General features: G+C 65.0%; 112 protein-coding genes and 1 tRNA gene (1 of these 113 cut by a window edge). 43 read left to right on the top strand and 70 right to left on the bottom strand.

Annotation, left to right across the window (positions count from 1 at the left end):
* Positions 1-843, top strand: partial view of a DNA-processing protein DprA gene (dprA, locus tag JQ573_RS26545; RefSeq protein ID WP_212318665.1) — the 3' portion only. The gene continues 273 nt to the left of window position 1, outside the view; only the last 843 of its 1,116 coding nucleotides appear in the window; its start codon lies off the left edge, out of view; it ends in the stop codon at positions 841-843.
* Between the two features lie 185 nt (positions 844-1,028).
* Here the strand turns inward: dprA and JQ573_RS26540 are convergent, their stop codons facing one another.
* Positions 1,029-1,424, bottom strand: a complete 396-nt coding sequence (locus tag JQ573_RS26540; protein ID WP_212318663.1) for a helix-turn-helix domain-containing protein — start codon at positions 1,422-1,424, stop codon at positions 1,029-1,031.
* Positions 1,425-1,523: 99 nt separating this feature from the next.
* Between JQ573_RS26540 and JQ573_RS26535 the strand changes: the two genes are divergently transcribed.
* The gene (locus JQ573_RS26535) at positions 1,524-2,132 is read left to right on the top strand and encodes an FMN-dependent NADH-azoreductase (protein WP_212318661.1); all 609 of its coding nucleotides are present in this window, start codon (positions 1,524-1,526) and stop codon (positions 2,130-2,132) included.
* Positions 2,133-2,189: 57 nt separating this feature from the next.
* Here JQ573_RS26535 and JQ573_RS26530 read toward each other — a convergent pair whose 3' ends face one another.
* Together JQ573_RS26530 and JQ573_RS26525 are read right to left on the bottom strand one after the other, a co-directional pair.
* Positions 2,190-2,354: a hypothetical protein gene (locus JQ573_RS26530; RefSeq protein ID WP_097673623.1), complete on the bottom strand. Its 165-nt coding sequence runs from the start codon at positions 2,352-2,354 to the stop codon at positions 2,190-2,192.
* Between the two features lie 160 nt (positions 2,355-2,514).
* The gene (locus tag JQ573_RS26525; RefSeq protein ID WP_212318659.1) at positions 2,515-3,288 is read right to left on the bottom strand and encodes an SDR family NAD(P)-dependent oxidoreductase; all 774 of its coding nucleotides are present in this window, start codon (positions 3,286-3,288) and stop codon (positions 2,515-2,517) included.
* A 109-nt stretch (positions 3,289-3,397) separates the two neighbouring features.
* Between JQ573_RS26525 and JQ573_RS26520 the strand changes: the two genes are divergently transcribed.
* Complete coding sequence (locus tag JQ573_RS26520) at positions 3,398-3,874, top strand: helix-turn-helix domain-containing protein (RefSeq protein ID WP_212318657.1); 477 nt, start codon at positions 3,398-3,400, stop codon at positions 3,872-3,874.
* A gap of 229 nt (positions 3,875-4,103) precedes the next feature.
* Here JQ573_RS26520 and JQ573_RS26515 read toward each other — a convergent pair whose 3' ends face one another.
* Positions 4,104-4,343, bottom strand: a complete 240-nt coding sequence (locus tag JQ573_RS26515; RefSeq protein WP_212318798.1) for a hypothetical protein — start codon at positions 4,341-4,343, stop codon at positions 4,104-4,106.
* A gap of 229 nt (positions 4,344-4,572) precedes the next feature.
* On the opposite strand from JQ573_RS26515, the gene topA reads away from it, so the two are divergent.
* The 7 genes from topA (at position 4,573) to JQ573_RS26480 (ending at position 13,430) form a co-directional block, all read left to right on the top strand.
* The gene (gene topA / locus JQ573_RS26510; RefSeq protein ID WP_212318656.1) at positions 4,573-7,353 is read left to right on the top strand and encodes a type I DNA topoisomerase; all 2,781 of its coding nucleotides are present in this window, start codon (positions 4,573-4,575) and stop codon (positions 7,351-7,353) included.
* Positions 7,354-9,714: a ribonuclease R gene (gene rnr / locus JQ573_RS26505; protein ID WP_212318654.1), complete on the top strand. Its 2,361-nt coding sequence runs from the start codon at positions 7,354-7,356 to the stop codon at positions 9,712-9,714.
* Positions 9,705-10,142 carry a DUF983 domain-containing protein gene (locus JQ573_RS26500; RefSeq protein WP_212318652.1) on the top strand — a complete coding sequence of 146 codons (438 nt, stop codon included), beginning with the start codon at positions 9,705-9,707 and terminating at the stop codon, positions 10,140-10,142. The genes rnr and JQ573_RS26500 overlap by 10 nt, the downstream gene beginning before the upstream one ends.
* 36 nt (positions 10,143-10,178) lie before the next feature.
* Positions 10,179-10,928: an NUDIX domain-containing protein gene (locus tag JQ573_RS26495; RefSeq protein WP_212318651.1), complete on the top strand. Its 750-nt coding sequence runs from the start codon at positions 10,179-10,181 to the stop codon at positions 10,926-10,928.
* A gap of 239 nt (positions 10,929-11,167) precedes the next feature.
* Positions 11,168-12,493 carry an LLM class flavin-dependent oxidoreductase gene (locus tag JQ573_RS26490; RefSeq protein WP_212318650.1) on the top strand — a complete coding sequence of 442 codons (1,326 nt, stop codon included), beginning with the start codon at positions 11,168-11,170 and terminating at the stop codon, positions 12,491-12,493.
* A 128-nt stretch (positions 12,494-12,621) separates the two neighbouring features.
* Positions 12,622-12,789, top strand: a complete 168-nt coding sequence (gene rpmG, locus JQ573_RS26485) for a 50S ribosomal protein L33 (RefSeq protein WP_018271988.1) — start codon at positions 12,622-12,624, stop codon at positions 12,787-12,789.
* Positions 12,790-12,911: 122 nt separating this feature from the next.
* Positions 12,912-13,430, top strand: a complete 519-nt coding sequence (locus JQ573_RS26480) for a hypothetical protein (protein ID WP_249132380.1) — start codon at positions 12,912-12,914, stop codon at positions 13,428-13,430.
* Here JQ573_RS26480 and JQ573_RS26475 read toward each other — a convergent pair.
* From JQ573_RS26475 to JQ573_RS26465, 3 genes are all read right to left on the bottom strand, one after another.
* A complete protein-coding gene (locus JQ573_RS26475) occupies positions 13,427-13,624 on the bottom strand; it encodes a hypothetical protein (protein WP_212318646.1) in 198 nt (65 codons plus the stop codon). The two genes, JQ573_RS26480 and JQ573_RS26475, sit on opposite strands and share 4 nt — an antisense overlap.
* Before the next feature lie 2 nt (positions 13,625-13,626).
* Positions 13,627-15,024, bottom strand: coding sequence for an ammonium transporter (locus JQ573_RS26470; RefSeq protein WP_283815119.1), 1,398 nt, complete (start codon positions 15,022-15,024; stop codon positions 13,627-13,629).
* A 497-nt stretch (positions 15,025-15,521) separates the two neighbouring features.
* Positions 15,522-16,754, bottom strand: coding sequence for an MFS transporter (locus tag JQ573_RS26465; RefSeq protein WP_212318644.1), 1,233 nt, complete (start codon positions 16,752-16,754; stop codon positions 15,522-15,524).
* A 133-nt stretch (positions 16,755-16,887) separates the two neighbouring features.
* On the opposite strand from JQ573_RS26465, the gene JQ573_RS26460 reads away from it, so the two are divergent.
* Both JQ573_RS26460 and JQ573_RS26455 read left to right on the top strand, forming a co-directional pair.
* Positions 16,888-17,490, top strand: coding sequence for a TetR/AcrR family transcriptional regulator (locus JQ573_RS26460; protein WP_212318643.1), 603 nt, complete (start codon positions 16,888-16,890; stop codon positions 17,488-17,490).
* Between the two features lie 128 nt (positions 17,491-17,618).
* Positions 17,619-18,824, top strand: a complete 1,206-nt coding sequence (locus JQ573_RS26455) for a serine hydrolase (protein WP_249132379.1) — start codon at positions 17,619-17,621, stop codon at positions 18,822-18,824.
* A gap of 138 nt (positions 18,825-18,962) precedes the next feature.
* Here the strand turns inward: JQ573_RS26455 and JQ573_RS26450 are convergent, their stop codons facing one another.
* Positions 18,963-20,336: a PleD family two-component system response regulator gene (locus JQ573_RS26450; protein WP_212318641.1), complete on the bottom strand. Its 1,374-nt coding sequence runs from the start codon at positions 20,334-20,336 to the stop codon at positions 18,963-18,965.
* Positions 20,337-20,351: 15 nt separating this feature from the next.
* Positions 20,352-20,717 (bottom strand): response regulator, encoded by a 366-nt coding sequence (locus JQ573_RS26445; RefSeq protein ID WP_057845669.1) that lies wholly within the window; start codon positions 20,715-20,717, stop codon positions 20,352-20,354.
* Positions 20,718-20,945: 228 nt separating this feature from the next.
* On the opposite strand from JQ573_RS26445, the gene JQ573_RS26440 reads away from it, so the two are divergent.
* Both JQ573_RS26440 and JQ573_RS26435 read left to right on the top strand, forming a co-directional pair.
* Positions 20,946-21,245, top strand: a complete 300-nt coding sequence (locus JQ573_RS26440; RefSeq protein ID WP_050425563.1) for a DUF3572 domain-containing protein — start codon at positions 20,946-20,948, stop codon at positions 21,243-21,245.
* A complete protein-coding gene (locus JQ573_RS26435) occupies positions 21,224-22,540 on the top strand; it encodes a DNA polymerase IV (RefSeq protein WP_212318639.1) in 1,317 nt (438 codons plus the stop codon). The genes JQ573_RS26440 and JQ573_RS26435 overlap by 22 nt, the downstream gene beginning before the upstream one ends.
* Before the next feature lie 118 nt (positions 22,541-22,658).
* On the opposite strand, the gene JQ573_RS26430 is transcribed toward JQ573_RS26435, so the two are convergent.
* Positions 22,659-23,060, bottom strand: coding sequence for a RidA family protein (locus tag JQ573_RS26430; RefSeq protein WP_212318637.1), 402 nt, complete (start codon positions 23,058-23,060; stop codon positions 22,659-22,661).
* Positions 23,061-23,314: 254 nt separating this feature from the next.
* On the bottom strand, positions 23,315-24,178 hold the full coding sequence (locus JQ573_RS26425; RefSeq protein WP_212318636.1) for a cell envelope integrity EipB family protein: 864 nt from the start codon (positions 24,176-24,178) through the stop codon (positions 23,315-23,317).
* A gap of 263 nt (positions 24,179-24,441) precedes the next feature.
* Here JQ573_RS26425 and JQ573_RS26420 point away from each other — a divergent pair, with 263 nt between their 5' ends.
* The 4 genes from JQ573_RS26420 (at position 24,442) to JQ573_RS26405 (ending at position 27,576) form a co-directional block, all read left to right on the top strand.
* Complete coding sequence (locus JQ573_RS26420; protein ID WP_212318634.1) at positions 24,442-24,909, top strand: RidA family protein; 468 nt, start codon at positions 24,442-24,444, stop codon at positions 24,907-24,909.
* A gap of 3 nt (positions 24,910-24,912) precedes the next feature.
* Positions 24,913-25,665, top strand: coding sequence for a glycerophosphodiester phosphodiesterase (locus tag JQ573_RS26415; protein ID WP_212318632.1), 753 nt, complete (start codon positions 24,913-24,915; stop codon positions 25,663-25,665).
* A 167-nt stretch (positions 25,666-25,832) separates the two neighbouring features.
* Entirely contained in the window at positions 25,833-27,083 is a 1,251-nt protein-coding gene (locus JQ573_RS26410; protein ID WP_212318629.1) for a GNAT family N-acetyltransferase, read from the top strand.
* Positions 27,084-27,150: 67 nt separating this feature from the next.
* Positions 27,151-27,576, top strand: coding sequence for an HIT family protein (locus JQ573_RS26405; RefSeq protein WP_212318626.1), 426 nt, complete (start codon positions 27,151-27,153; stop codon positions 27,574-27,576).
* A 124-nt stretch (positions 27,577-27,700) separates the two neighbouring features.
* On the opposite strand, the gene tsaA is transcribed toward JQ573_RS26405, so the two are convergent.
* From tsaA to JQ573_RS26380, 5 genes are all read right to left on the bottom strand, one after another.
* Positions 27,701-28,192 carry a tRNA (N6-threonylcarbamoyladenosine(37)-N6)-methyltransferase TrmO gene (gene tsaA / locus JQ573_RS26400; RefSeq protein ID WP_074128941.1) on the bottom strand — a complete coding sequence of 164 codons (492 nt, stop codon included), beginning with the start codon at positions 28,190-28,192 and terminating at the stop codon, positions 27,701-27,703.
* Positions 28,193-28,195: 3 nt separating this feature from the next.
* Positions 28,196-29,176: a tripartite tricarboxylate transporter substrate binding protein gene (locus tag JQ573_RS26395; protein ID WP_249132377.1), complete on the bottom strand. Its 981-nt coding sequence runs from the start codon at positions 29,174-29,176 to the stop codon at positions 28,196-28,198.
* Positions 29,177-29,237: 61 nt separating this feature from the next.
* Positions 29,238-29,582, bottom strand: coding sequence for an AzlD domain-containing protein (locus tag JQ573_RS26390; protein WP_212318624.1), 345 nt, complete (start codon positions 29,580-29,582; stop codon positions 29,238-29,240).
* Complete coding sequence (locus JQ573_RS26385; RefSeq protein ID WP_212318620.1) at positions 29,579-30,331, bottom strand: AzlC family ABC transporter permease; 753 nt, start codon at positions 30,329-30,331, stop codon at positions 29,579-29,581. Before JQ573_RS26385 ends, JQ573_RS26390 begins: the two co-directional genes overlap by 4 nt.
* Before the next feature lie 165 nt (positions 30,332-30,496).
* Positions 30,497-31,576, bottom strand: coding sequence for a lytic transglycosylase domain-containing protein (locus JQ573_RS26380; RefSeq protein ID WP_212318617.1), 1,080 nt, complete (start codon positions 31,574-31,576; stop codon positions 30,497-30,499).
* A gap of 121 nt (positions 31,577-31,697) precedes the next feature.
* Here JQ573_RS26380 and JQ573_RS26375 point away from each other — a divergent pair, with 121 nt between their 5' ends.
* The gene (locus tag JQ573_RS26375) at positions 31,698-32,627 is read left to right on the top strand and encodes a glycine/sarcosine/betaine reductase selenoprotein B family protein (protein ID WP_212318614.1); all 930 of its coding nucleotides are present in this window, start codon (positions 31,698-31,700) and stop codon (positions 32,625-32,627) included.
* Positions 32,628-32,788: 161 nt separating this feature from the next.
* On the opposite strand, the gene JQ573_RS26370 is transcribed toward JQ573_RS26375, so the two are convergent.
* Positions 32,789-33,802 carry a bile acid:sodium symporter family protein gene (locus JQ573_RS26370; protein WP_212318611.1) on the bottom strand — a complete coding sequence of 338 codons (1,014 nt, stop codon included), beginning with the start codon at positions 33,800-33,802 and terminating at the stop codon, positions 32,789-32,791.
* Between the two features lie 104 nt (positions 33,803-33,906).
* Here JQ573_RS26370 and JQ573_RS26365 point away from each other — a divergent pair, with 104 nt between their 5' ends.
* On the top strand, positions 33,907-34,758 hold the full coding sequence (locus JQ573_RS26365) for a LysR substrate-binding domain-containing protein (protein ID WP_212318608.1): 852 nt from the start codon (positions 33,907-33,909) through the stop codon (positions 34,756-34,758).
* A 554-nt stretch (positions 34,759-35,312) separates the two neighbouring features.
* On the opposite strand, the gene JQ573_RS26360 is transcribed toward JQ573_RS26365, so the two are convergent.
* Positions 35,313-36,365, bottom strand: coding sequence for a phenylacetaldoxime dehydratase family protein (locus tag JQ573_RS26360; RefSeq protein ID WP_212318605.1), 1,053 nt, complete (start codon positions 36,363-36,365; stop codon positions 35,313-35,315).
* A gap of 35 nt (positions 36,366-36,400) precedes the next feature.
* Positions 36,401-37,411: a carbon-nitrogen hydrolase family protein gene (locus JQ573_RS26355; RefSeq protein WP_212318602.1), complete on the bottom strand. Its 1,011-nt coding sequence runs from the start codon at positions 37,409-37,411 to the stop codon at positions 36,401-36,403.
* A 208-nt stretch (positions 37,412-37,619) separates the two neighbouring features.
* On the opposite strand from JQ573_RS26355, the gene JQ573_RS26350 reads away from it, so the two are divergent.
* From JQ573_RS26350 to JQ573_RS26340, 3 genes are all read left to right on the top strand, one after another.
* A complete protein-coding gene (locus JQ573_RS26350) occupies positions 37,620-38,576 on the top strand; it encodes a helix-turn-helix domain-containing protein (protein WP_212318600.1) in 957 nt (318 codons plus the stop codon).
* Positions 38,577-38,728: 152 nt separating this feature from the next.
* Entirely contained in the window at positions 38,729-39,082 is a 354-nt protein-coding gene (locus JQ573_RS26345; RefSeq protein WP_212318597.1) for a PilZ domain-containing protein, read from the top strand.
* 130 nt (positions 39,083-39,212) lie between these two features.
* Entirely contained in the window at positions 39,213-40,634 is a 1,422-nt protein-coding gene (locus tag JQ573_RS26340) for an MFS transporter (RefSeq protein ID WP_212318594.1), read from the top strand.
* Positions 40,635-40,727: 93 nt separating this feature from the next.
* On the opposite strand, the gene clpA is transcribed toward JQ573_RS26340, so the two are convergent.
* Both clpA and clpS read right to left on the bottom strand, forming a co-directional pair.
* Positions 40,728-43,133 carry an ATP-dependent Clp protease ATP-binding subunit ClpA gene (gene clpA / locus JQ573_RS26335; RefSeq protein WP_212318590.1) on the bottom strand — a complete coding sequence of 802 codons (2,406 nt, stop codon included), beginning with the start codon at positions 43,131-43,133 and terminating at the stop codon, positions 40,728-40,730.
* A 260-nt stretch (positions 43,134-43,393) separates the two neighbouring features.
* A complete protein-coding gene (clpS, locus tag JQ573_RS26330; protein WP_106318898.1) occupies positions 43,394-43,726 on the bottom strand; it encodes an ATP-dependent Clp protease adapter ClpS in 333 nt (110 codons plus the stop codon).
* Positions 43,727-44,225: 499 nt separating this feature from the next.
* Here clpS and JQ573_RS26325 point away from each other — a divergent pair, with 499 nt between their 5' ends.
* Positions 44,226-46,202 (top strand): pilus assembly protein, encoded by a 1,977-nt coding sequence (locus JQ573_RS26325; protein WP_212318587.1) that lies wholly within the window; start codon positions 44,226-44,228, stop codon positions 46,200-46,202.
* 73 nt (positions 46,203-46,275) lie between these two features.
* Here the strand turns inward: JQ573_RS26325 and JQ573_RS26320 are convergent, their stop codons facing one another.
* A complete protein-coding gene (locus JQ573_RS26320; RefSeq protein WP_092114837.1) occupies positions 46,276-46,611 on the bottom strand; it encodes a phasin family protein in 336 nt (111 codons plus the stop codon).
* Positions 46,612-47,035: 424 nt separating this feature from the next.
* Between JQ573_RS26320 and JQ573_RS26315 the strand changes: the two genes are divergently transcribed.
* Positions 47,036-48,832 (top strand): D-alanyl-D-alanine carboxypeptidase, encoded by a 1,797-nt coding sequence (locus JQ573_RS26315; RefSeq protein ID WP_212318583.1) that lies wholly within the window; start codon positions 47,036-47,038, stop codon positions 48,830-48,832.
* 244 nt (positions 48,833-49,076) lie between these two features.
* Here the strand turns inward: JQ573_RS26315 and JQ573_RS26310 are convergent, their stop codons facing one another.
* Positions 49,077-49,796 carry a DnaJ domain-containing protein gene (locus JQ573_RS26310; protein WP_212318580.1) on the bottom strand — a complete coding sequence of 240 codons (720 nt, stop codon included), beginning with the start codon at positions 49,794-49,796 and terminating at the stop codon, positions 49,077-49,079.
* A gap of 128 nt (positions 49,797-49,924) precedes the next feature.
* On the opposite strand from JQ573_RS26310, the gene JQ573_RS26305 reads away from it, so the two are divergent.
* Positions 49,925-50,332, top strand: coding sequence for a DUF302 domain-containing protein (locus tag JQ573_RS26305; protein ID WP_212318577.1), 408 nt, complete (start codon positions 49,925-49,927; stop codon positions 50,330-50,332).
* 13 nt (positions 50,333-50,345) lie between these two features.
* On the opposite strand, the gene JQ573_RS26300 is transcribed toward JQ573_RS26305, so the two are convergent.
* The 5 genes from JQ573_RS26300 to JQ573_RS26280 all read right to left on the bottom strand — a co-directional run bounded on the left by JQ573_RS26300 (position 50,346) and on the right by JQ573_RS26280 (position 54,982).
* Entirely contained in the window at positions 50,346-51,086 is a 741-nt protein-coding gene (locus JQ573_RS26300) for a VWA domain-containing protein (protein ID WP_212318574.1), read from the bottom strand.
* A 97-nt stretch (positions 51,087-51,183) separates the two neighbouring features.
* A complete protein-coding gene (locus JQ573_RS26295) occupies positions 51,184-52,128 on the bottom strand; it encodes a S9 family peptidase (protein ID WP_212318571.1) in 945 nt (314 codons plus the stop codon).
* A gap of 332 nt (positions 52,129-52,460) precedes the next feature.
* Positions 52,461-52,565, bottom strand: coding sequence for a hypothetical protein (locus JQ573_RS40940; protein ID WP_212318568.1), 105 nt, complete (start codon positions 52,563-52,565; stop codon positions 52,461-52,463).
* A 233-nt stretch (positions 52,566-52,798) separates the two neighbouring features.
* Positions 52,799-53,920: a serine hydrolase gene (locus JQ573_RS26285; protein ID WP_249132372.1), complete on the bottom strand. Its 1,122-nt coding sequence runs from the start codon at positions 53,918-53,920 to the stop codon at positions 52,799-52,801.
* Positions 53,921-54,058: 138 nt separating this feature from the next.
* A complete protein-coding gene (locus JQ573_RS26280) occupies positions 54,059-54,982 on the bottom strand; it encodes a division plane positioning ATPase MipZ (RefSeq protein WP_092114844.1) in 924 nt (307 codons plus the stop codon).
* A 286-nt stretch (positions 54,983-55,268) separates the two neighbouring features.
* Here JQ573_RS26280 and panC point away from each other — a divergent pair, with 286 nt between their 5' ends.
* Entirely contained in the window at positions 55,269-56,120 is an 852-nt protein-coding gene (gene panC / locus JQ573_RS26275; RefSeq protein ID WP_212318564.1) for a pantoate--beta-alanine ligase, read from the top strand.
* Positions 56,121-56,194: 74 nt separating this feature from the next.
* On the opposite strand, the gene JQ573_RS26270 is transcribed toward panC, so the two are convergent.
* The 5 genes from JQ573_RS26270 to JQ573_RS26250 form a co-directional block, all read right to left on the bottom strand.
* Positions 56,195-56,635 carry a DUF1489 family protein gene (locus JQ573_RS26270; RefSeq protein ID WP_028336418.1) on the bottom strand — a complete coding sequence of 147 codons (441 nt, stop codon included), beginning with the start codon at positions 56,633-56,635 and terminating at the stop codon, positions 56,195-56,197.
* Between the two features lie 119 nt (positions 56,636-56,754).
* Positions 56,755-57,705, bottom strand: coding sequence for a hypothetical protein (locus JQ573_RS26265; RefSeq protein ID WP_212318561.1), 951 nt, complete (start codon positions 57,703-57,705; stop codon positions 56,755-56,757).
* Between the two features lie 153 nt (positions 57,706-57,858).
* Complete coding sequence (locus JQ573_RS26260) at positions 57,859-58,062, bottom strand: hypothetical protein (RefSeq protein ID WP_092114848.1); 204 nt, start codon at positions 58,060-58,062, stop codon at positions 57,859-57,861.
* 216 nt (positions 58,063-58,278) lie between these two features.
* Positions 58,279-58,647 (bottom strand): YidB family protein, encoded by a 369-nt coding sequence (locus JQ573_RS26255; protein ID WP_176530795.1) that lies wholly within the window; start codon positions 58,645-58,647, stop codon positions 58,279-58,281.
* A 116-nt stretch (positions 58,648-58,763) separates the two neighbouring features.
* Entirely contained in the window at positions 58,764-59,417 is a 654-nt protein-coding gene (locus tag JQ573_RS26250) for a glutathione S-transferase family protein (RefSeq protein ID WP_173642448.1), read from the bottom strand.
* 121 nt (positions 59,418-59,538) lie between these two features.
* On the opposite strand from JQ573_RS26250, the gene JQ573_RS26245 reads away from it, so the two are divergent.
* Positions 59,539-60,216, top strand: coding sequence for a DUF599 domain-containing protein (locus JQ573_RS26245; protein ID WP_092114851.1), 678 nt, complete (start codon positions 59,539-59,541; stop codon positions 60,214-60,216).
* A 202-nt stretch (positions 60,217-60,418) separates the two neighbouring features.
* Here JQ573_RS26245 and JQ573_RS26240 read toward each other — a convergent pair whose 3' ends face one another.
* The 15 genes from JQ573_RS26240 to JQ573_RS26170 form a co-directional block, all read right to left on the bottom strand.
* On the bottom strand, positions 60,419-61,339 hold the full coding sequence (locus JQ573_RS26240) for a hypothetical protein (protein ID WP_212318559.1): 921 nt from the start codon (positions 61,337-61,339) through the stop codon (positions 60,419-60,421).
* Positions 61,340-61,532: 193 nt separating this feature from the next.
* Positions 61,533-62,318, bottom strand: coding sequence for an aldo/keto reductase (locus tag JQ573_RS26235; RefSeq protein WP_212318557.1), 786 nt, complete (start codon positions 62,316-62,318; stop codon positions 61,533-61,535).
* 72 nt (positions 62,319-62,390) lie between these two features.
* On the bottom strand, positions 62,391-63,710 hold the full coding sequence (locus JQ573_RS26230) for a cytochrome-c peroxidase (RefSeq protein WP_249132370.1): 1,320 nt from the start codon (positions 63,708-63,710) through the stop codon (positions 62,391-62,393).
* 36 nt (positions 63,711-63,746) lie between these two features.
* Positions 63,747-65,444, bottom strand: coding sequence for a phospholipase C (locus JQ573_RS26225; protein WP_212318551.1), 1,698 nt, complete (start codon positions 65,442-65,444; stop codon positions 63,747-63,749).
* A 375-nt stretch (positions 65,445-65,819) separates the two neighbouring features.
* Complete coding sequence (locus tag JQ573_RS26220) at positions 65,820-66,059, bottom strand: hypothetical protein (RefSeq protein ID WP_212318549.1); 240 nt, start codon at positions 66,057-66,059, stop codon at positions 65,820-65,822.
* A 22-nt stretch (positions 66,060-66,081) separates the two neighbouring features.
* Positions 66,082-66,966: an alpha/beta fold hydrolase gene (locus JQ573_RS26215; RefSeq protein WP_212318546.1), complete on the bottom strand. Its 885-nt coding sequence runs from the start codon at positions 66,964-66,966 to the stop codon at positions 66,082-66,084.
* A gap of 29 nt (positions 66,967-66,995) precedes the next feature.
* Positions 66,996-68,408 (bottom strand): dihydropyrimidinase, encoded by a 1,413-nt coding sequence (gene hydA, locus JQ573_RS26210; protein ID WP_212318543.1) that lies wholly within the window; start codon positions 68,406-68,408, stop codon positions 66,996-66,998.
* A complete protein-coding gene (locus JQ573_RS26205; protein WP_212318541.1) occupies positions 68,408-69,172 on the bottom strand; it encodes an aspartate/glutamate racemase family protein in 765 nt (254 codons plus the stop codon). Before JQ573_RS26205 ends, hydA begins: the two co-directional genes overlap by 1 nt.
* A complete protein-coding gene (locus tag JQ573_RS26200) occupies positions 69,169-69,999 on the bottom strand; it encodes a GntR family transcriptional regulator (RefSeq protein WP_312011632.1) in 831 nt (276 codons plus the stop codon). The genes JQ573_RS26205 and JQ573_RS26200 overlap by 4 nt, the downstream gene beginning before the upstream one ends.
* Positions 69,996-70,772, bottom strand: a complete 777-nt coding sequence (locus tag JQ573_RS26195) for an aspartate/glutamate racemase family protein (protein ID WP_212318538.1) — start codon at positions 70,770-70,772, stop codon at positions 69,996-69,998. Before JQ573_RS26195 ends, JQ573_RS26200 begins: the two co-directional genes overlap by 4 nt.
* Positions 70,773-70,826: 54 nt before the next feature.
* Complete coding sequence (locus JQ573_RS26190) at positions 70,827-72,131, bottom strand: MFS transporter (protein WP_212318536.1); 1,305 nt, start codon at positions 72,129-72,131, stop codon at positions 70,827-70,829.
* 346 nt (positions 72,132-72,477) lie between these two features.
* Positions 72,478-73,644, bottom strand: coding sequence for an MFS transporter (locus tag JQ573_RS26185; RefSeq protein WP_212318534.1), 1,167 nt, complete (start codon positions 73,642-73,644; stop codon positions 72,478-72,480).
* The gene (arsC, locus tag JQ573_RS26180; RefSeq protein ID WP_212318531.1) at positions 73,641-74,066 is read right to left on the bottom strand and encodes an arsenate reductase (glutaredoxin); all 426 of its coding nucleotides are present in this window, start codon (positions 74,064-74,066) and stop codon (positions 73,641-73,643) included. Before arsC ends, JQ573_RS26185 begins: the two co-directional genes overlap by 4 nt.
* Entirely contained in the window at positions 74,063-74,749 is a 687-nt protein-coding gene (locus tag JQ573_RS26175; protein WP_212318528.1) for an MIP/aquaporin family protein, read from the bottom strand. Before JQ573_RS26175 ends, arsC begins: the two co-directional genes overlap by 4 nt.
* Positions 74,749-75,108, bottom strand: coding sequence for a helix-turn-helix transcriptional regulator (locus JQ573_RS26170; protein WP_212318526.1), 360 nt, complete (start codon positions 75,106-75,108; stop codon positions 74,749-74,751). The genes JQ573_RS26175 and JQ573_RS26170 overlap by 1 nt, the downstream gene beginning before the upstream one ends.
* A gap of 49 nt (positions 75,109-75,157) precedes the next feature.
* Between JQ573_RS26170 and JQ573_RS26165 the strand changes: the two genes are divergently transcribed.
* Complete coding sequence (locus tag JQ573_RS26165; protein WP_312011631.1) at positions 75,158-75,685, top strand: DUF6428 family protein; 528 nt, start codon at positions 75,158-75,160, stop codon at positions 75,683-75,685.
* A 38-nt stretch (positions 75,686-75,723) separates the two neighbouring features.
* Here JQ573_RS26165 and JQ573_RS26160 read toward each other — a convergent pair whose 3' ends face one another.
* The 3 genes from JQ573_RS26160 to mgtE form a co-directional block, all read right to left on the bottom strand.
* Complete coding sequence (locus JQ573_RS26160; RefSeq protein ID WP_212318523.1) at positions 75,724-75,933, bottom strand: hypothetical protein; 210 nt, start codon at positions 75,931-75,933, stop codon at positions 75,724-75,726.
* A gap of 610 nt (positions 75,934-76,543) precedes the next feature.
* Positions 76,544-76,864, bottom strand: coding sequence for a DNA-binding transcriptional regulator (locus tag JQ573_RS26155; protein ID WP_212318518.1), 321 nt, complete (start codon positions 76,862-76,864; stop codon positions 76,544-76,546).
* 145 nt (positions 76,865-77,009) lie between these two features.
* Complete coding sequence (mgtE, locus tag JQ573_RS26150) at positions 77,010-78,431, bottom strand: magnesium transporter (protein ID WP_212318515.1); 1,422 nt, start codon at positions 78,429-78,431, stop codon at positions 77,010-77,012.
* Between the two features lie 84 nt (positions 78,432-78,515).
* Here mgtE and JQ573_RS26145 point away from each other — a divergent pair, with 84 nt between their 5' ends.
* Both JQ573_RS26145 and JQ573_RS26140 read left to right on the top strand, forming a co-directional pair.
* On the top strand, positions 78,516-79,331 hold the full coding sequence (locus JQ573_RS26145; protein WP_212318513.1) for a polysaccharide deacetylase family protein: 816 nt from the start codon (positions 78,516-78,518) through the stop codon (positions 79,329-79,331).
* 95 nt (positions 79,332-79,426) lie between these two features.
* Positions 79,427-80,794, top strand: coding sequence for a polysaccharide deacetylase family protein (locus tag JQ573_RS26140; RefSeq protein ID WP_212318507.1), 1,368 nt, complete (start codon positions 79,427-79,429; stop codon positions 80,792-80,794).
* Between the two features lie 8 nt (positions 80,795-80,802).
* Here JQ573_RS26140 and JQ573_RS26135 read toward each other — a convergent pair whose 3' ends face one another.
* From JQ573_RS26135 to JQ573_RS26125, 3 genes are all read right to left on the bottom strand, one after another.
* Positions 80,803-81,177: a hypothetical protein gene (locus JQ573_RS26135; protein ID WP_092114879.1), complete on the bottom strand. Its 375-nt coding sequence runs from the start codon at positions 81,175-81,177 to the stop codon at positions 80,803-80,805.
* A gap of 245 nt (positions 81,178-81,422) precedes the next feature.
* A tRNA-Leu gene (locus JQ573_RS26130) sits at positions 81,423-81,507 on the bottom strand.
* A gap of 92 nt (positions 81,508-81,599) precedes the next feature.
* Positions 81,600-81,845, bottom strand: a complete 246-nt coding sequence (locus tag JQ573_RS26125; protein ID WP_021080574.1) for a FliM/FliN family flagellar motor switch protein — start codon at positions 81,843-81,845, stop codon at positions 81,600-81,602.
* Between the two features lie 60 nt (positions 81,846-81,905).
* Between JQ573_RS26125 and lipB the strand changes: the two genes are divergently transcribed.
* Positions 81,906-82,634 carry a lipoyl(octanoyl) transferase LipB gene (gene lipB / locus JQ573_RS26120; RefSeq protein ID WP_212318504.1) on the top strand — a complete coding sequence of 243 codons (729 nt, stop codon included), beginning with the start codon at positions 81,906-81,908 and terminating at the stop codon, positions 82,632-82,634.
* A 3-nt stretch (positions 82,635-82,637) separates the two neighbouring features.
* Here lipB and JQ573_RS26115 read toward each other — a convergent pair whose 3' ends face one another.
* Positions 82,638-83,063, bottom strand: coding sequence for a 4-oxalocrotonate tautomerase family protein (locus JQ573_RS26115; protein WP_212318501.1), 426 nt, complete (start codon positions 83,061-83,063; stop codon positions 82,638-82,640).
* Positions 83,064-83,178: 115 nt separating this feature from the next.
* Here JQ573_RS26115 and JQ573_RS26110 point away from each other — a divergent pair, with 115 nt between their 5' ends.
* The gene (locus JQ573_RS26110; RefSeq protein WP_212318498.1) at positions 83,179-84,036 is read left to right on the top strand and encodes a LysR family transcriptional regulator; all 858 of its coding nucleotides are present in this window, start codon (positions 83,179-83,181) and stop codon (positions 84,034-84,036) included.
* Positions 84,037-84,057: 21 nt separating this feature from the next.
* Here the strand turns inward: JQ573_RS26110 and JQ573_RS26105 are convergent, their stop codons facing one another.
* From JQ573_RS26105 to JQ573_RS26090, 4 genes are all read right to left on the bottom strand, one after another.
* Positions 84,058-84,390, bottom strand: a complete 333-nt coding sequence (locus tag JQ573_RS26105) for a hypothetical protein (RefSeq protein ID WP_212318496.1) — start codon at positions 84,388-84,390, stop codon at positions 84,058-84,060.
* A gap of 103 nt (positions 84,391-84,493) precedes the next feature.
* Positions 84,494-85,930 (bottom strand): TIGR01777 family oxidoreductase, encoded by a 1,437-nt coding sequence (locus JQ573_RS26100; protein ID WP_212318492.1) that lies wholly within the window; start codon positions 85,928-85,930, stop codon positions 84,494-84,496.
* Positions 85,927-86,592 (bottom strand): DUF4166 domain-containing protein, encoded by a 666-nt coding sequence (locus JQ573_RS26095; protein ID WP_212318488.1) that lies wholly within the window; start codon positions 86,590-86,592, stop codon positions 85,927-85,929. Before JQ573_RS26095 ends, JQ573_RS26100 begins: the two co-directional genes overlap by 4 nt.
* A 26-nt stretch (positions 86,593-86,618) precedes the next feature.
* Positions 86,619-87,176 (bottom strand): GbsR/MarR family transcriptional regulator, encoded by a 558-nt coding sequence (locus tag JQ573_RS26090; RefSeq protein WP_212318486.1) that lies wholly within the window; start codon positions 87,174-87,176, stop codon positions 86,619-86,621.
* Between the two features lie 240 nt (positions 87,177-87,416).
* Here JQ573_RS26090 and JQ573_RS26085 point away from each other — a divergent pair, with 240 nt between their 5' ends.
* Positions 87,417-88,229, top strand: coding sequence for a class I SAM-dependent methyltransferase (locus tag JQ573_RS26085; protein WP_212318483.1), 813 nt, complete (start codon positions 87,417-87,419; stop codon positions 88,227-88,229).
* Between the two features lie 7 nt (positions 88,230-88,236).
* Here JQ573_RS26085 and JQ573_RS26080 read toward each other — a convergent pair whose 3' ends face one another.
* The 5 genes from JQ573_RS26080 to JQ573_RS40670 all read right to left on the bottom strand — a co-directional run bounded on the left by JQ573_RS26080 (position 88,237) and on the right by JQ573_RS40670 (position 92,104).
* Complete coding sequence (locus tag JQ573_RS26080; protein WP_212318472.1) at positions 88,237-88,536, bottom strand: acylphosphatase; 300 nt, start codon at positions 88,534-88,536, stop codon at positions 88,237-88,239.
* Positions 88,533-89,399 (bottom strand): oxaloacetate decarboxylase, encoded by an 867-nt coding sequence (locus JQ573_RS26075; RefSeq protein ID WP_212318470.1) that lies wholly within the window; start codon positions 89,397-89,399, stop codon positions 88,533-88,535. The genes JQ573_RS26080 and JQ573_RS26075 overlap by 4 nt, the downstream gene beginning before the upstream one ends.
* A 123-nt stretch (positions 89,400-89,522) precedes the next feature.
* Positions 89,523-91,538, bottom strand: coding sequence for an acetyl/propionyl/methylcrotonyl-CoA carboxylase subunit alpha (locus tag JQ573_RS26070; protein ID WP_212318468.1), 2,016 nt, complete (start codon positions 91,536-91,538; stop codon positions 89,523-89,525).
* Between the two features lie 177 nt (positions 91,539-91,715).
* Positions 91,716-91,922, bottom strand: a complete 207-nt coding sequence (locus JQ573_RS26065) for a hypothetical protein (protein ID WP_016840474.1) — start codon at positions 91,920-91,922, stop codon at positions 91,716-91,718.
* A 53-nt stretch (positions 91,923-91,975) separates the two neighbouring features.
* Positions 91,976-92,104 carry a hypothetical protein gene (locus JQ573_RS40670; protein WP_283815118.1) on the bottom strand — a complete coding sequence of 43 codons (129 nt, stop codon included), beginning with the start codon at positions 92,102-92,104 and terminating at the stop codon, positions 91,976-91,978.
* Positions 92,105-92,262: 158 nt separating this feature from the next.
* Between JQ573_RS40670 and JQ573_RS26060 the strand changes: the two genes are divergently transcribed.
* Together JQ573_RS26060 and JQ573_RS26055 are read left to right on the top strand one after the other, a co-directional pair.
* Positions 92,263-93,057 carry a thermonuclease family protein gene (locus tag JQ573_RS26060; protein WP_212318466.1) on the top strand — a complete coding sequence of 265 codons (795 nt, stop codon included), beginning with the start codon at positions 92,263-92,265 and terminating at the stop codon, positions 93,055-93,057.
* A 91-nt stretch (positions 93,058-93,148) separates the two neighbouring features.
* A complete protein-coding gene (locus tag JQ573_RS26055; protein WP_212318464.1) occupies positions 93,149-95,617 on the top strand; it encodes a PAS domain-containing protein in 2,469 nt (822 codons plus the stop codon).
* 19 nt (positions 95,618-95,636) lie between these two features.
* Here the strand turns inward: JQ573_RS26055 and JQ573_RS26050 are convergent, their stop codons facing one another.
* The 4 genes from JQ573_RS26050 to JQ573_RS26035 form a co-directional block, all read right to left on the bottom strand.
* A complete protein-coding gene (locus tag JQ573_RS26050; protein WP_249132367.1) occupies positions 95,637-95,933 on the bottom strand; it encodes a septal ring lytic transglycosylase RlpA family protein in 297 nt (98 codons plus the stop codon).
* A 107-nt stretch (positions 95,934-96,040) separates the two neighbouring features.
* Positions 96,041-98,752 carry an EAL domain-containing protein gene (locus JQ573_RS26045; protein WP_212318462.1) on the bottom strand — a complete coding sequence of 904 codons (2,712 nt, stop codon included), beginning with the start codon at positions 98,750-98,752 and terminating at the stop codon, positions 96,041-96,043.
* A 132-nt stretch (positions 98,753-98,884) separates the two neighbouring features.
* Positions 98,885-99,391, bottom strand: coding sequence for a hypothetical protein (locus tag JQ573_RS26040; RefSeq protein ID WP_212318460.1), 507 nt, complete (start codon positions 99,389-99,391; stop codon positions 98,885-98,887).
* 239 nt (positions 99,392-99,630) lie between these two features.
* Positions 99,631-100,125, bottom strand: coding sequence for an ArsI/CadI family heavy metal resistance metalloenzyme (locus tag JQ573_RS26035; RefSeq protein ID WP_212318458.1), 495 nt, complete (start codon positions 100,123-100,125; stop codon positions 99,631-99,633).
* A 94-nt stretch (positions 100,126-100,219) separates the two neighbouring features.
* Between JQ573_RS26035 and JQ573_RS26030 the strand changes: the two genes are divergently transcribed.
* The 5 genes from JQ573_RS26030 (at position 100,220) to JQ573_RS26010 (ending at position 107,425) form a co-directional block, all read left to right on the top strand.
* Entirely contained in the window at positions 100,220-100,447 is a 228-nt protein-coding gene (locus tag JQ573_RS26030) for a hypothetical protein (RefSeq protein ID WP_212318456.1), read from the top strand.
* Positions 100,448-100,539: 92 nt separating this feature from the next.
* Positions 100,540-100,890, top strand: coding sequence for a hypothetical protein (locus JQ573_RS26025; RefSeq protein ID WP_212318454.1), 351 nt, complete (start codon positions 100,540-100,542; stop codon positions 100,888-100,890).
* A gap of 113 nt (positions 100,891-101,003) precedes the next feature.
* The gene (locus JQ573_RS26020; RefSeq protein ID WP_212318452.1) at positions 101,004-102,227 is read left to right on the top strand and encodes an efflux RND transporter periplasmic adaptor subunit; all 1,224 of its coding nucleotides are present in this window, start codon (positions 101,004-101,006) and stop codon (positions 102,225-102,227) included.
* On the top strand, positions 102,220-105,444 hold the full coding sequence (locus JQ573_RS26015) for an efflux RND transporter permease subunit (protein WP_212318450.1): 3,225 nt from the start codon (positions 102,220-102,222) through the stop codon (positions 105,442-105,444). Before JQ573_RS26020 ends, JQ573_RS26015 begins: the two co-directional genes overlap by 8 nt.
* A gap of 139 nt (positions 105,445-105,583) precedes the next feature.
* Positions 105,584-107,425: an alkaline phosphatase family protein gene (locus JQ573_RS26010; protein ID WP_212318448.1), complete on the top strand. Its 1,842-nt coding sequence runs from the start codon at positions 105,584-105,586 to the stop codon at positions 107,423-107,425.
* A gap of 62 nt (positions 107,426-107,487) precedes the next feature.
* On the opposite strand, the gene JQ573_RS26005 is transcribed toward JQ573_RS26010, so the two are convergent.
* Positions 107,488-108,069, bottom strand: a complete 582-nt coding sequence (locus JQ573_RS26005) for a hypothetical protein (RefSeq protein ID WP_092114902.1) — start codon at positions 108,067-108,069, stop codon at positions 107,488-107,490.
* 389 nt (positions 108,070-108,458) lie between these two features.
* On the opposite strand from JQ573_RS26005, the gene JQ573_RS26000 reads away from it, so the two are divergent.
* Together JQ573_RS26000 and JQ573_RS25995 are read left to right on the top strand one after the other, a co-directional pair.
* Positions 108,459-109,118: a peroxiredoxin gene (locus tag JQ573_RS26000; protein WP_212318446.1), complete on the top strand. Its 660-nt coding sequence runs from the start codon at positions 108,459-108,461 to the stop codon at positions 109,116-109,118.
* A gap of 21 nt (positions 109,119-109,139) precedes the next feature.
* Positions 109,140-110,603 (top strand): deoxyribodipyrimidine photo-lyase, encoded by a 1,464-nt coding sequence (locus tag JQ573_RS25995; RefSeq protein WP_212318444.1) that lies wholly within the window; start codon positions 109,140-109,142, stop codon positions 110,601-110,603.
* On the opposite strand, the gene JQ573_RS25990 is transcribed toward JQ573_RS25995, so the two are convergent.
* Entirely contained in the window at positions 110,600-111,472 is an 873-nt protein-coding gene (locus JQ573_RS25990; RefSeq protein ID WP_212318442.1) for a DMT family transporter, read from the bottom strand. The genes JQ573_RS25995 and JQ573_RS25990 overlap by 4 nt on opposite strands.
* Between the last annotated feature and the right edge of the window lie 255 nt (positions 111,473-111,727).

The following is a 111,727-nucleotide window of genomic DNA, read 5'->3' as shown; positions in this document are numbered from 1 at the left end:
CACTATCCGGCGCGGCTTGCCACCATCGACGACGCGCCGCCGCTGCTTGCCGTGCGCGGTGCGCGCGACACGCTGATGCGCCCGATGATCGCGATCGTCGGCTCCCGCAACGCATCCGGCGCCGGGCTGAAATTTGCGGGCCAGTTGGCGCGCGATCTCGGCGATGCCGGCTTCGTCGTGATCTCCGGCCTCGCCCGCGGCATCGACCAGGCGGCGCATCGTGCGACCGTTGCAAGCGGCACGGTCGCGGTGCTCGCCGGCGGCCATGACCGCATCTACCCGCCGGAGCATGAGGATCTGCTGGCCGCCCTGCTCGCGCACGGCGCGGCGATTTCGGAGATGCCGCTCGGCCACGTGCCGCGGGCACGCGACTTCCCCCGCCGCAACCGGCTGATCTCGGGCGCATCGCTCGGCGTCGTGGTGGTCGAGGCCGCGCACCGCTCCGGCTCGCTGATCACGGCGCGGATGGCCGCCGAACAGGGCCGCGAGGTGTTCGCGGTGCCGGGCTCGCCGATCGATCCGCGCGCCGCCGGCGCCAACGATTTGATCAAGCAAGGCGCCACGCTGGTCACCGAAGCCGCCGATGTCATCAACGCGGTCACGCCGATCATGGAGCGGCCCGTCATGCTGTCCGCGCGCGAAGACGACGAGCCGATGGATTTTGCCACCGATGCGTCCGATCGCGCCCGCATCATCAATCTGCTCGGACCGAGCCCGATCAGCCTCGACGATCTGATCCGGATGGCCGATGTCTCGCCCGCTGTCGTCCGCGCGGTGCTGCTCGAGCTCGAGCTCGCCGGCAGACTCGAGCGTCACGGCGGCGGCCTGGTGTCGATGATTTAGCGCGGGCCTCGCGGGATATTTCCTTGCCCCGTCATCCTGAGGTGCGAGCGGAGCGAGCCTCGAAGGATGCACGGCCCCGATGTCGCCGAGTTGAGAGAGCCGGGCCGTCGACCCTTCGAGACGCGCTGCGCGCTCCTCCAGCGACAACGGCAAAGCCGTTGCGCGGGGGTGACGGATAACAGTCGTTACTCGTTGCGTCCGTCAAACCGTGTTCGCGCGCCTTCGATCTCGGGCAGATTCGCGAAGGCCCATTCGCCGAGCGCCTTCACCGGCTTCGCCAGGCCGCGGCCGAGATCCGTGAGCTCGTAATCGACCCGCGGCGGAATGGTCGGAAACACCGTGCGCGTGACAAGGCCATCGCGCTCGAGCCCGCGCAAGGTGAGTGTCAGCATCCGTTGCGAGATGCCGTTAATCATCCGCTTCAGCTCGTTGAAGCGCTTCGGCCCCTCCATCAGCATCATGATCACGAACACGCTCCACTTGTCGCCGACCCGCGCCAGCACGGAGGCGACCGCACGGCAATCGCTGTGGTCGGGACTCGGCCGCGGCGGAGCAGTCACATGGATGTTCTCAGGTCTCATTGCTGTGCTCGGGTTTCAAAAATGTGCGTTCTTGCGGACATTTAAGCCGGTCACTCATATAGCGCCAGTTACAAACCTATACCAAAGGTGACCCCAGCCATGAAACTTCTGCACATCGACTCCTCGGTCCTCGGCTCCCACTCCGTCAGCCGCCAGGTTTCCGCCGCCGCCGTCGAGCGGCTGCGCCAGGCCAATCCCGGCCTGGTCGTGAGCTACCGCGATCTGACCCAGACCCCGCTCGCCCACCTCTCCGGCCTGCACCTCGCCGCCAGCCAGGGCGCGGCGCCGGACCCGTCGGTGCGCGACGACATCGCGACCGGTCAGGCGGTTCTCGACGAGTTCCTTGCCGCCGACATCGTCGTGATCGGCGCGCCGATGTACAATTTCACCATTCCTTCCCAGCTGAAGGCCTGGATCGACCGCGTCGTGGTCGCGGGCAAGACCTTCAAATACGGCGCCGCCGGCGTCGAGGGACTGGCCGGCAACAAGCGCGTCATCATCGCGATCTCGCGCGGCGGCTATTACGGCGCCGACACGCCGATGGCCGCGCTCGAGCACCTCGAGACTTATCTGCGCGGGGTGTTCGGCTTCATCGGCGTCAAGAATCTCGAGCTGATCCCCGCCGACGGCATCCAGGTCGGTCCCGAGCATCGCGAGAAGGCGGTCGCGGGCGCGCTGCAGGCCGCCGGCAGCCTGAACGCCGCCTGACGTGATCACACTCCTGCCGTCACCTCGGTGGCGGCAGGCCGCTTCGGGTGGATGAAGTCAGAACCAGGCGCCTTGAATGCCGAAGATGACGGCGACGAGCGAGATCAACAAGCCGATACCGGAAAACAGCGCGACCGTCACAAACTGCGCTGAGTCTGAATTTTCATTTTCGGACGTAGACGAAACCGGGATCGGCGTCGAAATGCGGGCTGCTTTCGGCATGAAGGAACTCCAAAATGATTCCGTGGTGAAAAAAAATCCCCGCCTATTCAGGAGTCCGGCGAGTACGTCAAAGGTTCAATACGCGTGATACTAGTAGCGTACGAAATCGGCCGGTGTGAAGTGCTTCACACCGGCCGATCGTTACAATGAGAAACGAAGTTTAGCCGCGATAGATCGGCGCGCCGGCGGGAGATGCCGTTGCACCGCCATCGATGAACAGTTCCTGCCCCTGCACATGCGCTGCGTCGTCGGACGCCAGGAACAACACCGTCTTCGAGATGTGATCGGGTTCACCGATACGTCCGAGCGGCGTGGACTTTCCGATCCGCAGCTCGAACGCTTTCTCGGCCTCGGGCGTTGCGATCGCCGCGCCCCAGATCGGCGTACGCACGGCGCCCGGCGCCACCACGTTGACGCGGATGTTACGCGGCGACAGTTCTGACGCCATCACACGCGCCATCGCGCGCACACCGGCCTTGCTCGCCGCATAGGCCGAATAGCCGGGATTGCCGAGCACCGAAATCACCGAGCCGTTGAGGATGATCGACGCGCCGTCGTTGAGATATGGCGCGACCGCCTGCACGGTGAAGAACACGCCGGTGAGATTGGTGCGGATCACATTTTCGAATGCGGCGAGCGTGGTGCCGCCGACCGGCGTCTGGCCGGGAATGCCGGCATTGGCGAACAGCACGTCGTACTTGCCGAACTTCTCCGCGCCCTGCTTCACCGCGGCTTCCAGCGCCGCGACATCGGTGGCATCGGCCACCACCGCGAGCGCGTTCGGTCCAAGCTCCCGGGCCGCCGCCGCGAGCGTCTCCTTGTTGCGCCCGGTGATGACGACCTTGGCGCCTTCGGCGACGAACAGCCTTGCTGTCGCAAGCCCGATGCCGCTGTTGCCGCCGGTGATCAACGCCGTCTTGTTCGCCAATCTCACGTCCGCCTCCAGTTGGTTGCATTATTAAACTTAATTGCCTACCTAAGGCATCAGGTTTAATATTGCAACCACACAAGACCGTGATGGCCCAACTTTCGGAGCGTGCGTCGTGAAACGAACCAGCCTTGCAGGCGACAGCTGTCCGGTGGCCCGCGCGCTCGACGTGTTCGGCGACTGGTGGTCGCTCCTGATCATCCGCGACGCCAGCCTCGGCCGGCGCCGTTTCGGCGAATTCCAGGCCAGCCTCGGGCTTGCGAAGAACATCCTCGCCACCCGGCTGCGCACGCTGGTCGAGCGCGGCATCCTGAAGACGGTCCCCGCCTCCGACGGCAGCGCCTATCAGGAATACGTCCTGACGCCGAAGGGCCACGGCATCTTTCCGATCCTGGTCGCGCTCCGGCAATGGACCGAGGAATTCGACGAGCATCCGGACGAGATCGCGACCATCATGGTCGACCGCGACAAGGGCAAGCCGGTCAAGAAGCTCGCGCTGCTTTCGCAGGACGGACGCGTGCTGGGAGCGACCGATACGACGTTGAAGCCGCGGCCTGCGGCGAAGCGCGCGCGGCGCGTTATGACGACGTAGGCGCAGACCGCGTAGGGCGGATTAGCGAAGCGTAATCCGCCGCGACAGCACGTATCGCAGATTGGCGGATTACGCCTTCGGCTAATCCGCCCTACGGTCCCTGCTTTCGCAGGGACGACGATCGGGATGCAGGACGCACCACACATTCGGTGTCGTCCTGGCGAAAGCCAGGACGACGAGTGGAGAGCGCCCTGCGCACAAGGCCGGCCCTGTCATCCCGCAACATCCCTCACGACAACTTCCGCCGACTTCGCGCGCGCAATTGCTCGTCGGCCTCCAGGCGGGTCATCGCGAGCAGGTGGTCGAGGACTTCGAATTTGTGGCGCTGGGCGAGTTTGGCGAGCTCGGTCGCGGCCGCTGCGATCAGGACCAGGGCGTCATCCGGGCCGCCCTCCCCATTTGGCTCGTCGCCTTCCGGTCGCCGTCGGCCGGACGGCTTGGGCTTGCGCCCGCCCCCTGTGCTGTTCAAAAGGCCTAATCCGATTCCCACCCTATATATAAAGAGATACGCCGTTTCCGGCCGCAACTCTAGGACGCATTTTTCAACCCTTGGGATAGAAACTCCACAGCTTGGGCCCTGCCTTCAATATCTGGCGATTTGACAGGGACCGCCCCAACACCCATGTTCGCCCCGACACGGCGGGCCGCGAGTCTAGCGGAACCAGCCTTCAAGTTTTCCCGTAAGCTATTGGAATGACATGAATATCGTCATTGTGGAGTCGCCTGCCAAGGCCAAGACGATCAACAAATATCTGGGGTCCTCCTACGAGGTCCTGGCGTCGTTTGGCCATGTTCGCGACCTCCCGGCCAAGAACGGTTCGGTGGATCCCGACGCCAATTTCCAGATGATCTGGGAGGTCGATGCCAAGGCCGCCGGCCGGCTGAACGACATCGCCAAGGCGCTCAAGGGGGCCGACCGCCTGATTCTGGCGACCGACCCTGATCGCGAGGGCGAAGCGATCTCCTGGCACGTGCTGGAGGTGATGAAGGAGAAGCGCGCGCTGAAGGACCAGAAGGTCGAGCGCGTCGTGTTCAACGCCATCACCAAGCAGGCCGTCACCGACGCCATGAAGGCGCCGCGCCAGATCGACGGCGCGCTGGTCGACGCCTATATGGCGCGCCGCGCGCTGGACTATCTGGTCGGCTTCACGCTCTCGCCCGTGCTGTGGCGCAAGCTGCCCGGCGCCCGCTCCGCCGGCCGCGTGCAGTCGGTCGCGCTGCGGCTGGTCTGCGACCGCGAGCTCGAGATCGAGAAGTTCGTACCGCGGGAGTACTGGTCGCTGGTCGCGACGCTGCTGACGCCGCGCGGCGAAGCCTTCGAGGCCCGGCTGGTCGGCGCCGACGGCAAGAAGATCGCACGGCTCGACATCGGCTCCGGCGCAGAAGCCGAGGACTTCAAGAAGGCGATCGAGGCCGCGCTGTTCAAGATCGCGACCGTCGAGGCCAAGCCGGCCCGGCGCAATCCGCAGGCGCCCTTCACCACCTCGACCCTGCAGCAGGAAGCCAGCCGCAAGCTCGGCTTCGCGCCGGCGCACACCATGCGCATCGCGCAGCGGCTGTATGAGGGCATCGACATCGGCGGCGAGACCACCGGTCTCATCACCTATATGCGAACCGACGGCGTGCAGATCGATCCGTCCGCGATCACCCAGGCCCGCAAGGTGATCGGCGAGGACTACGGCAACGCCTATGTGCCGGATGCCCCGCGCCAGTATCAGGCCAAGGCCAAGAACGCGCAGGAAGCGCACGAAGCGATCCGCCCGACCGATCTGTCGCGTCGCCCGGCCACCATCGGCCGAAGGCTCGATACCGATCAGGCGCGGCTCTACGAACTGATCTGGAAGCGCACCATTGCGAGCCAGATGGAATCGGCCGAGCTCGAGCGCACCACCGTCGACATCGAGGCCAGGGCCGGCGCTCGCGTGCTGGAGCTGCGCGCCTCCGGTCAGGTCATCAAGTTCGATGGCTTCCTCGCGCTCTATCAGGAAAGCCGCGACGACGAAGAGGACGAGGATTCACGCCGCCTGCCCGCGATGAGCCAGGGCGAGGCGGTGAAGCGCCAGAGCCTTGCCGTCACCCAGCACTTCACCGAGCCGCCGCCGCGCTTCTCGGAAGCATCATTGGTGAAGCGGATGGAAGAGCTCGGCATCGGCCGCCCCTCGACCTACGCCTCGATCCTGCAGGTGTTGAAGGACCGCGGCTACGTCAAGCTTGAGAAGAAGCGGCTGCACGGCGAGGACAAGGGCCGCGTCGTGGTCGCGTTCCTCGAGAATTTCTTCTCGCGCTACGTGGAGTACGACTTCACGGCCGATCTCGAGGAGCAGCTCGATCGCATCTCCAACAACGAGATCGCCTGGCAGCAGGTGCTGCAGGACTTCTGGCGCGGCTTCATCGGTGCGGTCAACGACATCAAGGACCTCCGCGTCGCCGAGGTGCTCGATGCGCTCGACGAGATGCTCGGCCCGCACATCTATCCGCCGCGCGCGGACGGCGGCGACGTCAGGCAGTGCCCGACCTGCGGCACCGGCCGGCTTAACCTCAAAGCCGGCAAGTTCGGCGCCTTCGTCGGCTGCTCGAACTATCCGGAATGCCGTTACACCCGCCCGCTCGCGGCCGACAGCGCCGAGAGCGCCGATCGCGTGCTCGGCACCGATCCCGACACCGGGTTCGACGTCACGGTGAAGGCCGGCCGGTTCGGCCCCTACATCCAGCTCGGCGAGCAGAAGGATTACGCCGAAGGCGAGAAGCCGAAGCGCGCCGGCATTCCCAAGGGCACCTCGCCTGCCGATGTCGACCTCCAGCTGGCGCTGAAGCTGTTGTCGCTGCCGCGCGAGATCGGCAAGCATCCGGAGACCGGGCAGCCGATCACCGCCGGCCTCGGCCGGTTCGGGCCGTTCGTGAAGCACGAGAAGACCTATGCCAGCCTCGAGGCCGGCGACGAGGTCTTTGATATCGGCTTGAACCGCGCCGTCACGCTGATCGCGGAGAAGATCGCCAAGGGCCCGAGCGGCCGCCGCTTCGGCGCCGATCCGGGCAAACCGCTCGGCGACCATCCGACGCTCGGCGCGGTCGCGCTGAAGAACGGCCGCTACGGCGCCTATGTCGCGGCCGGCGGCGTCAACGCGACGATCCCGAGCGACCGCACCCCGGACGAGATCACGCTCGCGGAAGCGATCGCGCTGATCGACGAGCGCGCGGCCAAGGGCGGCGGCAAGAAGGCCAAGAAGGCGAAGGCGGAAAAGCCCGCCAAGGCCAAGAAAGCCAAGTCTGAAAAGGCAACGTCTGAAGAGACCGACGGCGACGCCGAGGCCAAGCCGGCCAAGAAGGCTGCGTCGAAGAAGGCCGCGGCGAAGCCGAAAACGGATGCGACCAGCAAGGCGCGCGCGCCGGTCGCCTCCGGTGCCAAGACCTCGCCTGCAAAGTCATCGGCACCAGCGAAAGCGCCCGCAAAGAAGAGCGCCGGCAAGGCAAGAGGATAAGTGACACGAAAACCCGACCATGGCTTTCCGGGCCGGGACGCCATCGTCGCCTTCATCCGCGCCAATCCAGGCAAGGTCGGCACCCGCGAGATCGCGCGCGAGTTCGGCCTGAAGAACGCCGACCGCATCGAGTTGAAGCGGATCCTCCGCGAACTCGCCGACGACGGCACGGTCGCCAAGCGCCGCCGCAAGATCCACGAGCCGGCGGCGCTGCCGCCGACCCTGCTCGCCGACATCACCGGCCGCGACAGCGATGGCGAGCTGATCGCGACGCCCGCCGAGTGGGACTCGGAAGACGGCGCCGCCCCGAAAATCCGCATCGAGATGCCGCGGCGGCCAAAGCCCGGCACCACCGCCGGCGTCGGCGACCGCGCGCTGCTCCACGTCGAGGTGACCGACGAGCACGACGGCACGCCCTATCGCGGCCGCGTCATCAAGGTGATCGATCACGGCCGCACTCGCATCCTCGGCATCTTCCGCAAGAACCCTGATGGCGGCGGGCGCCTGATCCCGGTCGACAAGAAGCAGGCCGGCCGCGAGCTCAACATCGCCAAGGCCGACAGCGGCGACGCCGAGGACGGCGACCTCATCAGCGTCGACCTGATCCGCACCCGCGGCTACGGGCTCGCCTCCGCCCGGGTCAAGGAGCGGCTCGGCTCGATCGCCAGCGAGAAGGCGATCAGCCTGATCGCGATCAACACCCACGACATCCCGCAGGTATTCTCCGCCGCCGCCGTGCGCGAATCCGAGGAAGCAAAACCCGCGACCTTGCAGGGCCGCGAGGACTGGCGCGACGTGCCGCTTGTCACCATCGACCCGCCGGATGCCAAGGATCACGACGACGCCGTTCATGCCGAGGTCGATTCCGATCCGAACAACAAGGGCGGCTTCATCGTCCATGTCGCGATCGCCGACGTCGCCTTCTACGTGCGGCCCGGCTCGGCGCTCGATCGCGACGCGCTCCAGCGCGGCAACTCGGTGTATTTCCCCGATCGCGTGGTGCCGATGCTGCCCGAGCGCATCTCCAACAATCTCTGCTCGCTGGTGCCGGGCGAGCCGCGCGGCGCGCTCGCGGTGCGCATGGTGATCGGCTCCGACGGTCGCAAGCGCTCGCACACCTTCCATCGCGTGCTGATGCGCTCGGCCGCGAAGCTCGCTTACGCGCAGGCGCAGGCCGCGATCGACGGCAGGCCCGACGACACGACGGGTCCCCTGCTTGATCCGATCCTGAAGCCGCTGTGGTCGGCCTATGAACTGGTCAAGCTCGCACGCAACGAGCGCGACCCGCTCGATCTCGATCTGCCCGAGCGCAAGATCCTCCTGAAGGGCGATGGCACCGTCGATCGGGTGATCGTGCCGCAGCGACTCGATGCGCACCGGCTGATCGAGGAGTTCATGATCCTCGCCAACGTCGCTGCGGCCGAGATGCTGGAGAAGAAGGCGCTGCCGCTGATCTATCGCGTGCACGACGAGCCGAGCCAGGAGAAGGTGCACAACCTCCAGGAATTCCTCAAGACGCTCGACCTGCCCTTCACCAAGCAGGGCGCGCTGCGTCCCACGCAATTCAATCGCGTGCTGGCACAGGTTGCCGGCGAGGATTACGAGCCGCTGGTCAATGAGGTCGTGCTGCGCTCGCAGGCGCAGGCCGAATACTCCGCCGAGAACTACGGCCATTTCGGCTTGAACCTGCGCCGCTACGCGCACTTCACCTCGCCGATCCGCCGCTACGCCGATCTGATCGTGCATCGCGCGCTGATCCGCGCGCTCGACCTTGGCGAAGGCGCCTTGCCGACCGACGAGAGCGTGGAGACGCTGGCCGAGATCGCCGCGCAGATTTCCGTCACCGAGCGCCGCGCGATGAAGGCGGAGCGCGAGACCACCGACCGGCTGATCGCGCATTTCCTCGCCGATCGCATCGGCGCCTCGTTCCAGGGCCGTATCTCCGGCGTGACGCGCGCCGGCCTGTTCGTGAAGCTCGACGACACCGGCGCCGACGGCCTGATCCCGATCCGCACCATCGGCAGCGAGTATTTCAACTATGACGAAACCCGCCACGCGCTGATCGGCACGCGCAGCGGCGCGATGTATCGGCTCGGCGACGTCGTCGACGTGCGGCTGGTCGAGGCCGCGCCGGTGGCGGGCGCGCTGCGTTTTGAGCTATTATCCGAAGGGCAGGCAATTCCGCGCGGCAGAAAACGCGACGGCGTCGGAACCGAGCGCCGCCCCGCGGGATTTGGCAAGGGGCCGAATAAGGGATCCAGCAAGAAGGCGCACAAGGAACGAAAGGCACGCAAGAAGAAGGACCGCAAGCCGGCGAAGCCGACATCCGGCAAATCGAAGCGAGGCAAGTCATGGAAGTGACACCGCCTACGGTGGTCTGGACCCGCGACGCAGCTGAGCCCGAGAAGCGCGACGTGTGGACCGCGATGAAGCGCGGGTTCCTCAGCCGTTGTCCGCGCTGCGGAAAAGGCAGGCTGTTCCGCAAGTTTCTCAAATGCGACGGCCATTGCCCGGTCTGCGATCTCGATTTCACACCGCATCGCGCCGACGATCTGCCCGCCTATCTCGTCATCGTCATTGTCGGCCATATCGTGGTACCGACCGCGCTGTGGATCGAGACCAACTATTCGCCGCCGGTGTGGCTGCAACTTGCGATCTATTTGTCGTTCACGCTGTTCGCATCGCTGGCGCTGTTGCAGCCGGTAAAGGGAGCCGTGATCGGATTGCAATGGGCCCTGCGCATGCATGGCTTTGACGAGAATCCCCCTAGCGACATCCCGCAGGTCTAGCTAAACCGGCCCACAAGAAGAAATGAAAGGGATGAAATGACTGAAGCTGCCGCCCCTGCCGCCGTCGTCCACCAGGGCGAAAAGGAAGCCGATCATCACGCATACTTCCGGCCGAAGGATGCGGCGACGCTGATCCTGATCGATCGCTCCGGCGCCAAGCCGAAGGTCTTGGTCGGCAAGCGCCACGACAAGGTCGTGTTCATGCCGGGCAAATTCGTCTTCCCAGGCGGCCGCGTCGATAAGGCCGACAACCGCGTGCCGGTCGCAGCCCCGATCACGCCGGAGCTCGAAGCCAATCTGTTGAAGGGCAGCCCGAAGATCACGCCCGGCCGCGCGCGTGCGCTTGCCAATGCGGCGATCCGCGAAGCCTGCGAAGAGACCGGGCTCTGCCTCGGCCGCAAGGTCGAGAAGTCGCAGAAGCTCGATGGCCCCTGGGCGCCGTTCGCCGACGCTGGCCTGCTGCCCGATCCGTCCGGCCTGTTCCTGATCGCGCGTGCGATCACCCCGCCTGGCCGCGTCCGCCGCTTCGACACCCGCTTCTTCACCGCTGATGCCTCGACGATCGCGCATCGTGTCGAAGGCGTGGTGCATGCCGATGCCGAGCTGGTCGAGCTCGTATGGGTCGAGATCGGCTCCGAGCCCCTCGCCGACGCGCATGCCATGACCAAGAACGTTCTCGCCGAGCTCGATCGCCGCCTCGCCACCGGCCCGCTGCGTCACGACGCGCCGGTGCCGTTCTTCCATTTCTACGGCGGCAAGATGCACAAGGACGTGCTGGGGGCGTGATCATCCTCCCGTCATTCCCCGGCGCGCAATTGCGCACCTGAGGGCGCGACGCAGTCGCGAGCCCGGAATCCATCGGGCCGCAGAATCAATGGAGGAATGGATTCCGGGCTCGTCGCTTCGCGCCGCCCCGGAATGACGGCGTTGAGGAAGTGCCCAAAAACAAAATAATCTTCCCGATGGCGTGCCGCGAAACGCCTCCCTATCTGTTCCGCTAACGACATCAGAGACGGAACGGGGCAATGGCGAAGCGTCAACTCAAGCTCGGCGCATTCATGCGGCCGATCAGCATTCACACCGGCGCCTGGCGCTATCCCGGGGCCTGGCCTGACGCCAATTTCAACTTCGACCACATCAAGACGCTGATCCTGAAGCTCGAGGCCGGCAAGTTCGACGCCTTCTTCATGGCCGACCATCTGGCCGTGCTGAACATGCCGATCAACGCGCTGAAGCGCAGCCACACCGTGACGTCGTTCGAGCCGTTCACCCTGCTCTCGGCACTCGCGGCCGTCACCGAGAATATCGGCCTGATCGCGACCGGCTCGACCACCTTCGACGAGCCCTATCACGTCGCCCGCCGCTTCGCTTCGCTCGACCACATCTCCGGCGGCCGCGCCGGCTGGAATATCGTCACCACGTCCAATCCAGACGCGGCGTTGAATTTCGGCCTCGACGATCACATGGAGCACGCCGAGCGCTACAAGCGCGCCCGCGAGTTCTACGATGTCGTCACCGGCCTGTGGGACTCCTTTGCCGACGATGCGTTCGTGCGCGATGTCGAGTCCGGGCTGTTCGTCGATCCCGACAAGATGCATGTGCTCAACCACAAGGGCAAATATCTCTCGGTGCGCGGCCCTCTCAACATCGCCCGCCCGGTGCAGGGCTGGCCGGTCATCGTGCAGGCCGGTGCCTCCGACGACGGCAGGCAGCTTGCGGCCGAGACGGCGGAAGCCGTGTTCACCGGCGGCGGCAGCCTTGCGGACGGACAGAAGCTCTATGCCGACATCAAGGGCCGCATGGAAAAGATCGGCCGCGATCCCGAGCATCTGAAGATCCTGCCCGGCGCCTTTGTCGTGGTCGGCGACAGCGTCGAGGAGGCCAAGGAGAAGCGCGCGCTGCTCGACAGCCGTGTGCATTACGACAGCGCGATCGCCTCGCTCTCGGTGATCCTCGGCACCGATGCGTCGGCCTTCGATCCCGACGGGCAATTGCCGCCGATCCCGGAAACCAATGCCAGCAAGAGCGGCCGCCAGCGCCTCGTCGATGTCGCCGCGCGCGACAAGCTGACCGTGCGCCAGCTCGCGCAGCGCGTCGGCGGCTATGGCGGGCTTGCCTTCGTCGGCACGCCACAGACCATCGCCGACCAGATGGAGGAATGGCTGACCGGCCGCGGCAGCGACGGTTTCAACATCATGTTCCCCTATCTGCCGCAGGGCCTGTTCGAGTTCGTCGACAAGGTGGTGCCGGAACTGCAAAAGCGCGGGATTTACCGCACCGCGTACGAAGGTCGGACCCTGCGCGAGAATTTGGGCCTGCCGCGGCCCAAAAATCAGTTCTTCGGGGGCTAATCGGCCCGGATTCGGGATTGTTTTGGCTCGGAAATCCTTGACTTTGGGCGGTTTCTGGCTAGTTTCCCGGCCAAACGCGGGCCGATTTGGCCGGCTCCCGATATCCCTGCAGTTTCGAGGTTTTGCACATGGCCAAAGCGGTCACCATCAAGGTCAAGCTCGTGTCGACGGCCGATACCGGCTTCTATTACGTCGCCAAGAAGAATTCGCGCACCATGACCGACAAGCTGGTCAAGAAGAAGTACGACCCGGTCGCGCGCAAGCACGTCGAGTTCAAGGAAGCCAAGATCAAGTAAGATCGCCTGCTTCTGATGTTTCAAACGGGGCCCTCGCGGCCCCGTTTTTGCTTTGTAGGCCTGCGTCATCCCGCATGATTCCCGAACAAAGTCCCGGGCACAGGGCTCAGATGATCGCAAGCTTGGACGAGGGAAACGCAGGCGGCTACTCGGTCGCCTACGGCCGCGAGGACATCTACTTTCCGGTCTATGTCACGGCCGCGCTGGCCGCGGTCTTCCTGACCGCGAGCTGGATCACCGGCGAGATCTATTGGCTGGCGCCGGCGGCTGCGGCGGGCGGCTTCACCTACTACAACATCCCCCTGCTGGAGGCCGGTCGTCCGACCATCGGAGCCAACCAGTACGGCATCTTCATCCAGGCCTTCGGGCTGATTCGCTGGCGCGCCATCACACGCATCGACCTCGTCGAGATCGCCGAGCGCGCGATGACCGTTCACGAATTGCAGATCGCGCTCAGCGGGCCGCTCGGCAGCGCGCTGGTGGCCGACTGGCGCAAGCGGCCGGCCTATCGGCTGCTGATGCGCTTGCCGTGGCGCATGGACCATCGTGGCGTGGTCCGCGTCAGTCTGGAGCCATTCGACCGGACGCCCGACGAGATCCACCGGACGTTCCTCAGGATGTGGCGCTACTACCGGAGCTAGCCCTTGAACGCCTCATCACGCAGATGCGCGTCCGCGATCTCTGCATCCGGATTGTGTGTGATGGTCATGAACCAAACGAGGCTGAAGAACAGCGACCACGCTGTGTTCCAATAGAACCAGTTCATCGGATCACCTCGAACAGCTTTGATCCGCGCCAGCCGGCGAAGATCGCCGGCTGAGCGGAACGCCGCCAAGTCTACTGCACGACCTCGCCGTGCAGTGCCAGATCCAACCCTTCGCGCTCGATGTCGCGCGTCACGCGAAGCCCGACGAAGAGATTGATCACGAACAGGATGATCAGGCTCACGACGGCATCATACACGAAAACCGTCGCGACGCCGATGCATTGATTGATGAACTGCCCGGGATTTCCCTCCAGAACGCCTGCCGTACCACCATACTGCTCGACCGCGAACACCCCGGTCAGCAGCGCCCCGACGATGCCGCCGAGGGCATGGACGCCGAAGCAGTCCAGCGCATCATCGTAGCTGAACAGGCGCTTCAAGCCGGTGCATCCCCAGTAGCAGCAGACGCCGGCGGCGATGCCGATGGCGAAAGCGCCGACCGGCCCGACGAAACCGGAGGCCGGCGTGATCGCGACGAGGCCGGCAACGGCACCCGAGCAGATGCCGACGACGGTCGGCTTGCCCTTCAGCGCCCATTCCACCAGCATCCAGGTGAAGGCCGCCACTGCCGTGGCGATCTGGGTCACCAGCATGGCCATGCCCGCCTGCATTCCCGCCGTGACGGCGGAGCCGGCGTTGAAGCCGAACCAACCGACCCACAGCAGCGACGCGCCGATGAAGGTCAGCACCATATTGTGCGCCGGCCCCGTCTCGACGCGCTTGCCGAGCATGATGGCGCACATCAGGCCGGCCACGCCGGCATTGATGTGCACAACGGTGCCGCCGGCGAAATCGAGAACCTTGACATAGGCGGCATCGTTACCCGCCGAGAAGATCCCGTCAGGACCCCAGACCCAATGCGCGATCGGCGCATAGACGAAGATCGCCCACAGCCCGATGAACCAGAGCATCGCCGAGAACTTCATCCGCTCGGCAAACGCGCCGGCAATCAGCGCCGGCGTGATGATGGCGAACGTCATCTGGAAGCAGATGTAGACCGACTCAGGGATAGTCGCGGCAAGCGGATTGGGATTGCCGATGCCACCCTTGCCGATGTCGCTCAGGATATCCTTGAGGAACATACGATCCAGGCCGCCGATGAACGGCGTGCCGGCACGAAACGCCAGGCTGTAGGTCAGGACGGCAAACAGGATCGTGACCAGGCAGGTGACGGCGAAACTGGTCATCACAGTGTCGCCGACGTTCTTCTTGCGCACCATTCCGCCATAGAACAGGCCGAGCCCCGGGATCGTCATCATCAGGACGAGCGCGACGGACGTGAGCATCCAGGCGGTATCGCCGGAATTCGGTGTGCACTTCTCGAGAATCTTGCCGCCGCAGGCCGGCGGCGCCGCCGCATCCTCAGCCAGCGCGAAGTCGCTGAACAGCAGGCAAAGAACGGCCACTCCCAGCAAGGCAACCCCGATTCTCACGAGTTTCTGGCGCGTATATGTCCCAGACTCCATCATCGTCCTCCCTTCACAAGAAATGCTGCTGTTCGGAATGGGCGCGGCGCGTTCTGCGCGAGCGAAGGGCGACCTGCGCGCTCGGTTAGGGGGATGTCTCGAAGTGCCGCGGTCCGGGTGGCGGGATGCGGCGAAGTCGCTGCGGCATCAGGCCGGACATAAGGCACAAAGGCCATCTGCTCGGCGGCGCGGCGAACGCCGTGGTGCGCGGATGGCTGGAGAATGACGGCGACTAGCCTCATCGCGGCCAGCCCTTCCCATGGGTCCCCAGGCCGGAACCGAAGCAACGGCTTCCGGCACGATTTCTAGCCAAATTCTATCAAGATTCGTGCCACCGACGCGTGCGGCGTAACACATTGAAGACGCTGTGACTTTAATCCGAGCACGAAACGGCTTCGCGCTCCGCTGCACGTTCTCGCAGCAGGCTATCGATGGAAAAATAGGCAGCAACTGGCGACTGCCTTCGCACGGGGCAGTCGCCGTCTGGCCGGGATCGGAAGCTAGGCGGCCTTGAGCAGCGGCGGTTGCGCCGGCCGGATCAGCGCGAAGGCGACCTGGATGATGCCACCGGCAAGACCGAGCGCGACGCCGATCCGCCAGGCCATGGTGTAGGAGCCGAGCGAGTCGTAGATCACCCCTCCTCCGTAGGCGCCGAGGAAGCTGCCGACCTGGTGGCTCATGAAGGCAAGGCCCTGGATCATCGCCTGCCAGCGCAGACCGAACATCTCGGCCACCGCGCCCGCGACCAGCGGACCGACGCCCATCCAGAGGAAGCCCATGATGGCGCCGAACAGCAATGTCGAGCCCGGCGTCGCCGGCAGCAAGAAGTACCAAGCGAGCGCCAGCGAGCGCAGGATGTAGATGCCGCCAAGCAGCGCGAGCTTGTTCCAGCGCTGACCGGCCCAGCCGAAGAACAGCGAGCCCAGCACGTTGAAGCCGCCGATCATGCCGAGCGTCTGCGCGCTCAGCATCGGATCGAGCCCGCAGATCGCCAGATACGACGGCAGATGCGTGGTGAGGAAGACGAGCTGCATACCGCAGACCATGTAGGCGCAGGTCATCACCACGAAGGACGCGTTGCCGAACGCGGTCTTCGCCGCGGTCGCCGCGGTGGCGTTGCCGATGTCATCGGCCGCGGGCTTCGGCAGCGGAATCTTGTCGACGCGACCGGCGTACAACGCGGCTGGAATCATCCCGATCGACAGGATGACGAATCCGGCAAGCCCGACACGCCAACCGAACCCTTCATTGAGCATCTGGCCGATCGGCGCCGACAGCAGTGCACCGAGCGAGCCCGCGGCGGAGACCATGCCGAGCACGGTCGAGCGGACCGTCTCCGACACCGCGCGCGCCGCGACCGACATGGCGATCGCATTCGCGGTGCAAGCGAGTGAAAGGCCGATCAGTACACCGGCGCCGATCATGATGGCGACGAGGCCATGCGCCGTCGTCATCAGCACAAGGCCCGCGATGTAGGCCAGCGCACCGACCACCATGATCGGGCGGAAGCCATAACGCACCGTCATCGCGCCCGCGAGCGGCTGCAGGAAGCCCCAGGCGAGATTCTGCACCGCCAGCGCCAGCGTGAAATGCGACACCGAGATGCCGATGTCGTGCGTCAGCGGCTGCATGAAGATGCCAAGGCTCTGCCGCAGCCCCATGCTCAGCGTGAGCATGATGGAGGCACCGATCAGGATGGGAAGCGTGGGACGCAGGACCTGCAACAGGGGCATTGTTCTTGTTCTCCCATGACGGCGCGGCACGAGTGCCACAGCCTGCGATTCACGCATGTTTTGGTTACACAGACCTGTGTACTTAGGCTATACAGGGGGCGACCTGTCAAGCGAAGAGGATCACGGCCGGCGCATGGCTTCCCCGCCTCCCAAACAGACCATGAAAGAGCGGATCCTCGAGACCGCCGACAAACTGTTCTACCTGCAGGGCATTCGCGCCATCGGCGTCGACACCATCGCGGCCGAGATCGGCATCAGCAAACGCACCCTCTACAATCACTTCCCGTCGAAGGACGCGCTGATCGAGGCCTATCTGCAGCGCCGCTTCGTGCAGCCCCGCTCCTCCGACAAGCCGCCGGCCGAGCAGATTCTCGCAACCTTCGATTCGCTGGAGCGGCGCTTCTCGGCGAAGGATTTTCGCGGTTGTCCTTTCGTGAACGCGGTCGCCGAGCTCGGGCCGGACGACGAGGACCGCACCGTGCGCAATATCGCCGTGGCCTTCAAGGAAAGCCGCCGGGTCTGGTTTCGCGATCTGCTGCGGCAGCTTGGCGTCGCGGATGCCGAGGCACTTGCGACCCAGCTCACGCTCTTGGTCGACGGCTCGATCGCGCAGGACCTGGTGCGCGACGATCCGGCCATGGCGCGCGCGGCCAAGGAAGCCGCCCGTGTGCTGCTGGCGAATGCGGGGGTCAAGGTCGGCGGCGCCGCGCCTGCGGACAACAAGCGCACTGGATAAATCCGGTTGCGTACACAAGTCCGGTTTGGTTGGTAGCGTGACGGCATGCGACGGCATTCCCGATTGGATATTCCGTCCGGCGAGATTGACGACCGCGCGACAGCCTGCGGCACAACTGGGGAACAACCATGGAAGATCTGAAGGTGACGGCCACCGGCTACGATTTCGCGCCGGCGCGCGCCGCCATGCAGCGCTATATCGACAACAATCTGCTGTCCGGAATCTCCTGGTCGGTTCTGGTCGGGCGCGACATCGCCGACACGGGCTGCGTCGGATGGGCCGACAAGGAAGCGCAGACCCCGCTGCGCACCGACCACATCTTCCGGGTCTTCTCCAACACCAAGCTGATCACTTCCTGCGCGGCGCTATTGCTGTTCGAGGATGGCCGCTTCCAGCTCGACGATCCGATCGAGAAATTCATCCCGCAGCTCCGCAACCGCAAGGTCCTGCTGAAAGGCGCGACGTCGATCGATCAAACCGAGCCCGCGAAGAGTTCGATCACCATCCGCCAATTGCTCAGCCACAGCGCCGGTTTGAGCTACGGTTTCTTCGATCCCGGCACCGTCATCTTCAAGGCGCTCAACGAGCGCGGCGTGCACAATCCCAATACGACCCTGGCTGAAATGGTCGACGTACTGGCCGATTTGCCGCTGATCTATCAGCCGGGCACGTCGTGGGAATATTCGCTCGCGATCGACGTGGTGGCACGCCTGGTGGAAGTCGTCAGCGGCCAGACCTTCGACAAGTTCATCAAGGCGCGCATCCTCGATCCGCTCGGCATGGTCGATACCGGCTTCGTCGTTCCGGAAAAAGATCACGGCCGCCTCGTGGCCTACTACGCCGGCGCAGATCTGATGGAGCCGATGAAGCCGGGCCTCACCCGCACCGACGATGCGCCCTTCCCCGGCGCCTATCGGCGCCCGGTCGCAAGGCTCAATGGCGGCGGCGGGCTGGTGTCGACGATGCCCGACATGGTCGCGTTGATCCGCAGCCTGCTGCCCGGCGGACCGACGCTGCTGAAGCCGGACACGATCGCAATGATGATGTCCAACCAGCTGCCCGAAGGACAGTGGATCCGCTTCGCGATGATGGGCGAGCAACCCGGCAAGGCCCACGGACTTGCCGGCGGCCTGATCCTCAACCCGTCGCCGATCGATCATCCCGACGCGGCCGGCGAGTTCTACTGGGGCGGCGTCGCGGGCACACAGTGGTGGATTTCGCCCAAAACCGGCATGGCCGGCGTGATGATGGCGCAGCGCCAGATGGCGTTCGTCCATCCGTTCTCATTCGAGTTCAAGCGGCTGGCCTATGACGCGGTGAAGCGCGGGCGTTAAGGGTGCTTCGTAGCCCGGATGGAGCCAACGGGTCGCGCGAACGCGCGCCCGATGAAAGGCTCCGCGAAATCCGGGTATCGCGCCACATGCGCAGACGTCCCGGATTGCGCTTCGCTCCATCCGGGCTACGAGAATTGACTACGCCGCCGCCGAGACCACGCGGTTGCGGCCGTCGTGCTTGGCGCGATAGAGCGCGGTGTCGGCGCGCTTGAGCACGTCGGTGACCTGCTCGCCCTTGCGCTCCAGCGTGGTGAGCCCGATCGAGATCGTGACCGTGATCCGCTTGCCGCCCTTCTCGACGGCAAACGGCTCGCCCGCGATCGAGCGGCGCAGCCGCTCGGCGACCATGCCGGCGACATGCAGATCGGTCTCCGGCATCACGATCACGAACTCCTCGCCGCCATAGCGGCAGGCGAGATCGATGCCGCGGATCGACTTGCGGATGCGAACGGCGAATTCGCGCAGCACGTCGTCGCCGGCGTCATGGCCGTAGGTGTCGTTGATCGCCTTGAAGTAGTCGATGTCGAGGATCATCAGCGCCAGCGGCTTGCCTCGGATCGAAGCCTGCTCCGCCAAGGTCGCGAGGTGGCTCTCCATGTAGCGCCGGTTATTGAGGCCGGTCAGCGCATCCGTGATCGCCATCTCGATCGAGTTCTGCACGTTGTCGCGCAGATGATCGGTGTAGCGGCGGCGGCGGATCTGGGTGCGCGCCCGCGCCAGCAGTTCGTTCTTGTCGACCGGACGCAGCAGGTAGTCGTTGACGCCGATCTCGAGCCCGCGCATCAGCCGCGCGTTGTTGTCGGCATCCGAGACCGCGAGGATCGGCACCTGGCGCGTACGCTCCAGCGAGCGGGCCTGGCTGCACAGCCGCAGGCCGTCGAAATTGTCGAGGCTGAGCGACACGATCAGGAGGTCGTAATTGCCCTCGGCGGCGTGGAACAAGGCTTCCGCTGGATTGGTCTCGACGTCGACGGTGTGCTCGGCGGAAAGGATCGGCGCCAGCTTCTCGTAGGACGACGGCCGGTCGTCGACCAGCAGGATGCGGCCGCCCGTGCCCCGGTCGGCGATCGCGCTGCGCTCGGGCGCCTGCATGCCGATCTCGAGCGAGGTGATGGCGCGCATGCGCAGCTCATCGGTCATCATCTTCAGCCGCGTCAGCGAGCGCACGCGCGCGATCAGCACGACGTCGGACACCGGTTTGGTCAGGAAATCATCGGCGCCGGCCTCGAGGCCGCGCACGCGATCGGCGGGACTGTCGAGCGCGGTGACGATGACGACGGGAATGAAGTGGGTCGCCGGATTCGACTTCAGGCGGCGGCAGACCTCGAAGCCATCCATATCGGGCATCATGACGTCGAGCAGGATGATGTCGCATTCGGCGCGCGCGCAGATGTCCAGCGCCTCGGTCCCGTTGGAAGCGGTCAGCACATCGAAATATTCGGCTGACAGCCGGGCTTCCAACAGCTTGACGTTCGCCGGAACATCATCGACGACGAGGATACGCGCGGACATGGCACCACAACTCCCCTATCCGATAAAGCGTCGGACAGTCTCAATAAATTTGCCGACCGAGATCGGCTTGGACAAATAGGCTTCGCAGCCGCCCTCGCGGATGCGTTCTTCGTCGCCCTTCATGGCGAAGGCGGTGACCGCGACCACCGGAATCGTGCGCAGCTCGGGATCGTCCTTGATCCAGCGCGTGACCTCCAGGCCGGAGACCTGGGGCAGTTGAATATCCATCAGGATGAGATCGGGACGCAGCTTGCGGACGAGATCGAGCGCTTCGAAGCCATTGCTGGTGCCCGAAGTCTGATAGCCATGCGCCTCCAACAGATCGCGAAAGAGCTTCATATTGAGCTCGTTGTCCTCCACGATCAGGACGGTTTTGGCCATCCCGTCCCTCCCAGACTTAGGAAACAGGCCCGACTGCGGCACCTCACGCACCGCGCGCGGAGCGCGTCGAAAATGTGAATTCAAACTAGCGCCAGAATCGCTCTAACCCGTTAACCCGTAGTCCAACTTCCGCAGCGTGGTTTCAGTTGCTTGAACACATGCGGAAGACTCGGGCATGATGGGCCTCTCATTAGAGACCATAAGTTAACGGAAAGGCAAACCGGCGCGTTGAAAAAGCCTGTTCACAACCCCCGGGAAGTCGCTGAAATCGTTGCGATTCAGGCGCTCGGCTTCATTGCCGGCGATCCCGAGCGGCTGGGCTTGTTCCTGGCCGAAACCGGAATCGGTCCGGAGACGCTGCGGAACGCTGCGTCCAATCCTCAATTTCTTGCGAGCGTGCTCGATTTCGTGATGCGCGACGATGCCACCGTGAAGGCGTTCGCCGCGGCCTCCGAACTGCACCCGACCAACATCGCTGCCGCCCACCAGGTGCTGGGCGACCCGAAATGGGAGCGCGACGTGCCGTGACGACGGCAGCGCCAGCTCCCGACGGCCCCCTCAGTTTCTGCCGAGACTGCCTCGGCGATCTCGACATCAAGGTGAAGCGATGCAGCCATTGTGGCTCGCCGCGGCTGGTCCGTCATCGCACCCTGCCCGCGTTGGCGCTGGCGCATATCGACTGCGACGCGTTCTATGCCACCGTCGAGAAGCGCGACAATCCTGACATCGCCGACCGCCCCGTCATCATCGGCGGCGGCAAGCGCGGCGTGGTGTCGGCTGCCTGCTACATCGCCCGCACCTACGGCGTCCGCTCGGCGATGCCGATGTTCAAGGCGCTGGAACTCTGCCCCGACGCCACGGTGATCCCGCCCGACATGGCGAAATATGTCCGGGTCGGGCGCGAGGTGCGCCAGGCGATGCAGGCGCTGACGCCGCTGGTCGAGCCGCTGTCGATCGACGAGGCCTTCCTCGATCTCTCCGGCACGCAGCGTGTCCACGGCATGATCCCGGCCAAGGTGCTCGCCAAGTTCGCCCGCGACGTCGAGCGCGAGGTCGGCATCACGGTGTCGGTCGGGCTGTCCTGCAACAAGTTCCTCGCCAAGATCGCCTCCGACCTCGACAAGCCAAGGGGATTTGCCACGCTCGACCAGGACGAGGCGCGCGAGATGCTGGCCAGCAAGCCGGTCGGCTTCATCTACGGCGTTGGCCCTGCGACGCAGGAGAAACTCGTGCAGCGCGGCTTCCGCGTCATCGCCGACCTGCAGCGCGCCGACGAGAATGAGCTGATGAAGCAGTTCGCCAGCGAAGGCCGCAGGCTGTGGCGGCTTGCGCGCGGCATCGACGACCGCACGGTGGTACCCGATCGCGGCGCCAAGACGATTTCGAGCGAGACCACCTTCGAGACCGACATCCGCGATTTTGCAATCCTGGAAAAACTGCTCTGGAAGCTGTCGGAGAAGACCTCGGCGCGGCTGAAGAGCAGCGACCTCTCAGGCTGCACCATCACGCTGAAGCTGAAGACCGCTGATTTCCGCCAGCGCACCCGTTCACAATCGATCCAGACGCCGACCCAATTGGCCGCAAAGATCTTTGCGGTGACGCGCGAGATGCTGGCCAAGGAGATCGACGGCACCGCCTTCCGCCTGATGGGCGCCGGCGTCAGCGCGCTGCGCCCGGGCTCCCAGGCCAACGATTCCGACATGCTCGACCGCCGCTCGGCACACGCCGAACGCGCGATCGACAATCTGCGCAAGAAGTTCGGCAACGCCGCCGTGATCCGGGGTATTGCCTATGAGGGGCCGGGGAAGAGCGCGGAGGACTAGAAGCTACTCAGTCTCACCGGCCGTCATTGCCAGGAGCGAAGCGACGAAGCAATCCATCGCTCCGCATATGCTGAAGCATGGATTGCTTCGCTTCGCTCGCAATGACGGGACACTGCCCTCAATCCGCGACGGCTACCGCCTCGATCTCGATCAGCCATTCCGGCGCCGCAAGCGCGGTGACGCCAACGAGCGTGGAGGCCGGCGGCTCCATGCCCTCGAAGAATGCCGAACGCGCCTTGCCGATGATCGGGCGAAGCTCCGGTCTGTAGCCGACGACGAAGGTCGTGATCTTGACGATGTTGGAATAGCTCGCTCCGGCGGCTTTCAGCGCCATGCCGAGGTTCTGCATCACCTGCGTCGTCTGCGCGGCGAGATCGCCGGCGCCGACCACCCGGCCCTCCTCGTCGACCGACACCTGTCCCGAAATGTAGATCGTGCGCGCGCCCGAGGCGACGACGACGTGGGAGTAAGCCGGATTGTGATGCAGGCCGCTGGGGCGCAGATGGTCTGATTTGCTCATGATGTGCCTCCCTGACACGCGTGTTTTGGGAAGCGTACTCGTGTCTGATGGTTCCGGCCAGTGCGGTCTCGCAGAGGGTGGTGCAGGCTTGCTCTGTGTCGTCCCTGCGAAAGCAGGGACCCATTACCACAGGGAGCAGTTGTCGAAGCGCGCTGTAGCTCCAGCGCGGCACAACAATTGGCGCTCGTGGTTATGGGTCCGGGTCGCGCTTCGCTTGCCCGGGACGACACGGAGTGGGTGGCGAAAGCCAACCCTCACTTGCAGGGTTTGGAATCCCTGACGTCGAACTTGTCCAACGCGCCCGAGATCACGAAATCGTTGTAGTCCAGTACCAGCGCACGGGAGACGCCGTTCTCGTAGAGCTCGAACGACATCGCGTAGACCGGCGTCTGCTCGCCATCCTTGGCCCGCGCGTCGCTGTCGTAGTAGCTCACCGTCACCGGCCAGCGCGTCATGGTCTTCATCGCATCGCTCGCGGTCGACGGATCAGGCGATGACGGCGCGCGGTCGCCGGCGATCGGCCGGCCGATCACGGTCAGCGTGTTGTAGACCTTCTCGCCATTGTCGGAGCCGTCATAGACAGTCTGTTCGAGCACCGATTTGCCGTCGCGGGCGGCGGCGATGATGTGCTGGATCTGCTCGGTCGGGAACACGATCTTGCCGTCGAGATTAAAGGTCTTCTTCACCGGCTGGGTCAGCTTCACGGTGATATGATCGCCCACGCGCTCGGCGATACCGTCGACCGGCGACGAGTCGCTGTCGTTCATCCGCGTATCGATCTTGAAGCGGTAGCTCTTGCCCGACGCGTCTTCCCAGGACGAGGAGCGCAGATCGGACAGCGTCACCTTGCCCTCGCCGCTGTCGAGTTCGGACACCTGGCGGAATTCGGAGGTGTAGCCTTCGCAGGAGCTGCCGGAGAAATTGTACAGGATGCGCCCGCGCGCATCGCTGACCGAATTGGAGCCGCGCGATTTCACGAGGCTCAGATCGTACAGCGCCTGATGCGCCAGAAACGGCCCGCCGGCCGCGGCCGCCGCCCCATGAACCAGGCCGGCTCCTGCGGCAACGGCAATCGTGAGCACCAGGGCACGCGACGGATTCCGAAACGGCAGGATCATGGTTTTTCCTCGAGGAGGCAGGGATTCGCCACAATAGTGACGGTGGTATTGCGCCGCAACTGGGGCAAGTCTGACAAAATAGCAATGCAAGGAGCGAGTTTGCTGTCATTTTTGACAGTTCTCCGTGCGATTCCGCACGTCACGGTCGCGCGGCCCTCACCTTACCGTCGCTTGCAACCGGCGGCACGATGCGCGAAACAATCGAAACAAACTTGGCCCTGACCGCGTTTCAGGCTTCGTGCAAATCCAATTGGGGAACAAAAATGGCGGGTACCGTCGAACAGAAACTGGCGTCACAGGGCATCACACTTCCCCAGCCGACCTCCCCGGTCGCGAACTATGTCCCCTTCGTTCGCAGCGGAAACCTGTTGTTCGTTTCGGGCCAGGTCTGTTTCAACGCCGAAGGCAAGCTGATCGCCAAGGGCAAGCTCGGCGCCGGCGTCACGCTTGAGCAAGGCGTCGCCGCGGCGCAGGGCTGTGCGATTAACCTGCTGGCGCAGGTCAAGGCCGCCCTCGGCGATCTCGACAAGGTCGTGCGCGTGGTGCGGCTCGGCGGCTTCATCAACTCGGCGCCGGACTTCTTCGACGGACCGAAGGTGCTGAACGGCGCTTCCGACCTGATGGTCGCAGCCTTCGGCGACAAGGGCCGCCATGCCCGCACTACCGTCGGCGTCGCCTCGCTGCCGGCGGACGCCGCGGTCGAGGTTGAAGGCGTGTTCGAAGTCTCCTGATCGATGCGCGCCCCTGATTGGCTGACGAAGCGGCCGGTCGCCCATCGCGGCCTGCATGATGCCGCACGCGGTATCATCGAGAACATGCCGGCCGCGGCCAACGCCGCGGTATCAGGCAATTTCGCGATCGAGTGCGATATCCAGCTCACCGCCGACGGCGAGGCGATGGTGCATCACGACGATGCGCTCGGCCGCCTCACCGAGGGTTCGGGCCTGCTGTCGACCAAGACCGCAGCCGAGCTGAAGGCGGTGAAATTCAAGAACACCGCCGAGCAGATGATGACGCTCGGCGATCTCTGCACGCTGGTCGCCGGCCGCGTCCCGCTGGTGGTCGAGGTGAAGAGCCATTTCGACGGCGACCGCAAGCTGGTTCGGCGGATGGCCGAGGTGCTGTCGTCCTATTCCGGCCCTGTCGTCGGCATGTCGTTCGATCCCGACCAGGTGCTGGCGTTGCGCGAGACCATGCCGAACCTGCCGCGCGGCATCACCGCCCAGCGCACCTATGACGACAGTTCCTGGACCAAGCTGACGCCGGCCCAGCGCGACGGCATGCTGTATCTGCGCCACGGCTTCAAAACCGAGCCGCATTTCGTTGCCTTCTGGGTCAACCAGCTGCCGGCGCCGGCGCCCTGGATCGCCCGCAACATATTCGGCTGCCCGCTGCTGGCGTGGACCGTGCGCACGGCGGAACAGCGCGAGCGCGCGGCCCGCTACGCCGACCAGATGATTTTCGAGGGGTTTGTGCCGGGAACCTGACATGTCGTCGGCAGTCTTGAACTCGTCGCTGCGACGCACGATCTTGGCAAGGGTTGGTCAAAGCGTTGGTCGTCATCGGCGATGGCGGAATGCGGAGCATGATCCGGAAGTGGAGCCAGCTGTTCCGGAAAGATCATGCTCAAAAGAGGCACCGGTCTTCACTCTCGATGGCGTCGTCTGAAATCACCCTAGAGGCTGTAGCTGACATCGGCGGCATTCCGTCCGCCGAATGGGACGCCTGCGCCAATCCGAAGGCGGAAGCGGACAGCATTCACAGCCTCGACACGCTGGCCTCGCCCGCAGCCGCAGGCGATTGCCAGACGACTGCAGGTTCGAGCTATAACCCCTTCGTTTCCCATGCCTTTTTCGCCGCAGCCGAGGCCTCCAATTCGGCCTGCCCGCGGACCGGCTGGGGACCACGGCATCTGATTGCAAAGCTCGACGGCCGGATCGTAGGCGTCGTGCCGTGTTACCTGAAATCGCACTCGCAGGGCGAATACGTGTTCGACCGCGGCTGGGCCGAGGCCTATCACCGCGCCGGTGGCAGCTATTATCCGAAGCTGCAGGTCTCCGTCCCCTTCACGCCCGCGACCGGGCCGCGGCTTCTGATCCGCGACGGCGTCGACCGCGAGGCGATCGGCTCGGCGCTGGCGCGGGGCCTGCGCGCGCTCTGCAACGCCACTGAAGCCTCCTCCGTGCACGTCACCTTTGCCCGCGAGGAGGAGGCAAAATTCCTCGGCGCACACGGCTTCCTGCAGCGAACCGACCAGCAGTTCCACTGGCACAATCAAGGCTACAAGAGCTTCGACGATTTTCTGGGATCGCTGAACTCCCGTCACCGCAAGGGCATCAAGCGCGAACGGCGTGAGGCGGTTACCGCCGGGATCACCATCCACTGGCTGACCGGCTCCGATATCACCGAGGACGCCTGGGACGCGTTCTTCGAATTCTACATGGAGACCGGCTCACGCAAATGGGGCCGGCCGTACCTCACCCGAGAATTCTTCTCGCTGATCGGCGAGAGCATGAGCCGGGACGTGCTGCTGGTCATGGCCAAGCGCAACGGGCGCTGGATCGCCGGCGCCATCAACTTCATCGGCTCGGACACGCTGTTCGGCCGCAACTGGGGCGCGATCGAGCACCACCCGTTCCTGCATTTCGAGGTCTGCTACTACCAGGCGATCGATTTCGCGGTTCAGCGCGGGCTCAAGGTGGTCGAGGCCGGCGCGCAGGGCGAGCACAAGCTGGCGCGCGGCTACCTGCCGCAGACCACCTATTCGGCGCATTTCATCGCCGATCCCGGATTGCGCCGGGCGATCGCCGATTACCTCAAGCGCGAGCGCGACTATGTCGCCGAGGTCGGCCGCGAGCTGACTGAGGCCGGTCCGTTCCGGAAGACCGTCGACGACGACGCTTGACGTTTGCCTCGCGACCGAGAAATTAGATTTTCAGATACAGACTTGCAAAATCCAGGGAGCCGCCGCCATGCCCGCCGCCTATGACAACAACAACCCCTTCGCAAAAATCCTGCGCGGCGAGTTTCCGTCCTACAAGGTCTATGAGAACGAGCACGTGCTCGCTTTCCTCGACATCATGCCGCGCTCGCCCGGCCACACCCTTGTCATCCCGAAGGCCCCTGCCCGCAACATCCTCGACATCAAGGCGGACGACTACGCCCATGTCGCACGCGCCGCCCACAAGATCGCGGGCGCTGCGATGAAGGCGTTCGAGGCCGACGGCATCACCGTGCAGCAATTCAACGAGCCGGCCGGCGGCCAGGTCGTGTTCCATCTCCACATGCACGTGATGCCGCGCAAGGACGGCGTCGCGCTGCTGCCGCCCGCGAGCCACAAGGAAGACGGCAAGGTGCTGGAGGCGAATGCGGCGAAGCTGATCGCGGCGTTAAGATAATCCCACCGCCGTCATTCCGGGGCGCGCGAAGCGCGAGCCCGGAATCCATTTCACTACGAAACGCGCGGCCCGATGGATTCCGGGCTCGCGCTGCGCGACGCCCCGGAATGACGGTTGAGAGATCTCACTCCGTCTCGAAATCCCCGGCCTGTGGCGGAGCCAGCGGGGTGAACTCGCAGCGGTCGGGCTTGACGTCGATCAGTGGCGTCTCGTCAAGGCAGTCGAGCCCGCGCACCAGGATGACGTTGCCTTCGACACCGACCAGCTTGACGATCGAGGTCCCGATCGGATTGGGGCGCACGGGTGAGCGCAGCGAGAAGGTGCCGCGGGTGTTGCCGTTGTTCTTCGGAGATTGCAGCACGATGTCGCGGCGCGACTGGTGCAGCCAGTACAGCACTTCAAGGTTAGAATAGAAATCGACGCCCTTGATCGCGGCGACCCAGGGCTCGAAGATCTCGAGCCGGCACACCGGGCCGTCATGCCGCCCCTGCCGCGGCGTCGCCAGCCGCGAGGTCCAGGGCGTGCGGATGCGGCCGATGAAGACGAGCCCGGCGTCGCGCGCCGTCGGCATGTCGACGGCGACCTCGCCCTGGCGCAATTCCATTTCACGTACCATGTGTCAGTCCAACGATATGTTCAGCGCCTTGACCACGCCCGCCCACCGCGCGCGATCGGTGTCCACAAATCTGTCGATCTCGGCCTGGCTCTTTACGCGCAGCGGCGGGAAACCGATCCTGACCAGCGAAGCGCGAAACGCCTCGTCGTTCAAGGCCCGGTCGAGGCTCGCCTTGATCTTGGCCGCGATGTCGTCAGGCACTTTCGACGGCGCCGCAATACCATACCAGACGCTGACCGCATAATCGGGGTAGCCGCTCTCGGCAATGGTCGGCAGATCGGGCAGATCGGGGATGCGCTCGGTCGAGCTGACGGCGAGCGCGCGCAGCATGCCTGACTTGACCGGCGGCAGTGCGGTGCCGAGCGTGTCGAACATCAGCTGGATGTTGCCTGACAGCAGATCCTGCAGCGCGGGTCCCGCGCCCTTGTACGGCACATGGGTCATCTCAACGCCGGCCATCTGCTTGAACATCTCGCCGGCGAGATGAACGGTGCCGCCGGTGCCGGCCGATCCGAAATTGAGTTTCCCGGGATTCTTCCTGGCGTAGGCGACGAACTCCGCAATCGTCGTTGCCGGGACGGACGGATTCACCTCCATGATCATCGGCGCATCCGTGATGACAGACAGCAGGCGGAAATCCCTGGCCGGATCGTAAGGCAGCTTCTTGTAGAGCAGCGGATTGAGCACGAAGATCGAGGCCGCCGTCACGAACAGCGTGTAGCCGTCGGGATCGGAGCGTGCCACAGCCTCGGCACCGATCGCGCCCTGCGCGCCGGCCTTGTTCTCGACCACGACCACCTGCTTGAGATCGCGTCCGAGATATTCGCCGACGAGACGGCCGAGCACGTCGGTCGGCCCGCCCGCGGCGTAGGGCACCACGAGCTTGATCGGACGGGTCGGATAATCCGCGGCGCGCGCAGGCAGCGCTGCTACCAGCAAGGCAGTCAGAGCCAGAATGAAGGCCGATGATGCGCGCCGCTGCATGGCGTTCCCCCGCTATTGTCTTCTTGGAGAACGAGAGTACCGGATAATGCGGTCGCCGCAATCAGCCGAGCCAGTATTTGCCTGACAGCATCACGATTTCGCCCACGATCACCCCGGCGAAGATCGATTTCCTCGCCAGCATGAACGCGACGAAGCCTGCGGCGACGGCGCCGTAACGCAGCCAATCCGGCACGCTGGCGAGCGCACCCGGCGGCTGCACCACGATCTGCGCAATGATACCAGCGAGGATCGCGGTGGCGACCGCCCTCACCCAGACCAAGAGCTCGGAGTTCTCGTCGATGCCGCCGCCGAACCACAAGCCGAGCATGCGCCAGATCTGGTTGGGAATGACGCCTGCGACGAACAGGATCGCGAGCGCGTGCCAGTCGCCGATGAAGGTGCTCATGCGCCCGCCCTCACGATGCCTGCCCTCGCCCGGTGCACGCCGTAGGCGATGGTTCCGGCGACGACGCCGCTGACCAGGATGTCGACACCGCTGTTCAACATCGCCGCCAGCGGGAACAGCAAGAGCCCAAGCACCAGCGCGATGACGTCGGCGAGCTCGCGGCAGTTGCGCGCGGTGGAGAACAGGAAGGCGAGCGGCGTCAGCATCAGCATGCCGGCGGCCAAGAGCGGCGTGAGGTTGGCCGCGAGCGTGTAGCCGATCGTGTTCGCGATCAGGCAGACCAACACCAGCCCGCACCCGAGCCCGTGGATGAAGGCGATCCGCCGGTTGCGCGGCACCTGGGGCAGGAAGCGGAAGCACTCGACCCACAGCGTCACCGCCGTCAGATGCGCCACCAGGATCAGATGCCGCCGCTTGGTGTCCTCGGTGCGCATCATCGGCAACACCGACACCACCATCGGAAACAGCCTGATCGCGCTGACGGTCACGGCGATCGCCGATTGCAGTACGGTGGCGCCGGAGCCGAGCGTCGTGATCACGATGATCTGCGCCGGGCCCGCCCAGACGAACGCCGTGCTCGCCAGGGTCCAGCCCAGCGAGAAGCCACTATCATGCGCCAGCGCGCCGATGCCGAGATAGGTCGCAAACAGCACCAAGGTCAGCACGGTCGCGCCGATCGACCGCGCGCCCCACAGGAAGGCGCGGAACGAGGTCTGCCATTGCGGAGAATCGAGCGGAGGAAGCGCCACGGGGAGCCGGATGGATTTGCAATGTCGGCGGCTTAGGGCGCTGACAACGCAGGGTCAAGCAAGCGGCTGCACAGCGCTGCTATGCGCCTTGGTAGCCCGGATGAAGCCAACGGGTCGCGCGAACGCGCGCCCGATGGCTTCATCCGGGCTACGGGAGCTACGCAATCACGCCCTGTTCTTTAGAACAAAACACGCCCCGCCCGCCTTGCGGATGCGACTGCACAGGCCGTCGGCCTCGGGGCGCGTGTCGGCGCCGATGCGCACTTGGTAGAACATCGCGCTGCCGCGGCTGCGCAGCCGCGAGCCGAGCAGGCTCGGATCCTGATCGCCGATCACGTTCGACAGCCGCTTGATGGCACGGGCATACATCGCCAGCGCCTTGTCGCGGCTGAAGCCGGCGGCGAGCTGCACGCCCCATACCTTGGCCGCCGACAGCGTGATGTGCTGCTCGAGCCCGGCCACGAACGGATTGGGCGCGCGCTTCAACAATGCCATCAGCTCGCGGCAGCTCGCGGTCGGCGCACGCTGCGGCATCTTGCCGTTGCGGCCGGCGGCGGCCCAGTCGTCGACGCTGGAGCCGGTGATCGCGGAGACGTAATTGCGCGTCTCCTGCGGCATGTAGCCGGAGCCGGCGAGCCAGTCCTGGATCCGGCGCGGGCCGGCGTTGTAGGCGGCGGCCGCGAGGCCGAGATTGCCGAACTGGTTGCGCAGCTCGCTGAGGAATTCGGCCGACTTCGGCAGCGCCTGGACGGGATCGAGCGGATCGAGCAGCCCGCGCTCATTGGCCGTGCCCGGCATGAACTGCGCGATGCCCTGCGCCCGCTGGCCGCTCCGCGTCACGGGACCAACCGCGTCCGCCTGGAAGCGGCTCTCCTGCCAGATCACGCGCGCGAAGAATTCGAGCGGCAGGTCGTTCGACCGCGCCGCCGACTCGATCATCAGGCACATCGCCTCGCGGGTGTCGCTCTCGCGCGCGTCGTCCGCGGGCTTGTCGGTCGCCGCCGCGGGCTTCTCGGCAGGTGCCACGGGCGTGTCTGGCTGAGGTCCGGCTGGTTTCTGCGCCGATGGCGCGGCCTGCCCTCCCGGCAGCGGCGCGGGCGGCTCAGCCGGCGCGGCCGCGGGTTTCTCGGCGGGCTTGTCCGCGGGCGGCGTTGCGGGTTGCTCGGCTGTTCGCGGCGGCGCCGGGGCTGCGGCAGGCGCGTCCTCCGCGCCGGCGCCGGCCGGCGATACCAGCAACACAAGCATGACCCATGCGGCGCAAAGACCTGTTCGCATCGCAAATCTGTTCCCGCGCGGCGTGGCTTGACACCGCAAGCTCGTGGTCTAGCTATGGACTGAAATGATGGCGCGCAAAAGGGAGCGCAAAATGGCCGCAGCCTCAGATGAACAACTCGGCTTTGCCCCCGACGACGACGCGCCGATCGGCTACATGAAGCGGACCCGCGATTATTACGCGGCGATCGGCTACACCACCGCCTACCGCTGGGCGCACTACACTTCCGCCCCGTTCCAGCCGCTGACGAAGCCGCTGAGCCAGTCCCGCGTCGCCATCATCACGACGGCGGCGCCGTTCGATCCCGCCAAAGGCGACCAGGGCCCGGGCGCGAAATACAATGGCGGGGCAAAGTTCTATTCGGTCTATGACGGCGACACGTCGCAGCCACACGATTTGCGGATCTCGCACATCGCCTACGACCGCACCCACACCACGGCGACCGACAGCGGCACCTGGTTCCCGCTGGCGCAACTCAAGCGCCTCGCCGCGGCGGGCAAGATCGGCGAAGTCGCGCCGCGTTTCTTCGGGGCTCCAACCAATCGCAGCCACCGCGTCACCATCGAGACCGATGCGCCCGAAATCCTCAAGCGCTGCCGCGACGACAAGGTCGACGTCGCGGTGCTGGTGCCGAACTGCCCGGTCTGCCACCAGACCGTCAGCCTGGTGGCGCGGCATCTCGAAGCCAACGGCATCCCGACCGTCGTGATGGGTTGCGCCAAGGATATCGTCGAGCACGCCGCGGTGCCGCGCTTCCTGTTCTCCGATTTCCCGCTCGGCAACTCCGCCGGCAAGCCGAATGACGTGGCGTCGCAGGCCTTCACGCTGGAACTGGCGCTGCGCGTGCTGGAAACTGCGCCCGGCCCGCAGACCACCGTGCAGTCGCCGCTGCGCTGGAGCGAGGACGCGTCGTGGAAGCGCGACTACAGCAACGCCGATGCGCTGAGCGCCGAGGAGCTGGCCCGCCTGCGCCGCGAGTTCGACGCGCAGAAGGAAATCGCGAAGGGCCTGCGCGTCGCGTAAGGCGAGCGTGAAGACCCTTCGCCCACCTCACTAACAGTGTCATCGCCCGGCTCGACCGGGCGATCCAGTATTCCAGAGACTTCAGTCAGTCACGGAGAAGCCGCGGCGTACTGGGTCCCCCGGTCAAGCCGGGGGACGACAGCGGAGGCACATGCCTCCACTCAGTGCGTTTCGACAAGCACCCGGACAGCATCATGTGAAGTGGCCTCCTCGCCACCCGCATAACGCCGTGCCAGCGCGGCGCAGGTCATGAGCTGGATCTGGTGAAACAGCATCAGCGGCAGCACGATCAGGCCGACCGATTGCCCGGCGAGCAGCACGCTCGCCATCGGAAGCCCGCTCGCGAGACTCTTCTTCGAGCCGCAGAACATGATGGCGATGCGGTCGGCGCGCGAAAAGCCGAGCAGCTTGCTGCCGAAATTGGTGACCAGCAGCACGACCGCCAGCAGCAGCGCATCGAGGCCGAGCACGATCGCCATCTGCGTCGCGTTGACCTGGTGCCAGATGCCATGGCTGACGCCGTCGCTGAACGCGGTGTAGACGATCAGGAGGATCGAGCCGCGGTCGACCAGGCCGAGCATCGCATGGTGCCGCTCGACCCAGCGTCCGATCAGCGGCCGCGACAATTGCCCAGCCACGAACGGCAGCAAGAGCTGCACGACGATGTCGAGCGCGGCATTGCCGGAGAACCCGCCATGGCTGGAGAGCAGCACGCCCGCCAGCAGCGGCGTCGCGACGATGCCGAGCAGGTTGGAGGCGGTCGCCGAGCACAGCGCCGCCGACACATTGCCGTGCGCGATCGAGGTGAATGCGACCGACGACTGCACGGTCGACGGCAGGATGCAGACCAGGATCACGCCCGCCCATAGCGCCGGCGTCAGCAGATGCGGCGCCAGCGCATGCGCCGCGAGCCCGAGCAGCGGGAACAGCGCGAACGTCGACAGGAAGATCACGAGATGCAGCTTCCAGTGCCGGGCACCGACCAGCGCCTCCCTGGTCGACAGCCGGGCGCCGTGCAAAAAGAACAGCAGCGCGATCGCCACCTCGGTGGCGTAGCCGCCGGTCACGGTGCCCTCCCCGTGCAGCGGCAGCAGCGTGGCTAGGCCGACCATGCCGACGATGGCGGCGATGTAGGGGTCGACGGGCACGAATGATCGCAGGCGACTGATGGTCATGGTGGCTTCCTTTCCTTGACCGGAAAATGGCCTTCTCCTTGCCAATTGTGAACCGCGCTTACCGATGTTATTGTTATTACGTTATGTAATGATGGAACGCTGCCATGCTCGATCCGGTCCAGCTCGAAACCTTCCTGACCGTGGTGCAGACCCAGAACTTCACCGAGGCCGGCCGCCGCCTCGGCCTGAAGCAGTCGACGGTCAGCCAGCACATCCGCAAGCTCGAGGCCGCCGCGGGACGCCGCCTGTTCGTGCGCGACACCCATTCGGTCGTGCTCACCGCGGACGGTGAGGCGATGACCGGCTTTGCGCGCCCGATCCTGGAGGCCAATGCGCGCGCCCGCGATTACTTCGCGGGGTCGCAGATTCGCGGAAAGATCCGGTTCGGCGCCGCGGAGGATTTTGCCAGTTCGCGCCTGCCCGATCTGCTGCGCGACTTCGTCCGCCGCCATCCGCAGGTCGATCTCGAGCTGACGATCGGCCTCAGCGCCGTGCTGTACCAGCAACTCGACGCCGGCGAGCTCGATCTCGTGCTGGGCAAGCGCCGGCCCGGCGACGCGCTGGGGCAATTGGTGTGGCAGGACCGCCTGGTATGGACCGCCGCGCCGGGCATGCGGCCCGATCCCGGCGAGCCGCTGCCCCTGATCCTCTACGCGCCGCCGAGCGTCAGCCGCAGCGTGGTGCTGGAGGCGATGGAACGGTTCGGACGGCCCTGGCACATCGTCTGCTCCAGCGGCAGCTTGAGCGGCCTGCGCGCCGCGGCGCTCGCCGGTCTCGGCATCACCCCGCAGGCGCAGGGCCTGATCCCGGACGGCCTGGAAGCGATGCCGGCGTCAGGCCTGCCGCCGCTCGGCGACGTCGAGTTCGTGGTCCGCACCGCCCGCCGGACCAAACGCGGCCCGGCGGTCGAACTGGCGCAGGCGATCACGGAACGCGGCGGTCGGCTGCGGCCGTAGAAGTTTGGCTAGAACGGTCTGACGCCGCGGCCCTTCGGCTCAAGCGCTGCGGTCTCTGGAATACTGGATCACCCGCATGCGCATGCGCGGGTGATGACACTGAACGAGCTATTTGACAGGTTGAACGAGGGCCATCCTCATCGTCGTCCTGGCGAAAGCCAGGACCCATTACCCCAAATGAGAATTGTTGCGCGATGCTGGGGGCGCATCCCGTCCATCATCAAATACGGTGGTTATGGGTCCTGGCTTTCGCCAGGACGACGATGGTGTGCGAGGCCCCCGCACCGTCATCGCCCGGCTGGAACCGGGCGATCCAGTACGCCGCAGCCTCTCGGCTCAAGCACAGACAATACTGGATCACCCGCCTACGCCTACGCGGGTGATGACACTGAGCAAGCTGAGGGCGTCGGCACGATTTCGGAATAATAGAAGTCTACCGCTGAGTTGCCCGACGAGTCAAGTTGCCGCGTCCGCCGGCCGCCGCCGGCTACTTTGCATGGGGTTGTTTTCGATATTTTTGGCAGTGCGCCCCTGCTCGGACCAGGCGCCCCGCGTCAGGAGGATAGCGCGGCCTCCACCTGCACCGCGCCCAGCATGCCAGTCCGTTCGTGACAGCCGAGGTACTCGAAGAACTGCTCGTCGGCCGCGGCAACCGTGACCTCGTGATACAGCCTGAGCTTCGCGGCCGGTCCCAAGGTCGACAGATACTTCATCGCCGCGCCGAAGATCCGGACATGGGTCGGATGCGATTCCGCCCAGCGCTCCAGCGCCGCGAGGCTCTTCCACCAGCTCTGGCCGTAGGACTTTTCCGTCAGTCGTCCATCCACGTCGACGACGCGCATGTAGCGGTTGGCGTAGCAGCCGATCGGCACGCCATCGTCGCGCAGGAAATCCATGCCCTCGCGCAGCACCGGCTCGACGTCGTCGAGATACATCTTGCGCTCGGACGCCTCGGTGTCGCTCCAGTCCTGACCGGAGCGGATCAGGCAGAGATTGTCATGCGCAACCACGCGGATGCGCGCGCCGTCGCGGATCACGCGCGGCTCGCCGCCCGGCGTCATAGCGTCGGTCTGCGACAGCGGGATGCGATCGCGCATGCCGCCCCAATAGGCGTGCTCCTGCACCTCCCCGCTCATGCCGTCGGCAAGAACCGCGACGCCCTCGGGGCGGCCGAGCGACGAGAACAGCGTCTCGTAGCGCTCGACGTGCGGCCGTAGCACTTCGATGAAGCGGCCGACGCCATTTGCTGCGCCACTGCCGGTCCAAGCCTCGCGCGCGCCGGCGAACCAGGCATCGAAACGCCCGGCGTCGTCCCAATAGGCGACCGAGACGACGTTGGTAAACCCGGCCTGGTCGACATATTGCGCGCGATCCCAATGCGTCGGGCCGTTGTCGCCAGCAAAGCGTTTTGCGATCGATGCCAGCGCCTCGGCCACTGCTGCGTTCGGCTCGTCGCGATATTGTACGCCGAAATAGGCCATGATGACGCTTGCGACCCCGGGCTTGTGGCGCGCGACGAACGACGGATAAGGCGGCGCGTAATCGTCGGGCACACGACGATGGCGGGAGCGCGCTGTTTGCAGATGAGAGGGAATGGCGGATTCCATGGCAGTCGCCTCCGGTTGGATGTTGCCCTGATGCTTCAGCTCGCGGCCGCGTCGACCTCCTCAAGACTGTCGAGCGGCAGCGCGAATTGCTCGACGCGCTTCGATGGCTTCTTGTTCAACAGCAGACGCGTGACGTCGGGCCGCGAGTAATGCCCGGCCGGATCGGCGGCGTTCTTGGCAATCCCGATCGCGCCGAGATCGATATCGGCGAGCAGCAGGCCCTCCTGGTCGGGCGGCAGCTTCTCGGCGATCGAACTGCCGTCCGGCCCGTAGATCGCGGCGTGCCCGCCGCCGACATGCAGCAGCGCGTGCTTGTCGTCGCGGTCGCACATCTCATCGATCATCGCTTGCGAGACGGTGGCACAGGGCGCCAGCACGAAGCACGAGCCCTCGACCGCATAGACCCGCGAGGCCGCGTTGTTGACCTCCCAGCCGAGCGCCGGCGCGAACGGATCGTACAGCGAGAAGCTCGGCCAGGCCGCGACATGCACCTGCTCGTTCTGGGCGTACATCGCGTATTTCGACAGCGGCTGCAGATGCTCCCAGCAGCACAGCGCGCCGAGGCGGCCGATGCCGGGGCGGTCATGCACCGCAAGGTCGCTGCCGTCGCCCTCGCCATAGACGGTGCGCTCGGCATGGGTCGGCCGCAGCTTGCGCCGCTTGGCAATGGTCTCGCCGTCGGGCCCGATCAGCCATTGCGCCAGATAGAGGCTGCCGCCGTCGCGCTCGGACAGGCCGAGCACCGCGGTCAAGCCGGCCTTCTTCACCGCCAGCCGCAGCTTCTCGGCCTGCGGACTGTCATAGCTCAGCGAGTTATCGAAATAGCGCTGCACAAAACCGCGCCCGATCGCCCAGGCCGGCGAGTCCAGCCAGATGTACCAAGGATAGCCGGGAATGAAGGCCTCGGGGAACGCGATCAGTTTTGCACCCTTCGCGGCGGCCTCCTCGATCAAGGCAATGCTCTTGGCGATGGAGGCGTCGAGGTCGAGCCAGGCAGGGGCCGCCTGCACCACCGCAACGCGATATTTCGGATGTTCGATGCCCATGATGTCCTCCTCGTGGCCGGCCGTTCCGGCCGGTTCGTACTTGATCGGCCGCAGCCGCTTCTGACATCATGCTGCCCTGGGACCGGGAGCGCCGTTCGACCAGGACGGAAGGAAAATTCGACTGCGGAGGAGATTTCCCCGGCCGTCCCCGGTACGAAGCTTGCTTTGTCTGCGTGGCCAGCGTTTGCACTCGTGAAGGGAGGAAATCATGCCGGCCCTGTTCACCACGGAAGTCGCGCCCACGCATCGGCGCCTGGCACTGTGGCGCGACATCGTCTGCGACGTGTTCGTGCAGCTCGACTGCAAGTCCGATCTCGGCACCGCCTTCCACGGCGCCATCACCAGCGCGCAACTCGGCGCGGTGAAATGCTCCGTCGTCTCGTCGGGCCGGCAGCGCGTGCTGCGCACGCCGTCGCGGATCGCACGCACCAGCGAGGATTTTGTTCTGTTCGCGCTCGGCCAAAGTGGCGCGGGCGCCGTGCTGCAGGACGGCCGCGAGACCGTGATCCAGCCGGGCGAGTTTGCGTTCTATGACACCACCCGCCCGTATGAGCTGCGCTTCAACGACGACTTCACGCAGACCATCTTCCAGGTGCCGCGCGCGATGCTGCACCGGCGCTTTGCAGGCACCCAGGGCCTGACGGCGACCACGTTCACATCGGATCGCCCGCTGCAGCGGCTCGCCTGGCAGTTCATCAGCGGGCTCTCCGAGATCGCCGACAAGCTCGATCCTGACAATGCGATCCGCCTCGCCGATCAGGCGGCCGACCTGCTCGCGATGGCGATCAGCGAGCGGCTCGGCGGCGTGGCGCTACAGGCCTCGACGCACCGCTCCGCGCTGCTCTATCGGCTGAAGGCGCATGTGCTCGCGCATCTGCCGAACCCCGAGCTCAGTCTCAGCGAAACCGCCGCGGCGCTCGGCATCTCGCCGCGCTACGTCAACAGCTTGCTGGCCGACGAAGACACCTCGTTCCAGCGCTTCGTGCTGGCGCAGCGGCTGGAGCGCTGCAAGCGTGACCTGGCCTCGCCGGCGCACGCGCATCGCCATATCGGCGAAATCGCGTTCGCCTGGGGCTTTAACGATCTCTCGCATTTCGGCCGCGTATTCCGCGACCATTACGGCCTGTCCCCGCGCGATTGGCGGCACAGCCGGGTGCCGAACTGACTTTCTCGGGTCGTTTGCGGCGCAAAATAGCCGGGAATCCTGACCTTCACAGATGCAAACAATTTACACTAACTACAACGGGTTCCATTCGTACCCTTCTTTTCGCGCGTCCGGACCGGTACAGTCCTGCCATTGATTTAGGAGGATTTCCGATGCAGGACCGGCGCCAGAGCCCACGTGACAAGGTGTTTTACGGTGCGGTTGCGGAGATCAATGAGCGTGGCTCGACGATGGATTGCGTCGTCCGCAACATCAGCGAAGGCGGTGCCTGCGTCGAGTTTGGCGACGCCGCACACTTGCCCGAAGAGATGAATCTCAGCATCGCGCGCAAGGGCCGCTCGTTCCTGGCGCGCATGATCTGGCGCCAGGCCAACAAGGTCGGCCTCGCGTTCCGGATCATGACCTCGGACACCCCGGTCAGCGATCTCGACGAGCGGGTCCGCCGCAGCGAGATCAAGAAACGGCAGTTGCAGCGGCGGATCAAGGAACTGCTCGGCCAGGGCTGAGCGTCCTCACGTAGCTCCCCGGCCGCGTTTGGATCGCGGCCGGTATCTGTCATTTCGGGGGTTGCAAAGGCCAGGTTAATCCAGCATCCGGTAGGCCCGCCAATGCTGGAACCGAGAGCCATTTCACGACATGTCGTCCGCGATCATCGAGCATCCCGACGGGCTGCCGCAACCGCAGCGCAATTGGGCCATTCTCACGATCGCGCTCGGCCTCGTGATGGCCGTCGTCGACGGCTCGATCGCCAACGTTGCACTGCCGACCATCGCGAGGGATCTTAACGCTAGCCCCGCATTCTCGATCTGGATCGTCAACGGCTATCAGCTGGCAATCACGATCTCGCTGCTGCCGCTGGCCTCGCTCGGCGAGATCATCGGCTATCGCCGCGTCTATCTGGCGGGGCTATTGCTGTTCACGCTGGCGTCGCTGTTCTGCGCGCTGGCGCACACGCTGCCGCTGCTGACGATCGCCCGCATCCTGCAGGGGTTCGGCGCCGCCGGAATCCTCAGCGTCAACACAGCGCTGGTCCGCTTCATCTATCCGCATTCGCAACTCGGCCGCGGCATCGGCGTCAACGCGCTGGTCGTCGCGATCTCGGCCGCGGTCGGCCCGACCATCGCCTCGGTCATCCTGGCGGTCGGGACCTGGCCGTATCTGTTCGCCATCAACGTCCCGCTCGGCATCGTCACGCTGGCGGTGGGCTGGCGCTTCCTGCCGCACACCAGGCCCGCGGTTCACGCCTTCGACTGGCAGAGCGCCGCGATGAGCGCGATCGCGTTCGGGTTCGGCATCAGCGCGATCGACAGCGCCGGCCATGGCGAGGCGCTGTATCTCTGCGCGTTGGAGTTCGCGATTGCCGCGGTCGCTTCCCATCTGCTGTACCGGCGGCAACAGAATCTGCCCTCGCCGCTGCTGCCCGTCGACCTCTTGCGGATTCCGATCTTCGCGCTGTCGATCGGCACCTCGATCGCCTCGTTCTGCGGCCAGATGCTGGCCTTCGTCGCGATGCCGTTCTATCTCGAGAACCACTTCGGATATTCGGCGGTGCAGATCGGCCTGCTGATCACGCCGTGGCCGATCGCGGTCGCGTTCGCCGCGCCGATCGCCGGCTGGCTGGTCGAGCGCTACCCGGCCGGCCTGCTCGGCGGCATTGGCCTGCTGCTGTTCGCACTGGGATTGGGCACGCTGGCGTTCATGCCGGCCAATGCGACACCGATCGACGTGATCTGGCGCATGGCGCTCGCCGGCGCCGGCTTCGGCCTGTTCCAGACCCCGAACAACCGCACCATGATCGCCGCCGCGCCGCGCGAGCGCTCGGGCGGCACCAGCGGCATGCTCGGGACCGCGCGCCTGCTAGGACAGACCATCGGTGCCGCCTTGGTGGCGATGCTGCTGGCGCGCTATCCGGCCGACGGCACCAGGATCTCGCTGATGGTCGGCGTCGGCTTTGCCGTCGTGGGCGCCGTGCTGAGCACGCTGCGGCTGTCCTCAGTCGGCAGCCGCGGCGCCGATCAGGTACGGGTCCATGAGGGCCAGCGGCTCAAGGGCGAATGACGTTTCGCGCACGCGATGCGCGACTCCATCGGCGCAAACAAAAAGACCGGCTTGTTCAGCCGGCCTTTTCATTCTGATTATTCGCTTCGCGCCTCAGGCCTTGACCATCGGACCCTTTGAGGCCGGCCCCTTGGTGCCGCCTCCGCCGCCACCCGGACCGCCCTTCGGCGGCTTGCGCTTGCGCGGCGGCAGGTTCTCGGGCTTCGGGGTGACCGGGCCCTCGACATATTCGAACCCGATCTTGTCCTTGGCGGTCGCCTCGTCCTTGACCAGGATGACGCGGACGTGTCCGCCGCCCTTGAGCTGGCCGAACAGCACCTCATCCGCGAGCGGCTTCTTGATGTGCTCCTGGATGATCCGCGCCATCGGACGCGCGCCCATCTGCTCGTCATAGCCGTGCTCGATCAGCCAGGCCTTGGCGGGCTCGGACAGCTCGATCGTGACGTCGCGGTCGGCGAGTTGCGCCTCGAGCTGCAGCACGAACTTCTCGACCACCATGCCGATGACGTCGGCATTGAGGTGCGCGAAGGAGACGATCGCATCCAGCCGGTTGCGGAACTCGGGCGCGAACTGGCGGTTGATCGCCTCGTGGTCGTCGCCTTCCCGCTTCGAGCGGGTGAAGCCGAAGGCCTGCCGCGCGAGGTCGGCCGCGCCCGCGTTCGTGGTCATGATCAGGATCACGTTGCGGAAGTTGACCTGCTTGCCGTTGTGGTCGGTGAGCCGGCCATGATCCATGATCTGCAGCAGCACATTGTACAGATCCGGGTGCGCCTTCTCGATTTCGTCGAGCAGCACCACGCAATGCGGATGCTGGTCCACGCCATCGGTGAGCAGGCCGCCCTGGTCGAAACCGACATAGCCAGGAGGCGCGCCGATCAGGCGCGACACGGTGTGCCGCTCCATGTATTCGGACATGTCAAAGCGGATCAGCTCGACGCCGAGCGAGGCCGCCAGCTGCTTTGCAACCTCGGTCTTGCCGACGCCGGTGGGTCCCGAGAACAGATACGAGCCGATCGGCTTCTCCGGCTCGCGCAAGCCGGCCCGCGACAGCTTGATCGACGCAGCCAGCGCCTCGATCGCCTTGTCCTGGCCGAACACCGTGCGCTTCAGGGTCTGCTCGAGATGCTTCAGCACCTCGGCATCGTCCTTCGACACGCTCTTGGGCGGGATCCGCGCCATGGTCGCGATCGTGGTCTCGATCTCCTTGATGCCGATCGTCTTCTTGCGCTTGCTCTCGGCGACCAGCATCTGCGCGGCACCGGACTCGTCGATCACGTCGATCGCCTTGTCGGGCAGCTTGCGGTCGTGGATGTAGCGCGACGACAGCTGCACCGCCGCCTCGATCGCCTCATTGGTGTATTTCAGCCGATGGTAATCCTCGAAATAGGGCTTGAGGCCCTTGAGGATCGCGATCGCGTCTTCCACCGTCGGCTCGTTGACGTCGATCTTCTGGAAGCGCCGCACCAGCGCGCGGTCCTTCTCGAAGTGCTGACGATATTCCTTGTAGGTGGTCGAGCCCATGCAGCGGATCGTGCCCGAAGCCAGCGCGGGCTTGAGCAGATTGGACGCATCCATCGCGCCGCCGGAAGTGGCGCCGGCGCCGATCACGGTGTGGATCTCGTCGATGAACAGGATGGCGTTCGGATGCGCCTCGAGCTCCTTCAGGACCTGCTTCAGCCGCTCCTCGAAATCGCCGCGGTAGCGGGTGCCTGCGAGCAGCGTGCCCATGTCGAGCGAGAACACGGTCGCGGCCGCCAGCACCTCCGGCACATCGCTGTCGACGATGCGCTTGGCGAGGCCTTCGGCGATCGCGGTCTTGCCGACGCCGGCTTCGCCGACGAACAGCGGGTTGTTCTTCTGGCGGCGGCACAAGACCTGGATCGCACGGTTGATCTCGGCATTGCGGCCGATCACCGGATCGATCTTGCCGTCGCGCGCCTTCTTGTTGAGGTTGACGCAATAGGTGTCGAGCGCCTCGCCCTTCTTCTTGGCGTCCTCGTTGCCCTTGGTCTCGGTTTCCTCGTCGACGCCGCGCACCGGCCGCGCCTCGGACACGCCCGGCCGCTTGGCGATGCCGTGGCTGATGTAATTGACGGCGTCGTAGCGCGTCATGTCCTGCTCCTGCAGGAAATACGCGGCATGGCTCTCGCGCTCGGCGAAGATCGCGATCAGGACGTTGGCGCCGGTCACTTCCTCGCGACCGGACGACTGGACGTGAATCACCGCGCGCTGGATCACGCGCTGGAACCCGGCGGTCGGCTTCGCGTCGTCGGCGCCGTCCGTCACCAGGTTTTCGAATTCGGTCTCGAGATAATTGACGAGGCTGGTCCTCAACTTGTCGAGATCGACGCTGCAGGCCCGCATCACCGCCGCCGCATCCGAGTCATCGATCAGCGACAGCAGAAGGTGTTCGAGCGTCGCGTATTGATGGTGACGCTCGTTCGCGATCGCCAATGCACGATGCAAGGATTGTTCTAGGCTTTGGGAAAAAGTAGGCATTCGCGTCCTCTATGGCCCCCGGCCATCATGATCGCCATTACCGGGTCAGGCAATAACAACCTTCGTGATCGCCATTGATATAGTTACGACGGATCGTGGCGAAAGACCGGTCCCGCGATGATGGTTTTCTTCTAAAATTCGGGCGCCGGGACGTGATCCGGCCGCGACCCGTGATCATACGGGAACGCCGTTCGCCGCCGTCAAAATGCGCGATGCAAGACCCGTTCCGCTTCCCGCGGCAGGTCAATCGTTCCCGCGAACTATTTCTTTTCCATCACACATTGCAGTGGATGCTGATGCTTGCGCGCAAAGTCCATGACTTGCGTCACCTTGGTCTCGGCGATCTCATAGGTAAACACGCCGCACTCACCGATCCCGTGATGGTGAACGTGCAGCATGATCTTGGTCGCCGCCTCGGCGTCCTTGTTGAAGAATCGTTCCAGCACGTGAACCACGAACTCCATCGGCGTGTAGTCGTCGTTCAGGATCAGGACGCGATACAGGTTCGGGCGCTTGGTCTTCGGCTTGACCTTGGTGATGACCGAGGTCGACGGGCCGCTGCCCGCTCCATTGCGGTTGTCGTCATTGCTCATTTTCGGCTCCGGTGCGGCGGACACCGCGGGCTTGGCCGAAACCGGCTCGGAGATCGGGACTGTCAACGTGTATCGCAGCATGGCTCAGGCGTTCGAATTCCCCAGGGGAAACCGGTTGGCGATTGGAAGGTGGTCGCGATTGCCGCAAGACTGATCGCGGAACCCCCAGCAATGCTTTCCAGATTGCCGCTCCCGGTCCGATCCGGCGGCCGGATCGACCTCCCGAATATGGGCCTCACGACGCCCTGCCGCAAGCGCAGACCCGCCCCAGCCCACCGGTCCGATTCCCGGCGCGGCAACCCTCGGAAGGTTAATCATTTCTGCCTGATTTGACAAAGGAGTCGGGCATCCAATTTAGCCGCCATTGAGCATAGCGCGAGCTTTTGCCCTGCTTTTGACCGTCTGGGGAGCCCGCCCGCCGGGTTTCAGTTTCCCGATTCACCATCTGTTTAGCCGCGCACGTCGAGATGGCCGCGCAATCCATTTTGACGAGAGCGCCATGCTTGGTTCAGCCATTTCCAATTGCGTCCGCGCGGCCGTCCGCCGGTTTTCCAGGGCAACCGACGGCAATGTCGCGGTGATCTTCACCTTCGCAATCCTGCCGATCCTCGCCTTCGTGGGCGCAGCGGTCGACTATACCCGCGCCAACAACGCCCGCACTGCGATGCAGTCGGCGCTCGATTCGACCGCGCTGATGCTGTCCAAGGATCTGACCATGGGCACCATCACGGCCGCCCAGATCCCGAGCAAGGCGCAGACCTATTTCAACAGTCTCTTCACCAACAAGGACGGCAAGGGCATTTCCGTCTCGGCCACCTATACGACTCCGACCTCGTCCGCAGCCGCGACCATTCTCCTGAGCGGGTCGGGCTACATCAACACCTATTTCATGAAGTTCGCCAATCTCCTGCCGTCCGGCGGCAATTTCCAGACGATGAATTTTGGCTCCTCGACGACCACCACCTGGGGCAACGTCAAGATGCGCGTCGCCCTCGCCCTCGATAACACGGGATCGATGGCGGACAACGGCAAGATTACCGCGCTGCGCAACGCGGTGGCAGGATCCGGCGGCCTGATCGATCAGCTCAGCGCGCTGAGCAAGAACAACGGCGACGTCTACATTTCCGTTATCCCGTTCGCCAAGGACGTCAATGTCGGCTCCAGCAACTACGGCCAGAGCTGGATCGACTGGACCGACTGGCTAAATCCGCCCACGACCCAGCCCGCCAACGGACAGAGTGTCGCGACGCTTCCCATCAACTGGCATGCCGTGGGACCTGGTTCGAAATGCCCGTTCACGAACACCACTGGCAATACCAATGGCGCCGCAAACGGTGGCTTCGTTTGTAAAACGGGTCCCACAGCAAGCAACAGTTCGACTACGTCAACGATTCCGTCGACGACGGTCACAGTGAACGGCGCATCCGTCCAAAATCCAATTTGCCCGACCGCCGATAACAACACCCAGGCAAAGTACAACGGCTGCTGGAGCAGCGAACCAACCGGCCTCCAGGAGAAATTCTGCAGCGGAAGCTCGAACTGCAGCTGCCCAAAGAACGCCTCTGGTTCCAGCGTCTCGGGTTGCACTTGCACCGGCACCGGCAGCGGCAAGTCCTGTACCGGATGGACCTATGTTCACAACTGGACACAGCCTGGGCCTAACGACCTGACGGACAATTCCAATCAACCCAGAGTTTCCGCCATCGTCGGTTTCAAGGATAACAGCAATACCCCGAACAAGGACCACGTCTGGACCCCCAACGCTGTGGGGGTCGCAAATGACTGGCGCCAGCCTTCCACCAACCCGATCAGCACCTGGACCGGCTGCGTCGCAGACCGCACCCAGCCGAACGATGCGACGGGCGTGCTGCCGGCATCATCCGACGTGACGACGCTGTTTCCGGCCAACGAGTATTTCGACACCTGGGGCAACAACGCCTTTTGCAGCAGCAGCGCATCTACACCGCTCGAGCCCGTCATTCCGCTAAGCTACAATTGGAGTGCGCTCAAGACCGCCGTCAATGCGATGCAGCCGACCGGCGGCACCGACCAGTCGATCGGATTGGCCGTGGCGTGGCAGTCCCTTTTGGTGGGCGGCCCGCTGAATACACCGGCGGAGGACTCCAACACCACCTACAACCGGGTCATCATCCTGCTGTCCGACGGTTTGAATACTCAGGACCGCTGGCCCGATTACGGCGACGGCAGTTCGCAGGCTTCAGGCAATCCGATCGACGCAAGGCAGACCCTGCAGTGCCAGAATCTGCAGAACGCAAGGGATGCCAACGGTGCGCCGATGTACACGATCTACACCATCCAGGTGAACACCAACTCGCCCGCCGATCCGACCTCGACCGTCCTGAAGAACTGTGCCAGCAGCCCCGACAAGTTCTACATGCTGACCAGCTCGACCCAGATCCTGACGACGTTCAACACGATCGGAACCGCTCTCAGCAAGCTGCGGCTGGCGAAATAACCGCCCGCTTCCGGCGCAACAAAAAAGCCCGGCCGAAACGGCCGGGCTTTTCGTTTGTCTTGATCAGTGGCGCTTACTGAGCGGGCGCGAACTTGGAGACCAGGCCCTCGTAGGGCTTGAAGGTCTGCTTGGCGCAATCGCTGTACAGGCCGGCGATCTTCTGCGATTCCGCGACGAAGGTCTCGTAGGACGAGCGCAGGTACTCGGTCTGCGCCTCGAGCGCCTTGTCCAGCGACTTCACGCCCGACAGCTTCTCGACGAACGACTTGGTGTCCTCAAACGACTTCTTGGCGTAGTCGCCATAGGCGGTGGCGATCGCCTGGACGCCGCTCTGCAGGTTGTTCGCAGACGCAGTGACGGACTCGATATGCTCTTTGCCGTAGTTCTGAATGTCTTCGATCTTGACCATGGATTGGAATTCCTTTTCCCAGACTTGAAGGCGCAAATTCCCATTGCCGGGAAGCTCCCGGCCCCCTGACAACGATCGGAATATCGCATCGCACAATAAAGTCAACAAATATTGTGCGACGCACAACGACATTTGCCCGAATCCTGAGCATTTGCGATAAACCCCGGGGGACTACGCAACGGTTGCTTAATCTTTTGGAAACTCGGTCCGCCTAACCTGATTCCTGGACTTTGTTCGCCTTCCGACGGACAGCCTTGAAAGCTGTTTGTGAACAACACCTTAGCTAGAAGAGCGACCTGAGCCGCCACGAGGGCCGATGGTTCTGCCCGAAGTGGTCTGTTGCGCAGGCAAGGATCGACGGCCGCCGGGCACAATTTCGCCTCACGAGCCAGTGATCTAGATAGAAATTGGGACGGGGAAGTAGATGCTTCGAACAACCTTGGCCTCCTCGCGGGCGCTCCGAGTTGGCGTTCTTGGGCTCGTTACCGTCACGACGGCGATCCTGATCACCAGTGATAGCGCGGAGGCGCGCCGTCACCGGCGCCACACCGCCCGTCACCACCACAGCGAGGCCGCGCGCGAAAGCTACAGCCCGCAATTCGCGACGATCGTCGTCGACGGCAACACCGGCTCGGTGCTGACATCGAACAGTCCCGACGGCCTGCGGCACCCTGCCTCGCTCACCAAGATCATGACGCTCTATCTGCTGTTCGAGCGCCTCGATTCCGGAAAGATGAAGCTCGACACCGAGATGCCGGTTTCCGAGCACGCCTCCGAGCAGGACCCGACCAAGCTCGGCCTGCGGCCCGGCCAGACCATCAGGGTCGAAGACGCCATCAAGGGTCTTGTCACCCGTTCCGCCAATGACGCTGCGGTCGTGATCGCTGAGGCGATCGGCGGCAGCGAAGACGACTTCGCACGGATGATGACCCGCAAGGCCCGCGCGCTCGGCATGAGCCGGACCACCTATCGCAACGCCTCAGGCCTGCCCAACGACGAGCAGATCACCACCGCGCGCGATCAATCGACGCTCGGCCGCGCCATCCAAGATCGTTTCCCGCGTTACTATCGCTACTTCTCGACCACGGCGTTCAATTTCCGCGGCCACACGATTACCGGTCACAACCGCCTGCTCGGCAGCGTCGAAGGCGTCGACGGCATCAAGACCGGTTACACCCGCGCCTCCGGCTTCAACCTCGTGACCTCGATCCACCGCGGCAATCGCTTCCTGGTCGGCGTGGTGCTCGGCGGCCGCAGCGGCGGCTCCCGCGACGCCATCATGCGCAACCTCCTGGCCGAGAACATCGGCAAGGGCGCGACCACCCGCACGGCCGCCGCGATCACCGAGCGCAACCCGGCCGACGCCAATGTCGAGGTTGCCGATGCCGACAACGCCCGCAGCGCGGACACCGCGCCGGTCGCAGCGTCGGAGCCCGCCGCGGCAGCCGTCGCGGTGCAGGCGCCGCGCCCGGCCAGCAAGCCCTCGCTGATGGCCGCCGTCGCCGCCGCGCTGCCGCCGCCCCCGGCGAAGCCTGAGCCGCAGGCCAAGCCCGAGCCGGCCCCGCTGACCTCGGGCGTGATCCAGACCCAGCCGATCGCCGCGATCCCCGGCTCGGCCGAACCGATGAAGCCGGTCAAGGTGAAGACCGTGCAGGTCAAGGCCGGCCAGATCAAGCTTGCCGCCGCCGGCCCGGCACAGTCCGCGCCCCCGATCACCAGCACCATCCCGTCGCGCGGCGAAGTTCCCGAGACCTCCAATGCGATGATGGCGCGGGCTGCCGAGACCTCGAGGCCCGAGATGCCGCCGCAGCCGGCGAACTTCGGCACCGGCAACGGCATCCTCGGCGTGCTGCCGGCCTCGTCCGTCCATGCACCGGCCGCCGCCGCGGCACCGCAGGCCGTGGCCTCGATCGAACCGACGACCCGCAGCCTGCAGGCCGCGCCGCAGACCAGCCTCGTCAAGCCAGGCGCCGCGCATTCCGGCTGGATCATCCAGGTTGGCGCGCTCGAGTCCGAAGGCGAGGCCAACAAGCGTATCGACCTCGCGCGCAGCTCGGCCCGCGGCCTCCTCAGCAAGGCGGACCCGTTCACCGAGGTCGTGGCCAAGGACAATCGCAAGCTCTACCGCGCCCGCTTTGCCGGCCTTGAGCGCGATCAGGCCGAAGCGGCGTGCAAGACGCTGAAGCGCGCCGAGATCTCCTGCATCACCGTTCGCAACTGATCGACGCGATCTCTCGATTTCAAGGGGCCGGCGCCGCAAGCGCCGGCCCTTTTGCTTTGCAGGCCGCCGCGCCAACGACCGGCCTTTCCGCGCGCGGCGCGACCATGAGAACTTCTCGTCAATATTTTACGGTTAAGTTTTCCCGAAAGAACGATCGGCCACGCCGGACGGCGGCGGGCCACACGGGGCATCAATCAGAAACGGAAGGCAGCTCTCGGCTGTGGCGTCAATAGCGTAGCCGGAGTTAGAGATGCGTGCGAAGCAGAGTATCCTTGGCCTCGTTCACACGGGCAGCGAGATACGTCGAGCCCCCCTGGTCGGGATGGAGTTTCTTCATCAGGGTGCGGTGAGCCCGGCCGATGTCGTCACGCGACGCTCCCGGCTGCAGGCCAAGGATCTGATAGGCCTCCTCGTTCGTCATTTTGCCGGTCGCCGCCGCGCGGCCCTGCCCCCCTGTCCGGTCGCCCTGTGTGTCCTGACGCCAGGCGGGAAAGCGGCGGTCCAGATAGCTTTCAAGTAGCGCGACACTTTCGGCATCGAAGCTCGGGACCATCGCCAGAAGCTGCGACAGGTCGAACTCGTCGAGCATGCGGCCGGCCTGCGGTCCCGCCACGATCTGGCCCTTGAGCACGCCGCTGTCGTGATCGAGGCTCATGTCGAGATATTGCGAGCGCACCCGCGAGCTTTGTCCCTGATTGCGCGAACCGCCGAACATGCCGCCGAAATTGGGAAAGCCGGTGCTCCCGAACGGCGACCAGCCGAGCAATCCGGCGCCGAAGATGCCGAGCGGGATTGCGACCGCCAGTTCGCCCCGCACGCCGGTGAAGGCCGCAACGGCAAGCGCGAGCACGCCGCCCACGATCTTGATCGCACGCGCAAGCACGGCCGGATTGGCCGCACGAAACATCTGCAGTGCGGAATAAAGGATGACAATTGCGACGACGCCGGCGATCAGGGTTGGCATGCGCGGAATATAGGCGGCCCGGCGGCAAAAAGCATGCGAAGCTTCGTCTCACTGGAGCGTGAAGAGCCCTCGCATGGCGCCGCCCCCGGCGATTGAGTAGCTTGCGGCAACCGCGCTGGAGGAAGCTGATGGCGATTGACGGACTGATCAGCCTTCGCAGCCATGTCGGGCCGAAGCAAACCGCCGACCGGCTCAAGGCCGAACTGCAGGCGCGCGGGCTGACGTTGTTTGCGCAGATCGATCATGCCGCGGGCGCCGCCGGCGCCGGTCTTGCGCTCCGTCCGACTGAACTGTTCGTGTTTGGCAACGCGAAGGGCGGCACGCCGTTGATGCAGGCTGCGCAGACGATCGGGATCGATCTGCCGCTCAAGGCGCTGGTCTGGCAGGACGAAGCCGGCGACTGCTGGTTCTCCTACAATGATCCGGCCTGGCTCGCCGAACGGCACGGCGTCGCGGAAGCGACCGGACAGGTCACGGCCAACATGTCGGCGCTGCTCGGCGCAATTGCCAAAGCCGTGACGTCGGGCGGAGCCTGACGCGCCAGGCGGCCTATTTCATCTGGCCGATCAGCCTGGCCGCGCCGCTCGTCGTCTTCGCCAGTTGCAGCAGCGCCTCGCGACCGCCGGCAGCATAGGCTGCAGCGGCGCGCAGCAGTTCGCGGAGCTGCGCCGCCGCGCCGGGATCGAACCTGCACCATGCGCCGCCGGTCAGCCGCGCGATCTCGCGGAACGTCTGCTCGGCAGTTGGGTCCGCGCCCTCCTGGAACATGAAGACCGGCACCTTGAGCAGGCCGAGCTCCCCGGCGCTTGCGCACAGCGTGTCGGCGTTCTCCTCCATCGCGTCGCCCACGAACACGAGCGCGCGCACGCCTGCCGCAACCGCCTCGCGGCGGGTCTCCGACAGCACCTTGCCGATCTGGGTATTGCCGCCCTGGCAGTCGATCTTGCTCATCAGCCGCGCGAGCTGCGCGCTGTCGGAGATCCAGCCCGACGCGCGGCACTCGTTGAAGCCGCGATAGTAGACGAGGCGGATATCCAGGCTGCCGAGCGAGCCGGCCTCGCGGAACATGTCCGCTTGCAGCGTGCAGGCCATGTCCCAGGTCGGCTGCCGGCTCATCGTGGCGTCGAGCGCGAACACCAGCCTGCCGCGTGCGCCGGCGCGATGCGGCGACATCGCGCGCGCCTTCGCCACGAACGCGGCGATGTCATTGGCGCTCGACGCCGGCACGCCAGGCGCATTGGCCGGGCGCACGTCGCTTCCGGATGTCGGTTTGATCGTCTTGCCAGCCATCAGCGCTTGCCTCGTACAGCAAACACTATGTGGGCCGCGGCATCGGATTGGTCAACGTGACGCACCCGCCTGCCCGGATCGGATCCCGGGGGCCTTGTCAGTTCGTGACCGACGGATCCTTCTTGGTCTCGCTCTTGGTGAACGAGAGCGACTTCTTGACCTTCTCGCCGAAGGTCTGCGGCGGCTTCTCGACCGGCACGTAGAGCGAGACGGGACCCGGCTCCAGAATCTTCAGCGGCGCATTCCTGGTATCGACCGCCGCGACATCGCTGTCGGTGTCGGCCAGGAATTTATCGAGCATCGCCTGGATCGAGTCCTTGGCCTTCTCGGGTCCGGTATCGCGCATGTCGTTGTGCTGGAAGTTGGTGTTCACAACGGTGATGCCGGCCTTCTCGCACTCCTCCTCGTCCGGCACCACGCCCGGATCGGGCTTGAAGTGCTGATCGTGCGACCGGAATGAAAGGATCTTGAACTTGCCGTCGGTCATGAACGGCACGCGCAGATTGTCCAGCGTGACGACCTTCTTGATCTCGTCCGGATACTGCTTGGCGAAATACATCGCGATGTCGCCGCCATTGGAATGGCCGACCATCGTCAGCTTGCTGTAGTCCGCGTTCGGCTGACGCTTCTTCATCTCCTCGATCGCGAATTTGATGTTGGTGATGCCGCGCTGATACTGCGGCAGGCGCCCGACATAGAGCTCGCCGACCTTGGTCACCATCGGTCCATCCGACGGCAGGTCGTTCTGAATGCTGACGGTCAGGTAGCCGCGCGCCGCGAACACATTCGCGAGGAAGGAATATTCGGTGAATTTGACGGTATTGCCATGATTGAGGATCGCAACCGGGAGCTTGATCATGCCGGCGTCGGCCTGCATCTCCTTGTCGAAGCGCACGGCAACGTCGACCGCGACCGGCCGCTCATCGCGGGTCGGATCCTTGAACATGAGCGTTTCGTGGCGGATCGCCCACTTGCTCGCGGTGAAATACGCACCCGTGATCACTACGGAGAGCGAAAGCAGAACGAGAATTCCACGCTTCATGACGTCCTCGAGGTGCCCGCCTTTACAGGGCGATTTTGGCCGGAGGCTCTTCGGCCTCCTTTTGAGAATATATGTCACAGCGCCGTGACAGGAAGTCCAAATATTGTGGCTTCGGTGGCATAACGTTGTGCGCTGCACCTATAGTTTGTGCAGATGCACACGCCTCACCGCGACCGGGTCGTGCTCTCCTCTCCTCTTCGACGTGAGTTCCCAAGGTTGCGTTCGAGCCTTGGATCGCTCTTGGATCGACGTTCAGGAGAAACTGGATTTCGGCCGCTTTGTTCCGGCTTTTTGGCCGTCGTGTGGCCGAAATCACCGGAAAAACACGGATTTCAACCAATTTCGGTGTAAATAGTCAGCTTCAGGCCGGAATCGTCGTTGGGCTGGAAGCTGGCGTACTCAAAACTGAGCCTGCCGCGTCTGGGGTGGCGGAGCACCTTCCGCCCGGCGACGCTGCTGCTGACGTCATGGGTTCACCACCAGGCGTCGAACTCGGGACAGCCCTGACGGAGCCTCGCCAGCAGGTCGACCGCGTCGTGCTGATGGGCGGCGTTGGAACACAGCGCGGACCCGGGGCTCGACCTGCCCTATCCCTCGATCACGCCAACGATGCCGTTGCGCACGCGGCCGCCAGAGGCAGGCCGTTCAAGATGACGGTGCTCAAGCCGAACTAGGCCGGAGGCGAAACCCCTTGCAGGACGTCCCTGAAGACGCCGTACTGCAATTGAAATGTTTGCGGGCTGTAGTCCTGGTAATATCCCGCGGTCACCACGACAACGAGATCGAGCTCGGGGACGATGCGGATCGACTGCCCGCCTCGTCCGAGCGCGCCAATCCAGTCGACCTTGCGCCCGTTGAGCCGAGACTGGCCGAGCCACCAGAGGTATCCATAGGATTGATGCTCCGTGGCCTTGAGTTTCGGCGCCGTCGAGGTCTCGATCCATGCCGTTGGGACGATCTGGCGACCGTTCCAGCGGCCGCCTGCGAGGACAAGCTGGCCGATCTTTGCCATGTCGCGCGGTCGCAGCCGCAACCCGCCACCGGCATCGCTATCCCCTTTGACCCGGCTCCATTCGAAGCTGGTAATGCCCAGGGGCTCGAACAACGCGGTGCGCGCAAATTCGTCGAGCGGATGTCCGGTCGCCTTGCGGACGATGGCCGACACCAGCGTCAGCGCGCCGGTGTTGTAGAAGAACGCCTGTCCCGGCGGGGCCGTTGCCGAACGACCGAGGACGTAACGGCACGGATCCGCCGCCCGATGCATGCGCACCTCGTCGTTGTCGTCTCCCGTCGCCGGGGTCGCCTCCACCCACGCCAACCCCATCGACATGGTGAGGGCGTGCACGAGCTGGATGCCGTCCTTTTCGGAGGACGGCAGGTCTGACAATTCGGGGAAGAAGCTGAAGATCGGTTCGTTGATGCTGCGTATCAGCCCGCGATCGATCGCGATCCCGACGGCGAGTGACGCGACGCTTTTTGAAGCCGACTTGATGTTGTGCAGCGTATCGGCATTAAACGCGACGTCTTCGACCCGGCTGCCGTAGAAGCGGCTGGGGACCTCGTCGGAACCGCTGAAGTACCGCTCGAACACCAGCTTGCCGCCGCGAACGACCAGCACCGCGCGCACATTGGCACCCGTCGTGAGCCGATCAGCCATCCTGCACAGCGCGGCGCGGTCAGCAAGCTTGTCCTCAGTGATGGAGGCGACGGACCAACCATCGTCCCGCGCGACCGGAACGCCACAGGTGTCGGACGGGTCGGCGTAGGCCGGCAAGGTGGCGAGCGGTGCCAACGCAGCTCCTCCGAGAAGGGACATGAACCGGCGCCGTTCCATTCGATCCTCCGTTCATCGCCTTGCGACCGCTCAAACCAATCGTTCGGAGAATCTGCCCGATGCTAGGCCGCCACCGGGATTACCGGCCTTGCCGGCCTAGCTGCCGATGATGTCGTCGACTTCCAGCGGCTTGTCGACCTGGCTGAACCATTCGGCCCGGTTGGCGGCGCGGCGGCGGCCACGCTCGTCGAGCGGCAGCTTGAGCTGGCGCAACAGACCCATCACCTCCTCGCGGGCGGTGACGTGCCCGAGGCTCGGGCGGGTGCCGAGCGTCGCCTCGTCGATGTCGTCGAGCGCCGTCAGCCCGCGCGGGAAGAATTCGCGGTAGACCACCCGCTCGGCAAAGCCGTCGACCGAGCGGAACCCGAGCCGCAGCGACAGCTGCTTCAAGCCATCGGCGACCAGCTGCTTGTTGCGCGAGCCGAGCATCGATAGCCGGTTGCGCACCACGATCCAGTCGGTCGAGGCGCCGTCGAGCTGGCGGCGCTTGCGTCTGGTGTCGCGCACCATCTCCGCGTAATGGCTCTCGCCGATCACAGCATAGGTCGCGGGATCGACGGTGCCCAGCACGTCGAAATCGAGGAAGCTGTCGTTGATCGGCGTCACCAGCGTGTCGGCCATCGAATGCGCGAGCCGCATCAGGTAGCTGTCCGAGCCCGGGGTATCGATGACGATGAAATCATAGGCACGTTCCACCGCGCTCACCGCGGCCATGAACTGCTGGAATTCGGCGTTCTCGTTCTCCTCGATCTGCATCGTCTCGCCGTACTTGATGCAATAATGCGCGGGGAGTTCGAGATCGAGCCCGGAGCGACGCGCCCAGGCCTGGCGATTGCTGATGTAGCGGGTGAAACTCTGCTGGCGGCAGTCGAGATCGATGCTGGCAACGCGCTGTCCGGCCTTCAGGAGCGCAACCGCGATATGCAGGGCGGTGGTCGACTTGCCCGAACCGCCCTTCTCGTTGCCCAGCACCACGACATGTGCGGAGCCGGATTGACCCTGACTAGCCTGCACCAACATGATTCAATCCCCGCAATGATCTTCAAATCGCGCACGGCTGCGGTCAAGTGAAATGCATCACTGCGCAAGGAAATCAATTGCAGCCGCCCTTAATGATGAATCGAACGCACAAGCCGGCTGCGTCGATCGGCACGAGGCCTGCGATCCATGCGCGTGCGAGATCGGGTAATGCTTGCGCGGCGGTTTGCCGATAACGGTTCGAACTTGGTAAGCTCTGCTACCTGCCGAACGCCAAACGTTCCACCTGGATTCCCCCCACCCAGATTGCCCCACGAGTCGAGACCAGATGCCGAGAAATCCCACCGTCGTCCGTACCGTCCCCGCCCTTCGTCGCGCCGTCGACACCCTACGCGCCAAGAAGGCGACCGTCGCGCTGGTCCCGACCATGGGAGCGCTCCATGACGGCCATGTGTCGCTGGTGCGGCTCGCCAAGCGCCGCGCCAAGCGGGTCGTCGTTTCGATCTTCGTCAATCCGACCCAGTTCGCGCCGACCGAAGATTTCGGTTCGTATCCGCGCACCTGGAAGGAAGATGTCGCCAAGCTCGCCGCCGAAGGCGTCGACCTGATCTGGCACCCCGAGGTGAAGGCGATGTACCCCGACGGCTTCGCCACAAGGATCGTGCCCGAGGGACCGGCCACCGCTGGACTCGAGGATCGCTTCCGGCCGCATTTCTTCGGCGGCGTCGCCACCGTGGTCGGCAAGCTGTTCACCCAGGTCCGGCCCGATGTTGCGATCTTCGGCGAGAAGGACTTTCAGCAGCTTCGGGTCGTGACCCAGATGGCCGCGGACCTCGACCTCGGCGTCAAGGTGATCGGATCGAAGACGGTGCGCGAACGCGACGGCCTCGCGATGTCCTCGCGCAACGTCTACCTCTCGGCGGAGGAACGGCGCGCGGCCCCCGAGCTCAACCGTGTGATGAAGCAAGCGGCGGGCCGCCTGCGCGCCGGCGAGGACGCCGCGACCACAATGGCCACCGGCGCTGCTGAGATCACCAAGGCCGGCTTCGTGCTGGATTATCTCGAGGTCCGCCACGCCGCTTCGCTGGCGCCGATCGGGTCGCTCAAGGACGGTCCGATGCGGATGCTGGTGGCGGCAAGGATCGGCAGCACGCGCCTGATCGATAACATCGCGGTCTGAATGGGGCCGGCTCTATCTCGTGACGCAGAGATCCGCGCCAGCCTTCTTCCGATTGCTCCGAGCGGTCCGATTGCTCAGAGCAATCCGAGGTCGCGCAACTCGCGGCGCATGGGTTCCGGCATCGACGCCACGCTGGCTGCGCTCGACTTGGTGAGATCTGCCGGCGCGGAGTCCGCGGTCAGGTAGCGCCAGCCCTGGAACGGCCGCATCGGCCGCGGCGAGACGGCGATCACCTTGGGCTGCATCACCAGCCGGCAGCGTCCGATGCCGTCCTTGTCGCGGAACGGCTCGATCGCGATGATCTTCTCGCGCGCGGCGATCTCGCCACGGATCACCCAATACAGCGAACCGCCGGCGAGGATCTCCTCCTCGCGCTTCGGCGTCATCCGCGTGATGTGAACGTGACGGAGCGGCAGGCCTTTTTTCTTCGCGGTCGCCATCCGTTCGGCGACCCAGCCCTTGAGTTCCTTGACCGAGTCGCAACCGACGGCAAGCTTGATGAGATGAAGCGGCATGCGCCGGATGTAGCGGCCGGCGCGCGCTTTGGAAAGGGAGCGATAGCAGCGGCAGTGGATATCGGGATTTGCTGCCCGGAACGGTGCGAAGACGGCGGCTCAAGTCGCCGTCATCACACTCATTCCTGGTTCGCGGCCGCCGGCGCACTCGCCGCGGCAGGTGGCGGCGCCGGCGCTGGCGCCGCAGCCGGCGCGATCTGGACCGGACGCTTCGCTGCGGGTGGGCGCTTCGGGGCTGCGGGCGGCGCGGCGGCGGCGCGTGCGGCCGGCGGCTGGGCCGCTGCAGCCGGCTTCGCCGGTTCGGGCGTCATGATGCTGACCGGCGGCGTCGAGGACGCGCTCGGAAACTCCGCATTGGTCGGCTTGCCGGTGGGCAACGACTGCGGCAGCGCCGCGACCAGGCCGGAGGCGGCCGACGCCTGCGCGCCGCCCGGAGCGTTCCAGGACGCGGCGTAGCGCGTGACCAGGTTCTCGTAGGTCCGCTCGTTCATGTTGTTGATGATCTGATGGTTGTCGCCCAGCGAGCGGAACGCGGGGCACGCGGTCGGCGTGCAGTGGTCTCGCGCCATCAGCGCGTAGGCCACCAGACCGTAGCGGTCGTGCTCGATGGCGCGGCGCAGCGCCTGCAACTCGGTGGTCGAATTGCGCTCCGCGGTTGCGAGGTCGCCGAGCGCGGTCAGGCGCGAAATCTGCGCCGCCGCATAGCTGACCGCCGCCGCGGCCGTATCAGACGAACCGAACAGCACCTTCTCGCAGGCATTGAGAACGGCGTCTCCGGCGAGGTCGTCGACGCAGGCCAGCGCCGGCGCGGTCTGGCTGGTGAATTGCGCCGTCCGTGTGTCGGCGGGCGCCGCCTGCCCGCCCGGCCCGAAGCCGCGGATCGTGGCGGCGACCGCAACCGCGATCGACAGCAGCGTGATGACGGTCAGCGCGCCGTTGGCGACGGACTTTTCCGCGCGCAGCAGCGTGACCAGAACGACGATCCCAAAGAAGCCCGCCGCGGCCAGCGTCAGCCACATCGGGAAGGTCGGTGAGCGCCAGATCTGATCCAGCGAGGAAGCCCAATTCATGCGCGATGTCCCTCAACACAGCGTAAGCACAGCCGGCGACGGCGAACGCCGCCATCCCGACGTCCAACCTTCAGCACAATGGGTCTGCGAACAGGGCCTTTTGACGGCGACAGCGCGGAACCCGCTCCAGCCACCGGCTTGCGCACAACGCGTTCAGGACAGCGCGAGCTGACTCTCCTTGGCCACCCGTTCGAAAGCTTCAGTCGAGCTCTTGATGCGATACTGGCAATCGTCACCATCGGTCGGCAGCAGGCGGATCACCTCATAGGTGCCGCTCGCAGCGGGGCGCGCCACGTTGCTGGCCGTGAAATAGACGATCTCGCCAATCGAGTACTTATGCTTCAACGCCCTCTCCATTTTCTTAGAGATTGCTGGCTGAGCTGACAGTCCCGATAGCTCAAGCCGGCATTTTGAGAACCCTGCGGCAACCTAGCACATCGCACCGCCCCAAATCCAGCAAGATTGGGGCATGGCGAAGGTGCGATTTTGCAGGTTTTTCAGGGCGATAGGCAGCAATTTATGTGCCAGCTGGAAATTGCCCGCCGACCTCGGCTGGAACCCGGTTCCACAGCCTCAGGCGGTATGCGGCAACTTTCCGTTGGGGCTCGCGCCGTCGACCGCAGCCGGAAGTTGCTGGGCCAGCACCTTGGACAGCTGGTCGACCGGAATGTTGAACTTGGCGGCGAGCTGTTTGACGGTGTCGCTGCCCAACACCTCCTGGAGCTGCTCGGCGGTGATCGGCAGGTTCTGGCCGGTGCCGATCCAGGATTTGACCTGTTCGCCGAGGCCGGCCTGCTCGAGCTTGGCCACGATCGCCGACAAGCCGCCCTGCCCGCCATTGCCCATCACCTGACCGAGCACGACGGGGATGACGGCCGCCCCGAGCTGGCCAAGCATGCCTTTCAGCTCCGGTGAATTCTCCAAGGAATCGAGAATGCCCATGGTCTAAGTCCTTTCACGACTTGCAAAACCGGTCTTTCGGATTCGACGCCTTCGGCCCCGCGGCGTCAAGCCGCGATCTTTGCCGCCGCTGTCACAATTCGGCAGCGCAGGACCGGTCAGGCGTCCTCGAATCGCTCGATCCGCAGCGTCTCGGCCAGACCGTCGCGGGTCCATTGCTGGAACGCCGGAAGCTGCATCATCGCATCGACATAATGCTGCGCCTCGGCCTTCACCGGGATCGCGTAGGTGCGGAAGCGATGCACCACGGGCGCGTACATCGCGTCCGCCCCGGAGAATGCCCCGAACAGGAACGGGCCCTGCTTGCCGTAGCGCGCGTGGCAATCGGCCCAGATCTCCTCGATCCGCGCCACATTGGCCCGCGCATCGTCCGACAGCGCGACGGCGCGGATCGGCCGGTGCAGGTTCATGCCGCATTCGCTGCGCAGCGGCACGAAGCCGGAGTGCATCTCCGCCGAGATCGCGCGGGCATGCGCGCGCGCGGCGCGATCCGACGGCCAGAGCTTCGCCTCGGGAAACTTCTCGGCGAGATATTCGATGATCGCCAGCGAATCCCACACCGTGACGTCGCCGTCGATCAGCGTCGGCACCTTGCCGGCCTTGCTGAAAGAGAGGATGCGGTCCTTGTCGGCCTGGTCGGTGTAGAGCGGAACGAAGATTTCCTCGAACGGGATGTCGTTGGCGCGCAGCGCCAGCCAGGGCCGCATCGACCATGACGAATAGTTCTTGTTGCCGATGACGAGCTTGAGCATGCCTGTGAATCCTGTTGCCACGCCAGTTTGCCATAGTGCATTGCACGCGTTCAACCTGTACATGACGCGGGATGCAGCGCGGCGCGGACGGGCCGCCGCGCATTGACGAAGGAAGGCACCAATGACCGGCTATTGGGTCGACATCCTGGCCGTCGGCTTCTTCGCGCTGGAATGGCTGGTCTACGCCATCACGCTGGAGCACACCGCCTACGGACGCGACAGCCTGTCGGCGCGGATGCATGTCTATCGCGAGATCTGGGTGCGGAATCTGCTCAACCGCGACGCGCGGATGGTCGACATGCAGATCATGGCCAGCCTGCAGAACGGCACCGCGTTCTTTGCCTCCACCAGCCTGATCGCGATCGGCGGCGCGCTGGCGCTGCTGCGCGCGACCAGCGACGCGCTCGCGGTGCTCGGTGCGCTGCCGGTCAACCTGACACCCTCGCCCGCGCTGTGGGAGATCAAGTGCATCGGGCTGATCCTGATCTTCATCTACACGTTCTTCAAATTCGCCTGGGCCTATCGCCTGTTCAACTATGTTGCGATCCTGTTCGGTGCGATGCCGCCGGCCGGCCAGCGCGATACGCCGGAGGCCGAGGCCCATGTGATCCGCACCACGCGGCTGTTCGAAACTGCGGGCCGGCACTTCAACCGCGGCCAGCGCGCTTTCTTCTTCGCGCTCGGCTATCTCGGCTGGTTCCTCAGCCCCTGGGTGCTGTTCGCCACGACAGCCGCGGTCGTCATCGTGATCTGGCGCCGGCAGTTCGCCTCGAATGCCTGGCAGGCGATGGGAAGCTGAAGGCTTGATCGAGCAATATGCGCGACACTCTCGCTCCCGCTCCCCGTTCTTACGGGGAGAGGGTTCGGGTGAGGGGCTGTTTCCGCATCGACCGAGATAGACGGACTCGCGGAGACTCCCCCTCACCCGGATTGCATCTGGCGATGCAACCCGGCCTCTCCCCGCACGCGGGGCGAGGCGAAGTTCGCCGCTCGTCCCTGCCCTACGATGCAAAATCGCGCGGCGTGAAGTCGAGGTCGAGCACCTTCCATTCGCCGTAGCGATCCCGCGGCAGCATCGCGTAAGGCTGGCAGGCCTGCAGCGCCTCGGTCGCGCTCTTGAGCAGCAGCGGCCCCTTCTCCGATGCGGTGGCCTCGATCAGCAACGGCGATGCGCCGAGCTTGCCGTCCGGCTTCATGAACACCCGGAGCTTGATCCTGACGTCATCGCCGGTGCTCAACGTCGCCGGGAGCTTCATGCAGCTCTTCAGATGACGGCGGAATTCGGCGACCACGCTGGAGCCGACGTCGGCCTGCTCGGTGGCGGCGGCGTCGAAATTGTCCTTGCCGGGACCGGGGCCGTGCGGCGCTTCGGCCGGCAGCTTGACGGGGATGTCGGGCGGCAAGCCAAGGAGGACATTGTATTTGACGGACAGGTCCGGCTCGGGCTGCGCATAGGCAGGTTGCGACGGCGGCGACGCTTGCTGCGCCATCGGCTGGGGCATCGGTGGCGTCTGCGGTGCCGGCGTCTGCGGTGCCGGCGGCTCGACCGCAGCATGCTGCGGAGCCGGGCTGGGCTTGGGCTCGGGCGGCGTCGCCTGCTTCTGCGGCGGTTGCTGCTGGGCCTGTTGCGGCTGAGGTGCCGGGGCTTGCGCCGGTGGTTCGGACTTGGCGGTGTCGACCGGCTTGTCGAGCGACGGCAACTGCAGCTCGGGCGTCGGCGACGGGCTCGGCACCGGATCGGGCTTGGTCTCAGTCTGGACCTCGCTCCTGGCAACCTCCTGCGGCGTCACGATCTCGACCGGCACCGTGTCAGCGGCGACCGGATCGAACTGATGCACCTCCGAATACAGGAAAATCAGCGCGAGCAGCATCAGGTGCACGAACACCGATGCCATCAGATCCGCGTTTGGCCGAAACTTCATCCCACTCGATCACATCAGTGTCGTCTCCCCGCCGGTCACAATACCGGGTGGAACCCGCCTGCCTCAATCCCCATTCGGTGCAAAACCGCAATCGGCCAGCGCGCAATAGCATGATCGGGAGCGCTGCCCAGCCATATGCCGCGCGGCGATTCACAGGCAAGGACCCAACGCGCCATGGGCCATCAGATGGGCATCACCGCGCGGCCGCGCTCCCGATCGCCAAAATCTCGCGCATGTCCTCATCCGACAACTCGAAGTCGAAGATATCCAGATTTTCCTGGAGCCGCTCGAGCTTCGAGGTGCGCGGGATCGCCGAGACATTCTGCTGCACCAGCCAGCGCAGGCAGACCTGGGCAGCCGTCTTGCGATAACGGTCGCCGATCCGCGCCAGCGCGCGGTCGCCCTTGACGCGGCCCTTCGCGATCGGGCTGTAGGCGACGAATGCCATGCCATGGCGCGCACACGCCTCGATCACGTCGGCCTGGCCCAGATAAGGATGGTACTCGACCTGATCGCAGGCGAGCGGCTCGGGGCACGCCGCCACCGCCTCCTCGATCAACGCCACGTTGAAGTTCGAGACCCCGATATGCCGCGCCAGTCCCGCCTGCTTGACCCGCGCCAGCGCGCCGAGCGTCTCGGCAAGCGGCACGTGCGGGTGCGGCCAGTGCAACAGCAACAGATCGACCTCGGTCAGACGCAGCCGCGCCAGGCTCTCTTTGGCGGAACGTTCGAGATCCTTCGCCATGAAATGCGTGGTCCATATCTTGGTGGTCAGGAACACATCGTCGCGCTTGACGCCGGAGGCGCGCAGCCCCTCGCCGACCTCGCGCTCATTGTCATAGATCTGGGCCGTGTCGATGTGCCGGTAACCGAGCCGCAGCGCCTGCTCGACGATGCGGGCGCAGGTCCGCCCGCGCAGCTCCCAGGTGCCGAGCCCGATCGCGGGGATTCTGGCACCGTTGCCTTCGACCACATTCATGCGCCCATTATGCGCGCATGACGAGGACCTGCCAACTCACGCATGGGTTCCGCGATGAGCCGTCGCGACCGCTCACCGCTCCGGCTGGTAACCGTCGGTCAACGTCTTCAGGAAGGCGATGATGTCGGCTTCGTCCTGCGCGGTCATCGCCGGCGTGTCGCCGAGATGGCGCTCGAACGGCGGATCAGCGACGTCGACATTGCCGTGATGCTTTTCCGGCAGATCGTCGTATTTCCGCACCGTACCGTCGGCCGCACGCGGGTAGACCTTCTCCGGATTGGTATCGCGGAAGTTATAGAAATCGAGCACCTGCTCGAGGCTCGTGAAGACGCCGTTGTGGAAGAACACGCGTCGGGTTGCGGTGTTGCGCAAGGTCGGCGTCAGAAACATCCCGCAATATTGCGTCTGCTCGGCAATGTCCGTGCGGTACGGGCCGCAGACCCCGAGATCGAAATAGTTGGGATCGCGGTTGCTGGCGAGCGCGGCGTTGCGTGGCGCGCCGAGCGCCTCATACTGGTGGTCGGTGAACAGCGGCGGCAGGCCGTCGCGGGTCGGCGCCGAGGTATGGCAGCCGGCGCAATTGGCCTTGTCCGGATCGTTGAACAATTGCAGGCCGCGCAACTCGCTTTCGCTCAGCCGCGTCTTGCCTTCCAGCCAGTAGTCGAACTTGCTGCTGTAGGGATGGAAGCTCGACTCCTCGACCTGGTAGCGCGCGACCGCGAACATCGCCTCCGCGACCATCAGCCGCGTATTGTCGAAGATGTTCGCGCCGAACAGTTCGGCAAAGCGCGGGGCATAGCTCGCCTGGCGCAGCTTCTGCGCCACCACCTCGATGCTGCCGCCATCCATCTCGTTGGGATCGAGCAGCGGGAAGATCGCCTGGTCCTGCAGCGTATCGGCGCGGCCGTCCCAGAACAGTCCGCCCTGCGGCACGATGTTGACCGCCGACGCCGCGGTCCCGGTCGCGACCTTTTTCGCACGCGCGGCCTGCTGACCTGCCGCGGCCAACTGCGCGAAGTCGACGACATTGTCGTCCTCGTCCTTCTCCGGCCCGATGCTGAAATTCGGTTGCCGCTCGAGATAAGTCAGGCTTGGCACGGCGCGCGTACCCTGCCGCGATTGCGCGGGCCCGCCGAACATCACCGCCGCATTGTTGGGCGGTCCGTAGGCGTGGTCCGGACTGTGACAGGAGGCGCACGACAATGCGCCCGACGACGACAGCGACGCGTCGAAGAAGATCATCTGCCCGAGCTGCGCCATGCCGGACAGCGGGGCGACCGGCGGACGCCTGAGCTGCACCGGACTCGGATTTGTCCCCGGAAGTCCCTGGGTCTCGACTGCCGCAACGGCGCCGGCCATGCAGAGCAGGCCGGCGCCGAGAAGCCACAACATGCGGCCGTTCATATGACGTCCAGTGATCCCAGAGCGTTAGTGATGGTGATGATCGTCAGACGGGCTGACGATGACCGTGCCGGCCGTCGGATCGAGGAACAGCTTGTTCTGCCGATCGTCGTGGTCGTGATCGTGGCCATGATCGAAGTCGAACATGTCTGTGATCGATTCGACGCTGTCGTCGAACGAGCCGCCGCCGAGACGCTGGCCGTGCAGCCAGTTGTCTTCGATGAAGCGCACGACCGACGCCTGCGAGATGCGGGTGTGGCTGACGAAGTTCTTCTTGGCGTAAGGCGAGATCAGCAGGAACGGGATCCGCGTGCCGGGACCGCAGCGGCCGTTCACCGGCTGACCGTTCAGGCCCTTCGGCTGCGTCTGCTTGCCGATACCGCGGCCGCACTGGCCGGGACCGTTGACCTGGTCGGCGGTCGGATCATACGAGGCGCTGATCGGCGCAAGGTACTGGTGGTCGTACCAGCCGTCGGAGTCGTCATAGGTGATGATGACGGCAGTCTCGCGCCACTCCTTCTGCTTCTGCAGGAAGTTGATCAGCTCGACATTGCCCGCCTGCTCATCGAGCGGATCGGAGTTGCCGGGATGTCCGTCCTGATAGGCCGGCATCTTGATATAGGAGACCGCCGGGAAGTTACCGGCTTTCACCGAAGCGTAGAAGTCCTCGAGATCGTAGGCGTGGTTGGCCGGATCGAGCGTCTTGCTGCCGGGGACATAGGTGTGGCCGACCGCATCGACCGAACTCGGCCGCGCATGGGTCGGGTTGGCGGTCGACTTGTAGTACTGGAACCAGGCGTGGTGCGGGATGTAGTCGACGATGCTGCCGTTGACGTTGCTCGAGAAGGTGCTGCGGGCGCAGTTGGTGGTGCCGTTGCTGTTCTTGAGCGTCAGGTCGAAGCCGCCCATGAAGCTGCCCCAGCTGATGTGCTCGGCGTTGAGCAGGTCGCCGATGTTCTTGCTGGTCATCAGGACCTGGCTGGTCGTGCTCGAGCACGCGTCGTAGGCAGGGTCGGTATCACCGGTCAGCGTCAGGCCGCCCTGGCCGTCGGCGATCGACGATGACGTGCCGACGATGTTCTGCGCACCATTGGTCTGGCCGGAGACCACCTCGAGCGCGCCGGGCGTCGACGGACCGAAAGTGTCGGTCCAGTTGTTGTCGCTCATCGCGAAGTTCTGCGCGTAATTCCAGAACGCGGTGACGGTGTTGCCGTCGAAATAACCCATCACCTGCCCGTTGGTGCCGAAGGCGCCGACGCCGCCGGCGGTGCCGCGACCGGTGAACTTCGGAAACAGGTCTTCCCTGCCGTTGTCGACCGCCTGCTGCTCGGGCGTGTAGGCGTGGTTTTGCGAGCGCGTGTTGGCCTGGGTGCGATCGAGCCGGAACGGATTGGTCGCGCCGGTGCCGTTGGCCGCATTGGTGTTCGGGTTGTTGGTCAGCAGATTGGCGTTGGCGAGGTTGTTGACCTTCGGCGTATGCGGCTTGGCCGTGAACGGAATCGAGCCGGTCGGATTGGCCGCATTCGGGTAGGTTGCGAAATAGTGATCGAACGAGCGGTTCTCGTTGAAGATCACGACGAGATGCTTGATCGGCGTTTCCGTGTGAATGTCGTGCGGATGACGATGATCGTGATCTCGATCATCGTCGTGAGCGGCGGCGCTGCACACAACTGCAGCAGCAGCGACCAGACAGACTCCGACCGTTGAAAGGAATTTCGCCTTCACTTCTTGCCCCATTTTTTAAGGATTTATGACGTCGACATGCGACAAGTTATCCATCGCCGATGACAGCGCTGTGTAAGTTTCATCACAGCGATTCATCATCGCGCGTTCGATTCACGCGTCGGTTGCAGCGCGAGCAAACGGATGTTGCATCGTTGTCATCGAATCGATCGCGGTGTCGATAACGCCGCTATGCCAGCCGCATTTCAAAAATCTGGTAGATCGAGAAGACTAACTGGAGACCAGGAGGTCCGCCTGCACTTGAACCGTCACGACAAGTCTGCCCAACGGATGCGATGCGACAATCGCCCGCAACACATCGCTAGTGCATATACATCCAAAAGAATTCCTCATCTGCCTTGTTCATGTCGCTCGACATCACAAGCCCGAGTCTTTGGGTGACTTCCTGCACCATAACGTATGCTCGCCGAAATTCGCCCGAGCCCACAACTCCTTGAAACTCTCTAGCTCCACGGGATGGTTGTGGAGGAACATCTCCACTTGGTGTTCATACTCATTTTTCACTTCTTCGAGGGTTTTCATGTCGATGACAGTGAGAATGGCTGAAGAGTGACGTTCTGTATCGGAGTGCTGGTGATCGCCAATGTAGCTCGCCATCGAAGCTGCCAGGCTGATCGCCTTAATCCTTCATCCCGGTGATCGAGGCGCTCACCGCCCTGGGATCGCGCTGTGGCCAGCGGCCGCTTTCGACCTGCGCCAGGAAATCGCCGACGATCCGGTTGTATTCGTCGGGCTCCTCGATGTTGATGGCGTGGCCGCAGTTCGGCATGACGGCGAGCGCGGCGGACGGGATGCTCTGCTTCATCAGAACGCCCGGCAGCAGGCACGGCCAATCCTCGTCACCGGTGATGATCAGCGTCGGCACCGTGATGCGCTTCATCTCGTCGACCAGCGTGTAGAGCGAGGGACGCTCCTTCTGGACGCCCTGCTGGGTGTTGGCCGATCCCACCGCCGAATGCTCGGCCAGCATGGCCTTGAATTCGGCGTGGCCGCGCGGATCCTTGTTCTCGTACTGCACGCGGGTCGGGCCGTAGGCGTAACGCTCGGCGAACGTCGGCATGCCGTCCTTGCGGATCATGCCCGCGATCACGTCGGCCTCGGCGCGAAACGTCTCGCGCTTGTCGAGCTCGGCGCCATAGCCGCAACCGCCGATGCACAGCGACAGCGCGCGCGCCGGGTGACGCAATCCGAAATGCAGCGTCGCAAACCCGCCCATCGACAGGCCGACGATGTGCGCCTTCGGCGCGCCGATGTGATCGAGCACGGCAAGAATATCGTCGGCGGCGCGCGCCTGCGAATAGGACGAGACCTGCTCGGGCACGTCAGACGGTGGGAAGCCGCGCGCATTGTAGGCGATGGTGCGGAAGCGCTTGCCGAAATGCCGCATCTGCGGCTCGTAGCTGCGCAGGTCGCCGGCGAATTCATGGACCAGGATCACCGGATGGCCGGATCCGGTCTCCTCGAAATAGAGCCGCACGCCGTCATCTGTCGTCGCGTAGGGCATGGTGGTCTCCTGCCTTCTTGCTTTGCAGGTTACGGGATGGTCGCTCCTGCGGGTGGTTTGGCGCGCGGCAAATATGTGCCGTGGTCCTTGCTGCCGACAAGGGTGCCGTCGTCGACGACCACCCTGCCGCGCACCATGGTCAGCACCGGCCAGCCGGTGACCTCGAGCCCTTCATAGGGCGTGTAGTCGGAGCCGTCATGGATCAGTTCGTGGCGGATCGTCACCTTGCGCTTGGGATCCCACAGCGCGATGTCGGCATCCGAGCCGACGGCGATCGTGCCCTTGCGCGGATAGAGGCCGTAGATCTTGGCATGATTGGTGGCGCTGAAGGCGACGAAGCTGTTGAGGTCGATGCGGCCCTTGACCACGCCCTCGGAGAACAGGATCGGCAGCCGCGTCGCCACCCCGGGGATGCCGTTCGGTACCCAGCGGAAGCTGGTGCGCCCCTTGGGCGCGAGCTTGCCTTGCGGGTCGTGGTAGCGGAACGGACAGTGGTCCGACGAGAACACCGAGAACACTTCCTGCTGCAAGCCTTCCCAGCAGGCCTGCTGGCTGGCGACATCGCGCGGTGGCGGCGAGCAGACGTACTTTGCGCCCTCCATGTTGAGCTGATCGAGATCCTTCTCGGTCAGCATCAGGTATTGCGGACAGGTTTCGCCCATCACCGGCAAGCCCCGCTGCTGCGCGCGCCGGATCTCGTCCATCGCTTCGCGGTTTGAGACATGCACGATCATGATCGGCACATCGACGAGCTCGGACAGCGAAATCGCGCGGTGCGTGGCCTCGCGCTCGACCGGGATCGGCCGCGAGGTCGCGTGGAAGCGCGGCGCGGTGTTGCCGGCGCGTTCCAGCCGGTCGGTCAGGAAGCGGATCGCGTCGAAGTTTTCCGCATGCACCATCAGCATCGCGCCGGTCTCGCGCGCGACCGACATGGTCTCGAGCAATTCGCGATCCGACAGCGCCAGCCCCTCATAGGTCATGAAGACCTTGAGCGAGGTATAGCCGTCCTCGACCAGCGCCGGCAGCTCCTGGCCCAGCACATGCTCGGTCGGATCGGTGACGATCAGATGGAAGGCGACGTCGACGTGGCATTCGCCTTCGGCCAGCGAATGGTAGTGCTTGAGCGCCTCGCGCAGCGTCTGGCCCTTCTCCTGCAGGCAGAACGGCAGCACGGTGGTGTTGCCGCCGAACGCCGCCGAGCGGGTGCCGCTGGCAAAGCCGTCGGCCATCACGATGCCATCGCCCGATGGCTGGGCGAAATGGACATGGCTGTCGATGCCGCCGGGCAGCACGAGCCGGTCGGTGGCGTCGATGATCGTGGCCGCATCGCCGAGATCGCGGCCGAGCGCCGTGATCTTGCCGTCACGGATTCCGACATCGCAGGCGAAGGTGTCGGCAGCGGTGACGACGGTGCCGCCGCGGATGATGGTGTCGAAGGACATCAGTCCGTCCCCTCTTTCGGTGAGCGATGTTCGATGATTGCAGCAAGCGGCCCGGCCAGCCCGAGCGTTGGTTTTGGATCAGGCCGCCGGAAGGTGCCGGCGACCGCCTTGCGCGGCTTAAGCACGGCAAGCGTCTCCGCCTGGCGCACAGCGGCCGCGACCGGATCGACCACGGGCACCGGAATGCGGTCGCGGACCTTTGCGGCAAGGCCTGCGAGCGGCGCGCCTGACAAGATGACGACGTCGGCGCCGTCCTGTTCGACCGCCTGGTTGGCGAGCGCGACCAGCAGCTCTTCCTTCTCGGCCTGCACGTCGGAGATCGACTGGAAGCTACCGTCGAGCGTGCGGATGCCGGCGCAGCGCGAACTCAGCCCGTGCATGGCGACGCACTCCTCATACCAGGGCGCCAGCGCGCCGGCGAAGGTCACGATGGAGAACCGCCGCCCGAGCATGCAGGCGGTGAGCATCGCGGCCTCGGCCAGGCCCACCACCGGAAACGCGAACAGCTCGCGCGCGCCGAACAGGCCGGGATCGCCGAACGCGGCGATGATGGCGGCATCGATGCCGGCGCCGGCCTCGGCCAGCATCTCCAGCGCGATCGCGCCGCCGATCTGGGCCTCGGCGCGGGTCGCGATATACGGCACGCCGCGCGCGGCGGTCGCGGGCACGAGCTCGGTGCCGGCTGAAGCCACCTTGCTGCCGGCGGCATGGAGCAGATCCGTGACCGCCACTGTCGTGTTAGGATTGAGCAGCAGGATCTTCATGGCGCAACGTTCCTCGTCTTGCGGCCGCGCGGCTTTGCGGGAGTGTCCGGCGCCGCGGCGTCATCCGCCTCGTTGTTCAGTGCCTTGCCATCGAGCGTCTCGGCGACGATATCGCCGGTGCGGCGCACGTGGTGGGCCAGCATTTGCCCGGCGCGGGCCGCATCGCGGCGCCTGAGCGCGGCCAGGATATCCTGGTGCTCGCGCACCGATTCATCCCAGCGCCCAAGCACCGAGAGTGCAAAGAAGCGCGCCCGCTCGGCCCGCGCCAGAAGTGCCTCGTGCGTCGCCTTCAGCACCGCGTTGCGCGCGAAGCCGACGATCGCCGAATGGATCTGCTGGTTGGCCTGGAAATAGTCGCGCAACTCGCCGCGGCCGTGATGCCACTCGATCTTGTCCTGCAGCGCATCGAGCCGCTCGAAGTCGGCATCCTCCATGCGCAGCGCGGCGAGTTCGGCGGCGCAGCGCTCGATGCCGCTGACGGCCTCGAACAATTCGGTCAGCTCGGCGCGGCGGAACGGCGCCACCACGGCACTGTGGTTGAGCCGCAGCTCGACCAGGCCTTCGTTCGCCAACTGCTTCAGCGCCTCGCGCAGCGGGGTCCGCGAAATGCCGAGCGCGTCGGACAAATCCGCCTCCCCCAGCGACTGACCCGGCGCCAGCTCGCCGCGCACGATCATCGTGCGTAGCCGAGCCGCCGCCTGCTCGTGCAGTCCGACCCGCGGCACGCGCAGCCGGCGCCGTTGCTGCGCCGTGATCGCGCGCTTGGCTTCCTTGCTGCGTCTGGTCGCCTTGGCTTTGGTCTTGGCTTCAGTCTTGGCTTCAGTCACCGCACGCCTTCATCGTCATGATCGGGGATCGCGGTCGCCGCGCGAAGATCGGGGTTCGTGAACAGGCTGCCCCAACCGTGCACGCGCGACGGATCGCAGCCCACAGCTGTGAGACACGCCCACAGCGTCACTGCGATGGAATCCAGCACCGGCACGCCAAATCCGCGCTCCAGCCGCTCGGCGGCACCGGCGCCGCGCATGTTGGTGCAGAGCACGACGGCAGCATCGCAGCCCTCGCGCACCACCTGCGCGATCAAGCCAGCGACCTCGGCCTCGCTGACCTCGGCAAAGGAGAAATTGTCCTGCAACGCGAGATGCCGCTCGGCGAAGCAGTGCAGCCCCGCCGAATTCCAGTTGGCGATGATCTTGTCCTGTACGTCCTGGCGGTACGGCGTCACCAGCCCGATGCGCTGGGCGCCGATCCGCCGCAGCAGATCGCGATAGGCCAGCACCGTGGTGCAGGCCTTGATCCCGGTTGCCGCGGTGATCTGCTCGCACAGGCTCTCGTCGCGATCGAAGCCGAGCCAGCTGGCCGAGGTGCCGTTCCAGGCGATGACGTCGACCTTGGCATGCGCCAGCAGTTCTGCCGCACGAAGGATCTCGCTGGCGTCGAACTGGCGCAGCGCCTGCTCCGACAGCGCGATCTCGGTCACCTTGAAGCGCGAGAAATGCGCCGAAACGTCCTCGACGCCTGCCAGCATCGCGCAGGTGATCGGCTCGAGTGCGGTATTCGACGACGGCGTCAGCATGCCGAGCCGGATAGGACGTGTCATTCGTGAGGCCTCATCAACCGGCCGAACCCTTGGCAGGATTCGGCCGTCTTTGTTTCAGACCGGGAGCTTGCGGCTGTAATCGATCAGGGTCGAGCAGATCAACAGCGCAATGCCCGCGGCGGCGAAATACATCAGGGCCAGAAAGTAGGAGCCGGTGGCCTGCACGATGAAGCCGACGATCAGGGGCGTCGTGATTCCGGCGATGTTGCCGCCGAGATTCATGCAGCCGCCGAGGAAGCCGGACTTGCCACGGCCCGCCAGCGCCGACGGGATCGCCCAGTACATGCCGCACCAGCGCAGAAAGAACAGCGTCGTCGACAGCAGCACCACGACTACCGCCGCGTTGGTGACGTAGGCGACCAGGAAGATCGAGACCGTCGCCATGATCGCCGCGATGCCGAACAGGGTACGGAACACGGTGTTGGGCGACCCGCCCCGCGCCCGCCAACCGTCGCCGATCCAGCCGCCGACCAGTTCACCGACGAAGCCCGAGAAGAAGATGATGAAGGAGGCGCCGCCGAGCGCCTTGATGTCGAAGCCGTGCACCTTGAACAAATAGGTCGGCATCCAGGTCAGCAGGCCGTAGAAGGTGGTGTTGAAGAACATCCAGCCCAGGCACATGCACCAGACCGAGCGGAAGCGGAAATAAGCCATCCCGCTCGCGCCGGACGACGGCGGCGTCGCCGCGTCCTCGATCGCATGCGCCTCCTCGAGATAGCGCGCCTCCGCTTCATTGACCGACGGATGCTCGCGCGGCGCGTTGCGGATGTAGTACCAGGCCCACAGGCCGCACAGCATGGTGCCGATGCCCGCCACGACGAAGGCGACGCGCCAGGAGCTGAACGCCGCCATCAGCCAGGCGATCACGATCGAGCCGAGCGCAGCGCCAAGCGGCGCGCCGCCGTCCAGCAGAGTGGCGCCGCGGCCGCGTTCGGTCTGAGTCATCCAGATCGCGTTGAGCTTGCCGCCGGCCGGATAGATCGGCGCTTCCGACGCACCGAGCCCGAGCCGGGTCAGCAGCAACAGCATCCAGCTGGTGGACAGCGCCGCCAGCGCCTGGAAGAAACCCCAGAACAGCGTTGCGAGCGCGATCACGATCCGCGGCTTGAAGCGATCGGCGAGCATGCCGCCCGGCACCTGCATCAGCGCGTAGGTCCAGAAGAACGAGCTCAGGATCAGGCCCTGCATCGCCGGATCGATGTCGAACTCCTTGGCGATGACGGGCATTGCGACCGACAGCGAGGCGCGATCGATATAGTTGATCGAGATCAGGAACAGCATCAGCAGGAAGATCTTCCACCGCACGCCGGAAGGCTTCGCCGTATCTGCCATTGCGATGGTGGACACCTGATCGCTCATTGCTCGCTCCTCTGCCGGCAGATTGTTTTTGCCCCGCGCGACCTTCGTCATCGAAGGTCATCGGCCCTCTCCTGCCCCGCGCAAAGTCTGCTTCAAGCCGCGTGAGGCCACAAGCACATTTTGTATTCTACATGCAATTTTATATATCATACTGATATTAATGCATATTTTTCTGAACAAGCCTTGCAATTGAGCAGCTGGTGATCCGCGATTGGGCTTCGGGCGGCGTAGCCCGCTTGAGCAGAGCGATATGCGGAAGCTGATGCCGCCCCGGATATCGCGCCGCTGATCCGGGCTACAACACCTGTCGTTGTTGCGCTCGCTCAGGGGATGAAAGGTCGCGACGCTACTGCGAGGGGGTCTTCGGCTCGGCCTCGAGTGCGAACAATGCCAGCAGCGCAGCCAAGCTAAGCGCCGATGTGACCGCGAACGTATAGCCACCGAGCGGTGCAATCAGAAATCCGAATACCAGCGGTGCGACGGCTTGAGACAGCCGCGATGGCGCGCCGAGCAGCCCCAAGCGGTAGCCGTAATCCTTCGGGCCGAATATCGCCAGCGGCAGTGTGCCACGTGCGATCGTCAGGATGCCATTTCCCGCGCCGTGCAGCAGTGCGAAGATCCCGGCAAAGCCACCGCCGAACAGGCCGATGACGCAGGCGCCCAAGGGGTGCGTGATGCAGGCCAATCGCGCCGACCAGAGTGGATGGAAGCGCTTCAGCAGGCTCGCTTCGACAATCCGCGCCGCCACCTGCGCCGGGCCGATCAGCGCGCCCGCGGCGATCGCCTGGGTTTGCGTCGCGCCGAGTGACTCCAGAATTCGCGGCAGATGCACCGCCATCGCGGACGTGACGCTCCAGGCGGCCGCGAAGGCAAAGGCGAGCAACACCATCGCGCGGTCGATCGGAATATGCGGCTTTGGCGTGTCGGCTGCGATCCGATGCTCGCTCTTCAGTCTGGGCATCACGAACGCGTTGAGCGGCAGGCAGATCAGAATGTGCGCCGCCGCCCAGCCGAAGCAAGTCCAGCGCCAGCCGATGGTTGCGAGGCCCCACGCGGTGAGCGGCCAGCCGATCGTGCTGGCAAACCCCGCGATCAAGGTGATGCCGGTGATGGAGCGGCGGGCGGTGTTGCCATAGATACGCCCGAGCGCCGCGAAGGCTGCATCATACAGGCCAAGGCCCATGCCGACGCCGAGCAGCAGCCAGCTTGCGGCCATCAGAACGGCCCCCTGCGAAAGCCCGAGCAGGATCAGGCCGAACGCCAGGATAAGATTGGACGCACAGAGCACTTCGCGCCCGCCCATGCGGTCGATCTGGCGGCCGACGCGCGGGCCGAGCAGTCCTGATATCACGAGCGCCATCGAGAACGCGGCGAACAGCCAGTTCGTGGATATGCCGAGGTCCCGCGCAATCGGGTCCGCAAGAATCGCCGGCAGATAATAGCTCGACGCCCAGGCCAGGGTTTGCGTGGTGCCGAGCGCGACGATCAGGACGTTATCTGCACGGCGGCTCATCCGGCGTGCGCACCGGGCTTCCTGGGCAAGACCACTTCGCCGTCTTCCTTGACGAACCGGCCGATGTCGGCGACGGCCAGGAGATCGAGAACCGCTTCGGACGGCCGGCACAACCTCACGCCCTTGGGCGAGACCACGATGGGCCGGTTGATCAAGATCGGATGCGCGATCATGAAATCGATCAATTCGTCGTCGCTCCATTTCGGATTGGCGAGATCGAGCGCGCCATAGGGCGTGCCCTTCTCGCGCAGCAGCGCGCGCGGCGTCATGCCCATGGCAGCGATCAGCGCGATCAGCTTGTCGCGCGAGGGAGGCGTCTTGAGATACTCGACGATCTCGGGCTCCTCCCCGCTTTGGCGGATCATTGCCAGGGTGTTGCGCGACGTCCCGCAATCGGGATTGTGGTAGATCGTGATCGTCATCGGACTGCTTCCTTAGTGGTTTCGGCGCCCCGCAGCAGCCAGGTCATGAATGCCAGCGCGACCATGGCTCCCAGAACCTCGGCGACGATGAATCCCGGCAGATCCTGCGCGCGGATGCCGGAAAACGTGTCGGTGAACGATCGCGCGATGGCAACGGCCGGATTGGCGAAAGACGTGGATGCGGTGAACCAGTACGCGGCCGTGATATAAAGCCCGACCAGCCATGGAATTGCGGCCTCACGAAACCGGAGGCCACCAATGATCGTTGCGATCAGTCCGAACGCGGCAACGAATTCGGCAAACCATTGCGGAAATCCCGTCCGTGCCTTCGCCGAGAACTCCAGGAGCGGCAGGCCGAACATGGCGTGCGCTACCATCGCGCCGAGGATTCCCCCGAGCACCTGCGCCGCGACGTATTGCGCGGCGTGCGGCGGACGGAGTTCGCCCTTGAGCATGAAGACCAGCGTGACTGCCGGATTGAAATGCGCGCCGGATATTGGTCCGAGGATCGTGATCAGCACCACCAGAATGGCGCCGGTCGGAAGGGTGTTACCGAGCAGCGCCAACGCCACGTCCTTGGTCAACGTCTCGGCCATGATGCCGGAGCCAACGACGGTCGCGACCAGAAGCAAGGTACCGAGGCCCTCGGCCGCCAGGCGCCGCGGCAGGTCGAAGCCGTGCATCAGGCGCGCGCCTTTTTCTTGGCCGTGGACGGCCCGCACTGAACATCGGCGAGCGCCGGCGCGCAGATGTCGGGGTGGCCCGCACAGCAATCCTTCATCAGGAAGGCGATGAGATCGCGCAAGCCGATGAAATCCGCCGAGTAGATGATCGAACGCGCCTCGCGGCGCGGCACGATCATGCCGGCATGCTCGAGGTCCTTCAGATGGAACGACACGTTGGATGGCGATACTGCGACCGCCTCGGCAATCGCCCCTGCCGCCATGCCATCGGGACCGGCCTGTACCAACAGCCGCACGATCCGCAGCCGCGTTTCCTGCGACAGCGCGGCGAAGGCGGTTCGGGCTTGACGCTCCTCCATCTTTCGATAATCCTACAATTCAATAATCATTGAAATGAGGATAGCAGCCGTGAACCCGCTTGCCAATACCCGATCGACCGTCGGCGCCCTGCTCCCGGTCGAAGAGCTCTCGTCCGCAGCACTGCTGTCCAGCCTCGAGGCGCACAGGGAGAAGCCGCTGATCTTCAGTTACGACGGCCGGGATGTCCGCCCCAGCTACCACGTCACCGAGGTCAAGACCGGCTCGTTCAGAGGGCTCGATTGCGGCGCCAACCCCGAGAGCTGGAGCGAGACCTTCATTCAGCTCTGGGACATCGAGGAGGAAAACCGGGGCCACATGCCGGCCGGGAAGTTTCTTGCGATCATCCGCAAGGTCGACGAGGCCGTCGGCTTCGATCCGCGAGCCAAGCTGACCTTCGAGGTCAGCGATGGCGTCCGGCCGATGCAAATCTATCGCGCGGAACGCATGGATACCGGCGACGCCGCCATACGGGTCTATCTCTCGGCGCGTCCATCGAGCTGCAAGCCGCGCGACCGATGGCTGCAGGAACAGCAGTCGTGCTGCGCTCCGAAAGCCAAGCAGCCGTGCTGCGGTTGATCACCAGACGCCAGCCGGGCTGACGCCCCGGCCGCGAGCTATCCGCCCTCGTCGAAGCGAGCCAATGCTCCCTGGATGAGCTCGATCTCCTCGGAAAGAGTCTCGTTCACGACCGATGGCCTGAAACCCGGAAAGCTGTGGGTTCGAACATCGTCCAGCAGGTGTTGGCGATGGTCTCGCAGCTGTTCCAGCGCTTGACGATTCTTCAGCGACACGTAGCCGGCAATGATCTGCTCGATGGCCTTCATGGGAAATCCACGCTTCAAAATAAAACGTACTGCAATCCTTCGATTAAAGCGGCCAAACCGCCTTGCTGGCAAGTCCCATGACGCTGTGCCGGGAGCGTTGACGCGGCTCCCCGCAAGACCACGCCTCGCGCTTCACAAGCTGCGGCGAAGGCCCTGTCGTCTCGTTGCGGCCGGCCCGCGCCGGCACCCGGCGTTCCCTGCGCCCTCTTTAAGAGAGAGGGCGAAACGAGATGCAAAGCTCGGACGATTCATGTCGCGAGAATGCGAAGCTGCGCCCCCACCCACATTGTCATCGCCCGCGCATGCGGGCGATCCAGTACGCCGCGGCTTCTCGATTCGAGCGCCGGCGTCTCTGGAATACTGGATCGCCCGGTCGAGCCGGGCGATGACACCGAGATGGTACGCAATGACGGTGCGTCGTATCGCGCGAGAACCATCCTCATCGTCGTCCTGGCGAAAGCCAGGACCCATTACCCCAAATGGTCATTGCTGCGCGACGCTGGGGCCCCAATCCCTCTCACAATCACATGCGGTGGTTATGGGTCCTGGCTTTCGCCAGGACGACTGCTTCCAAGAGACCGAGTGATGGTGGAGCCCGCGACGTACCCGCTCACGCCGCCGTCGGCTCGCTCGACAGCGCGGCGAACACCGTCTCCGGCGAATGGGCGATCACGGCGAGCAGCGCGCGGGCCGGTCCCCGCGGGGCGCGCTTGCCCTGCTCCCAGTTGCGGATGGTCTCCACCGGTACGCCGAGCTTGGCGGCGAATTCGAGCTGGGTGAGTTGGGCCCGGCGGCGCAGATCGCGCACGGCCGGTTGCGCGGCCGAAGGCTGTATCGCCGCCTCGGCGGGATGTGCGGGCGCGAGCGGGATTTCCTGTCCGTCGCGCAATTCGACGATCCGTCCGTCCGCCTTGAGCCGCAACCGCTGCATGATGGCCCCCCGTGATGGCCCCTTTGGAGATAGGACCATCATCCGCCAACCCCGTTAAGGCGCGATTAACGATAAACCGGCCGCAAGGCCCCCCGGTAGGCATGACCTTTTCGGAACACCGCTTCACACTTTTCCGGGTCATGCTCTATTTCAGCCCGAACCACAGCGTGGCGATGCCGAGGAACGAGAAAAAGCCGACCACGTCGGTGACGGTCGTGACGAAGGTGCCGGAGGCGACCGCGGGATCGGCGCGCACCCGTTCCAGCACCATCGGAATCAGGATGCCGCCGAGCGCGCCGGCGACCAGGTTGCAGATGATCGCGAGCCCGATCACGATGCCGAGGCCGGGGATCTTGAACCAGGCCACCGCGGCGATGCCGGTGATGACGGCAAAGGCGAGGCCGTTGACGAGCCCGACCATGGTCTCGCGCAACACCACGCGCGTCGCGTTGAACGAACCGAGCTCGCGGGTGGCGAGCGCGCGCACCGCGACCGTCATGGTCTGGGTCGCGGCATTGCCGCCCTGGCTCGCCACGATCGGCGCCAGCACCGCGAGCGCCACCATCTTCTCGAGCTGGCCCTCGAACAGGCCGAGCACCGAAGAGGCCAGGAACGCGGTGGCGAGATTGACCAGCAGCCAGTTGAAGCGGCCGCGGGCGATGGTCCAGACCGTGTCGGACAGCTCTTCAGGGTGGGTAACGCCGCCCAGCGCCTTGAGGTCCTCGTCGGCCTCCTCCTCGATCACGTCGACGACGTCGTCGATGGTGATCACGCCGACCAGCCGCTCGGTGGTGTCGACCACGGGAGCCGCGACCAGATTGTACTTGCCGAACATCCGCGCGACCTCTTCCTGGTCTTCCAGCGCGGAGACCCGGCGGCGGCCCTCGTCGATCAGGTCCTTGACCGGAACCGGGCGGCGCGTGCGCAGCAGCACGTCGAGCGGCACCGCGCCCAGCAAGTGCTTGTCGGCGTCGACCACATAGATCTCGTAGAAGCGGTCCGGCAGATCGGGCGTGTCGCGCATGTAGTCGATCGCCTGCCCGACTTTCCAATCCGGCGGCACCGCGATGAACTCGGTCTGCATCCGCCGGCCGGCGGAATTCTCCGGATACAGCAGGCTGCGCTCGATGTCCTCGCGCTCGGCCGCCGGCAGCTTCTCCAGGATCTCTTCCTGGTCCTCCTCGTCGAGGCTTTCCAGGAGCTCGACGGCGTCATCGGATTCGAGCTCGCGGACGCCCTCTGCAACGGTCTCCGGCTCGAGTTCCTCGAGGATCTCCTCGCGGACCGTCTCGTCGACCTCGTTGAGCGCCGAGAAGTCGAAGTCCGTGCCGGTGATCTCGACCAGGGTGACGCGGTCGTCAGGCTCCAGCGCCTCGATCAGGTCGCCGAGATCGGCCTCATGCAGTTCCGCCACCACCTCGCACAGCAGGGGCCGGTCCGCGGCATGGATGGCCCGGGTGATCTCCGCGACGAATTCGGGGCGGAGCTGGCCCTCCTCGTCCCGCATCGGCATCCGGGCGAGCGGGTCGGCCTCGGCGGGTTCGGCAACGTCGATATTCTCGGCCATGCCGTGTTTCGCCGGTTTGACAGGAGGGGAAAAACTGCTCTGATGAGTGCGGAACGGATTACCTAATCGGTGGGGCCCAGTGCAATGAGAAAGATGTCGAGCGCACCGCGACCGATCCTGAACATTGTCGCGGCGCTGATCGCGCTCGCGCCTGTTGCGCTGATTAGCTCGGCGAAGGCCGCCGAATGCCCGCGCAAAGACGCGCTCGGCACCTCGCGTGTGCTCGAGGTCGACCCTGCGACCTATCCGCGCGTCGGGCAGAAAAGCTTTCCGCAGACCCTGCCGCTGCGGGATGGCGAGGTCGTGCTGACGTTCGACGACGGGCCGACACCTGGCGTCACCGACAAGGTGCTGACGGCACTGGCAACCGAATGCGTGCAGGCCACCTTCTTCATGGTCGGCCGCAATGCGGCCGATCATCCCGACATGGTCCGCAAGATCGCACGCCTCGGCCACAGCATCGGCTATCACAGCTGGGACCATCCGCATCTCAACAAAATGCCGACGGACCAGGCCGAGGCGAACATCAATCGGGGGATCGAAGCAGTCCAGACGGCCCTGCGCGGCACCGCGAGCACGGTCCCGAGCACGCCGTTCTTCCGGTTCCCCTATTTCGAGTCGACGCCCGCCCTGCTCGAGCGCATGGAAAAGCGCGGTATCGCGGTGTTCGGCGCCGATTTCTGGGCCAGCGATTGGAACAAGATAACCCCCGAGGAGGAACTCAAGCTGCTCACCGGGCGGCTCGAGGGCCATCGCAAGGGAATTATCCTGCTGCACGACCCGCAGATGCGAACAGCCGAGATGCTGCCGGCCTTCCTAAGGTATCTGCAGGAGCATAATTATCACGTCGTCCACATCGTGCCGGCGGCGTTGAAAACCGTGTCCGACCGGACACATTGAACCCGGCACCCAAGGTGGATTACAGACCGTTAAGGCGGCATTCATGGGGCCGCACCTAAGGATTCGTCAGTGCGTTTGGAATGCGGCCGAGATTGATGATTGCAGACGTCCTGGTGATGATCCGGAAGCGGTCGCGGACCGTGATCGGCGCGGCGCTGCTGGGCTGCTGCTTGATGACGCCGCAGGCCGGCCTCGCCGCGGATTGCCCGGGTAACCCCAACGCACTCGGCACCTCGCGGACCATCGTCGTCGATCCCAGGGAGCATCCGCGGATCGGCACCATGCAGTATCCGGAGACGCTGCCGCTCGCCGATCACGAGGTGGTGCTGACCTTCGACGACGGGCCGCTGCCGAAATACAGCAACCAGGTGCTGGCCATCCTCGCCAGCCAATGCGTCAAGGCGACCTTCTTCACCATCGGCTCCCAGGCCCGGTTCGATCCGGAGGGCGTGCGCAAGCTGGTCGCCGCCGGGCATACCGTCGGCACGCACAGCCAGAACCATCCGCTGACGATGAACAAGATGCCGCTCGAGCGGGTGCGGCAGGAGGTCGACGACGGCATCGCCTCGACACTCGCCGCGCTCAACGGCGACAAGAGCAAGCTTGCGCCGTTCTTCCGGATCCCCGGCCTGATGCGCGCCGAGATCCCCGAAACCTATTTGGCGTCACAGGGCATCCAGGTCTGGAGCGCCGACTTCCCGGCCGACGACTGGCGCCACGTCTCGCCGCAGCGGGTCTACGACCTCGCGATCCAGCGGATCGAGGCCAAGCACAAGGGCATCCTGCTGCTGCACGACATCCAGCCGCGCACCGTCGCGGCGCTGCCGCGCATCCTCAACACGCTGAAGGAGCGCGGCTACCGCATCGTCCATGTCGTGCCCGCGACAGCGGACCGCCCGGCGACGCCGACCGAGCCGCAGCAATGGTTCATGCGTCCGCCGACCGAGACGGTCGCGATCACGCGCTGGCCCAAAATTCCGAACTTCGTCTTCACCGCGACGCGGACGCTGCCGGCGCCGGTGTTTGCCGACATGGATTGGCGCGATGCCGACATTCTCGATCACGCGCAGCGCGCGCGCGTCGGCGCATCCGTCCGCACGCTGTGGCCGCAGCCGCAGCTCACCCAGCCCGCGTCGGCCTCGACATTGCCGATCCCGGCGGCTGACGTGTTTCGCGTTCCCGAAGCACTGGACCTGACCCTGCTCGCGGCCCGCTCGGCGGCCGCGCAGCGCGCGACAGCTGTTGTCCCCGGCGTCGGCGCACCGCGCGCGCAAGCGATTTCGGCGCGCCAGGCCAGGCACCCCAAGCAGGCCGCGCATCAGATCCCCGCTGCGGCTCACGGCCGGCTTCACGGCGCACCGCTGCGTGTCGTACCGCCGGCCGCGAGCAATGCGTCGGTCCACGTCGCCAAGCGCACCCCGCGCGCCGAGGCCTTGGCGGCCAGCAAGCGCGTGCCTGACTAGAGCGCGATCTAGCTGACCACGATCTTGGCGACGCAGAGCAGGATCACCAGCGCCAGGAAGAAGATGTCGATATAGGATTTGATTTCGCCGGCATGCCTGAGCGCGGTGACGTCGGCGACGATCTGCTTGCGCGAGGCCACAGCATTGGGCCCCTCGCCGGCCGCAGCGGCGAGCCGCCGCGTCTCGCCTTCGAGGCGCTCGATACGCTGGAAGAAATAGAACGAGCGCAGGCCCGACAAGGCATGCATCGTTGCATAGACCAGGACCAGGATCGCGACCGTCGCGCGCTGCTCGTATTTCTCCAGCAGGTTCAGCGTGAAATAGACCAGTCCCAGGAACACGAAGTTGGAGAGGACACGGTAGGCATAGCTAGCAAAGATCATCGGGTGCTCCGGGTGGGGCAGGCTTGCGGCCGCGCGGTCGGGAGACGCGGCCGCCTCCGGTCGGCAGCGCCACACCGGCAAGGCCATGCATCCGCGAATCTACCTGACCGGTGTTACAGGACCGCATCGACCGGCGCCTCACGTCGCCCGCCGGCGCTCATCGGACCTGCCCCGCGCGGGGCCGGCACGGCCAGGCCACGGCTATGCTTCGAAAAATCCAGCGATTTCAAGGATCAGCTGAGGTGTGGTGCGCTCGGAGGGACTCGAACCCCCACGGTGTTACCCACTGCCACCTCAAGGCAGCGCGTCTACCAATTCCGCCACGAGCGCTAAGGATGTCGGATGGAACCCTAAGGCGCCGCCGCATCGAGGGGGCGATGTAACAAATCACGGATGCAGGGACAAGGCGCTTGATGCGTGAATTAACTGCGAACCCCGGGAGATTTCGGCAGCATCTGCTTGACCTCGACCGCAATCCGGTTGCGGTCGACCAGGACGACGCCGCTGGCCACCGGCAGGTTGTTGGCGAGGATCTTGACCTCGTCGGCCTCGGTGGCATCCAGTTCGATGATGGCGCCGCGGGACAGCCGCATGACCTGGTGGATTGGCATGGTGGTCGTGCCGAGGACCACCATGAGATCGACGCTGACTTTATCGAGGGTGGGCACTTCTGAACCGCCGAACTGGAACTAAATTGTGGATTCACCTGACCACGTTAGGGTTAGCCAATGGTTAACGACCGCCAAAGCCTCGATTTGACGACCTTTGCGCGCCCTTCGGGCGGCGAAGCGGTCGAGTGGCGGATTTCGGACCGTCCAGTGCCCTACCCCGATTCTCTCACTGCGATGGACACGAGGGTGGCGGCGATCGCCGAGGGCTCGGCGCCGGAACTGGTGTGGCTGCTCGAGCATCCGCCGCTCTACACCTCCGGCACCAGCGGCAAGGCCGATGACCTGCTCGACCCGCGGTTTCCGACCTTCCAGAGCGGCCGCGGCGGCCAGGTCACCTATCACGGCCCGGGCCAGCGCGTTGCCTATGTGATGCTGGACCTGAAGCGGCGCCGGCCGGATGTGCGCGCCTATGTCGCCTCGCTGGAGGAATGGATCATCCGCACACTGGCCGCCTTCAACGTCCGTGGCGAGCGCCGCGAGGACCGCGTCGGGGTCTGGGTGCGGCGCCCGGACAAGGGGCCGGGTCACGAGGACAAGATCGCTGCGATCGGCGTGCGGCTGCGCCGCTGGGTCTCGTTCCACGGCATCGCGATCAATGTCGAGCCCGACCTCTCCCACTTCCAGGCGATCGTGCCCTGCGGGGTGGTCGATCCGCGCTACGGCGTCACCTCGCTGGTCGATCTCGGACTGCCGGTCACGATGGCCGATGTCGACATCGCGCTCCGGCAGGCATTTGCCGAGGTATTCGGCGACACCACGGCGCGCCTGCCGGAAGTAACGCTGTAAGGCTCATGCCGCCTTCTGCGGCGCGACCTCGAGCTTGCCGGCGATGTAGCGGCGCTCCTGGGTCAGGCCGCCGAAGCCGTAGGCATCACCCCTCACCTCGTCGACATGGGCGTAGCTCTCGGTGTGGAGCGGCCCGAGCAATTCGCCCATCCGCTTGAACAGCGCGGCGAGATAGGCCGCCTTCTCGTCCTTGGTGTTGGTGCCTTCGGTGACATGGATGTCGAGCCAGTAGCTCGCGAGCCCCTGCTCGGCGAGCGACTTGCCGCCGGCGAACCAGTCGGTGGCGTCGGCTGACTTCACGATGATCGCGGTGACCTTGGGGTCCTTGTGCAGAATCCCTGCGGTCAGATCCGACACCGCGGCGGCGATGTCGGACTTCAGTGACGGCCTCTCGCGGGAGGTTGCATAGGTGACGGTGATGAGCGGCATGATCGGTCTCCTTGAATTCGGTTGGCGCGGGTCAATCGCGCCTCCTCTAGCTAGACCTTTGCACATCATCTTGGTATCTTATCTATACGGATAGCAATGATAACGAATATTGATCATGACGGCGACGCTCGATATCGACACCGTGCAGGCCTTCCTCCTCGTCGCCGAGCTGCAGGGCTTCACCCGCGCCGCCGAGGCACTCGGCACCACGCAGGCGGCGATCAGCATGAAATTGCAGCGGCTGGAAACCGTGCTCGGCAAGCGGCTGGTCGAACGCTCGCCGCGCGCGGTGCGGCTGACCGCCGATGGCGCGGCTTTCCTGCACCATGCCCGCGCGTTGATCGAGGTGCATGACCGTGCGCTGTCGGGTGAGAAACCAGCGCGGCAGCAGTTGACACTCGGGATCAGCGATCACGCCGCCGGGCCGGAACTCGTGCCGCTGCTGGAGCGGCTGCACGCAATGGCGTCCCAGCTCGCACTCTCCGTGACCATCGGCTTCTCGCGCGAGATGCTCGACGCCTACGATGCCGGCGAACTCGACGCCGTGATCGTGCGCCAGGAAGGCAGCCGGCGCGGCGGCGAGAAACTGACCGAGGACGAATTCGGCTGGTTCGCCGCCAAGCGCTTCGTCTGGCCGCGCGGCGACGCACTGCCGCTCGCTACGCTGGCACCGCCCTGCGGCGTGCGCGCCCTTGCCGTGCGATCGCTCGACAAGGCCGGCATCGCGTGGACCGAAAGCTTCGTCGGCGGCGGCGTCACCGCGGTCGTGGCTGCCGCGCTCGCAGGCCTTGCCGTTGCGCCCCTCGTCCGCCGCATCGCGCCGCCGGGCCTGCTCGATATCGGACCCGCGCACAAGCTGCCGCGGCTCGGCGCGTCAAAGGTGATGCTGCATTCGAAGGTCAGCGATCCCGCCAAGCTCGCGGCGTTGCGGACGCTGGCGGCGACGTTCCGCAGCGTGGCCTCTGCAGCGTAGTGCGGGCACCGCTCTGCGGTATCACGAGGAATGCTCGGCGGCTTCCAGCTCTCTCACGACAAACCAGTAGGTCAGGCCTGCGACGAATCCGGCTGCGGCGAACAGGCAGACAAGTCCGGATGTCCAGACGGCCGGAGACCGCAGCAGCACCGTGATGCTCAACGCGCCGATCGCAGCGCCTGCACCGGCGAAGAACCCGGCGGATCGGATTTCAAACTCCTCGCTCAGCCAGATCACGACCGCTGAAGGAATGGCGGTCAGCACACACGTGATGACGAGAACCAGGAATGTGGGAAGCAGAAGCGCGATGGCGCCTCCCAGCAGCCTTATGATGTCGCCGCCGGATGCGACCATCAAGAGGGTCTGGACAACGCCGGAGAGAACCGCAGTTGCGGCCCCGCATCCGGCGAGCCAACCTCCAAAGGCACGGCAACCGTCATCAGACATCTCGCCCTCCTCACAAGATCGCCTCGAACGCGCTGCGCAAGGTTTCGTGGCGGAACACAAAGCCGTTGCTCAGCGCCTTGTTCGGCAGCACACGCTGGCCGCCGAGCAATAGCTCATTGGCGAAGTCGCCACCGACGGCGCGGAGCAGCGCGGCAGGCACGCGGAAGATCGCGGGTCGATGCAGGCGCCGCCCCAGCTCCTCGGTGAACTTGGTGTTGGTGACCGGGATCGGCGCGGTCGCGTTGATCGGGCCTGCGAGCTCCGGCTTCGCGATCACATGCGCGATCAAGCGCACCAGATCGTCGCGTTCGATCCATGACATCCACTGCTTGCCCGAGCCGAGCGGGCCGCCGAGACCGAATTCGAAGGGCGTCAGCATCCGCGTAATGAAGCCGCCGTCGGTGCCGACCACGAGACCGATCCGCAAATACGCCACGCGCACGCCATGATCGGCAGCGGGCTTGGCCGCATTCTCCCAGGCCTCGCACAGTTCATGACTGAAGCAGGCGTGGGATTTCGCCGACTCCGTCAGCACCTGGTCCTGCCAGAGACCGTACCAGCCGATCGCGGAGCCACTCACCAGCACCGACGGCTTGCGTTCGAGCCGCGCAATCAGCCTGACGACCTCAGCCGTCATGTCGATACGCGAGGCGATGATCTTGCGGCGCTTCGGTTCGGTCCAAAGACCATTGCCGATCGGCTCGCCCGCGAGATTGACGATGGCGTCGATCCCTGAGTTGGCGGGCAGTTGGTCGAGGCTCGTAATCAGCGTCACCGGCGGCGGCAGCATCTCGGCCTTCGCCGGATTGCGGATCAGCGCAATCACTTGATGGCCGGATGCGGTGAGGCTTGCGGCCAGGCGGCTGCCGACGAATCCGGTCGCACCGGTGACGAGCACGGTCTGCCGCGCCGGCAATTTCTCGACCAAGGTGGCGGCCGGCAGGCTGACCATCCGTCCCAGCCGCCTCGCAGCGGCGAAGTCACGGGCACCGAACAGCGCGGCGCCGAAGGCCGCGGCAGTTGCGAACACGCTCAGCAGGCCCGCATAAGCCGGCTCGACAGCCGTCGGCAGCGTCGCCCAGCTGATCAGCACCGGCACCAAGAGCACCAGGATGGCGCCGTAGTTGATCGCGAGCAGCGTATGATTGATCCGCTCGCTCGGCGGCAGTTTTCGGCTCAGATCCTCCTCGACGAAATCCATCAGCGTGATCACGACCTCGACGACCAGCACGGCCATGATGGCGATCGCGAGAATGCCGTGCACCTCAAGCCAGCCGAGCACGAGGAACAGCAGCGCATAAAGCATGTTCCGCACGCTGTGCAGTTGCAACTCATGACGCTGCGAGGGACGCCAGGCGAGCCGCTCGGTGAATTCGTGGTGATAGAAGGTATCGAACGCGCCCATCGCGATCTGGATCGCGACGAGGGTCCAAAGCAGCGGCGTCATGACGAGGCCTCCCTGAACACGGCAGACTGACGGATCAGCCGGCCAAAACGTGGGTGGATGATCTCCAGCGTGAAGCGGAAGTCGCCGCAGCCGAGATCGGAATGGGTGACGGTGAGATCGCCGGGCGTGAGCCAATCGGGCAATTGCATCCGAAACGGCCCGAGCCGCAGCGAATAGCCGACGCTATGAAACACCAGCGCCTCGTGCTCGACCGCGATCCGCAACGCCATGCTGACGCCGAAACCGACATACTCCTCGAGCCCGGTCGGCCCGGCAAAGCGCTTGGCGGAATGAATCACCTGCGGGAAGCCGTCGCGGCGCGCGCAGATACGGGTCCAGATCTGGCCGCCGCTCGCGGCGTCCTCGGTGACGGTGACGATCATCGGCACGCCGGTCTCGGTGCCGGTCGGAAGCGGTCCGCCGATCAGCCGCGCGGCCTGTGCCAGCCACCAGCCGGCGCGGCTGCTCGAGGCTTCGTCGACCTCGCCGACATAGACGACGGTGTTGCCGTCCTCGAACCGCTTCGAGAAGCGCCGCCAGATCGCAACCGGCAGGCGGCCCCAATCCTCGTCGGGCAGCAACGCGCGGAAGCGATGGTCGTCGAACAGTTTCGTATCGGAAGCCGGCGCTGTCTTTAAGGTGGATATCCTTGCTGACGCCATCGTACACTCCCGTTACGCCGCCGCCCCTATTTGGCTCTGCCTGTCGGCAGGAAACTCACGATCTTCTCGCCGAGCCTGATCAGCGCGACCAGGCGCGGCCGCGGCACGTTCAGCATCTGCGTGTACCAGCGGTCGACCAGCTCGGTGAACGTCAGCATCTCCTTCAGCCGCTTGCTGGCGAGCGGGCTGATGGCGGGATCGTCGGCCGCGTCGGAGACGCAAGCGCGCAGCGCGGCTAGCGCGGGATCGATCTCGCGCTCCTTGCGCCCGGCTGCGATCTTCGCCGCGACCTCCCAGATATCGGTCTCGGCCTCGAAATGGTCGCGGCGGTCGCCGAGGATCGGCACCCGCCGGATCAACCCCCAGGACAGCAATTCCTTGATCGAGTTCGAGACGTTGGAGCGCGCCATGCCGAGCGTGTCGGCGATGTCCTCCGCGGTCATCGGCGCTTCGGCGAGATAGAGCAGCCCGTGGATCTGGCTGACCGAGCGGTTGACGCCCCATTCGTCGCCCATGTCGCCCCAATGCAGGATGAAGCGCTCGACGGCGGCAGGAAGTTTTTTCTTGGCGGTTATTTCTGTCATGACAGAAATATCAGACTGTTCGGAGCGGAAGTCAAGGGTCATCGATGCCGCTCAGGGACGCCGCGCGACCTAGCGTGCGCCTCTCGCCTGTGTGACCCCAGCGCGGATGATCATCACAGATGACGAATTTTCCTTTGTCGCGACCGACGTCTTCGTCCAAGCTGATCCGGGTGGACGATTTTTCGGCCGGATCGCGGGCTGTCGACATGAGCCAGCTTCACGGCCAACAAGGAGCTTGCGATGCCCGCGTCCGACAAGGAGTTCGTTGGGTCCATTCCAGAACTTTACGACCGGCTCCTCGTGCCGATGATTTTTGAACCCTACGCACGCGATCTCGCACAACGCGCCAAGGCCGTTGGCCCGCGCGACCTGCTTGAGACGGCCGCGGGCACCGGGGCCGTGACCCGCGCGCTGTCGGCAGCGCTCGGCCGCGGCACCCGCATTGTGGCGACCGACCTGAATGAGCCGATGCTCGAACGGGCGAAATCGCGGATGCCGGACGCGGCCGATATCACGTGGCGGCAGGCCGACGCGCTCAACCTGCCGTTCGACAATGCGAGCTTCGATGTCGTCGCCTGCCAGTTCGGCGCGATGTTCTTCCCCGACAAGCCCAAGGGCTATTCGGAAGCTCGCCGGGTCCTGAAGCCGGGCGGCCGTTTCCTATTCAGCATGTGGGATCGCATCGAAGAGAACGAGTTTGCCGACGTGGTGACCCAGGCATTGGCAGAGGTCTTCCCGGCCGATCCGCCGCGATTCCTGGCGCGCACGCCCCATGGCCACTACGCGGCGGACCCGATCCGGGCCGATCTTTTGGCCGCGGGCTTCAGCAAGATCGAGATCGACACCGTCCGGCAGCAAAGCCGGGCGAACGCGCCGCACGATCCGGCGATCGGTTTTTGCCAGGGCTCACCGCTGCGCGGCGAGATCGAGGCGCGCGGCGGGATCGGCCTCGACGCCGCGACCGAGCACGCCGCATCGGCGCTCGCGCGGCGCTTCGGCAAGGGCGCGATCGAAGGCCGCATTCAGGCGCTGGTGATCACGGCTGTTGCGTGACCACACGTCATATCGTCGGCAGGATCGAGAACCGCTCCCCTGCCCGTCGCAGGTTCAGAAGATCGGAATTGCCTGATACGGCGTGCACGGCATCGACCCGCGCCGAGAACGGTCCGCGGCCGCAGGCCGCGATCATGTCAGCGACGACGGCCTCGGGGCCGACGAACACCGCCTCGACGCTGCCGTCGCGGCGATTGCGGACCCAACCCTCGAGGCCGCGCGAGGTCGCCTGCTCGTCCACCCAGGCACGATAGCCGACGCCCTGCACCCGGCCACTGACCGTGACATGGCGGATCACACCGCTCATTTTTTCAGGCCGAGGAACTCGCCGCTGCGCGCCTTGGTCTCCGCCTCGCGCATCACGCGGCTGGTCAGTTCGGACGAGGCGATGCCTTTCAGATTCTTCGGCGAGGTGCCTTCGCGCAGCGCCTTCAACGTTTCGTAGACGGCCTGGGTTGCGGCCGCGAACGGCGCGTGGCCCTGCAGCGCGATCCTGACGCGCTGGCTTGCCAGATAATCCAGCGCGGTCATCTCCTCCGGCGCGCCGCCGAGCACGATCGGCAGCGTCGTGGCGGCCGAGAGCGCCTCGAGCTCACCGCGCGACTTGATACCGGTGAAGAACAGTCCATCGATGCCGACCGCCTCATAGGCCCTGGCGCGTGCGATCGCGTCGTCGAGATCTGTGATCGAGACGGCGCCGGTCCGGCCCAGGATGACGAGCGACGGATCGCTGCGGCCGTCAAGCGCGGCCTTCATCTTGCCGACGCCTTCCTCGAGCGAGATCAGCTGCGCCTTGGCCTGGCCGAACGCCTGCGGCAGCAGCGTATCCTCGATGGTAAGGCCGGCGGCACCGGCAGCTTCGACCTCCTGAACCGTGCGGCGAACGTTGAGCGCATTGCCGTAGCCGTGGTCGGCATCGACCAGCACAGGCAGGGTCGACGCACGCGACATCCGGCGCACCTGTTCAGCGAATTCAGTCAGCGTGATCAGCGCAATATCGGGATCGCCGAGCACGGCGAGCGACGCCAGCGAGCCGCCGAACATGCCGAGCTCGAAACCGAGATCCTCCGCGATCCGGATTGAGGTCGCGTCATAGACCGAGCCCGGGCGGATGCAGGATGATCCGCTGAGAATCGATCGCAGTGCTTCGCGGCGTTTACGGAAAGCCATGGGGACACTCCTCACTCACGTCATTCCGGGGCGATGCAAAGCATCGAACCCTCAGGTGCGCAATTGCGCACCCAAAATCTCGAGATTCCGGGTTCTCGCTTCGCGAGCCCCGGAATGACAATCTCAGGCGAACTCCAGGATCAGCGCATCGACCGCGAGCGTGGCGCCGGCGGCGGCGTGGATCTTCTTGACCGTGCCGTCGCGCTCGGCGCGCAGCACGTTCTGCATCTTCATGGCTTCCACCACCGCGAGCGTCTCGCCGGCCTTGACCTCCTGGCCCTCGGTCACCGCGATCGACACCACGAGCCCGGGCATCGGACACAGCAACTTCTTGCCGGTGTCGGCGGCCGAGGTCACCGGCATCAGCCGCGCCGAGGTCGCCTCGGTCTCGGTGAAGACATAGACCGGCACCTCATAGCCTTGATGCGCGAGGCGGAAGCCGTTGTTGATGGCCCGCACCTGCACGGCGACAAAATTGCCGTCGATGGTGCCCTGCCACACCGGCTCGCCCGGCGCCCAGCTCGACACCAGATTGTGCGGATTGCCCGGCAGCCCGTCGGCGCCGATGAAGCGCACTGCGATGGCGTCATCCTCGCGCGCGACGTCGAGCGAGATCTCGGCGCGATCGAGCCACACTGCGCGACGGCGCTCGCGCTGCACCACCCGGCCGCCCATCTGGCCGGAAATCTGCCGCTTGCGCTCGCCCAGCACGTGATCGATCGCGGCACCGACTGCCGCGAGCCGCCGCGCGATCTCACCCTCGGGGGCGCGCGCCGAGAATCCCTTGGGGAATTCTTCCGCGATGAAGCCGGTCGAGAGCCGGCCCTCGCGCCAGCGCGGATGGTTCATCAACGCCGACAGGAACGGAATGTTGTGCCTGATGCCGTCGACATAGAAGGCGTCGAGCGCGGTCGCCTGCGCCTCGATCGCCGCGGCGCGCGACGGGGCGTGGGTGACGAGCTTGGCGATCATCGGATCGTAGTGGATCGAGATCTCGCCGCCCTCCTGCACACCGGTGTCGTTGCGGATCGTGATGCCGTCATGGCTGGCCTCGGCCGGCGGACGGTACTTCACCAGGCGGCCGATCGACGGCAGGAAGTTGCGGAACGGATCCTCGGCATAGACGCGGGACTCGACCGCCCAGCCGGTCAGCGTGACGTCCTTCTGCGCGAGTGCAAGCTTCTCGCCGGCGGCGACGCGGATCATCTGCTCGACGAGGTCGATGCCGGTGATCAGCTCGGTGACGGGATGCTCGACCTGCAGACGGGTGTTCATCTCCAGGAAGTAGAAGCTCTTGTCCTGGCCGGCGACAAATTCCACGGTGCCGGCCGAATCGTAGTTCACCGCCTTGGCCAGCGCGACCGCCTGCTCGCCCATCTTGCGGCGGGTCTGCTCGTCGAGCAGCGGCGACGGCGCTTCCTCGATGACCTTCTGGTTGCGGCGCTGGATCGAGCACTCGCGCTCGCCGAGATAGATCACGTTGCCATGCTTGTCGCCGAGGATCTGGATCTCGATGTGCCTGGGATCGACGATGAATTTCTCGATGAAGACGCGGTCGTCGCCGAACGACGACTTCGCCTCGGCCTTGGCGAGGTTGAAGCCTTCGGCGACTTCGCTCTTCGAATGCGCGATGCGCATGCCCTTGCCGCCGCCGCCGGCGGAGGCCTTGATCATCACGGGGTAGCCGATCTCGTCGGCGATCTGGACCGCGTGCTTGTCGTCCTCGATGACGCCGAGATGGCCGGGCACGGTCGAGACCTTGGCCTTCGCCGCGGCCTTCTTGGATTCGATCTTGTCGCCCATCGCGGCGATGGCGCCGGGGTTCGGGCCGATGAAGACGATGCCGGCGGCTTCCAGCGCGCGCGGAAACGCCTCGCGCTCGGACAGGAAGCCGTAGCCGGGATGCACGGCCTGTGCGCCGGTCTTGCGACAGGCGTCGACGATCTTGTCGATCAAAAGGTAGCTCTCGGCCGCGGCGGGCGGGCCGATCAACACGGCGTCGTCGGCTATCTCGACATGCAGCGCGTCGCGGTCGGCCTCGGAGTAGACGGCAACCGTCTCAATCCCCATACGGCGCGCAGTCTTGATGACCCGGCAGGCGATCTCGCCGCGGTTGGCGATCAGGATTCGTTTGAACATGCTCTTCTTGCTTGGGCTTTGGGCAGGATTCCTCCCCGCGCAATCCGGCACGGGCGATTGGCGTAACCACTCCGTGGTACAGCAAAATGCCCCGAAGGCAAATGCAGACCGGGCCCGGCACCTGGCCGGTCCTTGGCCGGTTCTTGGCCGGTTCTTGGCGGTAGCCGGAGGGGTATTTCAGCCCGAATAAGTCTTGAAGCGGCCGCGCGAATGCGCCTTAGCGACGGCCTTCATCAGCTCGCTAACCTCGTTCTCCAGGAATTCATTCGCCACGATCAGCGCCCGGATGGTCGCGCGCAAATTGCCGCCGCACGCGGAAATAGCCTGATCGACAGCCGCTTCCAGCCCGTCATCGTCATCAGATTCGGGCCGTGCAGACATCATGGGGCATCCGGGATTCAGGTGGCACATCATGTTCCTATTTTGTTCTCATGAAGTCAATCGGATCTTTGCTCGGAAGCCGTCTGCCGAGGCGCCTCTCGCTTCCGCCGCCAGCGCGCGAGGCATTGCAGGGTCCAGATGTCGGTGATGACATCCGCAATGAGGTTGATGATGAACTCGGCCATATCAGCATCCCTTCGATAGCAATGTCCGGCCGTTCTACGTCGCGGAATGCCGATCGTGATGTGACGGCGCGCACGCATCGCGTGCGAACAGTCCTTGGTTGGATCGTACCCGCCTGTGCTAGAAGTTCGGCTGCCCGCCAAAAATCTGAAGTGAGAAAATGCGGTTTCGGAATCCGGTCATCACGACGCTTCTCCTGACATGCCTGTCCGCGAGCCCTGTCCTGTCTGCGACGGCTGCGCTGTCTGCGACCGGTGGCCCCTCCACGGCTATCGTCAAGGACGCCGGGACGGTTCAGCTCGGCAACACGGTCTATCGGCTCGACGGCATCGACGCGCCGGCGGCCGACCAGCTCTGCATCGACGAGCACGCCGACGTCTGGACCTGCGGGATTGAAGCGCGCGACCAGCTGACCCGACTGATCGGCGGCAAGCCGATTCATTGCGACGATGTCGGCGTCGATCCGACCTTCAAGAAGCGCCGCCTCGGCGTCTGCAAGCTCGAGGGCGACCCGACCAGCCTGAGCCAGGTGATGGTGCAGAAGGGCTACGCCCTCAACGTCGAGACGTCGGCCACTGGCCGATTCAAGCCGGATCAAGCCACCGCCACGGACAGTCGTGCGGGGCTGTGGAAGGGCTGCTTCGTGGCGCCGCGCGATTTTCGTCTCGGCAAGAAGGACGGCGCCCTGCTCGGCAACGCCTGCCCGGCCGACCGCGACACGCAGATCCGCAATGCGCTCTTCCCCGACGACCTGCCGATGCCGGCAAGCTGCAACATCAAGGGCAAGTACGCCGTGCGCGCCCGCGTCACCGGCAATGTCGGCATCTATCACCTGCAGGCGTGCCGCAGTTACCCGGGCCTTGGCAATCCGGATCGCTGGTTCTGCTCCGAGGAGGATGCGCAGGCCGCCGGGTTCCGCAGGGCCTATAATTGCCGCCCGCCCAAAGGCAAATGAAGGGCAAGTGACGGGCAAGTGATCGCCGCAAATCACGCTGGAAAAGCCGCCTCGTCCTGTGTGAAACTGCGCCGAGAGGTTGCCGGCGCGTATGACCCCACCCGATCCCGCTGATGTGCTTCCCGAAGCTGCGGCAGCCGAACGGCTGCGGCAGCACCTTGAGGAGATCGCGCGCGAACGCGACCGCGCCCATCGCGAGCTTCAGGAGCGCGAGGCCGAGCTGGCACGGATCCAGCGCATCGCGCGGGTCGGCGGGCTCGAGATCGATTTCCGCGACGGCGTGCGCAACCGCCGCTCTCCCGAATATCTGCTGGTGCACGGCCTGCCGCCCGAGGAGGTCAACGAGACCTATGAGAACTGGGTCGCGCGCATCCACCCCGACGATCGCGAGCGAACCATCAGGCACCTGTTCGGCGTGCTGAAGGCCGGCGGCGAGGATTACACCGCCGAGTACCGCATCATCCGCCCGAACGACGGCGAGAGCCGCTGGATCCGTGTCGTCGCCAAGATCGACCGCGACCGCAACGGCCGTGCGCTGCGGCTGGTCGGTGCCGATCTCGACGTCACCGATCAGATGCTGGCGCAGGAAACCCTGCGCGAGAGCGAGGAACGCTTCCGCCTGATCGCCGACAGCGCGCCGGTGCCGATCTGGGTGACCAAGCTCGACCGCACCCGCTCCTTCGCCAACCAGGCCTATCTGGATTTCCTCGGCCTGCCGTTCGAGGAAGCCGTCGTGTTCGACTGGCGCAAGGCGCTGCATCCGGATGATCTGCCGAACATCCTGCAGCAGCAGATCACCGGCGAATTGTCGCTCAAGCCATTCGTGCTCGAGGCACGCTACCGGAATGCCGCGGGCGATTGGCGCTGGCTGCGCTCGGAATCGCAACCGCGCTGGGACCCGAACGGCAAGCATATCGGCTTCATCGGCGTCGCCCATGACATCACCGCGGCCAAGGAAGCCGAGATCGAGCTGCGCAAGCTCAACGAGTCGCTGGAGCGGCGCATCCTGGAGCGCACCGCCCAGCTCGAATCCCGCGAAGCGCAGACCCGCGCGATCCTGGAAACCAGCCATCAATATCAGATGCTGCTCAACCGGGATGGCGACCTGCTCTACACCAACCAGACCGCGCTGGCCGGCATCCGCGCCGGGGCCGCCGACGTCGTCGGCAAACCGTTCTGGGACACGCCCTGGTTCACTGCGACCGACGGCATGCCGCGCGTGATCCAGAATGCCTTTGCGACCGCGATGCGGGGCGAGGAAGTCAAGGTCGAGCTGCAGCTGCACCTGCCGATCGGCGAGCGTTATTTCGATTTCGCGATGCGCCCGTTGCAGGACCAGCACGGCACGATCGTCGGCGCGGTGCCGGAGGCTGTCGACATCACCGAACGGCGCCTTGGCGAGGAAGCCCTGCGGCAGTCGCAGAAGATGGAAGCGGTCGGCCAGCTCACCGGCGGCGTCGCGCACGACTTCAACAATCTGCTCACCATCATCCGCTCCGCGACCGACTTCCTGCGCCGCCGCGAGCTGCCGGACGAGCGGCGACGCCGCTACATCGATGCGATCTCGGAGACCGTGGAGCGGGCCTCCAAGCTCACCGCGCAGCTCCTGGCGTTTGCGCGCAGGCAACCGCTCAATCCCGAAGTGTTCAATGTCGGGACGCAGGTCGATAGCGTGGTGCAGCTGATCCGTCCGCTGGTCGGCGCGCGGATCCACATCGAGGTCAGGATCGAGGATCCCGACTGCTTTGCGATCGCCGATATCGGCCAGTTCGAGACCGCGATGATCAACCTTGCGGTCAATGGCCGCGACGCCATGAACGGCGAAGGCCAGCTGACGATCGGCGTCAGGAAGGTCAAGCACATCCCTGCCCTGCGCGCCCAGGCCTCGCGCAGCGGCGATTTCGTGACGGTCTCGATCCAGGATACCGGCACCGGCATCTCGCCGGAAAATCTCGACGCTATCTTCGAACCATTCTTCACGACCAAGGAGGTCGGCAAGGGAACGGGCCTCGGACTGAGCCAGGCGTTCGGTTTCGTCAAGCAATCCGACGGCGATATCGAGGTGACCTCTACGCCGGGGCACGGCGCGACCTTCACCATCTATCTGCCGCAGGCGATGCGCCCGGCGGACGCCAAGGTCGCGGCCAGCGCCGGCATCGAGCAGGCCTCGATCGGCCGCGGCTATCGCGTCCTCGTGGTCGAGGACAACGACGATGTCGGCCAGTTCTCCACCGAGCTGCTCGAGGATCTCGGCTATTCGGTCAAGCGCGCAGCGAACGCCAACGCGGCGCTGTCGATCCTCTCCGAGAACGAGTTCGCCGCCGACCTCGTGTTCTCCGACGTGATCATGCCCGGCATGAACGGCGTCGAGCTCGCCGGCGTGATCCGCGATCGCTTTCCCGGCCTGCCGGTGGTGCTGACCAGCGGCTACAGCAACGTGCTCGCCGAGAACGCGCATAGCGGCTTCGAGCTGATCCAGAAACCCTATTCGGTCGAGGCGCTGTCGCGCACGCTCCGCAAGGCGATCGCCGAGCAGCGGGCGACCACCTCAAAACCCTGATCCCGCCGCCGGCCGCGCGCTACTCGATCACCACATGCGCGACGCCGAGCTGAAGGATGCCGAGCGCGCGCGCCGCCGTGGTCGAGACATCGATGATCCGTCCGCGAACGAACGGTCCGCGGTCGTTGACCCGGCACCGGATCGATTTCCCGTGATAGGACACGGTGACCATACTGCCGAATGGCCGCTTGCGATGCGCGCAGGTCATCTCGCCACTCCTGCCGATCCCCCGATAATAGGACGCAAGGCCGCTCTCTGCGTTCGCCATGCTTGAGGCAAACAGCAGCATGGCCGCGGACACTACTGCGGTTTTCATTGATCGCCTGCCGGTCGAGCCCCGCAAAGGAACGCGGTTCCACGATTTCGGTTCCGCGCCGGTCGCGTCGGCAGGTCGATTTTTTGGAACTTTTCAGGGAAAGCCGCTCAGGCGGCCTCCTCGACGCTATCGGCCGCGAGCAGCGTCCGGAGGTCCTGCGCGGGAACCGGCTTGCTGAACAGATAGCCCTGCATCTGCGTGCAGCCGAGCATCTGCACGGTATCGCGCTGCTGATCGGTCTCGACGCCCTCGGCGGTCGTGATCATGTTGCGGTCGGCGGCGATCGAGACCACTGCGCGGATGATCGAGGCCGAGCCGCTGTTGCGGGTCACTTCCTTGACGAAGCTGCGGTCGATCTTGATCTTGTCGAACGGGAAGCGCTGCAGATATTGCAGCGACGAGTAGCCGGTGCCGAAATCGTCGAGCGCAATGTGGACGCCGAGCGCGCGCAGCTGGCCGAGCGTGACAAGCGCCGCATCGTCGTCGGCGATCAGCACCGCCTCGGTGATCTCGAGCTCGAGCCTGCGCGGGTCGAGCCCGCTCTCGGCGAGCGCGCTTGCAACTTTCAGCGCCAGCGTCTCCGACTTGAACTGGATCGGCGAGACGTTGACCGCCAAGCGCACATGCGCCGGCCAGCCCGCCGCCTCGATGCAGGCGGTGCGCAACACCCACTGCCCGATTTCCTCGATCAGCCCGGTTTCCTCGGCGACCGGGATGAACTCCGCCGGGGAGATCATGCCGCGCACCGGATGCCGCCAGCGCAGCAGCGCCTCGCAGCCGGTCACCTCGTCGCTGCGCAGGTCGACCAGCGGCTGATAGTGCAGCTCGAAGCGGTCTTCCGCCAACGCACTTCGCAGATCGGCCTCCAGCGCGCGGCGCAGATTGGCCTGCTTCTCCATCGCCGGATCGAAGAAGCGATAGGTCCTGCGGCCGGCGGCCTTGGCCGCGTACATGGCGAGGTCGGCGCATTTGAGCAGGCCGAACAGGTCGGAGCCGTGACGCGGGGCGATCGCGATGCCGATGCTGGCGTCGCTCGACAGCCAATGACCGTGGCAGTCGAACGGCGTGCGCAGTGACTGATAGACGCGCGCGACCAGATCGCTGACGTCGTCGTCCGACATGATGTCATGCTGGACGATCGCGAACTCGTCGCCGCCGAGGCGCGCGATGAAGTCGTTCGATCCGACCGACTGGCGCAGCTTGTCGGCCACGCGCCGGAGGAATTCATCGCCGATCGGATGACCCAGCGTGTCGTTGATCCGCTTGAACTCGTCGATATCGATGTAATGGATCGCGAACTCGCGGACGGTCGCCTCGCGCAACAATTCTTCCGCGTGACGCTGGAACAGCGTCCGGTTCGGCAGATTGGTCAAGGCATCGTAATGCGCGAGATACTCGATCTGCGCCTGCGCACGCCGCCCGTCGGTGACGTCCTCGAGCGTGGTAGCCCAGCCGCCGTCGGGTGCGCGTTTGTAGATCAGGCGGATGCTGCGGCCGTCGGGCGTCACGATCACCGAATCCCGGATTTCGTCACCCCTGGGATTGGTGAACCGCGCACAGTATTCATCGACATCGCCGACAAATGAACCGAGCGCCTGGCGATGCAGGATCAGATCGCGCAGATGGCAGCCGGGCCTGGCGACATCGGGCGACAGGCCGAACATGTCGATATATCGCTGGTTGCAGATCACGAGCCGCGCCGAGGCATCGAACAGCAAAAGCCCCTGCGTCATGGTGTTGATGGCGGTGTCGAGATGCTGGCTCTTCTCGGACAGCCGGCGCTGCGCCGCATCGTGCTGCCGCTGCAGCTGGCGGACGATCAGGAAGACCGCGAAGCTGATGACCAGTACCGCTAACACGGCCGCGCAGAATTGCAGCTTGGTCTGGGCGCGACAGTCTTCCAGCGCGCTCGAGGTCTTCGTGGTGGCGAGGATCAGGATTGGAAAATGCGACAGCAATCTGACCGCACCGACGTTCTCCTCGCCAGAAGCGCCAACGAACCGTCCCGACGTGTTGCCGCCAAAGCTGATGACCTTTTGGAACACTGGCAGGTTGATGATGTTGCGGCCGATCACGCCGGCATCCTGCGGATAGCGCGCGATGATCGTGCCGTCGCGGTGGATCATCGAAATCACGGTGTCGCCGCTCAATGCCAGCGAGGCGAGGAAATCCTCGAAATGGCTGGGCTCGACGCCGCGGCTCGCAAAGCCGATGATCTCGCCGTTGCGCCCGGTGATCTTGCGCGCAAAGATCGTGGTCCAGTTGCCCGTCACCTTGCTCATCGCAGGTTCGACGATGACAGGCGACGTCGGTCGTCCCGAGGTGAACTCCTGGAAATAGCGCCGTTCGGCAATGCTGACGTCGGGCACCGGCCACATCTCGGACGAGTTGATCAGCCATCCCTTGGCATTGAACAAATTGAGCCCGCCGACATGCGGCAGCGCGGCCAGCCGCGTGCGCAGCATCTCGTGCGCGCTCAAAAGCGACATGTTCTTTTCGAACTGATCGGCGGTCTCGACCTGCTCCGACCGCAGATAGTTCACGATGTCGTCGTGGACATGCTGGAGGTCGCTGAGCTGCTGGTCAAAATGCCGCGACAGCAGCAGCGCGGTGTTGTTGAGTTCGCGTTCGGACATCTCCAGCGCGCGCTCGCGAAACTGCAGCGCGAGATAGCCGGTGCCAAGCGTGATGGCGAGCACCAGCAGCGCGGCGCTCAGGACGAGCCACTGAATGGCGCCCATCCTGGTGGCGCGCAACACACCCTTGATCGACAGCCGCCGGTGCTCCGGCTTCACGCTGTTCGTTGACACAACCGACATTTTCCTGCCCCTGCGGGTGCCCTTCTAAGGGAACACAACCCAAGGGCTCGTTAGGAAAGTCAGTTATCGGACTGTTAAGGTGGATGAATAGCTGAGCGCGATCAGCACGGGAATCCTCAGGGCGCGACCGCCTCAGGCCTCCTTCAGGCTGCACTCGATCAACGCGCCCTCGATGCTGAACTTCGAGAATGGCGAGAACGGCGTCGCGGCCTTGAGCGCGGCGAAGAATTGCGAGTCGCCCGGACTCTTGAGGAGAAAACGGATGTGGCTGGCCGCCAGCGCATCACGCGACAGCCAGACGACGCCGGAGAACAGGGCCACGAGCATCTGCGCGTAATCGCTGACATCGGCGAGGCCGAGATCGTAGATCGGAGACACATTGATGAAGCGCGTGCTGAGCGCCGGCGACGTATATCGGCTCATCAGCAGACGTCTGACCTGGCAGACCGCGTGGACCCGTTCGCCGTCGGTCAGGTGATACAGCCCCTGACTGTCACCTTCCCTGGCCGTCAGCGCTTCAAAGGCTCCGATGCCGCCAAAGGTGGCAAAATCCTCTCCGACGCCTTCAGCGTCCTTCTTCCATTGTGCCTTGATGAGACGCCAGGACCGCTCAGGATCCTTGATTGGCAAAAGCCGCATGGTTAAGGGGCTGTTAGCACGGAGGGGAGTCGTCGCTGAGATAATATGTCGCAGGCATTAAGCATTTGCTTACAGCGGTAGCCGGCTGCGCCGACGCGACGGCTGGCCCGGCGGTGCGTAGCCCGGATGAAGCGCAGCGCAATCCGGGACCTGTATCAACGGTTGGCGGCTCCCGGATTTTGCTGCGCTTCATCCGGGCTACAAGAACTTCGACCCCTAGTGTGCGCGGCCGCTTCGACTCACGCCTTGCAGCAGGCCGGAGCCTCGGGCGGCGCGGCCTGGGGCTGTGGCGCACAACAGGCGCTTTGCTGCGCGTCCAGCTTCTCGTGTGCGACGCGCGCGGTCCGCTCGCCGCTGCCGTCGCCGTAGACGATGCTTTCGCCGGTCGTATGGAAGGTCTCCCACGCGATCCCCGCGGGATCATCGATCCACGACTTCTCGGACCTGGCATAGCAGCACACCGTCTGGCCCTGCTCGATCACCTCGCCGCCCGCCTTGCGCAGCCGGCCATAGACCTCGCCGAGCTCCTCGGCGCTCTCCACCTGAATGCCGAGGTGATCGAGCCCCGGCTCGCGGCCTCGGGTCGAGATCGCGAAGTTGACGCGGGGATCGTCGAGCATCCATTTGGCATAATCGGATTTCACGATCGTCGGTTCGGCGCCGAACAACGCCGAGTAGAAGCCGACCGATTGCGGGATGTCCTTGACGGCGACGTGAACATGCATGCGCTTCATGGGGGCAATCCTTTCGGGCAGCGACGCTGGATGGATATTCCAGCCCAAGCATGCTCAGATATCAACTGCGTTACAACAGGAGTCCTGCTGCGGAATGGATGCGCTCACGCTGTTCGGTTTGTTCGCCGTGACCATGATGCTCGTCTGCTACGCAGCCGAGGATCGCAGCCCCTGGTTCATCCTGGCTTTCGCCGTCTCCTGCGCGCTCGGCTCGGCCTACGGTTTCCTGCAGGGCGCCTGGCCGTTCGGGCTGGTCGAAGCGATCTGGGCTGTCGTCGCAGCGCGACGCTGGCTGATGCGCCGAACCGCTGAGAAAGTGTAACGTTATAGTATCCGCGGCAATTCTGTCGCAGCGTCGAACTTGAACGCGCGCGGTCGCGGCGCTAATTAGGGCCCATGGACGCTTCGCGCACCATGATTCAGTCTTCCGCTCATGCAACAGGATCGCGCCGCTGGCGCAGCCTGCTTGCGGGGCTGATTTCGCTTGCGCTGGTGCTGTCGTTCTTCCACGGCTGGGCCTTCGACGGCGATGACGATGCAGCTCCCGGCTTCTCGATCGCGCAGTCGATCAACGATACCGGCGGCAAGGCTCCCGCGCATCCGGCCTCACTGCATGGCGATCACTGCCTGACCCACGTCGCCTCGGTGACGCCGCAGGAGACGGCATTCCCGATCGCCTATGCGCTGCACAGCTATGGCGACAGCAGCATCGGGCTGCCGGCGTCGGCCGATCGCCTCTCCCCCTTCAAACCACCGCGCGCCTGATCCAGTCGGCATGACCGGCCGTGCGCCGCTGCCATCCGGTAGCGCGCACGCTTCCGCACAGATCGATGTCGCGACAGCGCAGGGCCAATGGCATGCGCTGCGGAGAGGCGCACATGAAACGGGTTGTTCTATTCTTCGCCGGCGTGGCTGCCGGCATTGCACTGATCATTCTGGCGGCCGGATGGATCGGCTGGCCAGTCAAGTTCCCGGCCACGACGCAGGAGACGGCGACCGCAGATCCACCGAAAGTCGAGGCCGCGCATGAAGCTCCCGGACATATCGAGCTAAGCGAAGACCAGATTCGTGAATCTGGCATCACGCTCGCACCGGCCGGCGGCGGCATGCTGAAGCGGCATTTCCTCGCGCCGGGATCGTTGATCCCCGACGCCGATCATATCGGCCGCGTCTCGGTCCGCGTGCTCGCGACGGTCACGGAACTGCGCAAGCGTCTCGGCGACGTGGTCGAGAAAGGCGAGATCGTCGCGGCGATCGAAAGCCGCGAGGTCGCCGACGCCAAGAGCGAATACCTCGCCGCGCGGCTCACCAACGACCTGCAGCAGACGCTCTACGCGCGGCAGAAGACACTGGTCGAGACCCGCATCGTCTCGGAAAACGAGTTCCTGCGCACGCGGCTGACCGCCAACGACGCCCAGATCAAGCTCGACGGCGCGCGGCAGAAGCTGTTTGCGCTGGGCCTGTCGGAAAGCGAGATCGCCGATCTGCCGAACCAGCCGCCGGAAAGCCTGCGGACCCAGTTCCTGCGAGCACCGATCAGCGGCCGGGTGTCCGAACGGCGAGTCGATCTCGGCGGACTGATCGGGCGCGAAGGCCAGGAGAGCGAACTCTACGTCATCGTCAATCTCGACGACATCTGGGTCGATCTGGCGGTTTCGCCCGAAGACATCGGCGCCGTCCGCGAAGGCGTTTCGGTCAAGATCCGCGCCATCGGCACCGAGGATGAAGCCAATGCCGGCGTGATCTTCGTCAGCCCCCTGCTCGACCGCGAGACCCGCAATGCCCGCGTGATCGCGACCCTGCCCAACAAGGAGCACCGCTGGAAGCCCGGCACCTTCGTCACCGCGGAGGTGCCGCTGTCAGGCGCGCCGTCGACGGTGATGGTGACGAAGAAGGCCATTCAAACCATCAAGGGCACGCCGACCGTATTCGTGCGTGATGCCGATGGCTTCGAGGCGAGGTCGGTACGGACCGGCCGTGAGGACGATAACGACATCGAAATCGTCGCGGGTCTTGCCGCCGGCGAGACCATTGCGGTGCAGAACACCTTCACGTTGAAGGCCGAAGTCGAGAAGGACGAAGCGGAGCACGGCCATGATTGAGCGCATCATCGGTCTGGCGATCCAGCGGCGCTGGGTGGTCGTCACACTGGCAGCGGTCCTGATGTTTCTCGGCGGCCTCGCATTGACCAGACTGCCGATCGACGCAGTGCCCGACATCACCAACAAGCAGGTCCAGATCAACACCGTCGCCCCGGCGTTGTCGCCGGCGGAAATCGAGAAGCAAATCACCTTTCCGGTCGAGACGGCGCTGGCGGGCGCGCCGGGGCTGGAGAGCACGCGGTCGCTCTCCCGCAACGGCTTCTCGCAGATCACGGCGGTGTTCAGCGAAGCCACTGATATCTATTTCGCCCGCCAGCAGGTCGGCGAGCGCCTGACCGAAGTTCGCGCGCGCCTGCCGCAAGGCATCGAGCCGCGGATTGGCCCGACCACGACGGGTCTTGGCGAAATCTACATGTGGACCGTCCACTACTCCGGCCAGAAGGTGCAGACCGACGGCGCGCCGGGCCTGCAGAGCGATGGCCGCTTCCTGACGGCGGACGGCCAGGTGCTGCAAAGCGAGGTCGAGAAAGACGCCTATCTGCGCACAGTGCAGGACTGGATCATCAAGCCGCAGATCAAGATGGTGCCTGGCGTCGCCGGCGTCGATTCGATCGGCGGCTATCTCAAGCAGTATCAGGTCCAGCCCGATGCGGCGAAGCTAATCGCGCTCGGCCTCACCTTCGCCGACGTCGCGAAGGCGATCGAGAGCAACAATGTCAGCCGCGGTGCGCGCTATATCGAGCGCAACGGCGAAGGATTCGTGGTGCGGTCCGGCGGTCGCCTCGAGAACATCGAGGAGCTCGGCGCCGTCGTCGTCACCACCCGCGGCGGCGTCCCGGTCCGGATCCGTGACCTCGCCTCGCTCTCGATCGGCGGCGAGACGCGCACCGGGAGCGCCAGCGAGAACGGCCGCGAGGTCGTGGTCGGCACCGCGCTGATGCTGATCGGCGCCAACAGCCGCACGGTATCGGCCGCGGTCGACGCCAAACTGCGTGCGATCACGCCATCCTTGCCGGCAGGCGTCGCAGTCGAGACGGTGCTCGATCGCACCCAGCTGGTCGATGCGACCATCGGCACGGTGGCACGCAACCTCAGCGAAGGCGCGCTGCTGGTGATCGCGGTGCTGTTCGTGCTGCTCGGCAATTTCCGCGCAGCATTGATCACGGCACTGGTGATCCCGATCGCGATGCTGATGACCGCGATCGGCATGTGGCAGGGCCGCATCAGTGCCAATCTGATGAGCCTCGGTGCACTGGATTTCGGCCTGATCGTCGATGGCGCCGTCATCATCACCGAGAACAGCCTGCGTCATCTTGCCGAGAAGCAGCATGTGCTTGGCCGCGTGCTGACCCGCAACGAACGGCTAGCGACGGTACGGGCGTCCGCCGTGGAAATGGTGCAGCCGAGCCTTTACGGCCAGGCCATCATCCTGCTGGTCTACGTGCCGCTCCTCACCTTCACCGGCGTCGAAGGCAAGATGTTCGAGCCGATGGCGCTGACCGTGATTCTCGCGCTCGCTGCCGCCTTCGTGCTGTCGCTGACACTGGTTCCGGCGCTGATCGCGATCGGCATCACCGGCCGCGTGCAGGAGAAGGAAAACTGGCTCGTTGCCGCATTGAAGGGCGGGTACAGCCCGCTGCTCCGGCGCGCGGTTGCAACGCCCCTACCCGTCATCGCCGTGGCGGTCGTGTTGTTCGCGACCGCCCTGTTCGGGTTCTTCCGGCTCGGCCAGGAGTTCATCCCCTCTCTCGACGAGAAGAACATCGCCATGCACGCGCTGAGAATTCCGAGCACGGCGCTATCGCAGTCGCAGGCGATGCAACTCTCTGTCGAGAAGGCCGTCAGCCGCTTTCCGCAGGTGTCGTTCGTCTTCTCCAAGACCGGCACCGCGGAGGTGGCGAGCGATCCGATGCCGCCGAACGCATCCGACACCTTCATCATCCTGAAGCCGCGCGCAGAGTGGCCGGATCCGTCGCTGACCAAGGAGCAGTTGATCGAAGACATTTCGAAGGCGGTCGGCCGGCTGCCCGGCAACGTCTATGAATTCACCCAGCCGATCCAGATGCGCTTCAACGAACTGCTCGCCGGCGTTCGCGGCGACATCGCGGTCAAGGTGTTCGGCGACGAGTTCGAGCCGATGCAGAAGGCCGCCAACCAGATCGCGGCCGCGCTGCGCGGCGTGCGCGGCGCGACCGACGTCAAGGTCGAGCAGGCCGGCGGCCTGCCCGTGCTCGAGATCAAGGTCGACAAGGCGGCGATTGCCCGGCGGGGCCTCAGCGTCTCCGAGGTCCAGGACGTGATCGGTGCCGCGGTCGGCGGCCAGGATGCCGGCGTGGTCTACGAGGGCGATCGTAGCTTCGACATCGTGGTGCGATTGCCGGAGAGCGTGCGCTCCGATCTCGAGGCGCTGAGCAATCTGCCGGTCGCCTTGCCGAAGGCAACGCCGAGTTCGCCGGTGCAGAGCCTGCCGCTCAACCGCGTCGCGCAGTTCTCCTTCACGGAAGGACCGAACCAGATCAGCCGCGAGAACGGCAAGCGCCGCATCGTGGTGACGGCCAATGTCCGCGGTCGCGATCTCGGCTCGGTGGTCGAGGAAGCGCAAGCAAAGGTCGCACAATCGGTACAGCTGCCGCCCGGCTACTGGATGACCTGGGGCGGCCAGTCGGAAAATCTCGCCGCGGCGCGCCAGCGCCTTGCCGTCGTGGTGCCGGCCTGTTTTGCGATGATCTTCCTGTTGCTGCTGGCGGCGATGGGCTCCGCGCGCGATGCGCTACTGGTGTTCAGCGCGGTGCCGCTGGCGCTTACCGGCGGCATCGCGGCGCTGTGGCTGCGCGGCATGCCGTTCTCGATTTCAGCGGCGGTCGGCTTCATCGCGCTGTCCGGTGTTGCAGTGCTGAACGGGCTTGTGATGCTGAGCTTCGTCAGGCAATTGCGCGAGCGCGGCGTGCCGATGCGGGAGGCCATCGAGCAAGGCGCCCTCACCCGCTTCCGGCCGGTGGTGATGACTGCGCTGGTGGCCTCGCTCGGTTTCGTGCCGATGGCGTTCGCCACCGGCACCGGCGCCGAGGTGCAGAAGCCGCTCGCCACCGTCGTGATCGGCGGCCTGATCAGCGCGACCCTGCTCACGCTCGCCGTCCTGCCCGCGCTCTATGCACGGTACGGGCATGCCGACAGCGCCGCGCGCAATGAGAGCACCGCGGTTCAGCCCGCGGAATGACGGCGGGTTGACCGGCCGTCGCCGAGAAAAATCCGGCAGTTACAGCGCCCGGCGGGCGCTGTAACATTTCTGTCATATGGCAAAACTAAACGAAAGCTGCGGCGGGCTGCCGCGGGGCTTCATCAGGGGGAATAACAAAATGCGCCGTGCCATTACATTACTGTCCGCGAGCATGATCGCGCTTTCAGCCGGCGCCGCTTCCGCGCAAAATGCAAAACCCCGCAACCTCATCCTGTTCGTCCCCGACGGCCTGCGCGGCGGCATCGTGACGCCGCAGACGGCGCCTGCGATGGCCGAGATCCGCGACAAGGGCGTCCATTTCAAGAACTCGCATTCGCTGTTCCCGACCTTCACGATGGCGAACAGCTCGGCGCTCTCGACCGGCCACTATCTCGGCGACACCGGCACCTTCTCCAACACGATCTTTACTGGCTACACCTCGGTGCCTGCCGGCGACACCGTGGTTCCCTTCATCGAGAACGACGCCGTGCTCGCCGATATCGACGATCACTTCAACGGCGACTATCTCAACGAGGAGACGCTATTGAAGATGGCCCGCGGCCAGGGTTTTAGCACCGCAGCCGTCGGCAAGCTCGGCCCGACCCTGCTGTTCGACCACACCGACCGCGGCAAGAACACCATCGTGGTCGACGATTCCACTGGCGGCAAGGCCGGCGTGCCGCTCTCCGATGAGATGAAGGACGCGCTGACCAAGGCCGGCCTGCCGCTCGCCACGCCGAGCCGCGGCGACAATGCCAAGGCCGGCGATGCCAAGACGCCCGGCACCACGGTGGCCAACGTCGCACAGCAGGCCTACATGGCCGACGTCGCGACCAAGGTCGTGCTGCCGATGTTCAAGGCGCGCAACAAGCCTTTCGTGCTGGTGTTCTGGTCGCGCGATCCGGACGGCAGCCAGCACAACACCGGCGACAGCCTCAACACCATCACGCCCGGCATCAACGGCCCGACCTCGATGGCCGGCATCAAGAATGCCGACAACAACCTCGCCCAGCTCCGCAAGGCGCTCGACGAGCTCGGACTTTCCGCCAACACCAACATCATGGTCTCCTCCGACCATGGCTTCTCGACGATCTCGAAGGAGAGCAAGACCAGCCCCTCGGCCAAGATCGCCTACGACGACACGCCGAAGGATTTCCTGCCGATGGGCTTTCTGGCGATCGATCTCGCCAAGGCGCTGAACCTGCCGCTGTTCGACCCCAACGACAAGAATGCCAAGGTCGCCGACAATGCCCATCCGAAGGCCGGCAACGGTGTGCTCGGCCAGGATCCGGCCAAGCCTGACGTCGTGATCGCCACCAATGGCGGCTCGGACCTGATCTATCTGCCGAACCGCGACAAGAAGCTCGCCGACCGCGTGGTCAAGGCGCTGCTCGAGCAGGACTATGTCAGCGGCCTGTTCGTCGACGACAAGCTCGGCACCTTCCCCGGCACGCTGCCGATGTCGCACCTCAATTTGAAGGGCAAGGCGGTGACGCCGAACCCGTCGATCGTGGTCAACTTCCGCTCCTGGTCGAGCGGCTGCGAGATCCCGACCAACTGCTCGGTGCAGGTTGCCGACACCGTGCTGCGCCAGGGCCAGGGCATGCATGGCAGCTTCAGCCGCGGCGACACCTTCAACTTCACCGCCGCGATCGGCCCCGACTTCAAGGCGGGCTATGTCGATCCGCTACCGGTCAGCAACGCCGATGTCGGCATGACCGCGGCGCAACTGCTCGGGCTGCGCGCGCCGAACAATGGCGGGCTGATCGGCCGGGTGATGTCGGAAGCGCTCCCGAACGGCATCGTGCCGAAGATGGCCGAGGGCACCATCATGTCGAAGAAGCCGTCGGCCAACGGCCTGCGCACCGTGCTGAAATTCCAGCGCGTGCTCTCGACCCGCTATTTCGACGTCGCCGGGTTCCCGGGGCGGACGCTCGGGCTCGAGGAGAGCGGCGGCAAACAGAAAACGGCGGGGAAGTGATCCCCGCCGCTCTCGCCTGAAGCCGTTGGTTCGGGATGATGCACAGGCATCATCCCGAATGATCACATCATCCCGATGTCGAACACGTTGGGCAGCTGGGCTGCGAGCGGCAGGGCGGTCGCGCCAACCAGCGTCGCCACCATCGCCGCGAGCGCGCGACCGGTGCGGCGCTGACCGCGCATCCGGCCCGCGATCCATTCCAGAACCTTGGTGTCCATCTTGGTGCCTTGCGTCGGCGCCCACCGATCGATGTTCGTATCCGGCGACAGCGCCACCGTGCGCGGCGGCACCGGCAGACCGGACTCGGACGCGGCATGATGGGCGATCGCCTTGGCGAGCAGGTCGTCGAACCGGCCGCCATCGCTGCGCTCGGCAGCAGCCTCGTTGATCGCGAACAGCGCCTCGATCTCGGCCCGGCTGACCGGCTGGTGCTCGACCGCGGCCGCCGTCAGGATGCGCGCGCACCAGGCAGCGTCATCGGCATCGAGTGACCGGGAGAAATGGATACGGCCCTTGGTGGTGGGACCTTCGCCGGTGATCACGCCGTCGCGCACGATGGTCAGCGCGTGGGCGGCGGTCTTGCGGCAGGATGGATGCAACGCACCGCTGAGAGCCTCAGCGGTCTTGGTACTTGGGGTAGACATTGTGGGAGCTTTCAATTCCTATCTGAGGCCAGCTTTTCCATGCGGGCGTAAACGAGTGGTTAATGATTCGGAACTTGGGTTCCGAGATTTTTAGATGGTTGCTATTTGGTCGCTTTAAACGCTGTCACGGTTCAGTCCTATAGCAGCCGGGGCCGGCGTGATGACGGCGATAAGCGGCTTTATCTAGGCATTTCCAAGCTTTTGTGCCGCAGCTGATATTTCGTCGCAGGAATACAGATCAAAACAAGTTGCTTGGAATTCGACCCTCAAGGAGAAATGTCTCACCTTTTTTCAGAAGCCGTTCACTTAAGCCTTGTTGCGTCCTATACTGGGAACCGACCACCTCAAATACAATTTTAGCTGCAACATCAAATGGATGAGGTAAAATCATGGCACTTCAGATTGGCGCCGTCGCCCCCGACTTCGAAGCTGAGACCACCGAAGGGAAGATCAAGTTCCACGACTGGATCGGCAGCAGCTGGGTGCTTTTGTTCTCCCATCCCAAGGACTTCACTCCGGTCTGCACCACCGAGCTCGGTGCGCTCGCCCGCCTGAAGCCCGAATTCGACAAGCGCGGCGTCAAGCTGATGGGGCTGTCGGTCGATCCGGTCGATCGTCACGCCAAATGGTCCGAGGACATCAAGGAAACCCAGGGCGCGGCGCCGAATTATCCGATGATCGGCGACACCGATTTCAACGTCTCGAAGCTCTACGACATGCTGCCGGCCTCGACCTCGGGCGATCCCCTCACCCGCACGCCAGCGGACAATCAGACGGTCCGCAACGTCTTCATCATTGGTCCCGACAAGAAGATCAAGCTGGTGCTGGTCTACCCGATGACCACGGGCCGGAACTTCCAGGAGATCCTGCGCGTCATCGACTCGCTGCAACTCACCGCCACGCACCGCGTCGCCACCCCCGCCGACTGGAAGCAGGGCGAGGACGTGATCATCGCCGGCTCGGTCAGCAATGACGAGGCCAAGACGATCTATCCGCAGGGCTGGAAAGAACCGAAGCCCTACATCCGCATCGTGCCGCAGCCGAAGTAACGGCCGGCACGCAGCGTCCGGGTGGCCCGCGTACAGCCTGTTATCGTCTGGTTCCGCGACGATCTGCGGCTGTCGGATCACCCGGCCTTGCATGAAGCGGCCAGCCGCGGCGCGCCCGTGGTTGGCCTTTTTATCCGCGACGAAGCAAGCCGTGCCCTGAAACCTCCAGCCGCGCGCCCCCTCGGAGGCGCGACGCGCTGGTGGCTGGCGCAGTCGCTGCGCGCACTTCGCAAAAGCCTTGAGGCGATCGGCGGAACGCTGGTGCTGCGCACCGGACCGGCCGCTTCCGTGATCGCCACGCTGGCGCGCGACATCCATGCGGGTGCCGTGCTCTGGAACGACATCGCGCAGGCGCCGCATCGGGCGATTGCCGCAGACGTTGAATCCGCGCTCGCAAGCGACGGAATAGACTCGCAGATTTTCCCGGGCGACCTGCTCGTCGACCCAAGGGCCATCCGCAACAAGGATAACCGTGGCCTGCGTGTGTTCACGCCGTTCTGGCGGCGCGTGCAGGCGCTCGGCGACCCGCCGAAGCCGTTGCCGGCGCCGAAGAAGCTCGCATCCGTCAGCGGCGTCGCGAGCGAAGCCCTCGACCATTGGGACCTTGAGCCGACCCGGCCCGATTGGGCCGGCGGCCTGCGCGACACCTGGACTCCGGGCGAAGCCGCGGCGCAGGCGCGGCTGAAGGCATTCCTCGACGAGAACATTCGCGGCTACACCGGCGATCGCGACCGGCCCGACCGCGACGGCACCTCGCGCCTCTCCCCGCATCTGCGCTTCGGCGAGATCAGCCCGCGCCAGCTCTGGCATGCGGCCCGCTTCGCCGCCGCCGAGTACCCGCGCCTCGCCGGCGATATCGACAAATTCTTGAGCGAGCTCGGCTGGCGCGAATTCTGCCGCCATCTGCTGTTCGACTTCCCCGATATAGCGGATCGGAATCTGCAGGCGCAGTTCGACGCGTTTCCGTGGAGGCGCGACGCCCGGGCGCTAAAAGCCTGGCAGCGCGGCCTGACCGGCTATCCGATCGTCGATGCCGGCATGCGCGAGCTCTGGCACACCGGCGTGATGCACAACCGGGTGCGGATGGTGGTCGCCTCATTCCTGGTGAAGCACCTGCTGATCGATTGGCGCGCCGGCGAAGCATGGTTCTGGGACACGCTGGTTGACGCCGATGCCGGCTCCAATCCGGCGAACTGGCAATGGGTCGCCGGCTCCGGCGCCGATGCCGCGCCCTATTTCCGCGTCTTCAATCCGATCCTGCAGGGCGAGAAATTCGATCCGGACGGCGCCTATGTCCGGCGCTGGGTACCGGAGCTCGCGCAGCTTCCCAACGACCTGATCCATCAGCCCTGGACCGCGACGCCGATCGAGCTCACAACCGCCGGCGTCGAACTCGGCAAGACCTATCCGCAGCCGATCGTCGACCACAAAATGGGACGAGAACGCGCGCTTGCGGCGTACGCAAAAATCCGCGGCAAGGATTAAGCGCGGCGGTTGACCACCAGCACCGCGGCGGCGCAGGCGGCCATGCCGGCGATGGCGACGGTATCCAGCCGCTCACCGAACAGGACATAAGCCATCAGCGCGGTCACCGCCGGCACCAGATAGAACAGGCTCGCGACCGAGGTCGCAGCATGGTGTCGGATCAGCCAATACAGCAATCCGATCGAGCCGATCGACAGCGCGAACACCAGCCAGGCGATCGCCAGCACGAACTCGCTGGTCCAATGCACGACATTGGTCTCGAACAGCCAGGCGCCGATGCCGAAGAAGATCGTCACCGCGATGTACTGCACCAGATTGCCGGCGCGCCAGTCGATCTGGTTGCAGTAACGGCGCTGGTAGAGCGTGCCAAGCGTGATGCTGATCAGCGAGACGCCGGAGGCAAGCCAGCCCCATCCCGCATCGCCCGTCATCGGCCGGTTGTGCAGGATCAGCACGACGCCGGCGAGGCCGAGCAGCAGCCCGCCCCATTGCAGCGGCGTGACGCGCTCGCCGAGCCAGCGGTTGGCGATGGTCGAGGTCAGGATCGGCTGCAGGCCCGGGATCAACGCCGAGAGCCCTGCGGGAATCGAATGCGCGATCGCAATCGCGGTGCCGCCGAGATAGAAGCCGTGCACCAGGATGCCGGCCACCGCACTGTGGAAAACGCCTGTCCGGTCCGGCCATTTCGGCCGTGCGACCGCGGCGATGACCACCATCACCACCACCACGAACGCCATCCTGATCGCCAGATAGGTCAGCGGCTCCGCATTGTTGATGACGTATTTGGTGCCGATGAATCCCGTACTCCACAGCACGACAAAAATCGCCGGCGCCAGACGAGCGGCAGTTTCCTCGAAGCTCTTGTTCATTGCAGGCCGTCATTGCCTGAAGAAGAGGCAACCGGCAATCGCGAATTTTTGCGGGTTAGCCGGACTGGCGCCCCAGGCACACTGTCGTCCCTGCGAAAGCAGGGACCCATACTCCGCGGTGGATGTTGTGAAAGGGACGCGTCGTTCCAGCGACCTTCAACGATGACCATCGGTGGTTATGGGTCCCTGTGTCTTGGAAGTCTGTCATGATGGGGTGGGCGGGAAGCCGTTGGGTCCTTGGCGCTTGACGCCGTG

Origin of the sequence: Bradyrhizobium sp. AUGA SZCCT0105, from assembly GCF_018129565.1 — a bacterium.
Taxonomy (GTDB): domain Bacteria; phylum Pseudomonadota; class Alphaproteobacteria; order Rhizobiales; family Xanthobacteraceae; genus Bradyrhizobium.
The sequence above is the reverse complement of the archived record's forward strand: the minus strand, read 5'-3'. Positions and strand labels throughout refer to the sequence as shown.

What these genes read in the sequence shown, in the direction of transcription:
- JQ573_RS26540 (WP_212318663.1), bottom strand. Translation starts at nt 1,424, where the DNA reads ATGAGACCTGAGAACATCCATGTGACTGCTCCGCCGCGGCCGAGTCCC.
- JQ573_RS26535 (WP_212318661.1), top strand. Translation starts at nt 1,524, where the DNA reads ATGAAACTTCTGCACATCGACTCCTCGGTCCTCGGCTCCCACTCCGTC.
- JQ573_RS26530 (WP_097673623.1), bottom strand. Translation starts at nt 2,354, where the DNA reads ATGCCGAAAGCAGCCCGCATTTCGACGCCGATCCCGGTTTCGTCTACG.
- topA (WP_212318656.1), top strand. Translation starts at nt 4,573, where the DNA reads ATGAATATCGTCATTGTGGAGTCGCCTGCCAAGGCCAAGACGATCAAC.
- JQ573_RS26500 (WP_212318652.1), top strand. Translation starts at nt 9,705, where the DNA reads ATGGAAGTGACACCGCCTACGGTGGTCTGGACCCGCGACGCAGCTGAG.
- JQ573_RS26495 (WP_212318651.1), top strand. Translation starts at nt 10,179, where the DNA reads ATGACTGAAGCTGCCGCCCCTGCCGCCGTCGTCCACCAGGGCGAAAAG.
- JQ573_RS26490 (WP_212318650.1), top strand. Translation starts at nt 11,168, where the DNA reads ATGGCGAAGCGTCAACTCAAGCTCGGCGCATTCATGCGGCCGATCAGC.
- rpmG (WP_018271988.1), top strand. Translation starts at nt 12,622, where the DNA reads ATGGCCAAAGCGGTCACCATCAAGGTCAAGCTCGTGTCGACGGCCGAT.
- JQ573_RS26470 (WP_283815119.1), bottom strand. Translation starts at nt 15,024, where the DNA reads ATGATGGAGTCTGGGACATATACGCGCCAGAAACTCGTGAGAATCGGG.
- JQ573_RS26465 (WP_212318644.1), bottom strand. Translation starts at nt 16,754, where the DNA reads ATGCCCCTGTTGCAGGTCCTGCGTCCCACGCTTCCCATCCTGATCGGT.
- JQ573_RS26460 (WP_212318643.1), top strand. Translation starts at nt 16,888, where the DNA reads ATGGCTTCCCCGCCTCCCAAACAGACCATGAAAGAGCGGATCCTCGAG.
- JQ573_RS26455 (WP_249132379.1), top strand. Translation starts at nt 17,619, where the DNA reads ATGGAAGATCTGAAGGTGACGGCCACCGGCTACGATTTCGCGCCGGCG.
- JQ573_RS26450 (WP_212318641.1), bottom strand. Translation starts at nt 20,336, where the DNA reads ATGTCCGCGCGTATCCTCGTCGTCGATGATGTTCCGGCGAACGTCAAG.
- JQ573_RS26445 (WP_057845669.1), bottom strand. Translation starts at nt 20,717, where the DNA reads ATGGCCAAAACCGTCCTGATCGTGGAGGACAACGAGCTCAATATGAAG.
- JQ573_RS26435 (WP_212318639.1), top strand. Translation starts at nt 21,224, where the DNA reads ATGGGAGCGCGACGTGCCGTGACGACGGCAGCGCCAGCTCCCGACGGC.
- JQ573_RS26430 (WP_212318637.1), bottom strand. Translation starts at nt 23,060, where the DNA reads ATGAGCAAATCAGACCATCTGCGCCCCAGCGGCCTGCATCACAATCCG.
- JQ573_RS26425 (WP_212318636.1), bottom strand. Translation starts at nt 24,178, where the DNA reads ATGATCCTGCCGTTTCGGAATCCGTCGCGTGCCCTGGTGCTCACGATT.
- JQ573_RS26420 (WP_212318634.1), top strand. Translation starts at nt 24,442, where the DNA reads ATGGCGGGTACCGTCGAACAGAAACTGGCGTCACAGGGCATCACACTT.
- JQ573_RS26415 (WP_212318632.1), top strand. Translation starts at nt 24,913, where the DNA reads ATGCGCGCCCCTGATTGGCTGACGAAGCGGCCGGTCGCCCATCGCGGC.
- JQ573_RS26410 (WP_212318629.1), top strand. Translation starts at nt 25,833, where the DNA reads ATGGCGTCGTCTGAAATCACCCTAGAGGCTGTAGCTGACATCGGCGGC.
- JQ573_RS26405 (WP_212318626.1), top strand. Translation starts at nt 27,151, where the DNA reads ATGCCCGCCGCCTATGACAACAACAACCCCTTCGCAAAAATCCTGCGC.
- tsaA (WP_074128941.1), bottom strand. Translation starts at nt 28,192, where the DNA reads ATGGTACGTGAAATGGAATTGCGCCAGGGCGAGGTCGCCGTCGACATG.
- JQ573_RS26395 (WP_249132377.1), bottom strand. Translation starts at nt 29,176, where the DNA reads ATGCAGCGGCGCGCATCATCGGCCTTCATTCTGGCTCTGACTGCCTTG.
- JQ573_RS26390 (WP_212318624.1), bottom strand. Translation starts at nt 29,582, where the DNA reads ATGAGCACCTTCATCGGCGACTGGCACGCGCTCGCGATCCTGTTCGTC.
- JQ573_RS26380 (WP_212318617.1), bottom strand. Translation starts at nt 31,576, where the DNA reads ATGCTTGTGTTGCTGGTATCGCCGGCCGGCGCCGGCGCGGAGGACGCG.
- JQ573_RS26375 (WP_212318614.1), top strand. Translation starts at nt 31,698, where the DNA reads ATGGCCGCAGCCTCAGATGAACAACTCGGCTTTGCCCCCGACGACGAC.
- JQ573_RS26370 (WP_212318611.1), bottom strand. Translation starts at nt 33,802, where the DNA reads ATGACCATCAGTCGCCTGCGATCATTCGTGCCCGTCGACCCCTACATC.
- JQ573_RS26365 (WP_212318608.1), top strand. Translation starts at nt 33,907, where the DNA reads ATGCTCGATCCGGTCCAGCTCGAAACCTTCCTGACCGTGGTGCAGACC.
- JQ573_RS26360 (WP_212318605.1), bottom strand. Translation starts at nt 36,365, where the DNA reads ATGGAATCCGCCATTCCCTCTCATCTGCAAACAGCGCGCTCCCGCCAT.
- JQ573_RS26355 (WP_212318602.1), bottom strand. Translation starts at nt 37,411, where the DNA reads ATGGGCATCGAACATCCGAAATATCGCGTTGCGGTGGTGCAGGCGGCC.
- JQ573_RS26350 (WP_212318600.1), top strand. Translation starts at nt 37,620, where the DNA reads ATGCCGGCCCTGTTCACCACGGAAGTCGCGCCCACGCATCGGCGCCTG.
- JQ573_RS26345 (WP_212318597.1), top strand. Translation starts at nt 38,729, where the DNA reads ATGCAGGACCGGCGCCAGAGCCCACGTGACAAGGTGTTTTACGGTGCG.
- JQ573_RS26340 (WP_212318594.1), top strand. Translation starts at nt 39,213, where the DNA reads ATGTCGTCCGCGATCATCGAGCATCCCGACGGGCTGCCGCAACCGCAG.
- clpA (WP_212318590.1), bottom strand. Translation starts at nt 43,133, where the DNA reads ATGCCTACTTTTTCCCAAAGCCTAGAACAATCCTTGCATCGTGCATTG.
- clpS (WP_106318898.1), bottom strand. Translation starts at nt 43,726, where the DNA reads ATGAGCAATGACGACAACCGCAATGGAGCGGGCAGCGGCCCGTCGACC.
- JQ573_RS26325 (WP_212318587.1), top strand. Translation starts at nt 44,226, where the DNA reads ATGCTTGGTTCAGCCATTTCCAATTGCGTCCGCGCGGCCGTCCGCCGG.
- JQ573_RS26320 (WP_092114837.1), bottom strand. Translation starts at nt 46,611, where the DNA reads ATGGTCAAGATCGAAGACATTCAGAACTACGGCAAAGAGCATATCGAG.
- JQ573_RS26315 (WP_212318583.1), top strand. Translation starts at nt 47,036, where the DNA reads ATGCTTCGAACAACCTTGGCCTCCTCGCGGGCGCTCCGAGTTGGCGTT.
- JQ573_RS26310 (WP_212318580.1), bottom strand. Translation starts at nt 49,796, where the DNA reads ATGCCAACCCTGATCGCCGGCGTCGTCGCAATTGTCATCCTTTATTCC.
- JQ573_RS26305 (WP_212318577.1), top strand. Translation starts at nt 49,925, where the DNA reads ATGGCGATTGACGGACTGATCAGCCTTCGCAGCCATGTCGGGCCGAAG.
- JQ573_RS26300 (WP_212318574.1), bottom strand. Translation starts at nt 51,086, where the DNA reads ATGGCTGGCAAGACGATCAAACCGACATCCGGAAGCGACGTGCGCCCG.
- JQ573_RS26295 (WP_212318571.1), bottom strand. Translation starts at nt 52,128, where the DNA reads ATGAAGCGTGGAATTCTCGTTCTGCTTTCGCTCTCCGTAGTGATCACG.
- JQ573_RS26280 (WP_092114844.1), bottom strand. Translation starts at nt 54,982, where the DNA reads ATGTTGGTGCAGGCTAGTCAGGGTCAATCCGGCTCCGCACATGTCGTG.
- panC (WP_212318564.1), top strand. Translation starts at nt 55,269, where the DNA reads ATGCCGAGAAATCCCACCGTCGTCCGTACCGTCCCCGCCCTTCGTCGC.
- JQ573_RS26270 (WP_028336418.1), bottom strand. Translation starts at nt 56,635, where the DNA reads ATGCCGCTTCATCTCATCAAGCTTGCCGTCGGTTGCGACTCGGTCAAG.
- JQ573_RS26265 (WP_212318561.1), bottom strand. Translation starts at nt 57,705, where the DNA reads ATGAATTGGGCTTCCTCGCTGGATCAGATCTGGCGCTCACCGACCTTC.
- JQ573_RS26260 (WP_092114848.1), bottom strand. Translation starts at nt 58,062, where the DNA reads ATGGAGAGGGCGTTGAAGCATAAGTACTCGATTGGCGAGATCGTCTAT.
- JQ573_RS26255 (WP_176530795.1), bottom strand. Translation starts at nt 58,647, where the DNA reads ATGGGCATTCTCGATTCCTTGGAGAATTCACCGGAGCTGAAAGGCATG.
- JQ573_RS26250 (WP_173642448.1), bottom strand. Translation starts at nt 59,417, where the DNA reads ATGCTCAAGCTCGTCATCGGCAACAAGAACTATTCGTCATGGTCGATG.
- JQ573_RS26245 (WP_092114851.1), top strand. Translation starts at nt 59,539, where the DNA reads ATGACCGGCTATTGGGTCGACATCCTGGCCGTCGGCTTCTTCGCGCTG.
- JQ573_RS26240 (WP_212318559.1), bottom strand. Translation starts at nt 61,339, where the DNA reads ATGAAGTTTCGGCCAAACGCGGATCTGATGGCATCGGTGTTCGTGCAC.
- JQ573_RS26235 (WP_212318557.1), bottom strand. Translation starts at nt 62,318, where the DNA reads ATGAATGTGGTCGAAGGCAACGGTGCCAGAATCCCCGCGATCGGGCTC.
- JQ573_RS26230 (WP_249132370.1), bottom strand. Translation starts at nt 63,710, where the DNA reads ATGTTGTGGCTTCTCGGCGCCGGCCTGCTCTGCATGGCCGGCGCCGTT.
- JQ573_RS26220 (WP_212318549.1), bottom strand. Translation starts at nt 66,059, where the DNA reads ATGGCGAGCTACATTGGCGATCACCAGCACTCCGATACAGAACGTCAC.
- JQ573_RS26215 (WP_212318546.1), bottom strand. Translation starts at nt 66,966, where the DNA reads ATGCCCTACGCGACGACAGATGACGGCGTGCGGCTCTATTTCGAGGAG.
- hydA (WP_212318543.1), bottom strand. Translation starts at nt 68,408, where the DNA reads ATGTCCTTCGACACCATCATCCGCGGCGGCACCGTCGTCACCGCTGCC.
- JQ573_RS26205 (WP_212318541.1), bottom strand. Translation starts at nt 69,172, where the DNA reads ATGAAGATCCTGCTGCTCAATCCTAACACGACAGTGGCGGTCACGGAT.
- JQ573_RS26195 (WP_212318538.1), bottom strand. Translation starts at nt 70,772, where the DNA reads ATGACACGTCCTATCCGGCTCGGCATGCTGACGCCGTCGTCGAATACC.
- JQ573_RS26190 (WP_212318536.1), bottom strand. Translation starts at nt 72,131, where the DNA reads ATGAGCGATCAGGTGTCCACCATCGCAATGGCAGATACGGCGAAGCCT.
- JQ573_RS26185 (WP_212318534.1), bottom strand. Translation starts at nt 73,644, where the DNA reads ATGAGCCGCCGTGCAGATAACGTCCTGATCGTCGCGCTCGGCACCACG.
- arsC (WP_212318531.1), bottom strand. Translation starts at nt 74,066, where the DNA reads ATGACGATCACGATCTACCACAATCCCGATTGCGGGACGTCGCGCAAC.
- JQ573_RS26175 (WP_212318528.1), bottom strand. Translation starts at nt 74,749, where the DNA reads ATGCACGGCTTCGACCTGCCGCGGCGCCTGGCGGCCGAGGGCCTCGGT.
- JQ573_RS26170 (WP_212318526.1), bottom strand. Translation starts at nt 75,108, where the DNA reads ATGGAGGAGCGTCAAGCCCGAACCGCCTTCGCCGCGCTGTCGCAGGAA.
- JQ573_RS26160 (WP_212318523.1), bottom strand. Translation starts at nt 75,933, where the DNA reads ATGAAGGCCATCGAGCAGATCATTGCCGGCTACGTGTCGCTGAAGAAT.
- JQ573_RS26155 (WP_212318518.1), bottom strand. Translation starts at nt 76,864, where the DNA reads ATGCAGCGGTTGCGGCTCAAGGCGGACGGACGGATCGTCGAATTGCGC.
- mgtE (WP_212318515.1), bottom strand. Translation starts at nt 78,431, where the DNA reads ATGGCCGAGAATATCGACGTTGCCGAACCCGCCGAGGCCGACCCGCTC.
- JQ573_RS26145 (WP_212318513.1), top strand. Translation starts at nt 78,516, where the DNA reads ATGAGAAAGATGTCGAGCGCACCGCGACCGATCCTGAACATTGTCGCG.
- JQ573_RS26140 (WP_212318507.1), top strand. Translation starts at nt 79,427, where the DNA reads ATGATTGCAGACGTCCTGGTGATGATCCGGAAGCGGTCGCGGACCGTG.
- JQ573_RS26135 (WP_092114879.1), bottom strand. Translation starts at nt 81,177, where the DNA reads ATGATCTTTGCTAGCTATGCCTACCGTGTCCTCTCCAACTTCGTGTTC.
- lipB (WP_212318504.1), top strand. Translation starts at nt 81,906, where the DNA reads ATGGTTAACGACCGCCAAAGCCTCGATTTGACGACCTTTGCGCGCCCT.
- JQ573_RS26115 (WP_212318501.1), bottom strand. Translation starts at nt 83,063, where the DNA reads ATGCCGCTCATCACCGTCACCTATGCAACCTCCCGCGAGAGGCCGTCA.
- JQ573_RS26110 (WP_212318498.1), top strand. Translation starts at nt 83,179, where the DNA reads ATGACGGCGACGCTCGATATCGACACCGTGCAGGCCTTCCTCCTCGTC.
- JQ573_RS26105 (WP_212318496.1), bottom strand. Translation starts at nt 84,390, where the DNA reads ATGGTCGCATCCGGCGGCGACATCATAAGGCTGCTGGGAGGCGCCATC.
- JQ573_RS26100 (WP_212318492.1), bottom strand. Translation starts at nt 85,930, where the DNA reads ATGACGCCGCTGCTTTGGACCCTCGTCGCGATCCAGATCGCGATGGGC.
- JQ573_RS26095 (WP_212318488.1), bottom strand. Translation starts at nt 86,592, where the DNA reads ATGGCGTCAGCAAGGATATCCACCTTAAAGACAGCGCCGGCTTCCGAT.
- JQ573_RS26090 (WP_212318486.1), bottom strand. Translation starts at nt 87,176, where the DNA reads ATGACAGAAATAACCGCCAAGAAAAAACTTCCTGCCGCCGTCGAGCGC.
- JQ573_RS26085 (WP_212318483.1), top strand. Translation starts at nt 87,417, where the DNA reads ATGCCCGCGTCCGACAAGGAGTTCGTTGGGTCCATTCCAGAACTTTAC.
- JQ573_RS26080 (WP_212318472.1), bottom strand. Translation starts at nt 88,536, where the DNA reads ATGAGCGGTGTGATCCGCCATGTCACGGTCAGTGGCCGGGTGCAGGGC.
- JQ573_RS26075 (WP_212318470.1), bottom strand. Translation starts at nt 89,399, where the DNA reads ATGGCTTTCCGTAAACGCCGCGAAGCACTGCGATCGATTCTCAGCGGA.
- JQ573_RS26070 (WP_212318468.1), bottom strand. Translation starts at nt 91,538, where the DNA reads ATGTTCAAACGAATCCTGATCGCCAACCGCGGCGAGATCGCCTGCCGG.
- JQ573_RS26065 (WP_016840474.1), bottom strand. Translation starts at nt 91,922, where the DNA reads ATGATGTCTGCACGGCCCGAATCTGATGACGATGACGGGCTGGAAGCG.
- JQ573_RS40670 (WP_283815118.1), bottom strand. Translation starts at nt 92,104, where the DNA reads ATGGCCGAGTTCATCATCAACCTCATTGCGGATGTCATCACCGACATC.
- JQ573_RS26060 (WP_212318466.1), top strand. Translation starts at nt 92,263, where the DNA reads ATGCGGTTTCGGAATCCGGTCATCACGACGCTTCTCCTGACATGCCTG.
- JQ573_RS26055 (WP_212318464.1), top strand. Translation starts at nt 93,149, where the DNA reads ATGACCCCACCCGATCCCGCTGATGTGCTTCCCGAAGCTGCGGCAGCC.
- JQ573_RS26050 (WP_249132367.1), bottom strand. Translation starts at nt 95,933, where the DNA reads ATGAAAACCGCAGTAGTGTCCGCGGCCATGCTGCTGTTTGCCTCAAGC.
- JQ573_RS26045 (WP_212318462.1), bottom strand. Translation starts at nt 98,752, where the DNA reads ATGTCGGTTGTGTCAACGAACAGCGTGAAGCCGGAGCACCGGCGGCTG.
- JQ573_RS26040 (WP_212318460.1), bottom strand. Translation starts at nt 99,391, where the DNA reads ATGCGGCTTTTGCCAATCAAGGATCCTGAGCGGTCCTGGCGTCTCATC.
- JQ573_RS26035 (WP_212318458.1), bottom strand. Translation starts at nt 100,125, where the DNA reads ATGAAGCGCATGCATGTTCACGTCGCCGTCAAGGACATCCCGCAATCG.
- JQ573_RS26030 (WP_212318456.1), top strand. Translation starts at nt 100,220, where the DNA reads ATGGATGCGCTCACGCTGTTCGGTTTGTTCGCCGTGACCATGATGCTC.
- JQ573_RS26025 (WP_212318454.1), top strand. Translation starts at nt 100,540, where the DNA reads ATGATTCAGTCTTCCGCTCATGCAACAGGATCGCGCCGCTGGCGCAGC.
- JQ573_RS26020 (WP_212318452.1), top strand. Translation starts at nt 101,004, where the DNA reads ATGAAACGGGTTGTTCTATTCTTCGCCGGCGTGGCTGCCGGCATTGCA.
- JQ573_RS26015 (WP_212318450.1), top strand. Translation starts at nt 102,220, where the DNA reads ATGATTGAGCGCATCATCGGTCTGGCGATCCAGCGGCGCTGGGTGGTC.
- JQ573_RS26010 (WP_212318448.1), top strand. Translation starts at nt 105,584, where the DNA reads ATGCGCCGTGCCATTACATTACTGTCCGCGAGCATGATCGCGCTTTCA.
- JQ573_RS26005 (WP_092114902.1), bottom strand. Translation starts at nt 108,069, where the DNA reads ATGTCTACCCCAAGTACCAAGACCGCTGAGGCTCTCAGCGGTGCGTTG.
- JQ573_RS26000 (WP_212318446.1), top strand. Translation starts at nt 108,459, where the DNA reads ATGGCACTTCAGATTGGCGCCGTCGCCCCCGACTTCGAAGCTGAGACC.
- JQ573_RS25990 (WP_212318442.1), bottom strand. Translation starts at nt 111,472, where the DNA reads ATGAACAAGAGCTTCGAGGAAACTGCCGCTCGTCTGGCGCCGGCGATT.